Genomic DNA, 115,343 nt, shown 5'->3' on the forward strand with positions numbered 1-115,343 from the left:
CCAGCAATAAATAATGCTGCAATAGAAACCCCTCCACTTGCTAAAGAATATACAATAAGTACGTTACTAGGCGGAATAATTAAACCTGTTGTTGCACTGGTAATATTTACAGCTGCGCTAAACGATTTGTCATACCCATCTTTTTCCATCATCGGATTCATAAACCCACCAATGGCTGATGCTGCAGCTACTGCAGAACCAGAAATTGCGCCAAATAACATACAAGAAATAATGTTTACAAAAGCCAATCCACCAGGAAGTGGTCCAACTATGGCTTTGGCAAAATTGATAAGCCGAACTGCAATTCCTCCTCTGTTCATAATTTGACCTGCTAAGATAAAAAACGGGATTGCAGAGAGTGTAAAACTATCTAAAGAGGTTGCCATTCTTTGCGCCAATGTAGTTACCGATGGTAAAAACGGCATAGCACTTAATAAGGTAAATAAAGCAGCTAAACCAATTGCAAACGCTATAGGTACTCTTAATGATAAGAAAACCAAAAAGCTAATAACTAAAATAAGGACTTCTACTAAATTCATAATTATGCTTTATTTAATTTTCTTAAATTGATTAATGTATCGATACTATAGTAGCAAATTAAAACTCCAGAAATTGGAACTACCATATAAATAAATCCTAAAGGAATTTCTAGGGTTGCTGATGTTTGGCCAAATTGAAAACTTAATTGCACCAATCTAAATCCACCAATAATCATTACCGTTAATGCAAAAACTGCTATCGATATAAATACAATTCCGTTAAACAACCCTTGTCTTTTTTTAACAACATCTTCTGGAATTAAATCAATTGCCAAATGCAAATTTTTACCTGCTGCATAGGCTGCTCCTAACAAACCCACCCAAATTAATGAGAAACTAGAAATTTCATCAGTAATGGTACTTGGTGCTCTTAACACAAATCTCGAAAAGACTTGCCAAACGACACTAGCAAGCATTAATACTAAAATAAAAAGTACTAATTTTTCTAAAACGCTATCTATTTTTGCTCTCATTATTGTTGATTTTTAATCGAAGTTATTAAAGACTTCATCTCCTCATTTCCATCAAACATTTTTAAAATTCCTTTGGTTTGTTCTTCAAAAGGTTTTTTATCAGGATAAACAACTTGTACACCTGCTTTTTTTACTGCTTCTAAAGATGCTTTTTCTGAATCTGCCCATAATTTTCTTTGTGCAATAGTACTTACTTTAACCGCTTTTCTTACCCAATCTTTCTGTTGATTATTTAAACGGCTCCAAGTATATGTACCTATTAATAAAACATCAGGTACAGCTGTATGTTCATCTAAAGAATAATACTTACAAACCTCATAATGTTTTGAGGTATAAAAGCTTGGCGGATTGTTTTCTGCGCCATCAACAACTCCTTGTTGTAATGCTGTATATAATTCTCCCCAAGAAATGGGTGTTGGAGAACCTCCTAAATCATTCACCATAGCCACAGCCATATTACTTTTTTGTACTCTAATTTTTTTTCCTTTTAAATCTGCAGGAGACTTTATAGGTGCTTCTTTCATATAAAAACTTCTACTTCCAGCATCATAAAATGTTAATCCACGAAGTCTAAATTTTTCTCCCTTTAACAATAAACTTTCACCAATTTCACTATCAAAAACGCTAAATGTATGTGTTTTATCTCTAAACATATAAGGCACACTAAATACTTTATATTCTGGTATAAAGTTTTCTAAAACTGCTGCAGAAACTTTAGTAATATCTAAACTACCAATTTGCAATAATTCCAAACATTCTCTTTCGCCACCTAATTGACCACTTGGATAAATGGTTACTTTGAGTTTTCCTTGTGACTGTTTTTCTAACTCTTCACCAAAAATAACCATTGCCTTATGCACTGGATGTTGCGTGTCCAAAGAATGTCCTAAGCGTAAAGTTGATACTGAAGTGTTTGATTGACAACCCAAAAAGAATAACAAAATAGTTAAAACAAATATGGATTGAAAAAAGTGTTGCTTCTTCATTGTTTAAGGGTGATTAGTTTTTGGTTACTATTAATGGAGTATTTATTTTTTTTGAGAAATCTGACAAATAATTTTCCCATTCTTGTTGAGTTACAAACTGTTTACTTTTTTTCCATCCAAAACCACTATAAAAAACAACTTTGTTATCAATTACGTTTAAATGTAAAAAATGATTGCTTTCGTCTTTTCTAGAAGTTACATATTTCTCAGAATCAAAAAAATAGGGTTTTGTAGTTACAATTCCTGTTCCTACTTCAGAATCATCTAAGGTTTCCCAATGACTTACCCAAAAGTTAGCATCATTATGATTGGTAACCCCTTTTTTATCGTGTAATGTAATTCCTGATGAAATGATTTCTGTTCCTTTTACATCAATCTCAAAACGTGTTAAGTTTTGACCATAATCTAAAGAGATGTGTTTGGTTTCATCTATTTGTTTACCATTAGCATCCCAAGTAGCATAGGTTAACACAAAACTGGTTCTTAACGGACCTGTTGCTATCGTTTTATAAGAAGTAAAGTTTCTCGAGAAATAAAAAGAAGTATCTACTTTTACAGCAGTACCTCCAATACCTCTACTTACACCAACATGAAAATTATCTAAACCTTCTCCATGATCTTTATGATAGGCTCCTTTTTTAACATCGTTTCTTTTGTACCAAGTGTTGATAATTGGATATTCAACACGTTTTAACCAAGCATCTATTCCGCTAGACAAGGTTCCTCCTTTTACACCATCTTCTACCATTTTTTGGGCTACTGGACCAAAAGTTCTAAAAGCAACTCTATTGTTTTCCCAAGTATAATCATCTGTTCTTTCTGGTACAAAACGTGAATAGCAGTAATTAATTACTGAGTCTTGTTTTTTATCAGAAATTGATAACGTATATGTTTTTGTAGCGTTTGCTTTAATTGATGGTTGAAATAAAATCACATCATTTTTACCATCTAAATCTGCATCTACAATTTGAGAAGTAACAACTTTGTTATCAGCATCTAAAACTACTACATCAGCTTGTTTTTCTGCTGCTACTTCAGATATATCTACTTCAACAGTTTCAAAATCTCTATCAATATTTAAAGTATTTTTTACTGTTACTGTTGAAACGATTTCAGCTTTTTTATCACAATTGACAAAAAGAGAAACCGTAAGAAAAAAGAGAACTATTTTTTTCATTTAGATTGATTGTTTAAACCTTTCAGGTTTTAGAAACCTGAAAGGTCTGAATTTTTAATATTTATTCTTCGTTAGAAGGTTTCCCAATAGTTGCTAAGATTCCTCCATCTACATATAAAATATGTCCATTTACAAAATCACTTGCTTTAGAGGATAAAAACACTGCTGCTCCTGCCAAATCATTAGGATCTCCCCATTTTTTAGCTGGAGTTCTGTTCACGATAAAATCATTAAAAGGATGTCCATCAACTCGAATTGGAGCCGTTTGTGAAGTTGCAAAATACCCAGGTCCAATTCCGTTTACTTGTACACCAAAACGTGCCCACTCTGTAGCCATATTTTTAGTTAGCATTACCAAACCGCCTTTAGCGGCTGCGTAAGCCCCAACTGTATTTCTACCTAATTCGCTCATCATAGAACAAATGTTGATGATTTTTCCTGCTTTGCGTTCCATCATTCCTTTGATAACGTGTTTAGAAACAATAAAAGGACTTACCAAATCGATATCAATAACTTGTTTAAAATCTTCAACTTCCATTTCTGACAATGGTGTTCTTTTGATGATTCCTGCGTTGTTGACTAAAATATCGATATTACCTACTTCAGTTTCAATTTTTTTGATGTTTTCAATTACCTGAGCTTCATCTGCCACATTAAACTTGTAACCCACAGCATTAATTCCTGCTGCTTTATACAATTCAACTGCTTTGTCTATTTTTTCTTGTGATGAATTTCCATTCACTACAATAGTAGCTCCTGCTTTTCCTAATCCCATAGCCATAGACATTCCTAAACCATGTGTAGAACCAGTTACCAAGGCTACTTTACCTGTAATATCAAATAATGTTTGAGACATATTGTTATCTTAAATCTGTAATTTTTGTAACATCCATATCATTATAATCTAGGTTTTCACCAGCCATACCCCAAATAAATGTGTAGTTTGACGTACCAGAACCAGAGTGAATAGACCAAGGTGGAGAAATTACTGCTTCGTGATTTTGCATCCAAATATGACGTGTTTCTTGTGGTTCTCCCATAAAATGACAAACAGCTTGTTCATCCATAATATCCATATAGTAATAGATTTCCATTCTTCTATCGTGCACGTGAGCTGGCATGGTGTTCCAAACAGAACCTGTTTTTAATTCTGTCATTCCCATTTGTAATTGGCAAGTTGTTACAATTCCGCCAATAATCATTTGGTTTACAGTTCTATGATTTGCAGTTTCCAAACTACCTAATTCTATTTTGTTTGCTTCTGCTTTTGTAACTTGTTTTGTTGGATAAGCTGTATGCGCAGGTGCAGAATTCATATAGAATTTTGCAGGGTTGTTAGCATCATCACTTTTAAAAACAACCTCTTTAACCCCTTTACCAAGATACAATGCATCTTTATGTAACATTTTAAATTCTTCACCATCAGCAATAATAGTTCCTTTTCCTCCTGCATTGATAACACCAACTTCTCTTCTTTCTAAAAAGTATTCAGCTTTTAAAGGATCTATGGTTTCTAAAATTAATGCTTCTAATGTTGGTACTGCTCCACCAGCCATATATCTATCATAATGCGTATATACCCATTTAATACTTCCTGGTTGCATTAAATCTGGAACTAAAAATTCATCTCTTAATTCTTGTGTGTCGTATTTTTTTACTGCCTGCGGACTTGAAGCATATCTTGTTTCGAAAGTTGTTGCCATCGTTTTTTTTTATTTTTTTATTGTAACTTGATTGATTAGATACTGAATCAAGTTCAGCATTAAAATCTAATCGATTTTATAATGAACGTCTAATCCCTAGTTCTAAGCCTCTTAATTCAGCCAAACCACGTAAACGTCCAATCCCTGAATATCCAGGATTTGTTTTCTTTTTTAAATCGTCTAACATTTTATGACCATGATCGGGTCTAAAAGGCATTCTTACATCTTGTCTTCCTGCTGCAATTCTTTTTTGTTGCTCTAAAATTAACGCTTTTAGTACAGCATACATATCTACATCGCCTTCTAGATGATCTGCTTCATGAAAATTTCCTTCTGCATCACGTTTTGTAGCACGTAAATGAATAAAATGAATTCTATCTCCTAAACGTTCTACCATTCCTGCTAAATCATTATCTGCTCTTACACCAAAAGAACCTGTACAAAAGGTTAAACCATTGTTTGGAGATTGTACTGCGTTGTAAATATCTTCGATATCCTGTTCTGTAGAAACTACTCTTGGTAAGCCTAAAATTGGAAATGGAGGGTCATCAGGATGAATGCACATTAATACACCTGCTTGTTCTGCAGCTGGAATAATTTCTGACAAGAAAGAAAATAAATTTGCTTTTAATTCTTTAGAACCAATATTTTTGTAAGTAGCTAAAATCTGATTGAATTCCTCCAAAGAATATCCTTCTTCAGCACCTGGTAAACCAGCAATAATATTCCTAATTAATCTGGTTTGTTCTTCTTTTGATGAACTTTTGATAAACTCAGCCGCTTTTTGTTTTTGCGCCACAGAATATTCGTTTTCTGCACCAGGTCTTTTTAACAAATACAATTCGAAAGCAGCAAAAGCAGCCGCTTCAAAACGCAATGCTGTAGATTGATCAGATACTTCGTAATCTAAATTGGTACGTGTCCAATCTAAAACTGGCATAAAGTTATAACAAACGATATCAATACCACAAAAACCTAAATTTAAAAGTGTTTGTTTGTAGTTTTCTATATATTTTTGATAATCGCCAGATTTGGTTTTAATATTTTCGTGAATGGGTACAGATTCTACCACAGACCAATTTAAACCAACATTTTCTATGGTTTTTTTTCTTTTGGTAATTTCTTCAACTGTCCAAACTTCTCCATTTGGAATGTGGTGCAATGCAGAAACAATTCCTGTTGCTCCTGATTGTTTTATATCTGATAAAGAAACTGGATCATTGGGTCCATACCAACGCCATGTTTGTTCTAAATTTTGAATCATTTTTTATTTTATCTTTAAAAATTAGCAATTCTTAAACTCCACTATATGCTGCGAAACCACCATCTATGGGTACTACAACTCCTGTTACAAATTTAGAACCCTCTCCACATAACCATAAAGTTGTACCTATTAAATCTTCTGGTTCTCCATATCTACTCATAGGAGTTTGATCTATAATTTGTTGACCTCTTTGTGTTAAACTTCCATCTTCATTGGTTAATAAAGTTCTGTTTTGATCGGTTAAGAAAAAACCTGGAGCCAAAGCGTTTACGCGAATACCTACTTTAGAAAAATGTACTGCCAACCATTGCGTAAAATTAGAAACAGCTGCTTTTGCACCACTGTAAGCAGGTATTTTTGTTAACGGTGTAAAGGCATTCATAGAAGAAATATTTAGTACAGAACATCCTTCTCTACCTACCATATCTTTACCAAAAATCTGTGTTGGTATTAACGTTCCTAGAAAGTTTAAGTTAAATGTAAATTCGATTCCTTTTGGGTCTAAATCAAAAAAAGTTTTAAATCCTTCTGTTTTATTTAATAAATCTTCTGTTTCTAAAAACGGATTAGAAGTAGTGCCTAAAGGATGATTGCCTCCTGCTCCATTTACTAAAATATCCACTTTACCAAAAGCATTATTTATTGTTTGTTTTGCTTTTTCTAGTGATTCTTTTTCTAAGACATTGGCTGCAACACCAATTGCTTCTCCACCTTCATCAATAATTTCTTGGGCAACTTTACTTGCTGCCTCTTTACGTAAATCTAATACTGCAATTTTATTCCCCTCTTTAGCTAATGCTTTGGCTAGTGTGCTACAAAGCACACCTCCTGCTCCTGTTAAAACAATTGTTTTGCTCATTATTTTATTGATTTCTTATTTTTTTAAAATGTGAAAATAAAAAACAAATTAAGTTTAAATATCCTGTACTATCCTTGTTTCCAACCTTTTTTTATCATAATTACTTTAAGATTAATTAAACCAACACATTGTGCATCTAGAAAAAGTTGTGCAAACTGTTATATAACAGTAAATTGTAATTCCTACAAAACAATTTAAGATGTACAACGAGTATAAGATAATCACAAAATATGACTTAATTTAAAAATTAACATCATACACATATGTTTTCAATTTGCAAATAAATATGATAAAAAGAACAAATATTGGACAATATTGACAAAAATCTAAAAATGCATAACCGTTGACTTGTCTTAAGTATGAAGTGGAAATTTATGAATAATAGAAGCTAAAAAGGAAATTAATAATTAATTAACTGCTTAATATCAGTTATTTAAAATTAACCTAATTCACAAAAAAACCATCCTTAAATAGGATGGTTTTTGTGGTCCCACTTGGGCTCGAACCAAGGACCACCTGATTATGAGTACTGGATTGAATTTTTTAAGTATCTTCTGAAACCCTTATAAACACTACCTTTTTTAAAATAAAATTCTTCAAGGAATCAATTCTTGCAAACATTCTTGCAAACATTTCAAGATTAAAACTCTTTTAAACAACCATTCGTTTCGAATAATATCTTTTTATCCAAACTACCGATGTAATGATATGTTGTAAACCGCTGTTTATCTTTGTGACCCATCATTTCTGCAATCCTTTCTAATGGAACTCCATTTTTAGCAAGGTAATTCCCGTAACTATGTCTTGAGGTGGATATGGTCAAAGGAATGGGTAATCCAATTTTAACTCCTATCACTTTTAGGTGTTTGTTATATCCTTTACACATTTTAGAAACCTTATTTTGTATTGTTGTCTTCTTGGGTGGGGTTCTAAATCCTCCAAAGATGTATTCACTTTCTCTATTTCCTATTTTGTCTATCAATTCTCTTAAAGGTTTTATAATTGGGATAGAGAGTTTCCTGACGGTCTTTGTTCTATTCTCAGTTTTCTGTCTCACAAATGAAATAATATCATCATCTATATCGGTCCATTTGAATTGTAAAACATCTGACATATTACTGCCATTGCACAAAAAACAGACTTTCCAATGGTCGTGTGCGTTCTCTTGGTATTTTGTATCAAAAGAGTTAAAAGTCATTAAACTATTAACCTGATTCACAGAAAAGATTTCTTTCTCTGTATTGTACGTTTTAATAGTGTATCGGTTTTTGCCAAACGGAAATTCATAGGTATGGTCTACCATTTTGTTATCTCTACCTAAATTAATTACCGCTTTGAGATTTCTCAAATAAATACTTAAACTGTTGTAATAATTCTCTAATCGACTTTCTCCATCTTTTTCGATTCTTCCGTCTATGTAAAATTGTTCAAAATCGTGTAAAAAATCTTGATCTACATCCTTTATTAGTAAAGATGAATCAAAGGTTTTAATCATGTTTAAAAGTGTCTTATAATGACCCTTAGATTTGTATTGTTGATTTTCATCAAGTTTCTTTATTTTCAGTTGAATTATGTCGACTAATAAATGATCTTTATTGTTTTTTGAAGTATTGGAATTTGAAAGTTGACGTTTCAATTCACTTATTGAAAATGGCTCTAATTTTGCAGCTACTTTTCGAGCGTTATAAGTAAGGTCATCCAATTCCTTTATGAAATGAGATAATTCTTCATCGACCTTACCTTTTTCTATCTTTTTTATTTGAACTTCAGTTAAAGAGGCATTTAATGAAATATGAGTTGTTTTTCGGTTGTGTGTCACCCTCAATCTTACTGGGATTTCTCCATTATTTTTTGGAGTCCTATAATCAAATACCTGTTTGATTGTAATCATAGTTTTACAAAGGGTCTTAAATTGTTGTTTGACTTAGTCTGTTTGACAACTTTACACTTTGTTATAAAATCATCTAAATCGTCCATTAAAAACTTGTTTGACCTCCCAATCTTATAAAAATCGATACTCCTCATAGAACACATTTTATATAAATGTGAAACGGAAATACCTAAGTGGGTTGCAGCTTCTCCAATTGTCATTAATCGTTTATCCATCCTTTTCGTTTTTAAAAATATACATAAAATTATTTTTAAAATCAATCCCCAAATTTAAAATAAACCCAGTTTTTATGCGGCATTTAGATTAATTTAAGTTGATTGGTGTTAGAGAAGTTTGTAAAATATTAGTGCACGAATTATGTTGATAAATAAACTTCTGTTCGATTCCTGGAGGTACCACAAAATTATCCCGTAACTCATTTATAAACAATGATTTACGGGTTTTTTGGTTTTTAGAGTTGCTCCAAAGGTTGCTCGGGAGGTATAAAAAGATAACTGTAAACTGGTTATATTGTGTTCTAAAAGTTAGGTTAAGTTACTAATGACTTAAGTGAAGAATGAAACAACGAATAAAACATTGTGAAGTTTGTAAGGTAGATTTTTCTACGATGTATCGCATACAATATAAAAATCCCAAAGCATGGGTATTTACTTGTAAAGAGTGTCTTGAAGCCGTTAAAGTAGATAATCCCAATTACATGTATGGAGGTACTTGGAAACAGTAATGTAACTTCCTTCAACCTTAACAGGAAGTTAATTGATAAAAAAATAGGCTATTTTACAACAGCCTATTAGATTTGAATACATTCGTAATCCGTTACATTGAATTTATAATTCTCTTTGTTTTACTTTTATTTGATATTGAACTAATTACTACCTTTACCATGATACTATGACAATAGTTTAACGAATAAATGTGTTGCAAAATAATTTAAATAACCTCCTTTGAATAATAGCATCATCTACTTTTACTCCTCCAATTTACAGTAATACTTCCACTAAGACTAAATCTTAATTTAAGTAAACACAAAATTAATTTTACTTAAATTAAAAGTGACAAAAGCCTTTAATTACAACCAACAAGTTATTATTAATATGGTACTGATTGATAGATCGTGTTACAATTCATATATTTTGCTATGACAGATTCATATCCATTAGTTATGTCTGATACATGTGTGGCATACCCATTAATTGCTTTTGAAATAAATTGTGGTGCTGGATAATTAGGATCAAAATCATTCGTGTAGGGATAACCACATGTATCATACAGTGTATGGATCATATCTCCAGAAAACCATAGAACTCTGGACGGTGATCCATTCGCTAAAATTTCATCAATGTATGCTAGGGCTGGAGTCATTATATTTGTACTAACCTGAATAGTGCTACTCCCATTTGTATTATTCCCATAATTACCGCCGCCATTATTATAAAAAACTAATCCAGCATCATTAGGGTCTGCAAAGGTTATATTTACTTGGTTACCTCGAGCATTGCTATAATATTGCTCCAAATCTAAATATAAAGGCAGTGTCCTATCGGCAATGGTCATATTTACAGTATAATTAGTTCCAGAATTTGTATACGATATATATTTCTGATTGCTAGAAATAGTAACATTTTCAGTCTTAGCTGCTGATGACCCATTAGAAAAACTAACCTCATCAAAATTGCTATTAGCATTATAATTATATTCTGCCAGAAATACTTTTGTGCTGCTATTCCAATTATTATTTTCTGAAAACATTAAGTATGTTTTAGTTTCTCTTATGCCATAGTCGTCTGTCGAATATCCTTCTGCATAAAGCGATCCTCCATTATCGGTGAATCCAATTAGCTCGCTCCAGTCAGTTAAACCGATTGCTTTTAACGAATTTGTAGCATTAATTATATTTTTTTGATCTCCACTTAATAGTGCTCCAGGCGAATTGGTAGGGTAAAGTGTTACTGAATTTGAAGCTCCACTGGCCACACTTGTTCCAATGGCATTGGTAGCGGTAACCGAAAAGGTATAAGCGGTACCAATGGTTAAACCTGATACTATTATATCACCACTTCCTGACTGATTTACGGTTGCTGTAATACCTCCTGGAGTTGAGGTAGCTGTGTAGGAAGTAATCGCTGAACCTCCATTGCTTGATGGCGCTGTATATGAAACTGTAACTTCTGCGTTACCTGATGTCACCCCCGTAATTGTGGGAGCGTCTGGACGTGTCTCTGCAAAAGAAAGTGTACCCCATTCTGTTCCGTCATAAAACATAAATCTACCTCCATCAAAATCTGTAACAAAGACCATTAACCCTGCTACTGGGCTTGAAATAGCTTGACGTTGTGCATTAGTCATTCTTGGTATTAATAATCCTTTTGTGGTAGAAGTAATATCTAATGCTGCAGAAGTTGCAGGTGTTGTCGTTCCTATACCCACTTGGGCATACGTTGTTGCAGTTAATACTACTGCAGCTAAAAGTGTGAATAATTGTTTCATTGGTTTATTTAGTTTGTTTTTTATAATTTTTTTGATCTTTTAGGAGTTGTTTTATCCCCAAACACCAGGACTTGGAGGTGCAGATGCAGCTTGTGCCTTTTTAGGACTTAGAATCATAAATGTGCCCATCGCTGTGAGTGCAGCATACTTTCCCATTTTCTTGATGGCCTCTTTTCTACTGATATCATTTGTAACATCAGGTGTGTTTTCTGTTTTTTTCATGTGAAGTGCTGAATTATTCTATGACTAATTTTTTTGTGAAAACAATGTTTTCTGCCTGTACTTTTAGGATGTAGACTCCTGTCTTCAAACCAAGCGTAGATAGTGTCTCTTTCTGTGAAGGGTTGTCGATCTTTCTTGAGAGTACTTTCATCCCTAATACATTATAAAGGGTAAAATTTGCTGGCTGTAAAAACTTCTGTAATCCCTCTACAGTGATATAGTTGTTATTTGTTCCTTTATAAATAGTTAAAAAAGAGGTACTACTCACGCTTTCTGTGGAAAGGGTTTTTGTAGTATAGTGAAGGTAAAACCTACCTACACCACTTAAGGTTGTTTGTGCTAAGAGTTTAAAATCTTTGTTGTTAAGAAGTGTAAAGGTTTTTTTTGTGGTGTCTTCTAAATATACCTTAATATTTTCAGGTATTGTGCTGTTTGCTATTTGTATTTTAAGATCAGCACCTGCTTCTTGATGTATAACAAGTGGAATTATAGCATTATTCATAGCTTCTGTAGACATTGCATTGATATCCATACTTACCCCATTGTCTTGCTCTAAAAGCCTAGAACTAAAACCTGAAAATTGATTGAAGGCACCAGCATCATACCCAGGGTCTAACCCTAAAGTCAATCCTTCTTTAAAATAAAATTTAGTATCGTCTACTTTAATAGCATCACTATACATGTCTAAAACCAATTCGTAACTCGTAGCGGATTTTGCGGCAACAAAATCATCGGCTCCAGTAACTGTTTGCATCGCTTTGGTAAAACTGATGGTTTGATTCTCTCCACTTCCTGCAGCGGCAACAAAAAAACCTTGACCTGGTGCTATGTGCGTGGCTTTACTTGTGTTGTTATAAATGGCATATCCTGTTCCATCTGCTTTCCAACCATAGATAGCCTCAAAATTATCGTCTATTGAGGCTGTATTAACCGTCAAAAAATTGTTTGTTCCATCAGCATTACTATTTCCATTAAGATACGACGCAAATGGATTGGCTATTAAATTCCAGCGTCTTCCTGCTCCTGAATTCTCTGCATCGCTGTTGGTTATGGTTACAATTTGGTCTCCATTGGCAATAGCACCTGTAAAAGAGAGGGTGCCTCCACTGGTGGTTGCCATTTGGTATCCTTGCCCTAACATTAAATTACCTACGGTGGCATTGGTTGCGTTAGCCCAAGTATCTGTGGTATTGTCATAAGCACCAACTGCATAAACACCACTTCCGTTATTTGCAATATTGGCATCTTGTATCAATGTACTAAATGCCATCCCTGATACTGGCGCACCTATTAAATCCCATTCACCAGAGCCTACTACATTAACATAGCGATTGTAGGTAATATCCCCAGATGCAGCACCACTTACCAATAACGATGAAAACTCATCGGAATCAGAGTGTAACGTTACTGTGCCTGCGGTGTTGGTAAAATCACCGCCAACAAAAACATAACTGTCTTTGGGTATTGTGATACTTCCACCACTTATTACCGTTAAATTTTGACCTACTGAGATGTAAGACATTAATAAGAAAATAACTAAATGTATCTTTTTCATAAATAGGAGTATTTTGAAAAATTGATTAAATTAAATCATAATAAATAATTCTGTAAGGTATGGTAAATTAACTTAGTTTGGCCTTTAAATTATTTTAAATAAATTTAAAGGTAAATAACTCAAGCAACCAGTCGTGAGTTATTATACACATCTTCTTTTCTATACAACACCCTACCACCTATTTTTAGAGGAACTAAGACACCTTCTCGTCTCCAATTGTTCAATGTTTGAACCGTTACATTTAACACCTTAGAAACTTCATTTCGGGTTAAATATTCGGTGTCCTCACCAGTAATAGACAACCTGTTTAATGGGTTTCCAATAGATCGTTGTCGGTTCAGTTCCAATTTTACACCATCTTTTATTATATCGACAAGTTCTTCTTTTGTTAAATTCAATATTTGTATTATTTCTTCTTTCATGATTTTTATTTTTTAGTTGTTTTTTAGAAATTCATTTGTTGTTTCGATATGTTTGTCCAGTATGGACCAACTCATTTTTTTAAATCTACTCTTGGTTGATTTCTTATAGATATCATCTCTTATTTCCTTTATAAGATTTTCATCATGTGGATCTGAGGGATCTAACTTTTCAACCGATAGACCAGGTTTAATACCTGTTTTTTCATGTAATACTTCAAACATCACATTCGTTAGTTCTAACTTATGTTGTTCCGTTGTAATGATACAATCATGGATTGTGAAAATTGGAGCTGCAGGACAGCGTCTATGAAATTCTGGAACCACACAATCCAATATCAGATAACTCTCCACACGCTGCAGAAGTAAGGAAAAGTTTCTCTTTCCAATTGTATCCATAATCTTGAGAATAAATTGATTTACAAAAGGATAAAACTTCTCTAATAACCGAACTCCTTCCACCAATTCTCGATGTTTTCTATTGTTTTGAAACAACACAAACATGATATCCTTTTTGATTGATTTACGTTGAGCATCCGTGGGAGGAACTCCATGTTCCAATTCAAATAAATGTGAATAGAAATCTTCTTGAAATGGTGCATCTCTAAATTTTTGGAATTCGTGATGATCTCTAATTATTATCTCATCTTTCCCCAAATACTCTCTTTGCTCAAAGTGCGCAAACATTAATGGAGAAAATAGATATGATATAACATCTTTTATAATTTTATCAGATAATAAAGAATTCATTATTTGATGAAATGATAACTCATTATTAGATTTAAAGAAATTATAGTTTAATATACTTGATAATAGATATACCTGACTACATTTAAGATCTATTTGAACTAATGATTGTTTTTCATAAATTAAATACTTTTTAAGTGTTTTGGTAAGATTCGTTAATGTGGAACTATATCTCCAATTGGCTGTAGATTTATTATGCCAATACTGATTGGTTTCAATATCAGTTATTGTCAATAACCAGATTCCAATTTTATTTTTTAGAACCAGTAACTGGTTGTCGTTTATTAATTCTTGACACAGGGTATCGTATATGTGTTTTACATGATTCTTGTACCCTTTTTTTATTTCTAAGTTATGGTTGAAGTAACTATCTAATAACTGGGTTTTAGAGGGTGCTGTTTTATGTTCTCTACTTATGGTTTTTAATACCTTATCTGTCTTTTGATATTGATCGTTTAACTTGATTTTATTACACCTCACACCTTTTAAATAATTGACATCTAACTCAATTACATTTTTATCTTTTAACAGGTCTAAAATCAATTTATAGTCTCTATTTAAGATCATATTGAGTTCTTTAGAACACAATCCGGTGTATCCATTTTTATCAAACTTTTTAATATTTTTATGTGTTGCCACAACTCTTGATATTAAATGATATATTTTCTCTTTAACATATTTCTGTCTTCGATTAGAGAGATTCAATTCTTCAATCAATTCAGGTACGTTTAAATTATTTGGCACTAAAACTTTCATTATTTTATGCTGCTACAGTTAATTCTTCTACTTCCTTGTACTCACTATTGATAATCTCTAAATCATTCTGATTGATCTCTTCAATTGTATTTTCAAGAACCTTACAACCTACTCTATGGTAGTGAGTTGAAAGTTCAGTACCCAAGTATTGTCTGTTGAGTAGTAATGAAATCCTACCAGTGGTATTAGCACCGCCAAAAGGATCGTAAACCAAATCAGTCTCGTCTGTTGTCATTAAAATCGGTATTACTGGAAGAAGTTCAGACATCAATGCAGGGTGACCTGTTGGGAAGGCATCGTATGCTGGTTTATTTTTACCTGTGGCACACTTAATCATATGATCCACATCTTGAGCTGCAATGTGGTTGTAGATCTTCTTATAGGGTTTTGAGAGTGATTTTGTTTTCTTAGATACATTCCCGTTTTTATCCACGTCTTTAGCACCAGTCGTAATCCTTACCTCTTTTTCCTGATCCGTATATTTTAGTAAGTTGTATTTCGATTTTGAAGGATCAACCACGAACCATAAAATATATTCAATCTGATTTATCGGTCTTTTTACTTTTTCTCCCTGTGGATGGGGATTTGGTTTGGACCATATGATACATTCCTTGTATTTTAATTTTGTATGTTTTAAGATCGCTGCTTTCACCAAACCCGGTATATCCATGGCACAACCATTATCATAGGTGTCTCCAATATTTACAAACACATTTGAAGTTTCATTAAGAACTCCTTCAACCTTCCCAAAAACCTCCCCAATGTTATCCGCAAACTCCTCAGGGGTGTTTTCATGACCCAATTCTGAGCTTAAATTATTTTTATCGTAACCACGCAACATGTAGTATGGAATAGATGTGAATAGTGTAGCAATCTTTCTTAAGAATGCAGAAACATCTGTAATATCAACACAATTCATTTTAAAAGTGGTTGCCTTGTCAGGAATTACAAAGGTGTCTGTGTAATTATTTTGAAGGTTTTCTTTTTCTTCAATAAATCTATTGACTTGTTTAATGGTAAGGTTTCCTTTTGTTAACTCTGCTGTGAATCCATGATTTTTGTTTAAATCAATCTCTTTTAATTTACTCAGATATTTTTCACAGTCAGATAAATTCCACCCTTTGGTAACAACTCCATTTAATAATAAATTGTTCTCAAAGTCATTCTCAATAATTTTATCAAACTGACGGATTGCTTTGGGAGATTTCCAACGATAATCAAGTTTTTCTCTAAGAATCGCGTAACGATCGTAAGACTTTCCATTGTTTCCTTGACCCTGACGTTTCTCAACCGATTTAAAAACCTGTAGAACCTCTTTAGTGAGATCTTTAGCGGTCTTTACTCTATACATATTAAAGGATAAACGAAGGTCGATAGATGGATCTTCATCTACAAATTGGACTTTTACTTCTTCCCGACCTAAAGCACTTAGTAACTTAAGTCTTCGGTAACCATCAATTAATTGAAAATCTCTTGAAATGATTAAAGGTAATAACTGTTCCTCTTCTAAAGAGGATTTTAATTGATTCTCGAATTCCTCTGATTGGATTTGGTAGAAGTTTTTAAATTCTTCAACTTTTACTATTTGATCGATTTTTACGACTTCGAATTGTCCCATTGAATTTTTCATGATATAAAATTTAAAATTATACCACAAAGAAATTGTGAATGGAATAGTTAATAGCAAAGTGCAGGACTGCACTTCATTAAAGTGAGTTAACCTGAGACTCTAAATTCAAGAAGGTCTTTAGGGATAATTAGATGATTATCTGCAACGTCTATATAATAAGATGTAACAACTGATGATTTATTACCCTCCCCTTCGATTTCTGTTGATGAAATAATTCGATACTTTTTAGAGATTTCTTCAGAGGGAATGTAGTTAATCATTCTTTTATTAATTTTTGTGTGTCTTTGTGGCATATCTGCCAGATAACTATCAATTTCTTCATCATATATCACACCAGATAATTTCTCATGCAATGATTTGAATTTTTGACGAGCATCATGATAGTTACGATATCCATTAAAATCTGTTAAACCTATTTTTTTACCATGATTAATTAGATAATATAGATAGGTTATTTTGGTCTTCTTTGCTCTGACATCAAAATGGAATTTATTACCTCCAATGTAGATGTCATATGTCTGTGGCTTAACCTCAATTGTAAGTTGCTCATCAGTATAATCAAAAATGTAGTTGTCATTATATTCTTCACTAATCTGATTAAGTATTGACTTTATTTGAACAATTACATGATTTTGGACAATGTATGTGGCATTGTTTAGACAATAGAAACAAATATGACCCGAACTTATTTTGAATTTTGTTTCCTTCAAATTTTCACAGAATGAATTTATACAAGGCTCCACTTCCATGTGGATAAAATCATTCAGTTTAATAGATTCCAAATCAACTTCACTTAGGTTTTGGAATAAATTTTCAATTATTTGATGAGCAAGACCTAAGTGCGGTCGATTCTCAGTCACCTTATCCCAACCACTTGACTTGATAATTATATTTTTGTCTTGATAGAAACTTATCCATTCCTTAATTGTCTTTAGTTTTTTATTTGGAGTATCAAGGGGTTTAGATGAGACAATGACAACAAATTCATCTGAATCTAATCTTTCTTCATTTCTTACTAAATCTGATAATGACTTTAAATTATCTAGAGTGATTTTATTTAGAGTATTATGAAAGTCGAAGTACTCGGTCTTATTAGAAAACTCAATTAAGTTGAACTTCAAAGGACCTATCTGACTTGTGAGAATTTCCATGGCTTTATCCATGCTCTCCCTATTTCTATGACTTAGATGTACAATATTAACTTTCAAATTAAATAAGAGATTTATTAACGGGTAAATTTAGCAAAACAATTTCTTTTTAGCAATTCTGTCTTTTCTCTCTGTATTACATATTTATATTAAAAGAGAATATGAAAAACAACAAGGATGTAATGCTCACCTTAAGGATAGATAAAAACCAATACCTCAGACTTCTTGAAACGTTGGTCAGAGATCGAAAATCAAAGTCAACGTTTATTCGAGAATCAATTCAGAAATCGATAGATGATGGGTTTCCAAAAAACTGTCGTAAAAATGATCTCGAAGAGTGGATTAACTCACTTTGAGGATAATAAGTTGAATTCTTAGATTAGGATATTGCCAATTAGATTTTTACTATTAGATCCAAAAGAATTGTAATCGGCATAAACTCGTTGGGGATTGATCCTTTTATCAAGTAACCCTCATTTTAATTTTGTTTCAAATAGACCTTTGTGAGAGTTTCTCCCATGGTGTTACAAAGGATTTCTTGTGGATGATGTGCCAATGAGAATTGTTCCAACTGGTCCTGGTAGAGTTTAGTCTTCGATTCTGAGGTAATCAGGTAATAATGGAAATACTCATGGATAACGGTATTGATTAGTTCTCTCCGTATTACATTATTATCTCTATAAATTGTTATTGTGTTGTTGTAGTAACAATACTCACCGGCCAAATGAGATTTACCCTCAACTAAAGTCAGTAGTGGTTTTTGTTTTCTAATTGGATATAGTTCTAAACACCAATTCAAAACATCATTTGCCAACTCATGTTGCCAGTCTTCACCCTCACCAATCAAAAATTTAATAATCTCACTTATCAAGGTTAATATAAACAACCCTCCAACAACTGTAAAATAAATAGTGAAAAAGGTATTCATTATATTAAGTAAATGTTGAGTTCCATAACCGGAATCTACAGCGAGAATTTTAATTTGCCTAAAATTGATTTGAAAAGTTATTTGCTTATACTTTTGTATTAAGTATAAGTTTATCAAAATTCTCTTATCCCTTTACCAGCAATAAGTTACAGTGATTATGACCTATTGAAAGACTCACCCACCTTATACTTTCATAAAAAAATGCCGCATTATCTAAGTTTTGCGCTTATGTTAGCCTTGTTAATTAATAAAAACTTAAAAATGTCACTACAAGGTCAACGAACAACAACCGGTGCGATTACATGGGATGATTTTAAATCACTAATTGCTAAATTGGAACGAGATGGGAACTACAAATACTGTCTATTGATTTCCATTGGTGTATTTACGGGTTTACGAATAGGAGACATACTTAAATTAAGGTACACCGACTTTTCAGGGGGAGATATTTTAATAATAGTGGAACAAAAGACAAAGAAGACACGAAGAATTAAATTAAATCAAGATTTACTCGAAATAATATCTCGTGTCAAACGAAAACAACTGATAGATGACGACAATCAGTTTATATTTTTAAACAAGTATGGAACCAAACCCATTGATAAATCATGGGTAAACGTTTCCCTAAAAAAAATATTTAGACAGTATAAAGTACATGTTGATGGGAATGTATCCACCCACATGTTTCGCAAAACACTTGGAAACAGAGTTCTTAAATTAAATAACTACTCCAACCAGTCTATTGTTCTGTTAATGGAACTCTTTGGTCATTCTTCAATGGGAATTACAAAAAGATATCTTGGTATCAGAGAAAAAGAGGTGATGGGTGTTTATGAGAGTTTGAGTCTGTGAAAAAAACTCACAAATTAAAGTGTAGTCTAAAAAAGTGATAGATTAAAATGGAAACCTGAAGTGAGTCTAACTTCAGATCAGGAGAATTCTTTACGGCAGTAGTAGGTGGACTTTAAGTCAAGATTAAAAATACCTTCCAACTCAATAAAGTGGCCCATGATCCGAACCATTAGGATTAGATAGTTTTCGGCATTGCCGATTAAAAATTCGAAAAGTCACTGGTTCGAGTACTCAGTTTTTTATCATGTTCCGGGTGGCCTCCTTTCCTTCCTTCCGGCCTGCCGTATCCCCTATTAAAAAAGGCTTCAAGGGGGTCAAAAAGTAGGGGTCAATGATTTATGACAATTCTGCCGAAAAAAATTTTGCCAAATTTTGCCAGAATTTTGACTTCTTTATACCTGCCGAAGTTTGTCAAGAATCCGAACCATCGCAAAGGTGTCCAACTTACAATACTCAAGGAGTTGTCTCCTTTTTTCTTCAACATCTCCTTCAAATGATCCGGTTACCATGGAAAGAAATGTATTAGATGCTGCACCTCCCTCTTTGATCTCAAGGTCGTTATAGGATAGTTCAGGAACTAACGCAGGGAGTTCAGACTTTATGGAATAACTCCCTCTCATTTCGGGGGTATAGTACCACTTCTGTTGAAACGGAATCATTAGGTCTTTTAGACGATTTACGATCCCTTTCAACTCATTAGAATACTCAGGGAATACATCGATTAGATCATTGAGTTTCCTTCTCTCAAAACTAATATTGTATACCAATATGTCTCCCAAAGTCCCACAATCATGAATCAGTTGTTCTATAAATCCAATTCTCGGGTCTTCAGTTGGATCTGCAATGTATTCTCTGTGTTCTAATTCAGATGTGGGAGTTTCTTGGGTATTTTCATAAGATTTCAAATTTAATGATTTTGAAAACACTCTCTTAATTTTTGTCTAAATTAGTACACTTTTTGCTGACGATTTACAATTAAATCCTTGTTAGAAAGCTCCTCACTTTAGATGAAAACTTCTTTATTCTCTGAAAAGATTCGTCTCATATCAATAGTTTGATAGAAAATAATATATATCATATCTTTTTGATCAGTGTTTTTAAAATCCCACAGACTTCTAAGTTCAGTCGTATTTGGCTCATAAAATAACATTTGATGAAACTTATGAATCAGACGATTCACACGTTTAGTTCTTGATAAACTTTTGAACAGTTTGTTGAATACCATCCGATATCCTAATCATATACACACCACTTGGCAATGCTTGTACATTGATATTATTTGTATTCTTTATAGAAATTATTTCATTGCCTAACATATTGAAAATAGCAATAGATATTGGAGTTTTATTCCCGGATATAAACAGTTTACCTTTTACTGGGTTTGGATAAACTTTTAACTTATAATTAGTATTCTCTGCAATTGATAGATTTGATTCGATAATTACAGTTCTGGTTACTTGAACAGCAGCATTGTTGTTAGCATCACTAACGTTATAAGTAACTGAATATGTTCCAATAGTCGAGGTATCAACATTATTTACAGTTACAATATCATCTGTAATATCTCCATCATAATTATCCGAAGCGGTAGCTCCTGCATCTGTGTAAGTACTTCCAACTTCTATCTCANAACATTATTTACAGTTACAATATCATCTGTAATATCTCCATCATAATTATCCGAAGCGGTAGCTCCTGCATCTGTGTAAGTACTTCCAACTTCTATCTCAACTGTAGCTTCTCCTACTAAAGTAATTACTGGGGAGGTGGTGTCTACCACATTCACAGTTCTGGTTACTTGAACAGCAGCATTGTTGTTAGCATCACTAACGTTATAAGTAACTGAATATGTTCCAATAGTCGAGGTATCAACATTATTTACAGTTACAATATCATCTGTAATATCTCCATCATAATTATCCGAAGCGGTAGCTCCTGCATCTGTGTAAGTACTTCCAACTTCTATCTCAACTGTAGCTTCTCCTACTAAAGTAATTGTTGGAACTTCATCAGAGACTAATCTATCACAATAAATTAATACAGAATTTAAGTCAAAAGTTACTTTTGGATCTATAGCATTCATTACCAAATAATATTTAATCCAACCATCTGATTCAATTACCTTTTTCACCCCAAAACCCAACAAACCTTCTTCAAACTCATTACCTGAGTTATCATTTAGGATGGATAAATTAAAGTTTCTATGTCCCCAATTAGATGAAACATCGTCATAATTCCAAGAATAAATAGCCTGTTCTATCGGAATATTACTTTCTGTGGGATTATTTGCCAGGTAGGCAAGGTTTTCCGAAAAACCATAGAATTCAATATTATTCTTTAGCGATAGGTCTGAATCAATTCTTTCCCAAGGAGTATTTGTATTTATTCCATTAAGCGTCAGTGGAAGATTATGGGACAACCCATTATTATTTTGTGCAAGCGCATCTGCGTATTGCTGAGCAATAGCTACTAACTCGGTACTTACCCCTTGAAATGTGGGAAGCCCTCTAGCCACACGTTCGGAGTTTAGCAGAAACAGAGCTTTTTCTTGGTAGCTAAGTAGAAACCACTTCTCTATTTTTTCGCTTTCTGAACACACCTCACCTTCGTTGGGACAAACCTTTAATTTTAAATTTGAAGGGAACTCAAACGATTTGTAAGCGGCATATACCGTTGGATCCAAATTCCTAGCCGCAGTAAAATTCTCTTCGATCTGAGCAAGTGTTACGCCAATCTTAGATCCTACCCAGGCTCGATTACTTAATCCAGAAGGAATAGGAAGAAAATTTTTACTGTTGTCATTCTTATAATTATCCAATGCCTCCTGATTGATCTGCTCCAATGGAGGGCCACAGCTGGAATCTGAGAAATCATTGACAATAGAGATTGAAATAATAGACACATTACTATCGACAGTTCCATCGTTTGTTTTGTAGGTTAGCAAATCTGAAGTAAAGTCTCCAGAGTCACTAGTATACGTTAACACACTTCCTGAAAGGACAGCTGTTCCATTGGTAGGACCACTAACTATAGAATAGGTTAAGTTGTCACCATCACCATCTGATCCTAGCAAGTCAATTGAGGAGGGCACCTGCTTTTTGACTGTTTTTGAAATAGCTGCTGTTAAAGGGGGGTCATTTACTGAAGAAATAGTAACGGATATGGTTGAAATATTACTATCCACTGACCCATTATAGGCCTTGAATGTAAAGGCATCTGGTCCGAAGTAATTTGCATTGGGGCTATACAAAGCCATGTTATCCGAAATGGAAACTGTTCCATGTTGAGGCTGGGTGACTGTAGAATATGTCAACGAATTTTGACTTTCACCTGTGACCGCTAGTTCCACACTGATTGGAGTATCTTCCTCTGTTGAAATAGAAAAAGAGTTGGTAGAAAAGGTGCTTTGAACTACGATTGTATAGTCTTCCGTTTCTCCACCATTATATCCTGTAGAGGAAACCGCACTTGGGGTATATGGATTAGGATGATAGTCACGTCGAATTCGCAACGTTTTTGATCCTAAACTAACATTACTTGGAATTTGAATAGTCCCGGTAACACTTTCTTTGCCGGTAAAACTTGAAATAAGTTCGGTGTTTTGAAATTCTCCATCGGCATTCCAATCCACCCAAATATCTGTTCTAGAAAAATCAAACTTGTAAATATGATTTATATAAAATGGGATTGAAGCCCCTCTGTTATGAGTAGTGGAAAGTTGTCGGTAGTCACTGTATCCGCTTTCACATAAAATAGAATAACTGTAGTTATTAATACTGCCTACTAGAACTTGATAAATTTCTTCGCCACTTAACGGCAAGGCATGGATAGGGAGCTGTACAGGGGAAAGTGATGCATCGTAACATTGATCAGGATCATCAACCACAATAGTGATAACTCCTAGATTAGATGAAGTATATCCATCACTAGCAGTGTAGGAAAGTGAAGTAATTCCACTGAAAGTAGAATTAGGAGTAAATGTTAACTCATCATTGGTTTGACTAACTGTCCCCTGACTAAAAGATGTGATGGTAAAAATTAAATTATCTGAATCTGCATCCGAACCAATCAAAGTAATAGTTATTGGCGTGTTTTTCTTGGTTGTAACAGAAAAACTCTGTACCACAGGTGGCGTATTTGAACTAATGGAAATACTTACCGTAGCAGGTTGAGATGTGGCTTTACCATCGCTTACTTGATAAGTAAATGAATCATTCCCCACAAAATTAGAATTTGGTGTATAGGTAGCTTGAGAATCGCTCAATGAAATTTGTCCATTTGATACATTCCCCACCGTATAGGTTAACGCATCCCCATCAGGGTCTGATCCGGAGAGGGTTATTTCAGTTGAGGTATTTACTTTTGTACCTATCGAAAGGTCCGATGCTACAGGTGGATCTTCAACAGGAGACACTTCAACAGTTACCGTAGCATAGGTGGAGTTCGTTTTTCCGTCATTAGCTCGGTATGTAAAATTATCTACTCCATTAAAATTGGCTTTGGGAGTATAGGTAACACTATTCCCTGTTACCACAGCCGCTCCATTAACAGGTTGAGTAATGGAATATGTCAATTGGTCACCATCAGCATCGGTTCCTACCAGCGTAATTTGAACAGGTGAGTCTTCGGAGGTAGTAGACGACAAATCGTTCACAGATGGGGCACTATTATTGATATTGGGGTCTGTGACAATAAAGGTGTAATCTTCGGTTTCACCCCCTTCATAATTTCCACCTGGTGAAACTGGTGTGGGGACATAGGGAGAATCAGCTGAGACCCTCCTAATTCGCATTACTTTAGGCCCTGTGCTAATGTTATCTGGAACAGTGAATCTGCCAGAAAGGATCTGTAAACCAGTAGACTGAGCCATTAATTCAGCATTTTGAAAAATACCATCTCCACTCCAATCGATCCAAATATGAGTTCTAGAGTTGGGAAAATTATAGTTACCAGTAACTACATAATCAACAGAAGCTCCCAAATCATGCGTGGTGGAGATATTTCTAAATTGACTGTATCCCAATACATCATCATTACAGGTTGGATCGGAAGAACTATTGTCGATTTGACCAATCTGAACCTTATTAATTCTATTTCCAAGGTAAGATCCAAAATGTTGTGGATAATCTACTGCAACAACTCCTTCACCAAAACATGGATCGTTGGAACCATAAGGAATTCTATGAGTCGCAATACTGGCGATAACAGAAGCTCTTTCACGAATTAATCTTGCATTGTCATTAAATCCTACAGTTCCTATTGCCCCGCCACTGAGTACAACCTGTGGATTTGAATAATACAAAATTTCATTGCCGCACATAATTGTTTTTTGTACTCCATTGTCGTAACCATTTGCATAGGGAAATCCTGAACTACCTCCACTGCAATGTGAAGACCCAAAGTTGTGTCCTACTTCATGTCTCAATACATTTTCGGATTCAATAGCGTTTAAGGACTTTCTTCCCTGTGTATCCCCCCAGCCTTCTGCAGTATTGTAACTTTTAGGGTTTAGCCTCTCTTGATACATGGCAATGTAATCAGCACCCGTTTCGATCATTTCTTTTTCAAACAGGGTGGATACATAGGCAAGCCCATCCGAATTTAAATTAATCCCAGTATTGTGGTCTTTAACTGCGGTTCCTACCAATCTCAAATAAACATTATCCACTAGGGAGTTAGATAAACTTTGATTTATCGTTTGGACCATCCTAGCAGCATGAGCTTGGTAGGTATCTCCATATCGCACCAAATAATTAACAGCATCGTTTGAATACCCAATAAAAATATCTATGACATATTTACCATTTGCATCCTTTTCCGAACACCCCACATCATTGGCCGTGTTCGCACATGTTTCGCTAGTTCTTAGTACAGGACTTTTTACTGATTTCTTTGCTAGTTGGGAATAATCTAGAGATGGTAGTTGGGCTAGATCAACGCCCTCTAAACCACATTTAAATTCATTAAAATCAGATTTATTGGGTTCCTCAATCCATAGCGATTTTGAAAATGGCTTCAATGGTCTAATCGTAAAAGTACCATCATGATCAGAAAACTTGATGGTTGTGTCTCCTGTTTTACCATCAATGGTCATCACAGCATTTCTGTAATTAGCTTGATTAGTTACCCTTTTATCGAAAACAACTCCATTGATAGTTATTATTCCATTAATATCAATAATTTTATCTTTATCCCAAGTAATAATTTTATCACCATAAGATGTTGGAATAATAGTTTTTGAGGAGTTTATTTCTTTGTTTAAATCAATTAATTCAATAGTTGTTTTATTAATTAACTGATTGTGATTTGATGAAAAGTCTTCTTTTTTCTGAGAAAGAATATTACTAAAAAAAAGTAACATAAATATTATAAAAATATTTTTCATGAATATTTTTTTAAAAATAAGTTATAATTATTCTAGAGTATTGTATGTCTTCAAACTAAAGTGGTCTTTTGTTAAGAGAGTGTTTAGTTAACAATGCTAAGATAAATTTTTTTTTTGATTTGTTGTTAATTTTAATTTTTGACTAAATCAGATCACTTTTTGCTGAAGATTTATGTTTATGGTTTGATTTTTTAACTCTAAAATGAATTGTAGATTTTACAATTGGATTTTTCAAAGGTGTTAGAGAAGTTAACTAAAGTCACTGGGAACTTAAGAGATCTACACAATATGACTTACTTTAAAAATTAACATCTTAACCATGCACATTTGTTTGCAAATTGCAAACAAATGTGATAAAAAGAACAAATATTGGACAATATTGACAAAAATCTAATGATGCATAAACATGGAGTTGTCTTAAGTATGAGGTGGATATTTATCTTTTATCATAGAGAAAAAGAAAATAAAAAACACATAACGTATTGTTTGTTAGTTATTTACACTTAATATGATTCACAAAAAAACCACCCTTAAATAGAGTGGTTTATAAAGTGGTCCCACGAGGGCTCGAACCTCGGACCACCTGATTATGAGTCAGGTGCTCTAACCAACTGAGCTATGGGACCAAAATTATTGGGTGCAAATGTACTATTTATTTTAAAATCTTACAATAAAAAATAAAAAACTTAAACGGTTCTTTTCATTAACCACAAACCAAAACTTTTTAAGCGCTCTTTATCAGCATCTTTTATATCCATTTTAGTTAAAGTTTCAAAAGCTTTTTCTGTATACCTCTCTATTTCTTGCTTAATAAGGCTAGGAATATCATTCCGTTCAAAAATTCTTCTAACATCTGCAATCTTAATAGTATTTTCTTTTAATTTTTTCCTGTACAAGTATTTTAGTTTCCCGCCATCGTTTTCATTTGCTACTTCTAAAGCCTTTAAATATAGGTATGTTTTTTTGTTCTCTATAATATCTCCTCCCACTTGTTTTCCAAAGGTTTTTGGATCTCCAAAGGTGTCTAAAAAATCGTCTTGTAATTGAAATGCCAACCCTAGATTTAAACCAAAATCGTAAATTAAATCAGCATTTTCTTCGGATGTTTTTGCAACTATTGCACCCATTTTTAGGGCTGCTGCTACTAAAACAGAAGTTTTTAAGCAAATCATATTAACATACTGGGCTATGGTTACGTCTGTTCTTGTTTCAAAATCTACATCTAGCTGTTGTCCATCACAAACCTCTAAAGCAGTTTTGCTAAATAATTTTGCTAATTTTTGAAAAACATCTGCATCGTAATTTTCAAAATATTGATAGGCCAAAATCAACATCGCATCCCCAGAAAGAATTCCTGTATTAATATTCCATTTTTCGTGTACTGTTTTTTGCCCTCTTCTTAAAGGTGCAGCATCCATAATATCATCATGAACCAAGGTAAAATTATGAAAAACTTCAACAGCCAAAGCTGCTGGCAAAGCTTTTTTAAAATCACCAGAAAAAATATCTGCAGCCATTAAAGTAAGTACAGGTCTTATTCTTTTACCTCCTAATTGTAAAATATAATCTATTGGCTCGTAAAGATTTTTAGGTTCTCTCACCCATTTTTTAGATTCTAAGTAGCTTAGAAATTCTTTTTGATAATGTAAAATGTCCAAATTGTATTTTTTTGTAAAAATAATGTAAAGAATTTTCAATAAATAATTCAAATGTTAAAAAATATTTAAAACTTTGGAAACTTTTTTTGTTTCTAAAGTTTCCTTTTGTAAATTTGCATCTTTACTTATGAGAGAAAAAATATTAGACATATCTAAAGACTTGTTTTTAAACCTAGGGTTTAAGAGTGTTACTATGGATGAAATTGCAAGTAATTTGGGAGTTTCTAAAAAAACCATCTATAAGTACTTTAAAAACAAAACTGATTTAGTTGCAGGTGTTACAGACTATATGTTTACTGCTATTTGTTGTGGTATTGATGATGTTTGTGGGCAAAAACTAAATCCAATTGAAGAAATTTTTTCTATTAAAAGGATGGTAATGAAACATCTTAAAGACGAAAAATCATCTCCACAATATCAGCTGCAAAAATATTACCCTAAAATTTATGCCTCTTTAAAGCAAAAACAATTTCATGTTATGCAAAAGACAATTAAAGAGAATCTTTTAAGAGGTATAGGATTAGAACTTTTTAGAGAAAGTATTAATGTAGAGTTTATTTCTAGAATTTATTTTTATGGAATGATTGCCATTAAAGATCAAGAGATTTTTCCGTTAACCAACTTTTCTATGAATGAGCTTATGAACAACTATTTAGAATATCATATTAGTGGCATTGCTACAGAAAAAGGATTACAAGAACTACAAAATCAATTAACACAGAAACAATAACCAAATGAAAAAAACAATATTGGCTATATGTACTTTCTTTTTGTTTATCGCTTTTAATGCACAAGAAAAAGAAATGAGTCTCTCTCTAGATGACGCTATTGCATACGCTCTAGAGCATAGCTACAACACAAAAGCCGCTAGAAACGATATCAATTCTGCCAAAGAAAAAGTTTGGGAAACTACTACCATTGGATTGCCGCAACTTAATGCTAATGTAGATTATCAAAATTTTTTAAAACAACCTATTTCTGTTGCAGACATTAATGGAGATGGTGTAGATGAAGAGTTTGTTTTTGGAACAAAACAAAATATAAATGCTTCTGTTACGCTAACACAATTACTATTTGATGGCTCCTATTTAGTAGGTTTGCAAGCCTCTAAAACATATTTAAAAATTTCTAATCAGGCACAAGAAAAAACAGAGCTCTTAACCAGAGAAGCAGTTGTAAATGCTTACGGAAATGTTTTAGTAACAGAAAATAGTATTGCTATTTTACAAGGAAACATAAAAATTCTTCAGAAGAATTATAATGATGCTAAAAAGATTTATGAAAACGGATTGAATGAAGAAGAAGATGTAGAGCAATTAGAAATTACTTTGGGTAATTTAAAAAATCAGTTAAACAATGTTATTAGAATGAAAGAAATTGCTTATCAAATGTTAAATCTTTCTATAGGAAATCCCATAAACACAAAACTTATATTAACAGATACGCTAGACTCTTTAACAGAAACTAATATAAATTTAGATCTAATAGCTCAAGAGTTTAACTTTAATAATCATATAGACTTTAAAATTGCAGAGAACGATAGAGAAACTAAGAGATTAATGGTAAAGTTAGAACAAAGCAAAGCGTTGCCAAGTTTAAATGCTTTCATGAATTATGGTACCCAAGGTTTTTCTAACTCGTTTACTTTTTTTACTAGTGAACAACGATGGTTTCAATCATCATTATTTGGTGTTAGTTTAAACATACCTATTTTTAGTAGTTTGGGTAGAACCGCAAAAACGGCTCAAGCTAAAATAGCTTTAGAAACTGCAGATTTACGTTTAGAGGAAACCAAACAAAGATTGAGTTTACAAGCTAAAAAAGCGAAAAACGATTACCAACTAAGTATTGAAAACTACAATACTGCAAAGAAAAATGTGGGTTTAGCAGAACGCATAGAAAAGAAACAACGTATTAAGTTTTTTGAAGGTATTTCTACTAGTTTCGAATTACTTCAAGCACAAAACCAACTATATACACAACAGCAAAATTACATTCAATCTATGTTAGATGTTATTGCTAAAAAAGCAACCTTAGAAAACGCCTTAAACTTACCAATCACAAAATAAAAAAAATCATGAAAAAAATATATTTAGCACTTTTAACTACACTTATTTTAGCTTCTTGTGGAGAGAAAAAAGAACAATCTTTAGATTATGTTATCGCTACAAAAAATTTAAAAGAAATTAGAAATAAAAAATCTGAGTTAGACAAACAAGTAGCAGATATTTCTCAAAAAATTAAGAAACTTAACAAAGAAATTGAAAAATTAGATACTATAAAAAAAGCTCCATTAGTAACTGCTTTCTCAATTAAAAATGAAGTTTTTACACATTTTTTAGAATTACAAGGAAATGTAAAAACAAAACAAAATGTGTTAATCTACCCAGAAATGCCAGGTACCTTAGAAAAGGTTTTGGTTAAAGAAGGACAAAAAGTAACAAAGGGACAAATTTTAGCTAAAATTGATGATGGTGGTATGGCACAACAAGTAGCTCAGTTAGAGGCCACAACTGCACTCGCTAAAACAACCTACGAACGTCAGAAAAGATTATGGGGACAGAAAATTGGTTCAGAAATTCAGTTTTTACAAACTAAAACCAACTACGAAGCGCAAAAAAACACGTTAGCTCAGTTAAAAAAACAATTGGATAAATCTACCATTAGAGCTCCATTTTCTGGTATTATTGATGAAGTTATCAAAAACCAAGGTAACGTAGTTTCTCCTGGTCCAGGTTCAGCAATATTTAGAATTGTAAATCTTAGCAACATGTATATAGAGGCAGATGTGCCAGAAACCTATATCACTAATATTACCAAAGGGAAAGATGTAGAAATTCAATTTCCTGTTTTAGGCAAAACTATAGAAACTAAAGTACGTCAAACTGGTAATTTTATCAATCCATCAAATCGTACTTTCAAAGTAGAAATTGGAGTACCTAACCAAGATAGAAGTATTAAACCAAACTTAACAGCAAAGTTAAAAATTAACGATTACACGAGTCCAAAAGCCATTTTAATTCCACAAAGTATTATATCAGAAAATGCTGAAGGCAAACAGTATGTATACGTAGTAAAAAATATTAAAAACAATATTGGTACTGCTATGCAAACCGTTGTTAAAACAGGAAAAACACAAGGAGATATTATCGAAATTTTAGAGGGTATTTCAGTTGGAGACCAATTAATTGAAGCTGGAGCTAGAACCGTTAAAGACGGGCAAGAAGTAAAAATTAGTCAGTAGTTTTTAGACTGTAGATTGTAGAATTATGAAAACAATAAAATTCAAATTTGAAGATTTAAAAGTTTATCAAAAATCTCTTGATTTTGTTGATACAGTTTACAATACTACAAAACAATTTCCATCAGAAGAAAACTATAGATTAACTTCTCAATTTATAAGAGCAGCAACATCAATATCTTTAAATATAGCTGAAGGATCTGGAGATACAAACCCACAATTTAGCAGGTTTTTAAAAATCTCTTTAGGCTCAATTAAAGAATGTGTTATATGTGTAACTATTGCTAATAATCAAAATTTCATTACAGAAAATGAAAGCTTGATATTAAGAGAAAAATTAGCTGAATTATCAAAAATGATTACAGCTTTATTAAAATATTTAAACCAAACCAAAGACTAACGTCTAAAGACCACAGACTAATGACTAAAATCAAAAAAACTGACAAGGAATTTAAACTATCCTCGTGGGCCATATCAAATAAAACCACGATGTATGTTGCTATTTTCTTGATTCTAATTTTAGGTATTTCTGCATATTTTAGTATGCCTCGAGAAGATTTCCCTGAGATTAAAGAAACCAAAATATACATTAGCACTCTCTATCCTGGAAACACTGCAGAAGATATAGAAAAACTAATTACAGATCCGCTAGAAGACCAATTAAAAGGGTTGAGTGGTGTTGTAGAAATTACCTCAACTTCTCAAGAAGATTATTCTATGATTATTGTAGAATTTGATGATGACATGGATGTAGAAGTTGCCAAACAACGGGTAAAAGACAAATTAGATACCGAAAAAGCATCTGAAGATTGGCCTACGTTTAATGGTGCAAAAGTAGACCCAAATGCTTTTGATTTAAGTATGTCTGAAGAGATTCCTTTTTTAAATATTAATATTTCTGGTGATTATCCACTGCAAAAACTAAAAGAGTTTGCAGAATATTTACAAGATGAAATTGAAGATTTAAATGAAGTAAAACAAGCAGACATAAGAGGTGTGCAAGACAGAGAGGTTGAAGTGGCTGTAGACATTTATAAAATGATGGCTATGCAAGTAAGCTTTAACGATATTGTAGGTGCTATCCAGAATGGAAACATTACCTCTTCTGCTGGTAATTTAATTGCAAGTGGGCAAAGAAGAACCATAAGAATTTTAGGAGAAATCGAAAAACCATTAGACTTAAAAAACTTTGTAATTAAGTCTGAAAAAGGGAATTCTATCTACTTAAAAGATGTTGCAACCATAAGTTTTAAAGAAAAAGACAAAACCACATTTGCTAGAAAAGATGGCAAACTAGTGGTTATGTTAGATGTAAAAAAACGTGCTGGAAAAAACATGGTTGCTGCTGCAGATGAAATAAAAATCATTGTCGATAAAGCCAAAGACGAGTATTTTCCAAAGAATTTAGAAGTAAGCATTACCAACGATTTATCTGACAAAACCATTGGTCAAGTAGATGATTTGGTGAACAATATTATTTTCGGAATTATCTTAGTAGTTACTGTTTTAATGTTCTTTTTAGGATTTAAAAACGCCCTATTTGTTGGTTTTGCTATTCCAATGTCTATGTTTATGTCTTTAATGATTTTAGGCGCCATTGGTTATACCCTAAATACCATGATTCTGTTTGGACTAATTATGGGACTTGGAATGTTGGTTGATAACGGAATTGTAGTGGTAGAAAACGTATATCGCTTAATGGATGAAGAAGGTTTATCTAGAATCGAAGCAGCCAAAAAAGGGATTGGAGAAATTGCGTTTCCTATTATAATTTCTACTGTAACTACAGTTGCAGCCTTTGTACCTTTAGGTTTATGGCCTGGGCTTTTTGGGCAGTTTATGATTTATTTCCCAATTACATTATCTGTAGTTTTAGGTTCTTCTTTAGTAGTGGCTATTTTCTTTAATTCTGTTTTGGTTTCTCAGTTTATGACCACCGAAGATAAAGATATGCCCATCAAAAGAATCATTACCATTTCTGCAATTGTAGGGTTGTTTGGTATTGTAATTTTACTAGTAGGAGGCGAGTATAGAGGTTTAGGCTCTGTTATGGTATTTACTGCAATTATGTTGTGGGTGTACAGATTATTCTTAAGAAAAGCCGCTAATTATTTTCAAAAAAACACATTGGTTTGGTTAGAAAACACTTATGAAAAAACATTAAAAGCGGCTTTAAGTGGATGGAAACCAATTGCAATTACAGTAGGTACTTTTATCTTATTATTTGCAGCTTTTGGAGGCTTTGGTGCATCTGTTGCATCACAAAGAACAAAAATAGAGTTTTTCCCAGACAACAAACCCAATCAAGTTGTGGTATATATCGAATATCCACAAGGAACAGATATTGACGAAACCAATAAAATTACCAAAGAAATTGAGCAACTTGTGTATGGCATCTTAAACCAAGAGATGTATATGGATAATGGTAAAAACTTCATGGTAGAAAGTGCTGTTTCTCAAGTGGGTGAAGGTGCTGGAAATCCGCAAACAGATGGTGGTTCTGCTGCAGAAATGCCACATAAAGGTAAAATTACAGCCTCTATGCGTCAGTATAAATACAGACGTGGTTTAGATAGTGAAAAATTGCGTCAAAAAGTACAAGAAGCCTTAACAGGAATTTACCCAGGGGTTTTAATTTCTGTTGAAAAAGATGCGAATGGACCACCTGCTGGAGCGCCTATAAATATCGAATTAGAAGGAAAAGATTATGAAGAATTAATAGCCACTGCAGAAAAAATGCGTGCTTTTGTAAACTCTAAAAACGTTCCTGGTGTTGATGAGCTAAAGATAGATGTAAACAAAGACAAACCTTCTATGAAAGTAGAAGTTGATCGAAAAAAAGCAGGTGAATTAGGGGTAGCCACAGGACAAGTTGGCCAACAATTAAGAAACTCTATTTTTGGAGCAAAAGCGGGAATTTATAAAGAAGATGGAGATGATTACGACATCAACGTTCGTTTTAATGAAGATATTAGATATAACAAAAGTGCATTATTTAACCAAACAATTACGTTTAGAGACAATACTGGGCAAGTAAAAGCAGTTCCTATTTCTGCAATTGCAAAACAATCTAATAGTTCTGGTTTTAGTGCGATAAAACACAAAGACACCAAACGTGTTGTTACAGTATATTCTCAATTAGCTCCTGGTTATGTAGATGCTGCAGCTGTGGTAAATCAGATTAAAGAAGAAATGAAAAACTTTACTGAAAAACCAGCCAGCATTCGTATTGATTATACAGGTCAAATAGAAGAACAAAACAAACAACAAGCCTTCTTAATGGGTGCTTTCTTTAAAGGTTTGGCGTTAATTTTCTTTATTTTGATTTTTCAGTTTAACTCAGTTTCTAAACCTGCCATTATTATGATTGCTATTTTCTTAAGCTTTATTGGTGTTTTTGGAGGTATTGTAATTACAGGGAGTTCTTTTGTTATTATGATGACCATGATGGGGATAATTTCGCTTGCAGGAATTGTAGTAAATAACGGAGTTGTTCTACTTGATTACACCCAATTATTAATCGACAGAAAAAAGGAAGAACTAGATTTAGAAGATACAGCGTATTTACCTAAAGAATATCTTTTTGAAGCTGTGGTAAAAGCAGGAAAGGCTCGTTTACGTCCGGTATTATTAACAGCAATTACTACTATTTTAGGGTTAATTCCGTTAGCAATTGGCTTAAACATCAACTTCTTTACATTGTTTAATGAGTTTGATGCTAACATTTATATGGGTGGAGATAATGTAATTTTCTGGGGTCCTTTAGCCTGGACAGTTATTTATGGTTTATTTGTAGCAACTTTTTTAACATTGGTTGTAGTACCAATTTTATTCTACTTAATTACACAATTAAAGATGTGGATAAAAGGTTCTAAAAGTTTAGAAAATTTAGAAATTAGATAAAACCATTTAATAAAACTAAATTAAAAAGGATTGAAGTCTTAAGATTTCAATCCTTTTTGTATTTTCGAAATCATGTTACAAAAACCCTCTTTTACAGTAAACCAAATAAAACGAAAACTGGAGCAATACTGTATCTATCAAGATCGATGTCATAAAGAAGTAGAGCAAAAAATGAAGGAATACAAATTAATTCCTGAAGCGAGAGAATTGATTCTTTTAGACTTAATGAAAGATAATTTTTTAAACGAAGAACGCTTTGCAAAAAGTTTTGCTAGAGGAAAGTTTAGAATAAAAAATTGGGGCAAACAACGAATTGTAAGAGAATTAAAGTTTAAAGATATTTCTACCTACAATATAAAATCGGCTCTAAAAGAAATTGATGATGAAGAATACCATACAACTATTTACAGAATTACAGAAAATAGAAATGCTGTTATTTCTGAATCAAACATCCATAAAAGAAAACAAAAACTAACTGGTTTTTTAATGCGAAAAGGATTTGAAAGCGAATTAATTTATAAAGTGGTTAACGAAATAATTAGCGCATAAATGACTACTTATATCTATTTAAAAAAATAGAATCGTTTTTCTTTTTTGCAGTAATTACAGCTTGTATATCATCATTTGGTATGGCAACAGACAATACATATTGTTTAATTTTCCAAGTATTGTTTTTCTTTTCTAATACTCCAGAACCTCTGCAAGTTCCCATCCAAGTATTTAATAGTTCATCAAACCAAGCAAAATCTCCAATTTCATTAAGGTATACATTTCTTTCAAGAGTTTTAAAATCCCATGCTTTGCCTCTATCAAAATAAGGTTTGCTAAAATTAGAAAACTGTTTTTTAGACCAAATTTCTTCTGCAGCTGTTCCAATATATACTGCACTACTATCTAAAGCACCAAAATAATTGGTGTAATTTGCATTTGAAGCTGCTTTGTGCCAATTTATCAAAACACTATCTATGGTTGCTTTTTCTGAAGTAATACTTACTTTTTTTGGAAGTTCTTGACAAGCAAAAAACAATAATGAAACACTTAATATAATTCCTAATTTTCTCATCAATACTATTGCCTTTTTAAGGCTCCTTTATCTAAATTATTTTTATTGATGAACTTTTCTTTTAACTTTAAATCTATTGTTTTTTTTGAAAAATTATCAATTTTTGTGGTATCTAAACCGATAAAACTAACATCTACATCAATTAAATCTTCAAAACGTTGTTTCTGTAAAATGGTATTAACTTTAATATTTACAGCAGAAAAAGCTTCAATCGTTTTATCTACTTGTACATTTACTTCTGTTGCTTTTATTGCAGGAATATCTTTTAAATCTGCCAACCTTAAGGTTTCATTATATAAAACATTTACTCTAGCTTTAAAAGACGCAATGTTAAATTTTTTTGGAATGCTATCACTTAAACTTTTTACCAAATCTTTTAATTCTACAGCATTATTTAAGGCTTCGTTAGGCGATATATTTCTGTAATTCACAAAAAAAGAATCTACCAATTTTAATTTTTGCCAACCTGCAACATCGTTTAAGAACTTTGGAGCTACCGATTTTGTAGCATTGTGTTTGGTAACCAAACTCATTAAAGGCTTTGCAGTTTTAACCGCTACTTCTTTTTCTTGTTTATCTCCACAAGAAATTACAAGAAGTAATAACAATAAAATGTATAAATATTTCACAACTTTGTTTAAAAAAAGTAAAAATACATAAATATCTTGCACCGTTTTCGTTTTTAAGAAAACCCTAACAAAACAAAAAAATAAAGTATTAAAATTATTGAATAATTATTTATTTAAAATATAATTGCGAATAATTAAATTAAGTACCTTTGTTTTTAATTTTAATTGAATTCAATATATGAACGAAACCATATTAGTTTTAGGTGCTAGTGGTCAAATAGGAACCGAGTTAACAGAAAAGCTACGTTCAGTGTATGGCAAAAAGCAAGTTATTGCCTCAGATATTAGAGGTGGAGATGCTGCTATAATGGCATCTGGCCCATTTGAAATTATAGATGCAACTGATAAAGAAACCATTTTAAAAACAGTTAAAAAATACAAAGTAACACAAGTATATTTATTAGCCGCAATGTTATCTGCAACTGCAGAAAAATATCCACAGAAAGCTTGGAACTTAAACATGAACTCTTTATTAGCTGTGTTAGATTTAGCAAAAGAAAACCACATAAAACAAGTATATTGGCCAAGTTCTATTGCGGTTTTTGGCCCAACAACTCCAAAAGAAAACACACCACAAAAAACAATTATGGAACCTTCTACAGTTTACGGTATTAGTAAACTTTCTGGAGAATTTTGGTGTAATTATTATCATAAAAAATATGGTGTAGATGTTAGAAGTTTACGCTTTCCTGGTATTATTTCTTGGAAATCAAAACCAGGAGGAGGTACTACAGATTATGCTGTAGATATTTATTTTAAAGCATTAGAAGATGGTAATTTTAATTGTTTTTTATCAGAAAACACACGTTTACCAATGATGTATATGGATGATGCTGTAAATGCAACCATCCAATTAATGCAAGCTAAATCAGAAGCTATTAAAGTTAGAACTTCTTACAATTTAGCTGCTATAGATTTTACACCAAAAGAAATTTTTGAAGAAATTAAAAAACATGTTCCAGATTTTACAATTACCTACAATCCAGATTTTAGACAGCAAATAGCAGATAGTTGGCCTTCTAACATTAACGATTCTGAAGCAAGAAAAGATTGGAATTGGAAACATCAATTTGATTTGGCAGCGATAACAAAAGATATTCTTATAAATCTTAAAAAATAAATTGTAAGAAATTAGTGTATATTTCGTCTTAATAAAAAACCCAATTGTAACAAAGGTTACCAAGAAAAATAAGTATAAAAATTACCTTTATTTAAAATAAAAAAGATGAAAAATAGTTTAGAAAAAAGTTTACAAAATGCTATTTCTTACGAAACTTACAGAACTTTAGTAAGTAATTTATTAGCAAATGGTAAAGCAACAGGTCCCCTACAATCAGAAGCCTTAACAAACTACAGCTTGTTAAACGATAGAAGAATGAAACGCCTTGATAAAACGCTTCAAATTTCTGAAGATACAATTGCTACTATAAATAGCATAAAAGAATCACAAACTTGGTTAACAATAACAGAGGGTTGGTGTGGAGATGCCGCACAAAATTTACCTGTAATTAACAAAATTGCTGCTATAAACCCAAACATCAATTTAAAAGTAGTTTTAAGAGACGAAAATTTAGAACTCATGGATTTATTTTTAACCAATGGTGGTAGAGCAATTCCAAAATTAATTGCATTAGATGCAGAACATAATGTGATATTTACTTGGGGACCAAGGCCTTCTGTAGCCACAAAAATGGTGGCAGACTACAAAGCAAAAAACGGTAGTTTAGACGCTCAATTTAAGCAAGACCTACAAGTTTGGTACAATAAAGATAAAGGCAAAAGCGTACAAGAAGATATTGTTAGGTTGCTAATACATCGCTTTTCAGAAAAAAAAATAATCTTTTAAAACTCGACATTTATAAAACCGTAAGCTTATATAAGCTTACGGTTTTTCTTTTGGTTATATTTGTATTTTAAAAGAAACAAATGTTTGTAGAATTCCATTCCATTCCAGAAGATGCTAAAATTTGGATTTATCCATCTAGTAGAAAGTTTTATCCTAATGAAATAGAAGAAGTAACACAAAGTGTAAAAGGTTTTGTAACACAATGGAAATCTGAAGATGAAGATTTTAAAGCATCTTTTAAAATACTTTACAACAGGTTTATAGTTTTAGCTGCAGATGATGTTTCTACAAAATTATTAAGTGTAGATATAGATGCTAGTGTTTCTTTTATATTAGAGTTACAACAAATTTATAAAGTAGCGCTTTTAGATAAAATGAATGTTTGCTTTAAACAAGGCGAATATGTACAATACAAAGATTTAAAAGACTTTAAAAAGTTATTAAAAAATAAAGCTGTTACTGCAAAAACCATTGTTTTTGACAACCTTATAACTACCAAACAAGATTTTGATAATTTTTGGGAAATTCCTATTGAAGACAGTTGGTATAGTAGATTTTTAAAATAAAATGAAAACATTCGATTATATTATTGCAGGTTCTGGTTGTGCTGGTTTAAGCTTACTTTATGCTATTTTAAAAGAACCAACATTGCAAGATGCTACTATTTTAGTAATTGATAAAGACCATAAAAATAATAATGACAGAACTTGGTGTTACTGGGAAAAAGAAGCAGGTATTTTTGAAGAAATTGTATACGCAAAATGGAACACTTTAGAATTTTTATCTACCAATTTTGAAAAAAAATTAGACTTAGGTACTTATACCTACAAAATGATTCAAGGAATTGATTTTTATAATTTTGTAATCAGTTTTGCCAAAAAGTTTAGCAATGTTACGTTTTTAAAAGAAACCATTTTAGAGATAACTTCTACTAAGAATGAGGCCTCTGTAAAAACAGAAAAAAATAGTTATAGAGCTAAAACAGTATTTAACTCTACACCTATTTTTAACCCTAAAATTACTGAAGAGAACTCGCTTTTACAACATTTTAAAGGTTGGGTTATTAAAACAGAACAACCTTTTTTTAATACAAAAGTTGGTAGGTTGATGGATTTTAGGCTATCGCAAGAAAATGGAGCTACTTTTATGTATGTTTTACCCACATCTAGTACAGAAGCTTTAGTTGAATATACCTTATTTAGCCCAAAAATACTTCCAAAAGAAAAATATACTGCAGCACTTAAAAAATATATTTCAAACGAGTTACAACTAGAAAATTATACGATTGCACATAAAGAATTTGGTATTATACCAATGTCTTTAGCTGCATTTAAAAATTATCCATTAGAAAATGTAATCAACCTAGGCACTTCTGGAGGTTTTACCAAAGCTAGTAGTGGTTATACATTTCAGTTTATACAAAAAAATGTTTCAGAAATTGTAAATCAAATAAAATTGGGCAAAAAGCCCCATTTAAAAACAAGTTTTAGAGACAAGATTTATCATTGGTATGACAGAACCTTAATCGCAGTTATTTTATCAGAAAAACTTAGTGGAAAAGAAATTTTTACCAGAATGTTTCAAAAAATATCTGCCCAAAAAATCTTAGCATTTTTAGGCAACCAAAGTACTTTTCTAGAGGATATTTATATTATGAAAAGCTTGCCTATAAAAACTTTTTTTATTGCTGCTATTAGACAACTTTTTTATAAAAATAATGGATAAATTACCTTATAACAATCATTTACAAGTATATTTAATTTTTATTCAACATTGAGTTATTTGCAAGATTTTTCTACTGATATTTCTAAAATTAAACTTCCTAAAAAGTTTACATTTCCTTTTTATTACAAACCCCATAAATTGGCTAAAATTGCAACTTCTGAGCTTCAAGAATATTTAAAAACTCAAACCGATTTTACTCATAATTTTGGATTAGAAAACCAGAAGGAAAATGCAATCGGAAAAATGTTTGGTGTTTTAGTGGTTAAAAATAAAGAAGGGAAAATTGGTTATTTAGCTGCTTTTTCTGGAAAATTAAACGACCATAGTTTGCCAAAAAAATTTGTTCCTCCTGTATTTAATATGCGTGCAGAAAACAGTTTTTATGTAAAAGGTGAAGCTGAGTTAGATGCCATAAATTTAGCATTGGATCAATTGGTAAACAATAAAAATTACATTGCTTTAAAAAAATATTTTACAATTTTAACTACAAAGATTCAAAACGACTTAAAAGCACAAAAATTAAAATTAAAACAAGCTAAGCTTGCTAGAAAGCAGAAAAAACAAGAAGCAATAAAGGTTTTAAATAATGATGATTTTAAAAAACTAACTACTCAATTAAAACAAGAAAGTTACAATCAGCAATTTTTTTTAAAAGAATTACAGTTGTATTATGATGCGAAAATTGATAAAATTAAGCAACAAATTACTGTTTTTGAAGACGAAATTACATCACTAAAAAAAGAAAGAAAAGCAACATCTAACTATTTGCAACAAACCTTATTTAGTAAATACGCTTTTTTAAATGTTGCTAAAGAAGAAAAAAGTTTGTTAGATATTTTTAATAATCCTGCTGTAAAACCTCCTGCAGGTTCAGGTGAATGTGCTGCACCCAAATTATTGCAATATGCTTTTCTAAATAACTTAACACCAGTAACAATGGCAGAATTTTGGTGGGGAATTTCGCCTAACTCGGCTATTAGAAAACATAAAAATTACTATCCTGCTTGCCAAAGCAGATGTAAACCCATTTTAACACATATGTTACAGGGTTTAGATGTAGAAGAAAATTTGTTGATTAAAAACTTATCTAAAAATAAAGAATTAAAAATTATTTTTGAGGATGACGTGTTGCTTGTCGTAAATAAACCAGCAGAGTTTTTATCGGTACCAGGTAAAAGTATTTCAGACTCTGTATACACGAGAATACAACAACAATACCCAAATGCAACTGGGCCTTTAATTGTGCATAGATTAGACATGTCTACTTCTGGTATTTTAGTATTAACAAAAACGAAAGAAGCTAATAAAGCTTTACAAAGTCAGTTTATAAATAGGACTGTAAAAAAACGCTATATAGCCTTATTAGATGGTGTTTTAACTGACAAAAAAGGCTCTATACAATTGCCTTTACGTGTAGATTTAGATGACAGACCCAAACAATTAGTAGATTTTACATATGGTAAAAATGCAGAAACTAATTGGGAAGTTATTGATATTGAAAAAGACAAAACACGTGTCTATTTTTATCCTGTAACTGGTAGAACGCATCAATTAAGAGTGCATGCTACTCATAAAAACGGACTAAACACACCTATTATTGGTGATGATTTGTATGGAAAAAAAGAAAACAGATTACATTTACATGCAGAGTTTATCGAATTTTTACATCCGAAGACTAACGAGAAAATTAGTTTTTGTGTTCCTGCAGATTTTTAATAATGATAAGTTACCGATATAAATACGCAGATAAGGATAACCACACAAACTAACAGCGTTAAATAATTCACCTGAAACAAAAAGCTTAATTAATTATCTTTTAATTGTTGAATAAATTCCTCCACAGAAAGTGCATTATCCACAGAAAAATCACCAATTTTTGTTCTTCTAAGCGCAGATAAATGAGCTCCAGATTTTAGGGCATTTCCAAAATCGAAAGCTAAAGAACGGATATAAGTTCCCTTACTACAAACTACTCTAAAATCTACTTTTGGCAAATGTATTTTTGTAATTTCAAATTCAGAAATAGTAACTGCTCTTGTTTTAATTTCTGTAGTTTCTCCTTTTCTTGCTAATTCGTATAAGCGTTTACCGTCTTTTTTAATTGCAGAAAAAATGGGTGGTTTTTGTTGAATTTCTCCAATAAATTGTTGGGTAGTTTCTTTTAAAAGCGATTCAGAAATATGCGCTGTTGGATATGTTTTATCTACTTCTGTTTCTAAATCGTAACTTGGTGTAGTTGCCCCAATTGTAAAAGTACCAGTATATTCTTTAATTTGCCCCTGATAGGTATTTATTTGTTTGGTTTGTTTGCCTGTACAAATAATTAATAAACCCGTTGCTAAAGGATCTAAAGTACCTGCATGACCCACTTTTATCTTTTTAAGATTAAATTGTTGTTTAATTTCCCAACGCAGTTTATTTACAACTTGAAAAGAGGTCCAAGTAAGTGGTTTATCAATTAATAAAACTTGTCCGTTTTTGTAGTCTTCTTCTGTCATTTATAAAATTCTTTCAGTAGGTTTAATTAAAGAGGTTGCTTAGTAGCAGAGCTAGTTCAAACATCAATTTTAATACTATTAAAAATTGAATTTTATTAATTTAAAAGCGCATAACCTATAGCCATAGCACCAACAATACCACAGTAAATGGAAAAGTAAGAAAGTTTACTATTTTTTACTAATGAAATCATCCATTTACACGCTAATAAACCCGCTACAAAAGCAGCTAAAAAGCCTGCCATAATTGGGGTAGTTTCTGACGCTTGAAAATTTAAATCGCCACTTAAAACATCTTTACCAATTTTACCAAAAATTAACGGAACCACCATTAAAAATGAAAAACGGGCTGCTTTAGTTCTATCAATACCTAATAAAACCGATGTAGAAATGGTAGCACCAGATCTAGAAATACCTGGTAGCATAGCAATGGCTTGAGAAATACCAATAATTACAGAATTACTAAATGAAACTTTTTTATCGGTATTTTTTGCTTTATCTGCTAGCAACAATAATAGTGCTGTAACCCACAACATGACACCTACTAATAATATTTTTCCGCCAAAAAAAGATTCTAATTCGTCTTCAAAAAGTAAGCCTATAATCACTGCAGGTATCATAGAAATGATAATTTTTAATGAAAACTTAAATTCATCATTCCATTTAAATTGAAACAAACCTTTTACAATGTCAAAAATTTCTTTTCTAAAAATTACGATGGTACTTAATGCTGTTGCAAAATGTAAAACCACTGTAAATGTTAAACTTTCTTCTGGTAGAGAAGTATTGCCTAAAATGGCTTTTGCTAACTCTAAATGACCACTAGAGGATACTGGTAAAAATTCTGTTACACCCTGAATAATACCAAGAATAATGGCTTCTAAAATATCCATATTTATTTTTTAGGATTTAGTAAAATAGCATAAATTTCTATACCTAAACCAATAATTACTAGGGTGGGTGCTAAACGAATTCTTTGCCAATTGTAAATTTCTTTATTAAAAAAATTGGGATCGTTACTACCACCACCTGCCATAAAAATAAATCCTAAAGCAATACACAGGATACCAATAATCATGAAAATATAATTCTTTTTTCCAAAAATAAATGCTGGTTTTTGTAGTTGTTCTTCTTTCATGTTTTTAATAATAAAGTTCGTCTGTTCGTAAATTTAAAAAACGTTGTGTGGCAAAAAAGGTACTTAACCAAGTTATAATAAATGCTGTTAAAAGTACACCACCTGTTAAATATGCTAAAGAAATATAGTCTTTTAAAAAGCCTAAACTAGGTGCAAATTTATCTGCATAATAAATTACAACTGCTAAACCTAAAAGTGCAATAATTGCAGCAACCAACCCTAATTTTATACTTTGCCAAATAAAAGGTTTTCTAATAAAACCTTTTGTAGCACCAACCATTTGCATGGTTTTTATGTTAAATCTTTTAGAGTAAATAGATAACCTAATAGAGCTATTTATTAAAATAATGGCTATAAAACCCACAAAACCACTTAATATTAACAACCAAAAACTAATTTTTTTAATATTTTTTGTTAGTAAGTTTATCAATAATTTATCGTAAGATACATCTGCAACAAATGCATTTTTTAGAAATTTTGTTTCTAATTCTTCTATTTTTCCTGGAGTAACAAAATCTGCTTTTAAGTAAATATCTATTCCGTTTTTAAGCGGATTTTCTCCCAAAAAATTTAAAAAATCTTCGCCAATTTCTTTACTGTATTGTTTTGCTGCTTGTTTTTTAGAGGTGTAAATAATTCGTTTTGTAAAATTTTCTTTTTGTAAAGCAGCTTTGAAACCATTTATTTGTTTGCTAGTTACCTTATCTTTTAAAAATAAAGTAATGGCTACTTTTTCTTTTACTCTATTTGCTACCAAGGCAGATTTTAAAAGCATGAGTCCTAAAATACCTACCATAAAGAGCACCAAAGCAATACTAATTACAACAGAAATATAAGAAGATGCTAAACGTCTTTTTTGGTATGTTTCAAACTTTGAAGGCATTTTTATGGTAACTTTTAAACTGTTGGCAAGATAATAATAAGAAATTAGTTGACAGTGCGTCTTTGCAGTATTTTAACTAATTGATTTCTTGGCACAACTCAATTAAAACACCATTGGTAGTTTTTGGATGTAAAAAAGCCACTAATTTATTATCGGCTCCTTTTTTGGGTTCTTCATTTAACACAACAAAACCTTCGTTTTTTAATCTTTTAATTTCACTTTTAATATCAGAAACTGCAAAAGCAATATGGTGTACGCCTTCTCCTTTTTTTTCTATAAATTTTGCAATGGGACTATCTACATTTGTAGCTTGTAATAATTCTATTTTATTAGGGCCTGTGTTAAAGAAAGAGGTTTTAACACCTTCTGAAGCCACTTCTTCTACTTTGTAATGTGTTTTACCAAATAATGATGCAAATAGCTTGTTAGATTCCTCTAAGTTTTTAACTGCAATACCAATGTGTTCTATTTTATCCATAGTGTAAAAATAGAAAAAACCAGTAAAGAAAAATCTTTACTGGTTTTAATAAGTTATTATTTTGCGTTAATTACTACATTATCTATCTCATAAGTTCCATCAAAATCTTCATCTCCACTCCCTATATATTTAAATGCGATGTAAACTGTACCTGTATAATTTGATAAATTAATGTAAGTTGAGTTAATAAAAGTTCTAAAGTCATCACTATTTGATGCTATTCTTGCAGGTAGTTTTTCCCAATTAGCACTCGTAATTGTTGTTTCTAAACCATTCCAGTTAGATGATATTAAAACTTCTAAAGTACTACTATCTGCAAAAGATGTAGAAGTATCAAAAGAAAAATATTCTTCTGATGTTGTATCTAAATCTATACCTTTTGTAATTAACCACGATATTGTTGAAGCATTTCCAGATCTAAAAGAACCAATATTTGCAGCTCTACTTTGTACATCATTATCAAAATAAGAACGCCAAAGTTTAGTGCCTTTTTCACTGTAATTTGTCCAACCAGCAATATTTATATCTCCAGAAGTTGTCTCAAAATTTTCATTTAATAAAATTGTTGAAAAATCTGATAGTGATTCAGTAGTACACTTTGTTCCGTTCATATTTACACCATCTGCTGAATTTAAAACTAGTACTGTAAAATCTCCAGGAAAATCTTTAGAAACAACCGCATTTAAAAAACCTCCTCCTTTTGGTAATGCTAAATTAGCAAAGTCTGCAAAAGAACTTGTTTCTACAAAAGCCTCTACAATGCCAGGACCTTGGCAAGTTTCTATAGTTCTTTTGGTATCAAAATCTTCTGTAGGATCTATATATGTCTTACCTTCTATATTTCCAGCAAAATAAGCATTTTCTACACTAACATAGGTACAAAGATTTTCTGGATTGTTTATATCTCCTAGGGTTACAATTTTAGGAATAATTTCAGCTATAGTTTTTGATCTAAAAAATTGATTTAAAGATTTATTTACAGTAATATTATCTATCTCTCTATTATCTACTAATTTTACTTTACCCCCAATTGTAGTTACACCATCACCAGAATTTGTTTCTCCAATATATAAACCTTTTAATCTTACATAAACTTCCCTTCCAAAATTAAATTTGGTATTAATATTAGTTAAATTTATAGCTACTTTAATTCCAGAAGTTGGGTTTTCTGGTTGGTCTTGTATATAAAATTCTCTAAAGAAATTACCATTTTCATCTGAAGAAATAACATATCCTTTTACAGCGATATTAGACACTATTTCTATAGGGTTACTACCAGAAATATAGATTTTTTTTAAATCTTTTATAGACTTTAATTCTACGAAACCTTGATTTATGCTATCTAAAAGTGCATTTAAATTTTCATTTTCTTCTACTCCTAAATTTTGGGGTACTGTAAAGTCTCCATCTTCTACACAAGAGGTAAAAGAAATGCTAGATACAAAGGCTAGTAATATGATGATTATTTTATTTGTTTTCATTTTAATTATTTTTTTTTAGAATGATATATTTAAATTTAAAAAGTAGGTTGTACCTCTTCCGTACCAATATTTATTACCAAAAACGGGTGTATCTAGTGCTTTGTCGTCTCTTAATTGTCTAAAGTTGGCATTTCTACCTTGTTCAAAACCACCAGACTTGTACTCTTCTCCTAATAAGTTATTTACTGTTGCAAATAGACTAATATATTTATCGCCTATTTTCCATGATTTACCACCAATTAAATTTACAACCGTATAATCGTCAAATTTTTCTTGTTGCAATAATTCTCTTGCTAAATCTGGATCGTAATCTGCAAATGGTAAACCATCTGCGTCTTCAAAAAAGTTTGAAGACCTATTTAATGGAGCAACATCAACATAAATATTTGAAAAGAAATTTGTGGTAGCACCAACCCACCAATAATCTGGATCTCTGTACTCGAAACCAACAGAATAAGCATTTTGTGGACCAGAAGCCAATTTGTAGTTTTTTAAATTTGACACATAATCTTTAGATCTAAAGTCTGCATCAAAACCACCATTATTAGCTACATCTGATGTTAAATATAAATCTGGATTATTGCTGTAAGTATGTTGCCCAATAGCTGCTGCACCTTTTAACTTTATAGTTGGTGTAACTTGCGCCTCTATACCTAGTTCTAAACCTATGTGTTGTTTGTTGATACCAGAAAGTATTTCTTGTACAAAAGCTGTATTATCGCCACCAATACCATCTGCAAAATAAAAAGATATTTCTGTTGCATCTTGTACATTGGTATAGTAACCAGTTAATCTAGAGGTAATTATTGGGCTTCTAACAATATAACTTACATCTGATGAAAATACTTTTTCGCTAACCAAATCATCTACCACAAAATTATTTTCTCTAGAGTTTGCAAAAGAGTTTCTAATTGTAGGTGCATTGGTTACATAAGCTACATTTGCATCTATTAAATGGCGTCCTGTAATTTTATAAGTTGCACCTGCTTTTGCACCAAAGTTTATAAAGTCTAATTTTTTAGATTTTCCTAAAGAATTATTTTCAAATCTACCATTTTGGTATAAACCTTCTCTTTGATGAGTTGTGTTAGATACACTAAATGCTGTAAAAAAGTCTACTTTTTTATACTTAAATTGTGCTTGTAAAAAAGCACTTGCCATATTTGAATTTAAATTGTAGTTGTATCTAAAAGTATCTCCTTCTACAACAACTCTATTAGGATTTAAGATATCGTTTTGTTGTTGGTTTTCTGTATCTGCAAACGGGTTGATATCTAAATAACCTTTACCACCTAATAAATCTATAACTTCTGCAAAACTATTAGAACGTAATCTTCTGTATTCTAATTTACCACTTAAAGTAATGTTGTTTGTAATGTCTGAGTTGAAAATAGTGTTTACTGTTAATTGCTTATCATAACTTCTATCTTCATAAAGTACATAAGCATTTTCTATACCTGCATTTGCATTTGTAATGTTTGCATCAAAAATTCTATTCCAATCTAATTGACCATCTTCTTGAAAATTTTCTCTAGATGTGTAAGCTCCTGCTAAATCCTCATTTCTAAGTTGAAAACTTGGTAAATATTGATAATAAGTTGGGCTTGGGTTTACACCACCATTAAAATCTAAACGACTGTTACCTATTTTACCAAATTGATAAGATATATTGGTTTGCAATGTGCTATTATCAGATAAATCCCAATAATGGTTTAACATTAAAATTGGTTCTTCAACTTCTTTTATTCTAGAATTTATCTTTCTTCCATTTAAATAGCCCCAATAATCATTATAAGCTATTCCTTTTAAATCAAATACTTCTTGGGTATTTGGAGAAGATTTACCTCTTCTGTTTGGTGTAAAAATAGATGTAAAGTTTATACTATGGTTTTCGTTAATCTTTTTTTCTACGGATGAAAATAATGAGTATGCATTGTAGGAAGTACCTTCGTTAAAACCTTCTAAGCCTGCTCTTCTACTTCCAGAAACTGTTATTGCCCAATCTCCTTCTAAAACACCTGTAGAGTGGGTTGCCATTAACCTATGCACATAACTTCTTTTAGATGATGAATATGAAATTCTGGTTCCTGGTCTTTGTTGAGAAGCTCTAGTATTAATGTTAGTAGAACCTAAAACACCGCCAAAAGTGTAGTTAGAAGGTGCTAATCCATTACTAAATTCTTGGTTTCGTAAAACATCATTTAAACCACCCCAATTACTCCATTGTGCTCTTCCATCATAAATTTTGTTCATTTCAATTCCGTTAATAAGTACTTTACCATTTCCAGAATCTAGCCCTTTAATTCTAAAAAAAGAAGAACTAAACTCGAACGCAGCAGACCTTAAAAAGACATCTTTTGTTGCTTGTAATAAACCCGATATGTTATCTGCAGCACTTGCATCGTCATTTAACTCATCATCTGTAATGGTTATAATACTTAAGTCTTGGTCTTCTGTAATATCTTTAAAAAGATAAATTGTACCTAAATTAATTGGTTTTCCATTAAGTTGAATTGGAAAAACTTGAGTTTCGTAACCATTAATAGAAATCTCTAAAAGATACTTTCCATTGGGAAGTTTATCAATAATAAAAACACCATTTAGTTGCGTTTTTTTGTTGATAATTGTATTTTTAATGTGTATGAGAACGTTAACTAAGGGGTTTTCTGTATTGTTATCTATAACAATACCTTTTACAATATTTTGTGCATTTGTTTCTATAAAAAATAGCATCACAAAAATTGTAGATAAAATAAATTTTACCATAACTTTCTCTTTTTTTCATTCAATTTAGCATTTAAATTTAGGTTTTTTTTAACAATAAACCTATTTTATTAGTAAATTATAAATTATGTTTGATATTTTTACAGAAAGAAAAAGCACAAATGAAAAGAAAAGTAACCCTACTTATTGTATTTCTAATTTCTATAAATACAGTATTTTTTTCTCAAAAAAAAGAAAAAAAATACACAATTAGAACTATTGCTTTTTACAATTTAGAAAATCTTTTTGACACTATAAATGATACCTCTATCAATGATGAAGCAAGCCCAATAATGAATCTAAAAGCCAACATATCAAAAGTTTATTGGGATAAGATAGATAAACTAGGAAGTACCATTGCTCAAATTGGACTGGATAAAGCAAAAACGAGTCCTGCAATAATTGGGGTTTCTGAAGTGGAAAACTTAAGTGTTTTAGAAGATTTAGTGAAATCTAAACATTTGACAAAACAGCATTATGGCATTATACATTATAATTCGTCTGATAAAAGAGGTATTGATGTAGCTTTATTATATCAAAAAAGATATTTTAAACCTGTGTATCACGAAGCTTTTAACCCAAATATTTATAGAGATGGTTACAAAGTTTATACTAGAGATCAACTATTAGTCTCTGGGTATTTAGATGACGAGTTAATTCACTTAATAGTCAACCACTGGCCCTCTAGAAGTGGTGGTGAAGCAAAAAGTAGACCTTTGCGTGAAAAAGCGGCTTACCAAAACACAAAAATTATAGAAAAAATTAGACAAAAAGACCCCAATGCTAAGATTTTAACTATGGGCGATTTTAATGATGATCCTATAAACTCTAGTTTTAAAAAAATTTTAAAAACCAAAAGTAGAAAAAGAGATGTAGATGAAAACGATATTTACAACCCTTATGAAGACTTACATAGAAGAGGCTTTAACACATTAGCTTATAGAGATAATTTAAACCTCTTTGATATGATTTTAATTTCTGCCCCTTTACTAAACAAAAGAACAAAAGATTATACTACTTATAAAATGTATCAAGCAAACATTTTTAATAAGCGTTTTTTAACTCAGAAAAAAGGTAGATACAAAGGCTATCCTTTTAGAAGCTTTTCTAATGGAGGTTATACAGGGGGTTACTCAGATCATTTTCCTGTATATGTGTATCTCATTAAAGAGAAAAAATAAAAAAAACCCAAAACTTATAAGTTTTGGGTTTTTATTGATAATAAATTATTGCCTTCTACATGTATAAAAATTAATCTTTTACAGATTTAAATTTATAGTGTAAGTATGTGTAAGCATCTCTAGGTATAATAGTAATCCACTTTTTGTGTTTTAAATACCATTTAAAACGTATAGAATTTACGCCTTTTAGTAAATAAGCAGCAATAAAAGGATGCAAGTGTAATTGTATCTTTTTATTTTTTGGATTAGAAATAAATTTTTCTAAATCTGCTTCTATTTTGTCTAATAAGACAATGGGCGCTTCTACTTCTCCATTTTTATTTGGGTTGGTCTCGGTAGTTTTTATACTTAACTCTGGTCTAACCCTTTGTCTTGTAATTTGCACCAAACCAAATTTACTTGGAGGTAATATTTTGTGCTTTGTTCTATCCAAAGCCATTTGTTCTTTTAAATGCTGATAGAGTTTGTTTCTATTTTCAGCTTTATGCATGTCTATAAAATCTACAACGATTATACCACCCATATCACGTAATTGTAATTGACGTGCAATTTCTGTGGCAGAAATTAAATTAACTTCTAATGCTGTATCTTCTTGAGAACCTGCTTTGTTAGAACGGTTTCCGCTATTTACATCAATAACGTGTAATGCTTCTGTGTGCTCTATTACCAAATAGGCACCTTTACTCATAGAAACTGTTTTACCAAACGATGTTTTTATTTGTCTTTCAATTCCATATTTTTCAAAAATTGGAATATCAGACCTATGCAACTTTACAATTTTTTCCTTTTCAGGGTAAATTTCTTGTAGATATTCTTTAATTTCTACTTTTAAAGTTTCATCATTGGTTATGATACTTGTAAAACTATCATTCATAACATCTCTTAGTATAGAAGATGCTCTGTTAAGTTCGCTTAAAATTTTAGTTGGTGTATTTGTGTTAGCAATACGCTTACACATGGTTTTCCAACGTTCTAAGGAGTTTTGCAAATCTTTATCTAATTCTGCTACTTTTTTACCTTCTGCAACAGTTCTTAAAATAACGCCAAAACCTTTTGGCTTTATGCTTTTTGCTAATCTTTTTAATCGTTCTTTTTCTTTTGGATCTGCAATCTTTTGAGATACAGATACTCTGTTAGAAAAAGGAACTAAAACCAAAAATCTACCTGCTATAGACAACTCAGAACTTAATCTTGGGCCTTTTGTAGAAATTGGTTCTTTAACAATTTGTACTAACAGGTTTTGCCCCGATTTTAGTACGTTGTTAATACTACCGTCTTTGTTAATGTCTTCCTCAAAACGGAAGTTTTTTAAAGTGAATTCTTTATACTTACCTGTGCTTACTTTCTTAATGAATGTATTTAATGAATTTACTTGCGCACCTAAATCGTGATAATGTAAAAACCCATCTTTTGGGTATCCTACATTTACAAAGGCTGCATTTAAACCTGTTAACACTTTTCCTATTTTGGCTAAAAATATATCGCCAACAGAAAATTTGTTACCAGTTGTTTCATTATTTAATTCAATAAGTTTTCCATCTCTTAATAAGGCAAAATCAATATCAGATGAATTCGAACGAATTATTAATTCTGTTTTCATGCTGAATTTGGTTTTAACACTGCACTTCGTTGTGCAGATGGATTAATATTGTCAGGTATTTTGTAATACCGTTAGAAAATTTACTGCCTTACACAGCGTGTAAATTTTCAAATGTCAATGAACTTTTTTGGGGTTGGTTTTTCTTTTTCGTTAAACAATAAACGAAAAAGTAAGCAAATGCTTACTTTTTCTTGTGTCTATTTGCTCTAGCTCTTTTCTTTCTTTTGTGTGTAGAGATCTTAGCTCTCTTTCTTTTTTTACCACTTGGCATAATGTCTGTTGTTTTTTAAACCAGTTAAGGTTTAGATTAGTATTTTGTTATTTAACAGCTACTTTACTTTTTACACCTTCTGTAAAAGTTTTTGCTGGTTTAAATGCTGGAATATTATGAGCCGGAATCTTAATAGTTGTATTTTTAGAAATATTTCTACCTATTTTTTCTGCTCTAGTTTTGATAATAAAACTACCAAAACCTCTTAAATAAACGTTGTCGCCATTTTCTAATGCATCCTTTACTTCAGTCATAAATGCCTCTACAGTTGCTAAAACATCTGTTTTTTCGATTCCTGATTTATCTGAAATTTTTGATACGATATCTGCTTTCGTCATGTCTCTATTTTTACTATATTTTTATTAATTTAATTTCAAAAATGCGGATGCAAATATATGATAATTAATCAATTCCAAAAAAATTAAACCTTAAAATTATCTGAATTTTTAAATGTAATATTGCAAATCTATTTATAACAAATGAAATTTTATAATACACTAATTTACTGGTATTTACAAAATAAAAGAGCATTACCTTGGCGTAAAAGTAAGCATCCTTATTTTATTTGGTTAAGCGAAATCATGCTTCAGCAAACAAGAGTTGCTCAAGGTTTGGCCTATTATTTAAAATTTACGGAAGAATTTCCGACTGTTTTTGACCTTGCAAAAGCAGATGAAAGTACTGTTTTAAAAATGTGGCAAGGTCTAGGTTATTATTCTAGAGCAAGAAATTTACATTTTAGCGCCAAATACATTGCAAATGAGCTAAATGGCGAATTTCCATCAACCTATAAAGAAATTATTAAACTAAAAGGTGTTGGCGATTATACAGCCTCTGCAATTGCCTCTATTTGTTTTAACGAACCCACGGCTGTAGTAGATGGAAACGTTTACAGAGTACTTTCTCGCTATTTTGGCATTGCAACACCTATAAACTCATCTGCAGGGATTAAAGAGTTTAAAGCATTAGCGCAATCGCTTTTAGACACGAAGCAACCGGGGACTTATAATCAAGCTTTAATGGATTTTGGCGCAATGCATTGTAAACCCCAAAATCCGCTTTGTGATACTTGCCCTTTTGCAAATAGTTGTGTTGCTTTAGAAAAAAAATTAACTAAAGAATTACCTGTAAAAGAAAAAAAAATAAAAATCACAAAACGATATTTTAATTTTTTGGTGATAAAAACGGATGACCATAACACAATCTTAAAAGAAAGAAAAGGCAAAGGTATTTGGCAAGGTTTGTATCAATTTCCTTTAATAGAAACAAAAAACATCAGCAATCAAAAAGAAATTGTTGCTTCAGAGGAATTTCAAAATTTATTCCCAGCAGAAACTACCCTTTCATTATTTAACAAAAAAGAAATTATTCATAAATTATCTCATCAACATTTATACACTCAATTTTGGATTGTAGAAACCAGCTCATTAAAAGAGGCTTCTATTTCTTGGGAAAATATAGAAGATTATCCTGTACCTATTTTAATTGCGAATTTTCTAAAGGAATATCGACTAAAAAGTAATTGATATTTTTAGTACTTTTGATATCTAATTTAACAAGCTATGGCAGGAACAATAAACAAAGTAATTTTAATAGGTAATTTAGGCGATGATGTAAAAATGCATTATTTTGATGATCAAAATTGTGTAGGTCGTTTTCCTATTGCAACCTCAGAGAGTTATACCAACAAACAAAGTGGCGAAAAAGTAACCAATACAGATTGGCACAATATTGTTGTTAGAAATGGGTTGGCTAAAGTATGTGAAAAATACTTGGCAAAAGGAGATAAAGTATACGTAGAAGGCAAATTAAAAAACAGACAGTGGGAACAAGATGGTATTAAACGCTACTCTACAGAGGTTGTTGTAACAGAAATGACCATGTTAACAACAAAAAAGAATGCAGATACAAATACTGCTGCACCACTAGAAAGCAAGCCAACTAAAGCAGAGCAAACACCGTCTATTACATCTGAAGAAAATGACGATTTACCTTTTTAACCATTTAAACTCATAAATTTTGGATCCAGATCCCGAATCTTTATATTTTCTATTAGCCTCTTTCGATTTTATAACCACCATAAATGGAATTTTATTAATTGCGTTATTCATAAGTTCTGCCTTGGTTTCTGGAACAGAAGTTGCTTTTTTTTCTTTATCTCAAACAGATTTAAACGAACTTTCTAATAACGGAAAACAAGAAAACATTGTGGTTACTCTTTTAGAAAGCCCCAGAAAATTATTAGCAACCATATTAATTACAAACAATTTTATAAATATTTTAATTGTATTGTTATTCGCATCTATGGCAGAAACCCTTTTTGGCGATTTTAATTTAGATGTAGACCTCTATTATTTTACAGTACCCGTTCGTTTTTTAATAGAAATTATATTAGTAACTTTTTTAATTTTATTATTTGGCGAAGTTTTACCAAAAGTATATGCCTCTAGAAATGCGCTTACTTTTTCTAAAACCATGTCTAAATTTATCAATTTTGTAAGTGTATTATTAACTCCTTTTAGTTTGCCATTAATTAGCTTAACAAAATGGATAGAAAAAAAACTAGGTAGCAAAGGCACAAACTTTTCTGTAGAAACTTTATCACAAGCCTTAGAGCTTACATCACAAGGTGCTACAAGTAAAGACGAGCAAAAAATTTTACAAGGAATTGTAAATTTTGGTAACACAGAAACTGTGCAAATAATGAAACCTAGAATAGATATTTTTGCCATTTCTGATGACGAGCCTTATGAAGTAGTTTTAAAAAAAATATTAGAAAACGGGTATTCTAGAAACCCTGTTTATAAAGAAAATATCGACAATATTATTGGTATTTTATATGCTAAAGATTTATTAGAACACCTCAATAAAAAATCTTTTAAATGGCAAAACCTTTTAAGAGAGCCTTTTTTTGTTCCAGAAAACAAAAAATTAGACGATTTATTAAGCGATTTTAGAGCCATAAAAAATCACCTAGCCATTGTTGTTGATGAATATGGTGGTACAAGTGGTTTGGTTACTTTAGAAGATGTAATAGAAGAAATTGTTGGTGATATTAACGATGAATTTGATGACGATGATTTAACCTACTCTAAAATAGACGCCAACAACTTTATTTTTGAAGGAAAAACAAGCATAAAAGATTTTTGCCGAGTTTTAGATGATGAAAATGAAGAAATTTTTGAAGAAGAAAAAGGAGAAAGCGAAACCCTAGCAGGTTTTATTTTAGAAATTTCTAGGAAATTTCCAAAAAAGGGAGAGAAAATAAACTTTAAGAATTATACGTTTACCATAGAGGCGTTAGATAAAAAACGCATAAAACAAGTAAAAGCAACCAGAAATGCGTAACCTTTTTTTCTTTTTTTTTGTATTAATTTTTTTAGGATGTAAAGAAGATACTTTACCAAAACCAACAGCCTATTTAAGTCTAAAATATCCAAAAAAAAACTACCAAAAACTAAAGTTAAAAAGACCTTACAGTTTTGATGTTTTAAAAAATACCAAAGTAATTAATGAACCCAACAATTGGCTTACCATTAAGTACCCAAACTTAAAAGCATCAATAGATATTACTTATAGACCTGTAAATAATAACATAAAAGAGCTTTTAACAGAGGCAGAGAAACTGGTATTTAAACACGCTATAAAAGCAGAACAAATAATTCCTAAAGATTATACAAATTCCCAAAAAAGAGTATTTGCTAGTATTTACGAAATTACGGGTAATGCAGCTTCTCATATACAATTTCACGCTACAGATAGCACTAAAAACTTCTTAAAAGGCTCTTTGTACTTTTATGCAAAACCCAATTATGATTCTATTCTACCTGCAATAGCATATCTTAAAAAAGATATTTTAAAGTTAATAGAAACGATCAAATGGATACCCTAAAAAGTCTTAATTGCTTTCTCTAAACAATCTTCATTTTCTTCAATAAAAAAGAAGCATTCATATTTTTACAAACACCGCTTTTTAAAGTGTAATCAAAATGTAATTCATTATTAGTAATTTCTGCATCAAAATAATAGTTTTCTATGCTAGAAAACTCATTTTCTAATTCGCATAAACTTACATCGTGTGTTGCAATAATTCCTGTAGATTTTGATTTTGTTAATTTTTCTACAAATTTTTTAGAGCCAATTGCCTTGTCTTTGCTATTGGTTCCTTTTAAAATTTCGTCTAAAATGATAAAGTAATCTTCTTGTGCAATTTCATCAACAATAAACTTTAAACGTTTTAACTCCGAGTAAAAATAACTCTCATCTTCTGGTAAAGAATCTGTAGTTCTCATACTTGTAATTAGTTTTATAGGATGATATTTAAAACTTGCAGCACAAACTGGCAAGCCACAATTTGCCATTACTATTGATAGGGAAACTGTTCTTAAAAACGTGCTTTTACCAGCCATATTTGCTCCTGTAACAATAAAAAATTGTGCTTTATCAATTGTAAAATTATTGTCTATTCTTTTTTCTGCATTCAATAATGGATGTCCTAAATTGGTAGCTTTTATAATTTGTTTTTGTGTAGTTATCTCTGGAAAAATAAATTTTGGATGATTAAAATGAAAATTAGCTAATGCGTTTTGTGTATCAAAAAAAGCAACTACTTCAAACCATTTTTTTACAGTATGTTTATAAGTTGCAATCCACTTTTCTACTTTGTATGCGTTCGCAATTTCAGATAAGAATAAGCCATTGCCAAAAACAGCAATTATAATGTTATTTCTCTGGTCAAAAGCATCTAAAATTCTAGCAAATTTTTTAAAAATTGTAGAGGCATTTTTATGTTCTGATGTAATAATTTTTTGCTTTTGTAATAGAATTTCTGAGGTAAATTCTTCGTTTTCGATCTCATTTAACAATTCATAATATTGTTTAAATGTTTCTCTAACTTTATCTGTTTCTGCATATAATTTACTGGTCTTTTTTAAAAATATTCCGATTATAAACAACCCAAAGAAAAACCAGGCAAGCATATAATTGAAAGATAGAAAACCAACAGAAACCAAACCAATCAACAATACAGAAATAACAGAAAACACTTTTGTGAAAATGTTTAAAACATTGGGTAATGTTTGTTTGTAATTTACAATCCAATTTGTAATAAAATTAGAAGTATTTTTTACAGTTACCAAACTAGCTATGGCATTAAAGTGTTGCCTCCATTTTGTTTTTTTTGATAGCTCTTTTACAACTTCTTGTTTGGCTAAAATTTCATCGGTTTTATTTGCTGTTAAAAGAGTTGCCAACTCTTTTTTACCATCTTTTGTTACGGTTCTATTTAGATATTGAAAAAAAGAACCTACACCAAACAAATCTATATCATTGCTGTAAAAATGTGTACGATTTATAAATTCTTTACCTGTTTTTAAGTGATAAAACTCTCGATGTAAAACTTTAATTTCTGTAGTATTTATATCTATTTTTTTAGAGACTATATTTCGTTTCCTTTTTAAGTCTAGATGTTTAACAACCAGAAAAGCAAACAAGACAACTCCTAAAAAAGCAATGATAAAAACATCTGGATAAGTCCCAAAAGTTAGGTAAACTAAAAAGCAAGTTCCTAAAAACACAGCAAACCTAAAAATACTTAAGTTTACAGATTTCTTTTTTAAATCGGCTGCTTTTTCTTCTAGGTTTTTTAGTCTTTTTGAGTAAAATTTTAAAGGGTTTTTCATGAGCTTACTTGTGTTTTGTATGTAGAAATTCCACCCGTTAAATTTAGTACTTTTAAATCTGGATATTTCTTTTTTAGCCTTTCTGTAGCTTTGTAACTGTTAAGTCCTCTTTGACAAACCATTACATAAGTTTTATTAAAATCTACCGCTATCTTTTCTGCATCAAAATCATTAATATGTATGGTTTTATCAACCTGAAAAGGCAATTCTAAATTATTTAAAACTGCAATAATTTCTAGGTTTTTAGATGCTGATTGAATAGATAGTTGTTCTTTTAATTCTTGTGATGATATTTGCCAATCAGGATTTTGACCTACGCATAAAGCATCAACATAGGTTTGCATGCTAAAAATCTTGGCAATGTTAGCTTCTAAAACACTTGGTTTTAACTTTATTCTTAACTGTGTATTTTGTAGCGAATTATAAATTAACAACTCATTCGTTAAAGGTTTTCCTGTTTTTGTAACCAGTTTTAAAACCTCATTTACTTGTTGTGTAGCAATCAAACCTACAATAGAGTTTAGTGTTCCTGCTTCTTCACAATTAGGAATTTCTGTTGCCATTTCTGGAAAAGCATCTCTTAAATTTGCTGAATAACTTCCATCTTTTTGCAACACATTAAAAGTTGCTACATAACCATCAAACTTATACAAAGAGCCATATACCAAAGGTTTGTTTTTGATAACACTAGCATCGTTTAATAAATATTTTGTGGGCAAAGAATCTGTTCCATCTACTACAATATCTACATTTTCAATCAACTCGAAAACATTTTCTTTTGTAACTAATTTATTGTTAAAACTAACTTCAGTAAAAGGTGCTCTTTGTTCTATAAACGTTCGTAAAATTGCTGCTTTTGGTTTGCCAACATCTTCTAAAGTATAAAAAACCTGCCTATGCAAATTGGTAATATCTACTGTATCAAAATCTACCAAATGTAATTTTCCAATTCCGCTTGAAGCCAAATACACTGCAATAAGACTGCCCAAACCACCACAACCAATTACCAAAACTGATGCATTTTGTAATTTTTCTTGTCCAATTTCGCCTATCTCTGATAAAGTAATTTGACGTTTGAAAAGTTGGTTTTTATTCATTACTTTACAATCTCTTTTATAGCCATTTCAAACTCTTCAGGTGTATTTACATTTCTAATCAAATCATCATCAATTTCTACGATTTCTACATCAGAATTGATAAGCATTTTACGCGGACATGAATAGCCTTGTGCTAAATATTGCAATAAAATAGGATACGCTTTTGGTTCGTAAATTGTAATTAATGGCTCTACAAATTGCTTAGTTTTTCCTTTAATTGCCGTGGCAACTTTACTTGGATTTCTATGGTTTAATAAGAACTCTATTACTTTATTATTTACAAAAGGTAAATCTGTTGCCAAAACAAACCAAGCCGAATTTGGATCTTTCTGAAACGCAGAACAAATGCCACCAAATGGACCTAAATTGTAGAATTTATCTGAAATTTCGTCTACATTATTTGTGGCTTTTTCAACAGAATAAAACGTTTTTAAATTGTTGTTTTCCAATAATTCTTTAGCAACTTCTTTTTGAGGTTTTCCAAAATAAACAAGTTCAGATTTATCTTGTCCCATTCTGGTACTTTTTCCACCTACCAAAACCAAACCTTTTATGGGGGCAATTTTTTCTTGAATCAAATTATGAATGTGATTTGCTATTTGATCAACTTGATCAATGGTATAACAAATCTTGTTTTTTATGTTTGGATATTTTTCAACTAAAAAATCGAAAAACTCAGTTTCTTTTTTCAGTTTTACAATAAACTGTATACAATCTAATTGCTCTAATCTTTTTAACACAGAAGCTTCTTTTGCTTCATCTAAAACTAGAATTTGTTTTGCTGCTTGGTAATGGTTTCCATTGATAAACACAGAATCAAATTGTGCAAAATCTAAACGTTGTTGGTATTTATTTAGCTTTCCAGAAGTGGTTATTTGTACATTTCCTTTGTGATGAAAAGTATATTCAGATAATATATTTTTTTCAACATCTTTTACATGAGAAGCATCAAAATAAGCTAATTTAAAATTGGATAATTTTTGTGAAACTTTATTAACTAAATTAGCAATTGTAGTACAATTTGTTCCTAAAATTGCAATTTCGTTAGGTGCAAAGTTATCATTATCTCTTCTTTTTAAATTTGTATGTTTTTTGTGGTTTTTCATTTTGTGTTGCAGTTTTTTCCTTTAACCTAGCGACTGGGCTCGAGGAGATATTTTAATTCTTTATATCCGATTTTCCTCCTGTTTTCTCTATCAATTTTACTTCTTTAATCACCATTTGTTGACTGATACTTTTACACATATCATAAATGGTTAAACAGGTAATATTTACGCCTGTTAAAGCTTCCATTTCTACTCCTGTTTTCCCTTCAATAGTCACTTTACAAAACACCTCTATACATTCATTATCTGCAATATTTATGTTAATATCTACACCATTAATCAACAAAGGATGACACATAGGAATTAGCTCAGAAGTTTTTTTAACACCTTGAATTCCTGCTATAATTGCTGTTTGAAAAACGGGCCCCTTTTTGGTATTTAATTCATTATTTGTAAAATTAGAAATAACCTCTTTTCCTAAAAACATAGTTGCTTTTGCCATAGCAGTTCTTTTGGTAATTTTCTTGTCAGAAACATTTACCATTTTAGGGTTTCCTTTTTTGTTGATGTGGGTAAAATTGCTCATTATCTATATCTTATAATTGGAAAATTCTCACCTTGTTTAAAAAGTGACTTCTCTGTTTTTGGCAACTGAATAAAAGCATCTGCATTTACCAAACTTGCTAAATCTCCAGAACCATTTCCCTGAATGGGTGTTGCTAATAAATGCCCGAATTTATCACTTAATTGTACTTGTAAAAAGTAGGTTAAATTCGGTTTAAAAGTAACATCTTCCTTTAAAATGGCAGTTTCTTCTTGCACTTCTACCCCAACAGATTTGTAATACCATGGATAAAAATACGCTAAACAATTTACAAACGTTGAATTTGGATTCCCTGGAAATGCAAAAATTTTACAATTCTCAGTTTGCCCGAACCAAAATGGTTTTCCTGGTCTTTGTGTTACTTTATGAAATAATTTTTCTACCCCTAATTCTGTAAAAACTTCTGGTAAAAAATCAAATTTTCCTTTGCTAACTGCCCCACTAAAAAGCAACACATCAAATTGTTTTAAATAGTTTACGATTTTTTGTTTTAAAATGGGTTTATCATCTGTAATATGATCTGTTTCTGAAGAAATATTCAATCGCTCTAATAAAGAAACTAAAGTAAACACATTAGATCTTCTAATTTGATGTGGCAAAGGATTTGCTGTAACTTTTACCAATTCATCTCCAGTAGAAATAATTATAACTTTGGGTAGTTTTGCAACTTTTATGTTTGATTTGCCAACGGTTGCTAACACCCCAATTTCTGCTGCAGAAATAACTTTATTTTTGTTGATTAAAACATCTCCAGACTTTCTATCTTTTCCTTTTTGATGAATATTTTGTAATTCTTTAACCTCGTTAACTTGAATTGATGCAACTCCATTTTTGATAACTACATCTTCATATCTAATAACCACATTTGTATTATTGGGCAATACTGCACCTGTCATTACTTCTAAACAGTTTTCTTTGTTTTGTAGTGTAATTTGTGGACTTCCTGCAGGTTGAATTGCTTGAATTTTAAAGGCTCTTTGTCCGTTTTGGAAAACATTAAAATCAATCGCAATACCATCCATAGAAACTCTATTGAATGGTGGAAAATCTCTGTCTGCAACAATATCTTCTTTTAAAATTCTACCTACAGATTTTATAAATGGAATTTCTTCAACTCCAAAATTTTGAGTTGCGTTTAAAATGATATTTTTTGCTTCTTCTACTGAAATCATTGGCTACTGGTTTATAAAATTAAACATTTACACGATTACACTTTTCTAACCTCCAATTGTACTCATACTCTCAGAAACATCGCCTTTTTTACGATTTACTTCTGCTATAAAACCATTTTCTGGTTTTTCTTTTACTAAAGATAAAAAAAGCTCTTTTAAATCGTTGTTACTTGCGCCATTTCTTATAAAATCTCTCAAATTAAAAACGCCATCATCAAACAAACAGTTTTTAAAAGTGCCTGTGCTTGTTATCCGAATTCGGTTGCAATCATTACAAATAGTTCTTGTAAATGCAGGTATTATCCCTACAGTGCCTAGATGATTTTCTATTTTATAATTTCTAGAAGTTGATGATTTTTCTGATTGAATTTCATCAACTATAAACTCGGTTTTTATTTCTTCTAAGATTTTTTTAAACGTCCAATTTTCTTGCATTTCACGTTGGCCTTTTCCGTTAAAAGGCATTTCTTCAATAAAACGAACCGCTACATTTTTATCTTTTGTGAGTCTTACAAAATCTACAATTTCATCGGTATTAAAGCCTGACTGTACTACTACATTCAACTTTAAATTTAAGTTGCTTTTTTCTAGCAATTCAAAAGTTTTATATACTTCTGGAAACACATCTCTTCTGGTTATTTTCAAAAATTTATCTCGTTGTAAACTATCAATACTTAAATTGATGTTTTTTACATTTTTTAGTTGCTCAATTTTATCTAGGTGATGTGAGATTAAAGCGCCATTTGTAGTAATATTAATGGCATCTAACAAATCGTTGTAAGACAACATTTCTAAAAAACCCACAAAATCTTTACGAACAAAAGGTTCGCCACCAGTTAAACGTACTTTTTTAACGCCTAATTCTGTTAAAACACGAATTAAACGATACATTTCTTTAAAGGTGAGTAACTCTTGCCTAGGTACAATTTCTATTCCGTGAGCAGGCATACAATATTGGCAACGCAAATTACAACGATCTGTAACAGCAAGACGAACATATTCTATCTGTCTACCAAAATTGTCTGTTAATTTACTCATTAATTAAGTAGCTTTTTACTAACTAGTCCAAATACAAATGCACCTAAAATTGCACCAATTAAAACTATGAATGCTGGTAAAAAACTATAGCCTAAAAGTGCAAATAATGGGGCTGCACAAGCACCTGATAATGCCCACCCTAAACCAAAAATTGTTCCTCCAAAAAAAGTTCTTTTAAAGTCTTTTTCTTTTTCTTCTATTTTAATTTTATTTCCAGCTTCATCTTTTATAATTCCTTTTTTAAATAATTGCATTAAAAAAAATGAAATTACAACAGCACTTCCAATAATGCCATACATATGAAAAGATTGAAATTTAAACATTTCGTAAATTCTATACCAAGATATAATTTCTGCTTTGCTTAAGACGATTCCGAATAAAATTCCTAAAATTAGTAGTTTGATATTTTTCATTTAAATATTTTTTTAGTTATGATATTTTATAAAATCTTAATTATGGTCTAAAAAATTAAAGGAATTAAAAACCAGGTCATAATTAATCCGCCTACAAAAAAACCAATTGTAGCAATTAAAGAAGGCATTTGTAAACTACTTAAGCCAGTTATAGAGTGCCCAGAAGTACAACCACCTGCATAACGTGACCCAAAACCGATTAAAAAACCAGCACCAATTAAAATTAAAAAACCTTTCACGGATAAGAGTGCTTCTACACTAAATATTTCTTTTGGTAAAAAAGTTTTTCCTCCATCTGCAAAACCTAAACTTGCCATTTCTAGCACTGTATCTGGGTTTAAATTTACAGACTGGTTTGGAGTTAAAAAATTTGCAGCAATAACACCACCTAAAAAGATGCCTGCTGCAAAAAACAAGCGCCATTTTTGTGTTTTTAAATCATTTTTAAAATAGTTTGATAATTTGTTTGCCCCACTTAAAGTACAAAAGGTTTCTAGGGTTGTAGAAACCCCAAATTTTTTACCAAAATAAAACATTAAAAATAGTACAAGTGCTATTAACGGGCCTGCAACATACCAAGGCCAAGGTTGTAATATAAAATCCATAGTTATTTGTTTTTTTGAGTGCTAGAATGCGTTTTACCTAACATTGTTAAATGATTATTTATATAATTCATAATTAATTTTGTGGCACCTAAATTATCTGCAATATATTTTTTGTTAATGGTGCCTGTTAACTTTCTAAAATTTGCATCATTTTTAAGATGCTCTAAATTTTCTGTAAACTCTTGTTGATTTTTAATAGAAATGCAACCTCCGATATTAACCAAATCTACAGCCTCTTTAAATTTTTCGTATTTATAGCCAATCATAACAGGAATACCAAAAGTTGCAGGTTCTAAAATATTATGCAACCCTGTTTTTAAACCTCCACCAACATAAGCCAAATCTGCAGCAGCGTATATTTTGGTTAAAATTCCTATGGTATCAATGATAAATACTTGGGTTTCTTTTAATTCTAAAAATTTATCAACTGAGCTCGAAATAACATCAGAATAAAGAATACTTTTTTTATTAATAGCTTTTTGTAAAGCTTCAATAGAGTCACTTTTAATAGTATGAGGTGCAATGATAAATTTCTCTTTTTCTGAGGCTTTATTATTGATATAATGTACTAATAATTCTTCATCTTCTTGCCAGGTACTACCTGCTACAATCGTGTATTTATTATCTTTAAATGCTGAAATAAAATCTAAATGATTGTCTTGTTTTAAAATTTTAGAAACCCTATCAAAACGAGAATCACCTGCAACTGTAACATTTTTAAAATTGATGGAATTTAGTAATTTTTCTGAATTTACATCTTGCACAAAAAAGTGATGAAAAGCGTTTAAAGATTTTCGCATAAAACCACCATAACTTTTAAAGAACAGTTGTTTTTCTCTTAAAATACCAGATACTAAAATGGTAGGAATCTCCTTATTTTTAAGTTCGTTTAAGAAATTTGGCCAAAATTCATATTTTATAAAAACAGCTAGTTTTGGATTTACTTCTTTGATGAATCTTTTAGCGTTTTTTTTAGTGTCTAATGGTAAATAACAAACTACATCTGCTAATGGATAATCTTTACGAATCTCATACCCTGAAGGCGAGAAAAAAGTAACTACTATTTTATAACTTTTTCCCTTATTTTTAAGTTGTTCTATGATAGGTCTTGCTTGCTCAAATTCGCCTAAAGAAGCTGCATGAAACCAAATAACTTTTTTATTTTTTAAGGTCTCTATTTTAGAAAAAGTTTGCTTTCTACCTTCTACAAAAAGTTTTAATTTTTTACTAAAAATTGCTACAATGGGTAGTAAAATAGAGGTTAAAAAAATTGCAAGGTTGTACAAGAATTTCATGCCTGTAAAAGTACAAAACATATTATTTATAAAAGCAAAAGCCCAAACATTAAAAATGTTTGGGCTTTACTATTTTTTTTAAAACTTAATTTCTTAAGCCTCAAATGGAGTAACAGATACATAAGATCTGTTATTTCTTTTCTTTTCGAATTCTACAATTCCATCAACCTTTGCATGTAAAGTATGATCTTTACCCATGTAAACGTTTTCTCCTGGATTGTGTGTTGTACCTCTTTGACGAACTATAATGTTACCTGCAATTGCAGCTTGTCCTCCAAATATTTTTACTCCAAGTCGTTTCGATTCTGATTCTCTACCGTTTTTCGAACTACCTACTCCTTTTTTATGTGCCATGATAATATGGTTTTAAAATTGAAATTTTTATTTAGTTAAAGCTTCAATTAATTCTGCTTTCTTTAAAGAAGTATATCCTTTGATACCTGCTTCTTTTGCAGCAACTTTTAATTGAGCAACAGTCATAGAACTATAATCTGTTGTTGCAGCTTCTTTTACCTCAGCTTTAGGAGCAACTTCCTTTTTTGGAGCAGCTACCTTTTTAGAAGCAACTTCTTTTTTAGGAGCAGCTTCTTTTTTTGCTGATTTTTTTGCACCGCTTGTAGCAATAGATTCTATCTGAATCTCACTTAAAGCTTGTCTGTGTCCATTTTTCTTTCTGTAACCTTTTCTTCTTTTCTTTTTGAAAACGATTACTTTATCACCTTTTAAGTGACCTAAAATTTTGGCCGTTACTGCGGCTCCTTCTATAGCTGGGGCGCCAATAGATATTGTTCCATTATCATCAGTTAAAAGAACGTTATCAAAAGTTACTTTTGATCCTTCTTCTCCTGGTAAACGATGAACGTATACTTTTTGGTCTTTTGCTACTTTAAACTGCTGCCCTGCTATCTCTACGATTGCGTACATACTATTTGTTTTGCGTATTTATACTTATTAGTTGCATTTATTTAATTAAAATGCGGGTGCAAATATACATTTTTTTTGCAATCCTACAACACTGATTAAAAAAATAATAGCATTAAAATCAGCCAAATAAATACTATTAATTTTCTAGCTTACTAATATTCTTACTATTTTTGAGCAAATCAAAAAATATGTTTCCAAATTGTAACAAATACATTTTGGTGGCGTCAAATAAATAAACAAGTATTAATTAAATAAAAAATAAATGAAAAAAAGTATTTTAACTCTTGCTTTTGCTGTGTTAATTGCATTGTCTGCAAATGCACAGAAAGTAGAATTTGAGGAGTATGATTTAGATAATGGTATGCATGTAATTTTGCACAAAGACACTTCTGCACCAGTAGTTGTAACCTCTGTAATGTATCATGTTGGTGCAAAAGACGAGCAATCGGATAGAACTGGAATGGCTCACTTTTTTGAACACCTTCTTTTTGAAGGAACTAAAAATATTAAAAAAGGAGAATGGTTTAAAATAGTTTCCTCCAATGGTGGTAGAAATAATGCAAATACTACAGACGATAGAACGTATTATTATGAGATTTTCCCATCTAACAAATTAGAATTAGGTTTGTGGATGGAGTCTGAGCGTTTGTTACACCCAATTATCAAACAAGAGGGTGTAGATACACAGAATGAAGTTGTAAAAGAAGAAAAAAGGTTACGTGTAGACAATCAACCTTATTCTCGTTTTTTAGAATATGTTAAAGAAAACATCTTTAAAAAACATCCTTATAAAGGGACTACTATTGGTAAAATGGAGCATTTAGATGCTGCCACTCTAGATGAATTTTTAGCTTTTAATAAAAAGTTTTATGTACCAAACAACGCAACTTTAGTTGTTGCTGGAGATATAGATTTTACTACCACAAAAAAAATGGTAGAAGATTATTTTGGTCCAATACCAAGAGGTGCAGAGGTTACAAAGAACTTCCCTAAAGAAGATCCTATTGCAGAGCCAATGACGGCTAAAGGATATGACCCAAATATTCAAATACCAGCAATTATGGCTGCTTATAGAACACCTTCTATGAAAACTAGAGACTCTAGAGTTTTAGATATGATTTCTTCTTATTTAAGTTCTGGTAGAAGTTCTGTTTTGTACAAAAAATTAGTAGATGATAAAAAAATGGCATTGCAAGCAGGTGCAATTAACGCGAGTCAAGAGGATTATGGAACTTATATTTTATATGGTTTACCACAAGGTGAAACTAAATTAGCAGATATTATAAAAGAAATCGACGAAGAAATTGTAAAGATGCAAACAGATTTAATTTCAGAAAGAGATTATCAAAAATTACAAAATCAGTTCGAAAATAATTTTGTAAACTCTAATTCTAGTGTAGAAGGTATTGCAAACTCTTTGGCACGTTACAATGTTTTGTATGGTGATACAAATCTAATAAACACAGAGATTGATATTTTTAGATCTATTACTAGAGAAGAAATAAGAGATGTTGCAAAAAAATATTTAAATCCTAATCAGAGATTAACGTTAGAATATTTACCAAAAGAAAAATAAAATCGATTACTGATTTATAACACAAAGACATAAATTATGAAAACAAAAATAATATATTTTATAACACTATGTATGCTGTCTTTAACTGTACAGGCACAAATAGATAGAAGTAAAATGCCAGAAGCTGGTCCAGATCCTGTAATAAAATTAGGAAAACCAAAAACTTTTACCTTAAAAAATGGTTTAAAAGTAATTATGGTAGAAAACAACAAACTACCAAGAGCTTCTGCAAGTTTAACTATAGACAATAAACCTTATTTAGAAGGTGAAATTGCTGGAGTTTCTAGCATGATGGGTAGTTTATTGGGAAGAGGAACTTCTAATATTACTAAAGATGAGTTTAATGAAAAAGTAGACTTTTTAGGAGCTAACGTTTCTTTTTTTAGTTCTGGTGCTTTTGCATCTTCTCTAAAAAAATATTTCCCAGAAATCTTAGAGTTAATGGCAGATGGTGTAAAAAATTCTCAATTTACAAAAGAAGAGTTTGATAAAGAGGTGCAAGTTACTTTAGATGGCTTAAAATCTAGCGAAAAAAGTGTAACTGCTGCAGCTAGGCGCGTAGAAAATGTATTAACATATGGTAGAAATCATCCTTTGGGAGAATTTACATCTAAAGAAAGTGTAAAAAAAATTACCTTAAAAGACATTAAAAACAACTACAATACTTATTACAGACCCAACAATGCGTATTTAGTAATTGAAGGGGATATTGATACCAAAAAAATAAAAAAATTAGTAAAATCTCTATTTGCAGATTGGGAAAAAGGAACAATTCCTGCGTACACTATGCCAGTAACCAAAAATGTTGCTACTACAGAAATTAATTTTGTAAATATGGACAATGCTGTTCAATCTGAAATTGCAATTATTAACAATGTCGATTTAACTTTAGGAGATAAAGATTACTATGCTGCTTTAATAGCTAACAACATACTTGGTGGTGGTGGTACTGCACGTTTATTTATGAATTTACGAGAAGATAAAGGATACACTTATGGCTCTTATTCTAGTTTAAGACAAAGCAGATATGCTGGTACTTTTAGAGCAACTGCTAGTGTTAGAAATATGGTTACAGATAGTTCTGTGGTAGAATTACAAAAAGAAATTAACAGAATACGTTACCAAAAAGTTACTGCAGAAGAATTAGAAAATTCTAAAGAAGAATATATTGGTGGTTTTGTAATGGATGTTCAAAAACCAAGAACGGTAGCTAATTTTGCATTAAATATTGCACGTTACAACTTACCAAAAGATTTTTATGCAAACTACATAAAAAATATAAAAGCCGTAACTTTAGACGATGTACAAAATGCTGCAATTAAATACTTTAGAGGAGATAAAGCAAGAATTGTAGTTACAGGAAAGGGAATTGAAGTTCTTAAAAATCTTGAAAAAACAGATTATATAATTAATTATTTTGACAAAGAAGGAAACCCAACAGAAAAACCTGCAATGACAATGCCAATTCCTGAAGGAATGACCGCTGAAACTGTAGTAAATAAGTATTTTGAAGCCATTGGTGGTAAAGACAAAGTTATGGCTGTAAAAACTAAGATGACTTTAGCAAACGCAACCATTCAAGGTACTCCAATTGTTATGACTACAAAGGCTGCAGAACCAAACAAAACATCTTTAGTTATTTCTGTAATGGGAAACACAATGCAGAAAATGGTTTTTAATGGCGAAAACGGTTATCAAGAAGCTAGAGGACAAAAAATAGACATGCAACCAGCACAAATTGCAGAAGCTAAAGCGTCTAATACATTGTTTAGCGACTTACATTACAATGCAGGAGAATTGCTGAGAATAGAGCCAATTGAAGGTGAAAATGCTATCGTTTTAAAATATAACGATACAGAAATTTTTTATGATATGGCTTCTGGTTTAAAAATAAAGGAAGTTAAAATAACAAAAACTCCTGATGGAAAAGAGGGGAAAACACCAACCAACTTTTCTGATTATAAAGAAGTAAGTGGAATTCTGTTTCCACATACTATTTCAACCAAAATGGGACCAATAGACCTAAATCTTACTGTGAAAGAAATAAAAGTAAATGAAGGGGTTTCTGATGTTGATTTTGAATAATCAAAATTAGAAATCAAAATAAATACAGAGAGTCAAAAATTAATTTTTGGCTCTTTTTTTGTTTTTAATTTTTAAAAAATAAACTTTGATCTTTGAACGTTGAACTTAAAATTACTTCTTCTTATTTACCAAATAAACACCCACCAAAATAATTACACCCGAAAATATCTGAATTAAACTTAGCTTTTCGCCATCTAAAAGACCCCAAAAAATAGCCACTAAAGGAATTAAATAAGTTACAGAAGATGAAAAAACAGGATCTGAAATATGTACTAACTTATTATAAATAGTTTTTGCTATTCCTGTACCAACCACAGAGAGAATTACTAAATATCCTAAAGACTGCATTAAAACTTTATTTTGAAAATGAAAAGTGGTAAAAAAATCTGTAAAAAATAGTACCATAAATGCTGGTACAAGCAACAATAAAAAATTACCTGTTACGATAGATAATGCATTTAAATCGTACAAATACTTTTTAACCATGTTGGCATTTAAAGCATAACCAAAAGAGGCAATAATAATTAATACAGCATACCAATAATTCTGATTTGGATTTAATTCAGCTCCTTTTAAAATCAAAATTAAAGTCCCTACCAAACCAATTAAAATACCTAATAACTGATTTCTTTTAAATGCAAAACCAAATAATATGGCTCCAAAAATAAGTGTAAAAAATGGTGTTAAAGAATTTAAAATAGAAACAATAGAACTATCTATAGTTGTAATGGCAAAAGCAAACAAAAAACCAGGTATAAACGTTCCTGTAAGCGAAGTATAGAAGATATATTTATAATGCTTTTTTTGAATTTTCTTTAACGATCTTGGTGCAACAGAAAGCAAAAAAATGGCTGTAAACAACATTCTTAAAGCACCTAATTGTATGGGAGTTACGCCTAACAATGCTTTTTTCATCAAGATAAAAGAACTACCCCAAACCAATGAAAGTAAGATAAGGTATAGCCATTTTTGCTGTTGCTTGTTCATAAATTTTATTCTAACTGCAAAAATGTTACAATTATTGAAATATAAAGGCGATTATTAATAAATTTGCAATATAATTTAATCACTAAATATTATGATGTCAAAAAAAATATTTTACGCTTTTGCAATTGCCTTGTTTGTAATAACAGCTTGCAAAGAAAACAAAACAGTTAAAAAAGAAAGTGTAGCTCTTGCTATTTCTGGTATGACTTGTGAAATTGGTTGTGCAAAAACCATTCAATCTAAATTATCTAAAAAAGAAGGTGTTTTAGACGCTAAAGTTATTTTTACAGATAGTATTGCCAATATTGAATTTGATGCTAATACAACCTCTAAAAAGGATTTAATTGCATTTGTAGAGGGTATTGCAGGTGGAGATATGTATAAAGCTTTAGAAAGTTCTAAAGTAACTTCTACTTCAACTAAAACAGCTCATGCTTGTACTGAAGATTGTAAAAAAGATTGCGAAAACAAAATGGCTTCTAAAAAAGAATGTAAAGAAGACTGTAAAATGGCTTGTTGCGCTACAGAAGGCACAAAATAAGTTTTTATTAAAAGCAAAAAAAGCAGGCTTAAAGCCTGCTTATTTAATTAAATTTAATTCTTAAAACTGGTAACCTGTCCAAGCGAATACAGTAGCATCTGCACCACCAGTTGTTCCTGCAGAAAGATTTATTGTAGCTCCACCAGATGTTGTATTTTTAACATCTGTAATATCTAAACCGTTAGCAGTATTAGCAACAGCTGTTACTGAAGTAGCATCAGTTGAATCTGTTTTACTATCTTGTAAATCGATCACATCACCAAAAATAGCTCCAGCACCTAATGCTAAATATGCATTTGTAATTGTTGCAGTAGCATCTCTTCTTACTTTGATACCATCAGACATTTCTACACCATCTGCATTATTAATAATAGTTACACCATTAACTGTAAAGTTAGATTCGTTAATATCAGAAGGTGAATTACCATCTAAATTACCATCTGCTTCAATACCTCTTGGGTCAGAAGTTACAGCAGTATAGCCATTCTCTCTTATACCATATAAGTTTGTACAAGTACCTGCATAACCTTGAGAAAAATCGAACATATCATCTTTAGCATTTACTACTAATATGTTTTCAGTATTTACAGTTCCACCAAAAAACTCAATTGCATCATCATCACCATAAAAAATAGCGATGTTAGAAATTGTTGTTCCTGTGCCTACTCCATTTAAAGTTAAACCATTGTGTTCTGCTTCATCATCAATTCTTGCTCCAGAATATTCTATAATTACATAGTCTAAAATCCCTGAATCATCAGCAGCATCTGAGCCACCAAAGAAAATACCATTGTTTACTTCTGTTGCAGCATTACTATCTGTTCCAGTTTGACGACTTATAGGTGCATTGCCGTTAATGATAATACCACCCCAATCTCCAGGTTTAGGAACAGTTGCATTAGATGTAAATTTTATTGGATTATCAGCAGAACCGTCAGCAATAATTTTACCTCCTCTTTCTACTAGAATATAAACATCTGTACCACCTGCTAAAGCATTTATAGTTGTACCAGCTTCTATAGTTAATGTTGATCCAGATTTTACTAATAATGTACCAATTAAGTTATGTGCAACTCCAGATCTTAACGTTAAATCTGTTGTTAAGTTACCAGCTAAATTTTGAGAAGTAACTTGTCCACCATTATTTCCAGTTCCAATGTTATCATCATCACTTAAAGAACATCCTGTAAATATTAAAGCAGAAATGGTTACGATTGTTAAAATTGTTTTTTTCATTTTTTTTTAATTTGATTAGATTTTATTGTTATTATCTGCAACAAAGCTAATTTTGTACTGTTTTATTTATTTTATCTAAATCTTAAAGAATTGTTATGGTTTCTGTTACTTTATTAGAAATTATACGTAAACCCTAAACTAAGGTTAACACCTTTTTTATAATTTCTTAACACAACATTATCTCCTCCATTAAAACCTGCTCTTGTTAATTGGAAATCAGGATTTAATAAATTTGTTGCTTTTAGTTTTACACTATAATTTTTATTAAATTGATAAGAGGAAACTAAATCTAAAGTTGGAATTCCTTTTTCTAATACATTTTCAAACCCTCTTGTTCCTACAGAGTAAACTCTTTCACTGAAATAATTAAATACTAACGAAGAGATTAAAGTGTTATCGTTAATTTTTTTATTTAAAGAAATATCTGCATTTAATAAGAAAGGTGTAGCACCTTCTAAATCACTTGTTGCGTTTGTAAATTGAGCTACAGAACCACTATCTAAATTTACATTTGATACTAAGAAAGATGTATTTAAACCTGCAAAAACTTCTAAATCTTGTTCTTCTTTTTCAACAACTTTTCTTCTTGCCTCTAGTTCAATACCATACACACTAGCATCATTACCAACATTCAAATAAGTAAGTGTATTACCTCCAGATGGTATTTCACTTCTAGAAATTGGGTCTTTTATAAATTTATAAAATCCTGTAAATGTAATTAATTCTGATGATGAGAAATAATACTCGTATTTAGCATCTAAATTATAAGTATCAGAGGGTTTTAAATTAGCATTACCCTGACTTGAAAAAGTAACATCTTGATATTTAAAAGGTGCTGTTTCTTTAAACTGAGGGAATGTATAGGTCTGACTACCTGCTAATCTAAAAATACTATTTTCATTAAAGTTATACTTTATATTAAAACTTGGTAGAACATAAATTCTATCTAAAAAAGAGGGTCCTTCTACAGAAGATTGTGCAATGTTTGTATTAAAAGTAACTCTTTGTTGAATTTTCTCAAATCTTAATCCAGCTGAAGCTATTAAATTATCACTTATCTGATAAACGGCATTACCAAAAGCACCAAATATTTGTCTTTTACCTCTATATGTAAAAGGTACAAAAGCATTTGGATTACTTCCATTACCTCTACCAGTTTCTAATTCGAAAATATTATTATCAATAGAAGATTGGTTAAAAACAGCATCTGGATTTTCGATATCTATTGCTACCCTTGTAGAAAAATCATGATTAAAAATTGTTGCAGAAAATAAACGTTCTGTATATCTATAATCTCCACCAAATTCTAAAACACTAATATCTTCTTCATCGTCTTTTAATTTATAACTAAATTTTCCTTTAGCAGCATAATCATTTTCTTCTAATTTAGAATAGAAACGTTCATTTTCTCCTGCAGAACTAGTTTGTGGACTATAAAAATCGTCTCTTAATAAATATTTATTTGTTCTTCTATCTGGCTCATTTCCTCTAATAAAGTTTAAAGAAACCTTTGCTTCAAAATTGAATCTATCAGAAAATTTGTAGTTTGCTAAAAACTGGTTTACATAGACCTCATTATTATTTGTTTGTTGTCTTCTTTGAAACTCCAAATCGCCATCTTGTTCTGGATTTACTTCTCCAAAATAATCTCCAATAGACTGTTTATTGTTATGAATAAATAAGTGGTTGTAGGCAATGCTATGACCGGCATCAAACTTATATTTTAAGTTTGCCATTACTACTTGAGAAACATTGTATTCGTATTTAGAAAAATCTTGATCCTGAAAAATAGCTCCTGCACTTGTAGTTTGTTTAATATTACCTTCTAAGAAGTTATAACCGGCATCAAAAGCACCAACAACAAAAAAGCTAAAACTATCATCTTTAATGTCATACTTTTTTCCTCCAGCAAAAGAGAAGCTATTATTCATTTGAAAGTTTTGACTGTTTGGCTTGAAAGAATTTCCAAAAGAATAGTTTCCTAAATCATTTACTGGTATAGATAAATTTTGAGTTCCAAACCTGTTGGTACCATCAATTGTTAAAAATTCTTTTGATACTGATTGTGTATTTATACCTGCAGAAACACCAACATTTAATAAACTTTTTTTAATTAATTCTTTTGATACAATATCTACATTTGCACCACCAACATCACCAGCAATTTCAGAAGTAAACACCTTGTTAATACCTATGTTTTTAATGATACTTGTATCAAAAAAATCTAAAGAAATATTTTTGTATTCAGGGTCATCAGAAGGTAATGGTAAACCATTTAAGGTTGTAGAGTTGTATCTGTCTCCTAAACCTCTAACAACAATATTTTTAGAACCTTTAGAAACACCTGCTGTCTTTGTAACAGCACCCTCAGCATCAGAAACACCTTTTACAGATAATTCTTGAGCTCCTATACTTGTTTTAATAGAAACTGCTTTCTTTTGCTCTAAAATTAAAGCACTTGTTTTTTCTTTACTTGTAGAAGATTTTACAACAATCTCATCTAAAGAAACACCTTCTGATGCAGACATTAATTGGTTAATTACAATTGTTTCATCAGCTTTTATGGTAAACGTTTTTTCTATGGTTTTATACCCTAAAAAACTAAATTGTACTACATGTGTACCTGCTGGTACTTTAATAGAATAGTTACCATCAAAATCTGTAGTAGCACCAATTGTGGTACCTTTTATAACTACGTTTGCAAAAGGTAATGGCTCATTATTGGTTTCTTTATCTGTTAATAAACCTTTTAAAGTACCCTTGTTTTGCGCTGTTAAAACTTGACTTAATGCTACTAAAGCAATAAATAGAATTTTCTTCATTTTTATGTTTTATTTACTGGGCCAAAAGTCTATTAATTTTGTAAAGTCTATGTTAGTTGTAAATTATCTTTGTATTAGGCAATTATTATTATAATGTTAAGTAATACCTTTTTATTAACTTTTTATTAATTTTAAGAAAACAGTAGCACAAAGTCATATATCTATATTTGTTATAATCTTTTAAAGATTTTTAGTCATTTTAATTTATTAGTTTTTGACGACTATTTAAATGACAGGCTGCCTTAAATAAGGCAGCTTTTTTTGTTTTAATAATATTGCATTAACATTACCTTAACATGTTTGTTAGTTATTTGCAACGTCAAAAATTAATAAATTATGAATTTAAAATCGATACTTATATCTATAAGTATAATTGTAATGGTATGTTTAAATACCTATGCTCAAAAATCAAATGCACCTAAGTTTGGAAAAGGCTTGTTTAACCTAGTTGGAAAAGATAGTACTTGGACTATGAAAATAGGTGCAAGATTTCAAACATTAGCAATTGCTGGTTGGGATGCAGAAAACGGATTATCAAATCCTTATTCTTCTATGTTAATTAGAAGATCTCGTTTAAAGTTTGATGGTTGGGCTTTTTCACCCAAATTAAAATATAAACTAGAGTTGGGTTTATCTAATAGAGATAAATCTGGCGCTTCTTACTATACACATGATGCACCAAGACAAATTTTAGATGCCGTTTTAAAATGGAATTTTTCTGGAAACTGGGTTGTTTGGTTAGGTCAAACAAAATTACCAGGTAACAGAGAACGTGTAATTTCTTCTGGAGATTTACAAATGGTAGATCGTTCTTTACTAAATAGTAGATTTACTATTGATAGAGATATAGGTGTACAGTTAAGGCACAAATTTAAATTGTCTGATAAATTTTTAATAAAACATATTTATGCAATTTCACAAGGTGAAGGTAGAAATATTACAAGAGGAAACCAAGGTGGATATCAATACACAGCAAGAGTAGAATTATTTCCTTTTGGAGATTTTACTGGAAAGGGAGATTATAAAGGAAGTGATTTAAAATTTGAACCAACACCAAAACTATCTTTGGCTTTTAACTACGATTTAAATAATGATGCTTCTAAAACACGAAGTAATCAAGGTTCTTATATGTATATAGATGGCACATCAGAAGGTTCTGGTGCAGCATTTTATCAAACAGACATTACCACATTTTACATAGATGCTATGTACAAGCACAAAGGTTTTTCTTTTATGGGAGAATATGCTTATAGAGATGCAGCAGACCCATTTTCAAAAAACTCTGATGGTTCTCTAACAGGAGATGTTGTACAAGTAGGGAATGGTTTAAATTTACAAACAGGTTATTTACTTTCTAAAACAGTTGAGCTTTCAGCGCGTTATACAAATATTACTTTCGATCAAAATATTACTGGTAAAGGTGCAGAAAACATGTATACTCTAGGATTATCTAAATATATTGTTGGTCATAAATTAAAAGTACAAACAGATGTAAGCTATACAGATATTGGTTTTAAAACCAATCAACTAATGTATAGATTTCAGGTAGATATTCATTTTTAAAATATTAAATTATATAACATAAAGGTAACATTTGAAACAAAAAGTGTTACTAATTTTGCAAAACTAAATTTTAAGAAAAAATGGGAGATCCATATATTTTAATGCTTGTTGCTTTAGCTGTTTTAGCTATTGTAGATCTTGTAGTTGGTGTTAGTAATGATGCCGTTAACTTTTTAAATTCAGCCATTGGCTCTAAAGCAATTTCTGTAAAGAAAATTATGATTATTGCTAGTTTAGGAGTCTTCTTTGGTGCAATTACCTCTAGTGGTATGATGGAAGTTGCAAGAAAAGGAATTTTTAACCCTAGTATGTTCATGTTTCAAGACATCATGTTCATTTTTATGGCAGTTATGATTACAGATATCTTATTATTAGATATTTTTAACTCTTTAGGAATGCCAACCTCTACCACAGTTTCTATTGTTTTTGAATTGTTAGGTGCTGCAGTTTGTATTTCATTATTAAAGATCTCTGCAAACGATGCACATTCATTAGGTGATATTTGGAATTATATCAACCATAAAAAAGCCATACAAATTATTAACGGAATTTTACTCTCTGTAGTAGTTGCTTTTTCTGTTGGTGCTATTGTTCAATTTATTTCTAGATTAATTTATTCTTTTAATTTTGAAAAAAGAGCAACCTATATTAATGCACTTTTTGGTGGTTTTGCAATTACTGCAATTACCTACTTTATCATTATCAAAGGTTTAAAAGGAACTCCTTTTTATAGTAATATAAAATTTTTAATTGAAGGAAATACGGTTACAATTATAGCTGCAAGTTTTGTAGCATGGTCTTTGATTTCTCAACTTTTAATTCAGGCTTTTAAAATTAATATTTTAAAGTTAATTATTGGAGTTGGTACGTTTTCTTTAGCAATGGCTTTTTCAGGTAACGACTTGGTAAACTTTGTGGGTGTACCAATTGCTGCATGGAATTCTTACCAAGCCTGGGAAATTTCTGGTGTTGCTGCAGACTCATTTTCTATGGGTATTTTAGCAAAGAAAGTGCCTTCTAATGTTTGGTTATTATTAATTGCTGGTGCTATTATGGTAGTTACTTTATGGACATCTAGTAAAGCGCAAAACGTAATAAAAACAGGAATTGATTTATCTAGACAAGGAGAAGGGCATGAAAAATTTAAACCAAACCCATTATCTAGAATCGTTGTTAGAGCATCTATGTCTATAAATAAGGGCATTAGTTATATTGTACCAAAAAAGACATTAGTATTTATAGATTCTAAATTTCAAAAACCAGTTATAGATTTACCAAAATCTAAAACTTACGAGTTACCTGCTTTCGATTTAGTTAGAGCTGCTGTAAACTTAATTGTTGCTGGTATTTTAATATCTATTGCAACTTCTATGAAACTACCACTTTCTACAACTTATGTAACTTTTATGGTGGCTATGGGTACTTCTTTAGCAGATAGAGCTTGGGGTCGTGAAAGTGCTGTATATAGAGTTGCAGGTGTAATTAATGTAATTGGTGGCTGGTTTTTGACTGCTATAACTGCCTTTTTAGCTGCTGCTATTGTGGCATACTTAATTAGTTGGGATATGGTAATGATTCCGATTTTATTAGCTGTTGTTGCGATATTAATTGGTAGAAATACTTTAATACACAGAAATAAAAGCAAAGAAGTTAAAAAACAAGAATACATAGAAAGAGCTGAATTAATTACTATAAACGGAGTTATAGAAGAGAGTGCTGACCATATTGCAGAAGTTGCAACACGTATTAATAAATTATACACAAATGTGGTTAATGACCTGTCAAATCATGATTTAAATAAACTGCGCAAAACAGATAAGCACGTTGGAAAGTTAAATGATGAAATTGATGGTTTAAAAGATGGTGTGTTCTATTTTATAAAATCTTTAGATGAAACTTCTGTACAAGCTAGTAGATTTTATATTATGGTATTGGGTTATTTACAAGATGTAGCACAATCTATTAGTTATATTTCTAGAGCAAGTTACAAGCATGTAAATAACAATCATAAAAACTTAAAGAAAGGACAATTAAAAGATTTAAAACATATAGACGAGGATTTATCTGATCTTTTAAACAGAGTGTCAGAAATTTTTGAAAACAGAACTTTCGATAATTTAAACGATATTTTAATAGAGAAACAAGAATTGTTTGTAAAAGTTTCTAGCTCTGTAGAAAATCAAGTTGCAAGAATTAGAACCGATGAAACAAGTCCTAAAAACACAACCTTGTATTTTAGTGTATTATTAGAAACTAAAGATTTAGTGAGTGCTTTAATGAACTTATTACAGACTTACGAAGAGTTTCATTTAACCACAAAACAATAAAACTTTAGTATATATCTTTATAAAAGCCAGTAAATTATTTTACTGGTTTTTTTATTAGAACCAAAATCCTAAATTAAATAAAAGTACGCTTTTATTAATGTCTGGTGTCCATGCATATTTAAGTTCTATAGGCCCAATAAAAGAATTGTAACTGTAACCAATTGCATAGCCAGATTTAACGTTTTTAAACAAGTCTATATCTTTAAAAACATTGTCTTCTAACCTTGCATAATTGGCTATCACAGAAAAATAATGTTTTGGGTAAAACTGGTATCTTAAATTAAATTCTGATTTTAGAAAAGAAGCACCAGACAATTCTGCAAACTCATAACCATAAAGAGACACAAAATTATTAATGTAATTTTGATTGTTTCCTCCTAGAAAAAAATCGAAAGTAGAAGAAGCTACTTGTTTGAAAGAAAAACCAGCTTCATTTGTAGTATGTAAGGTTAAATTGTCTGTAAAAGAAGTTGCAAAACCAAGGGTACCTTTTGCCTGCGGATACATTTCGAAATCGTTATTAAAATCTGAAGACCATAAATAATATTTAAACGCTAAGTCTGCATAAAATCCTTTGGTTACAAAATAGCTTTTATCATAGGTATCTAGTTTTAAATAACCTGAAACGTTAAAATAATTACTATTGTCTGATATATTTTTATCGTCTAAATCTGTAATATTATCTGTTGCTGCTTTTATTCTTTTTAATTCGGTTTTTAATCCTACAGCAAATTTTCTGTTAAAGGTAGTTTGTACAAAAAATTGATTTGTTAAATCAGAATATCGTAAACTAATACTGTTAATATCTGGTGATGAAGCCTCTTCAAATGGTACTTGAGATCTAAAGTGATTATACCTAGACCTAAAGCCATAACTAAAGTAAAATCCATTATCTACAAAATAGTTTAAATCGTAACGTAAATTATCACCTAAAATTAAATTTAGAGAAAACAAATCGTTTTTACCCAGCAACCCTTTATGATTATAATTTGCCAATAAACTAGACTTGTACAAATAATCGTAATGCAGGCCTAATTTTATGTTGGCAGTTTCGTCAGACTCATTCAATTTAAAGTTTAGCAAATAGCTACCATCTGTTTTTTTTATAAGGTTGTACTCTATTTTGTTATAATTTCGGGTTGCAGAAAGTAAATATATTTTTTTTGTTAAGTCTTGTCTAGAAAGGCTGTCTCCTTCTATAATATTTAATTTACCAAGCACATAAGCTCTTGTATAATTTTCTATCCCTTCTATGCCAATAGAAGAAATAAGCATTTTTTGGGTGTTAAACTCTATAGGTTCTCTTTCTATTTTTACGGTTTGTTTTGCAGCAATTTCTTCAAAAACTTTTGAGTATTTTTTAGCTTCTAGAATTCCTTTTTCTAAAATTTCATTTTTTTTATCAAAATCTACTACAGAATATTTGTAAATATCTGGGTGAATATAAACATCTAGTTTTTTTATTTCTTGGTCTGTATTTTGATACATTTGATAACTCATAATTTGGTTCAAGAGTGCCACAACAGAGTTAATTTTATCTTTTTCAAACAACCTCCCTTCTACATCTACACCAATAACGATGTCTATGCCTTTGTCTTTCATAATACTTACAGGAAAGTTATTGGCAACGCCACCATCTACCAACAATTTACCTTTATATTCCACAGGGTTTAAGAGTGATGGAAAAGAAGCACTTGCTCTTAAAGCCATAGGTAAAGCACCCTTTTCTAAAATAACGGAAGAACCATCTTCTACATCTGTAGCAATACAAAAAAATGGCGTAGGTAACTTTGTAAAATCTTGATTTCCATCTAAAGGATCGAATAATTCTAATAATAAATTTAACACATTTTGTCCTTTAGAAACACCTCTAGGCAAACCAATTTTACCTTTATTTACAGGTAAGGTAACAAAAGTATTTTCGCCAAATTCTTTTTCAAAAAAAGTTGCGGCTTTTCTAGGAAGTACATCTCTTAGAACTTTTAAAAAATCTGTTTTTAAAATAATTTCTTCTATTTGCTTTGCAGAATAACCCGCAGCATATAAACCACCAATAACAGCACCCATACTTGTGCCTCCTATATAATCTAAATGTATACCCGCTTTGTCTATTTCTTTTAAAACACCAATATGCGCAAAACCTTTTGCACCACCACCACTTAACACCAAACCTACTTTTGGTTGTTTTTGTTGAGAAAAAAGAACTATGGGTATGGTTAGCAGTAATAATATTAATTTTTTCATAGCAGTTTATTTTTTGTCGGGATGATAAAACTGATACACTTTTACAGCTCTAGAATGCCCAATTGCTTCTTTTAAGTCTTTTAGACTGGCTTCTTTTACTCTTTTTGCCGATTTAAATTTACGCAATAAAGTTGTAATCGTCTGTTTGCCAATATCTGGTATTTGTTCTAACTCACTTTGAATGGCAGATTTACTGCGTTTATTTCTATGAAAAGTAATACCAAATCTATGGGCTTCGTTTCGTAAATATTGGGTTATTTTTAAAGTTTCAGATTTTTTATCTAAATACAAAGGAACAGGGTCTCCAGGGTAATAAATTTCTTCTAATCTTTTCGCAATACCAATAATGGCGATTTTACCACGTAAACCCAATCTCTCTAGGGCTTTTAAACCAGATGATAATTGGCCTTTACCACCATCTACAATAATTAATTGTGGCAAAGGTTGATCTTCTGCCAATAAACGTTTGTAACGCCTGTACACTACCTCTTCCATAGAACCAAAATCATCTGGTCCCACTACAGTTTTTATGTTAAAATGTCTGTAATCTTTTTTACTGGGTTTGGCATCTTTAAAAACCACACAAGCAGCTACTGGGTTGGTACCTTGTATGTTCGAGTTATCAAAACACTCTATATGCCTTGGCTCTTCAGACAAACGCAAATCTTTTTTCATCTGTGCCATAATGCGTTTTACATGTCTGTCTGGATCTACAATTTTTATTTGTTTAAATTGTTCTTGTCTGTAATATTTTGCATTTCTTTCAGATAGTTCTACAATTCGTTTTTTATCGCCCAATTTTGGGATGGTTACTTTTACATCATCACCCAAATTTACTTTAAAAGGTACATAAATTTCTGGCGATTGTGAGTTGAATCGTTGTCTAATTTCAACAATAAATAAGGCTAATAATTCTTGATCGGTTTCGTCTAATTTTTTCTTAATTTCTGTAGTATGAGACTGAATGATGCTTCCATTAGAAATTTTTAAAAAGTTGGCATAACCATGGGTTTCATCAGAAATAATAGAAAACACATCTACATTATTTATAGACGGATTTACAATGGTACTTTTTGCTTGATAATTGTTTAGTCTGTCTAATTTTTCTTTAATTTTCTGTGCTTTTTCAAACTCCATATTTTCAGAAAACGCAAACATCATTTTTTTAAAACGGTCTAAACTTTCTTTAAAATTACCTTTAATAATGTTTTTTATTTCTTTGATAGAGTTATTGTAATGTGCCTCTGTTTCTAATCCTTCACAAGGACCATTACAATTGCCTAAATGATGCTCTAAACAAATTTTATATTTGCCTTCGTTAATTTTTTGCGCACTTAAATCGTACTTACAAGTTCTTAACGGATAGAGTTCTTTAATTAAGTCTAATAAAGTTCTTACAGTTCTTACAGAAGTATAAGGCCCAAAATATTCAGAGCCATCTTTAATAACCCTACGAGTTAAAAAAACTCTTGGAAAACGTTCGTTTTTTATACACAACCAAGGGTATGTTTTATCATCTTTTAACAACACATTGTAACGTGGCTTGTACTTTTTTATCAAATTATTTTCTAATAAAAGCGCATCTGTTTCTGTGTTAACTACAATGTGTTTTATATTGGCTATGTTTTTTACTAAAACTCTGGTTTTGCCACTATCGTGTTTTTTAGTAAAATAAGACGAAACACGTTTTTTTAAATTTTTAGCTTTTCCAACATAAATAATTACATCATTTTTATCAAAATATTGGTAAACACCAGGTGTATTGGGTAAGGTTTGTATTTGGATTTCTAAAGATGGTGTCATACCCAAAAGTACTTATTTTTGATTGATAAATTAATCTAATTGCAATTCAAAATCTGTTAAAAAATTGGAATTAGAATTATTTACAACCTCAAAAGCGAAAATAGTAGCGAATTAAAAAAAATTAGAAAGCTTATTAAACTGATTTAGTGCACATCAAAATATTTTACATCTGGATAAATTTTTATCTCAGTTTCTGATATCTTATAGATATTTATTTTTTTAGAAAGTGAATCTTTAAAAACTTCTTTAATGGTCCTAAAAAGTTTATGCAATTTCTTTTTTTTCTTCCTTTGGAAAAGCTTGTTTGCTAAAAATAAAAAGCAAGGCTACACCGATAGTTATATAGGCGTCTGCTGGGTTAAAAATATATTGAAAAAAAGTATATTGTTCTCCACCCTTAAAAGGAATCCATTCTGGTAAGATACCTTGCCAAATAGGAAAATAAAACATGTCTACTACCTTACCATGAAACAGCGTTCCATAAGGTTGGTCTGCAAAAAGGGTTGCTACTTTGTGGTAAGAATCGTCAAAAATAACACCGTAAAAAACAGAATCTATAATATTACCTACGGCACCTGCTAAAATTAAAGCAATTCCTACTACAACTGCACTAGGTACCTTTCTTTTAATAGTACCTACTAGCCAATAAACAATACCTGCAACTGCAACAATTCTAAATAACGTTAAAAAAAGTTTTCCTGCTTTACCACCAAACTCAATACCCATTGCCATTCCGTTATTTTCTGTAAAATGAATTTGAAACCAACTAAAAACCGTTACACTTTCGTTTAAAGAAAAATTAGTTTTTACGTAAATTTTAATTACTTGATCTAAAATTATAGCAATTAATACCGTAAATATGGCAAGTGTCTTTTTTGACATTTTGTAATTTTTTATGGACACAAAAATAACAATATTATTGTGTAGTTAGATAAATATTTGCTTTTTGAGAAATAATTGTGAGTTTAGCCTCTGCACCTAACGCTCTATTTTTATGCTTACTGTTATAAGAAGTATTATCAATTTTAATTTTTCCGTTTTTAGAAACAAGGTCTAAGCTATTTTTTTGTGTTTTTGCATATACATTACCAGAGTATAATTTTAAGAGCGTTTTCTCCCTTACGGTTCCTAATTTTACAATACCATTTTCTATATAAATGGCTAAGTTATTTTTATAGCTTTTAGACTCTATATCTACATTTTCTCCAAAAATAATTGTTTTTTTATTGCTAGGTATTTTTATAATAGCTGTAGCCCTTTGCAATCTTTTGGTGATAAACTTTCTAAAAATTACTTCTCTTGTTTCTGCACCTTCAAAATCGAACTTTATATTTACAAGTTGTTCTTTGTTGTCTATTTTAATTACTTGTTCATCGTAATTTTGGGCATACAGATATACCTCTACAAAATTGGTGTTAGAGTTTTTTAAAACTATATTGTCTAAACCAGTGGTATAAATAGTTATTTCTGAGGCTTCTGTTTCAAATTTTTTTAGGACTTTTTTTTGAGAAAAACCCACAGAAAAAAAACAGAGTAATATGATTGTAAATAAATTTTTCATAAAAAAAGCTTCTTAAAAAAAGAAGCTTTGTATAGTATTTGATTATTTATTGCTTACGTTTAGCCTCTATACTTAAAGTTGCGTGTGGTACAAGTTTTAAACGTTCTTTTTGAATTAATTTACCAGTAACTCTGCAAATACCATAGGTTTTATTTTCTATACGTAAAAGTGCGTTTTTTAAGTCTCTGATAAACTTTTCTTGTCTTATTGCTAATTGTACATTCGCTTCTTTGTTCATAACATCAGAACCTTCATCAAAAGATTTAAAAGTTGGTGATGTATCATCTGTACCATTATTAGCATCATTTTTGTAAGAAGCTTCTAGCAAAGCCAAATCTTCTTGCGCTCTTGCAATTTTTTTATCTATAATTGCTTTAAATTCTTGTAAATCTTCGTCTGAATATTTTAATTTAGCTTCTCCTGACATAGTCTTAGATTTTTTCTATTAATATTTTACTTTTTATATTGTCAAACTCAATATCTGTTCCATTTTCTAGCGTGTCTACAAATGCCAAATTATTGGTAAGTGTTTCGCTCATGATATAGTTTTTGTTTGCAGTTATCGCGTTTTCTAAATTGGAGTCTTTTACAACCAATAATTTAATTTTATCTGTAACTTCTAAACCTGTATCTTTTCTTGCATTCTGAATTCTATTAATCAATTCTCTAGCAATACCTTCTTTACGCAATTCTTCTGTAATGGTAACGTCTAAAGCCACTGTTAATGCGCCTTCATTTGCAACTAACCAACCTTCTATATCTTTAGATGATATTTCTACATCTGACAACTCTAAAGTAATATTTTTTCTGTTAACTATTATAGAAATGTTTTTATCTTTCTCTATTTTGTTAATATCTTCTTGTGTAAACTTTTGTACCTCTGCTGCAATAAAACGCATATCTTTTCCAAATTTAGGACCTAAGGCTTTAAAATTTGGTTTTATTTGCTTTATTAAGATGTCTGAAGCATCTTCCATTAACTGGATTTGTTTAATATTAACCTCGTGCTTAATTAAGTTGGCAACTGCTAGTATTTCTTCTTTTTGTTGAATGTTATCAACAGGAATCATTATTTTTTGCAGTGGCTGACGAACTTTTATTTTTTCTTTGGCTCTTAATGATAATACCAATGAAGAAATTATTTGTGCATTTTCCATTTTACGCTCTAAACTTTTATCTACAAAGTTTTTATCAAAAACAGGAAAATCTGCTAAATGAATACTTTCTGAGGTTTCTTTTTGTGTTACCCCATTTAAATCTTGATACAATCTATCTGTAAAAAATGGCGCAATTGGCGATGCTAATTTTGCAATGGTTAGCATACAAGTATACAAGGTTTGATAGGCAGATATTTTGTCTGTTTCATACGTTCCTTTCCAAAAACGTCTTCTACTTAAACGTACATACCAGTTACTTAAATACTCTTGTGTAAAGTCTGATATAGCTCTTGCAGCTCTTGTTGGTTCGTAATCTGCGTAAAATGTATCTACTTTTTCTATTAAAGTATGTAGTTCAGATAAAATCCATCTGTCTAATTCTGGTCTTTCATGTAAAGCAATGTCTGCTTCTTTGTAAGCAAAACCATCAATATTTGTATATAGAGAGAAAAACGAGTATGTGTTGTATAAAGTTCCAAAAAACTTACGTTTTACTTCTTCTATCCCTTCTAAATCGAATTTTAAATTGTCCCAAGGGTTTGCATTAGAAATCATATACCATCTTGTGGCATCTGCCCCATAGGTAGATAAGGTTGTAAACGGATCTACAGCATTGCCCAAACGTTTAGACATTTTATGTCCGTTTTTATCTAAAACCAATCCGTTAGAAACTACATTTTTATAGGCAACAGAATCAAAAACCATTGTTGCAATTGCGTGTAAAGTATAAAACCAACCACGTGTTTGGTCTACTCCTTCTGCAATAAAATCTGCAGGAAACGATTCGTTACCATCAATTTTATTTTTATTTTCAAAAGGATAATGCCATTGTGCATAAGGCATAGAACCAGAATCGAACCAAACATCTATTAAATCGCTCTCGCGTTTCATTGGTTTTCCTGATGCTGAAACTAGGACAATTTCATCAACAATATTTTTATGTAAATCTATTTTTGCATAGTTTTCATCTGAGTTGTTATCAACCTCAAAGCTTGCAAAAATGTCTTCTCTCATTATTCCTGCGTTTACGGCACGTAGCATTTCTTCTTTTAGTTCTTTTATAGAACCAATACAGATTTCCTCTTTACCATCTTCTGTTCGCCAAATCGGTAATGGAATACCCCAATAACGAGAACGTGATAAATTCCAGTCGTTTGCATTTGCTAACCAGTTACCAAAACGACCAGTTCCTGTAGATTCTGGTTTCCAGTTTATGGTTTTGTTTAAGCTGTGCATTCTATCTTTTACATCTGTTACTTTAATAAACCACGAATCTAATGGATAGTATAAAATAGGTTTGTCTGTTCTCCAACAATTTGGATAACTATGCTTGTATTTTTCTACTTTAAAAGCTTTGTTTTCGGTTTTTAGTTTGATGGCTAATTCTACATCTACCGATTTTTCTGGTGCTTCACCTTCTGCATAGTATTCATTCTTTACGTATTTACCAGCAAACTCGCCCATTTCTGGTCTAAATTTACCTTGTAAATCTACTAAAGGCACCAAATTATCATTTTCATCTTTTACCAATAAAGGTGGTATTTCTGGTGTTGCTTGTTTACAAACCAACGCATCGTCTGCACCAAAAGTTGGTGCTGTGTGTACAATACCTGTACCATCTTCTGTAGTTACAAAATCGCCAGCAATTACTCTAAAGGCATTTTCTGGATTGTCGTTTGGTAAAACATAGTCTAATATTTGTTCGTATTGTATCCCTACTAAATCTTTACCCACAAATTCTTTTACTAGGTAAAAAGGTATTTTTTTATCACCTGCAGTGTATTCTTTTAATGCTTCAGCATTATCAACTTGAACATTATTTTTACCTCCAAATTGTTTACTTACTAAATTTTTAGCCAATACTACTTTTGTAGGTTCAAATGTATATTGATTAAACGTATCTACTAAAACATATTCTATTTTTGGACCAACAGTTAAGGCTGTGTTACTTGGCAAAGTCCAAGGTGTGGTTGTCCAAGCAAGGAAATATATAGTTTCTTCATTTTTTAAAAAATCTGGCAAACTCTTATGAATTGCTTTAAACTGTGCAACTACTGTTGTATCTGTTACATCTTGGTAGGTACCAGGTTGATTTAATTCATGAGAGCTTAACCCTGTACCTGCTTTTGGTGAATATGGCTGAATTGTATAGCCTTTATATATTAAGTTTTTTGTATAGATCTGTTTTAATAACCACCAAACAGATTCCATATATTTGGGTTCATAAGTAATGTATGGATCATCCATATCTACCCAATACCCCATTTTTTGGGTTAAATCGTTCCAAATATCTGTGTAACGCATTACTGCTTTTCTACAAGCTGCATTGTAATCTTCTACAGAGATTTTTTTACCAATATCTTCTTTGGTAATGCCTAGTTCTTTTTCTACACCTAGTTCTATTGGTAAACCATGGGTATCCCAACCAGCTTTTCGCTTTACTTGGTATCCTTTCATGGTTTTGTATCTAGGAAAAATATCTTTTATTGCACGTGCTAAAACATGGTGTACACCTGGTAAACCATTTGCAGAAGGTGGTCCTTCAAAAAAAACATAAGGTTCTTTGCCTTCTCTTGTGCTAACACTTTTTTCGAAAATGTTATTTTCTTCCCAGTAGTTTCGTATTTCTTCTGCTACTTTTGGTAAGTCAAGTCCTTTATATTCAGTAAATTTCGCGCTCATCTTTTCTCTTTTCTAATCAGATTGCGAAATTAATCAATTTATTGAAAATAGCTACTTATGAACCTAAAAAAAAGAGGCTTTACAATGGCTCTTAAATAAATTCTTATTAAAGAAGTAAAATATTGTAAGAAAAATTAAATCTTTACAAACTCTTTAACCTAAAGATCTCTTTCTTGCTTTATTTGTTCATAAGCATCTTGTATGCTTTGAAATTTTTCTTTAGCGCCTTTTAAATGTTCTTCTCCTAAATCTTGTAGTTTATCTGGATGGTATTTTTTTACCATTTTTCTGTAGGCTGATTTTACCTCGTTGTTAGAGACAGATTTTGTAATTTCTAGAATTTTGTAAGCATTGCCAGAAGCATCATAAAACATGGCTTTTATAGATTCAAAATCGCGCTGATTGATGTATAAATAACCTGCAATTTTTCTTATTTCTTCTACTTCTACTTCGCTTACAAATTGGTCTGCTTTTGCAATACCAAACAAGAAATGCAAAAGTTGCAAACGAGATGCATGAGACGTGTGTTCTCTGATTTGAATACATACTTGTCTTGCAGAAATTTGTTTTTTTACAATCCCTTTAAATAATTTAAATGCATTGTTGGCTCTTTCTTTACCATACATGCTTAAAAACTGTGTTCGTACAAAATCTAATTCGCGTTTATCTATATTTCCATCAGATTTTATAACTATTGATGCCAAGACCAATAAACTCATTTCAAAATCGCCAGATTGTGTGTTTACTTGTTTTCTGGTGCTTGTTTGTTGTTGATAATTGTCTTGCTCTAAAAGTAGGTCTTTTTCTGAAAACCCATCTACAAAACTACCTATTGCAAAACCAATGGCTGCACCTATTGGACCTCCTAAAGTAAACCCTAAACCGGCGCCTAACCACCTTGTAAAATTTCCCATTTTTATTTTTTAACAAGTGACAAATTTACAAAGTTTCAAAGAAACCGGGTTTATAGTCATAAACTTTGTAAGTACGATTTACTTATAAGTGATAAAAAAGTATCAGTTTTATTGATATTTCTATTAGAACTACCTCTTTAAAATGGGTTGAGTTTTGCAAAACAAATGTGTATCTTTGCATTTTAAAATAAATAATTATGTATCCAGAAGAATTAGTAAAACCAATGCGTGATGAGTTAATTAACGCAGGTTTTGAAGCATTATATACAAGCGAAGATGTTGAAAAAGCATTGGCAAAAGAAGGAACAACTTTAGTAATGGTAAACTCGGTTTGTGGTTGTGCAGCTGGTACTGCTAGACCTGGAGCTATTGCATCTTTAGGAGCAGAAAAAACACCTACAAACTTAACAACTGTTTTTGCAGGTGTAGAAAAAGAATCTACACAAAAAGCACGTGAATTTATGATTCCTTTTCCACCAAGTTCTCCAGCAATTGCCTTGTTTAAAGATGGTAATTTAGTGCATATGTTAGAAAGACATCATATAGAAGGACGTTCTGCACAAATGATTGCACAAAATTTAGCGCAAGCTTACGATGAATATTGTTAAAAAACAATGTAAATAAATTATAAAATCCATTCTTTTAAGAGTGGATTTTTTATTTTTATAAAATTTAAAAAAAGTCTTTATCTGCTCATAGTAAAAAAGAGCTTTAAAAAAATATTCTAAAAAGTGAATAAAGAAAAAGTGATTACAAACTGTATTTCTTTTGTAAAAAAAGAGCTTCAAAATGCAGAAGGTGGGCATGATTGGTTTCATATAGAACGCGTATTTAAAAATACTATTCTAATTGCTAAAGCTGAAAAGTAGATGTTTTTGTGGTTTCTTTGGCAGCACTTTTACATGATATTGCAGACCCAAAATTTAATAATGGAGATGAAAAAATTGGTCCTAAAAAAGCTACACAATTTTTAATTGACGAAAATGTACCTAAAAAAATTAGCATACATGTAATAAACATTATTAAACACATGTCTTTTAAAAATTCTTTTGATAAAAACTTACAAAATTTTAAAACAAAAGAGTTTGAAGTTGTACAAGATGCAGACAGGTTAGATGCCATTGGTGCAATTGGTATTGCACGTTGTTTTAATTATGGAGGCTTTAAAAATAGGCCATTGTATAACCCAGAAATTATACCTAATCTTACGATGACAAAAGAGGAATATAAAAATTCTACAGCACCAACTATCAATCATTTTTATGAAAAACTTTTGTTGTTAAAAGATAAAATGAATACTGAAACTGGCAAACAAATTGCTACAGATAGACATTTATTTATGGAAAAATATTTAGAACAATTTTATAATGAGTGGAATGGTATTAAATAATAAAACCTATAACTGTCTTTAAATAATAATTATAGGGAATAAAAAAGGCTTAAAAAATTAATGTAAAGCCCTTTTTATGTTTAACTAATTTTCTTTTGCAACCTCTAAAGCTGTAATTTTATATTCCAAAATAGATAATTCATTACTTTTTTCTAAAATATCATCTATAGTTAAATTGTTGTTGTTATTTATATAATTTAAAATCTCTTTACTTTTAAAATTATAGTATTCTAATGCTTTGTCTATTTTTGTATTCATTTTAAATTTATTATTGTATAAAATTAGACATTTCTCTTCTGTACTTAGAAGCAGGCTTACCAGTAAATTCTTTAAACAGTTTGTTAAAGTGAGAAAAATTATTAAAACCACACTCGTAACAAATATCTGTAATACTAGTTTGGCTTTCAGATAATAGTTTAGTAGCGTGTACAACTCTATACTCGTTAACTAATTTTGTAAATGTTTTGTTGGTTGTTTTTTTAAAAAACCTACAAAAAGCAGGTACAGTCATGCTTACTAAGTCAGCTACTTCTTCTAATGATATATGCCTCTTAAAGTTCTCATTAATGTGTTTAAAAACAAGATCTATTTTTTCGTTATCTTGTGGTATGGTTTCAAAAGCAAAACCGTCTGCATTTAAAATGGTGTAATCGTCTGTGTTTGCTAACTCTTTTAAAATTTCTAAAAAAGATATTATTCTATTGGCACCTTCTAAATCTATCAACTTTTCAATTTTTGCACCAATTCTTTTTTTAATTTCTATATTAAAACGAATTCCTTTTTTTGCACGTTCAAAAAGCTGATCTATAGCAGTCATCTCTGGTATTTTAAAAAATTCTTTCCCTAAAAAATCTGGTTTAAACTGTATTAACGTTTCAGAACCATTGGTTGTTAAACGATCTACAAACCCTAAATGCGGTAAATTAGAACCTATTAATACTAGCTGACTATTATTAAAGTAACTTATGTGATTTCCAATATGTCTTTTTCCTTTTCCTTTATTAACATAAACAATTTCTATTTCTGGATGAAAGTGCCAAAAGGCATTTGTTCTTTTTAAAAATTGTTCATGTTTTTTTACCAACATAGAACTACCAAAACTAGGGGTAATTTTTTCTAGTGTAGGTTTAGTCTTCATATTATACTTATTATATAGATGCAAAATTACGAATCTAAAACCACATAAAATATATAATTTTATCAAAAATATATGCTATTTTAACTTAACATAGAATTAACATTGTTTAATGTGATAATTTAGCATATATATTCGCCAATTATGATGTTTTCATTATCTAACATCTGCCATACTTTTGTAGTGTTAATAATCATTAAATGAAAAAAATGAAAAATTTAAAAAAATGCTTAGTAGTAGTTATGATGTTGGGAACATTAATAAACTACGCAAATGACAAAAAGAATACTACTTACGTAGTAAAGGGGAAAAAAGTTAAAGTTGAATTTAACGCAGTTAAAAAAGGAAACAAATTAACAATAAGAGATAGTTATGATGTAATTATATTTAGTCAGGAAATAGAAAATTCTGATAATTACTCTAAAATATTTAATTTGTCTAATTTATTAAAAGGAGATTATACTGCAGAGCTAGAGAAAGACTTTGAAATTGTAATTAAAAACTTTTCTGTTTTAGAAGGCAAAGTATCTTTTAATGGAGAAAAAAGGGTTTTTAAACCTGTTATTAGAACAGAAAAAAATAAGGTTTTAATATCTAAAATAGATTTTAATAAAGAACCTTTAAAAGTAGCTCTTTATTTTAATGGTGAAGTAATTTACTCTGAAACTGTTAAGGATAATAGCAAAGTTTTAAATAGGGTTTACAAATTATCTAAAGAAGAAAGAGGTAATTATACTGTTGTAATTAATACCAACGACAGAAATTACGTACAAAATTTTAATTTTTAATCATATAGTTAATTGTTGCATCAAAATACTGCTATGTTTTGATGTTAAAAGCGAGCCCTCTGGCTCGCTTTTTATTTGTTTCATTAATAGCTATTCTCCAGAAAAATTAGGTTTTCTTTTTTCTAAAAAGGCAGTTGTACCTTCTTTAAAGTCTTCGGTTTCAAAACAATTACCAAAGTTTTCTATTTCTACATGGTAACCATTAACACCCTCTTTATAATTTGCATTTACAGCTTCAATAGCTTCAGAAATTGCTACTGAGGAATTTCTTGCAATTTTACCTGCTAATTTTTCTGCCAAAGGCAATAAACCTTCTAAAGTGGTTACATAATTTACCAAACCAGCATCTTTAGCTTCATCTGCAGAAATCATGCCAGCGGTAAGAATCATTTCCATAGCTTTACCTTTGCCTACTAATTGAGGTAAACGTTGTGTACCACCATAACCTGGTATGACTCCTAAAGACACTTCTGGCAATCCCATTTTTGCATTGTCTGAGGCAATTCTAAAATGACAAGCCATTGCCAACTCTAAACCACCACCTAACGCAAAACCATTTACAGCTGCAATTACAGGTGTAGATAAATTCTCTATAAAATCGAATAATTTTTCTTGACCTTCTCTAGCTAAATTTGCCCCCTCTTTTCCAGAAAAATGTGCAAATTCAGAAATGTCTGCTCCCGCTACAAATGCTTTTTCTCCACTACCTATTAAAATAACCGTTTTTATATCTGTATAAGATTGTATTTCTTTAAAAGCAATGTGTAACTCTTGAATTGTATCTTTATTAAGAGCGTTTAACTTTTTAGGTCTGTTAATTGTTATTTTGGCAATTGTATCTTGTATATCTACTAAAATGTTTTTAAACTTCATTTTTATGTATTTAAAATGTTATTAGAAAATTCTATGTTATTTTTTGGGTAAAATTACTGTAAAAGCAGTTCCTTCTCCTTCTTTAGATGTAAACGAAATGCTCCCTTTATAAGCTTCAATTATATTTCTAATCATACCTAAACCTAATCCCATTCCACTTGTTTTGGTGGTAAATTTAGGTTCAAAAATTAAATCTTTAACCTCTTTTGGTATGCCTTTGCCATTATCTGAAACTACAATTTTTAAATTATTATTTTCGGATATAACTATTACATCTATTTTTGGATTTTCTTCTTTTTCTGTAGCTTGTAATGCATTTTTTACCAAATTAGTTACAATTCTTATTAATTGTGTTTTATCTAAATAAGCAAAAAGTTCTTTTTCTTTAGGTTGATAAATAATCGACTTTTGGTTAAAAATATCTAAAGCAAATTTTAAAACGCTAATTACTTCTATTTCTTCTTTGTTTTGTGTAGGCATTTTTGCAAAATCAGAAAAAGCAGAGGCAATAGAGCTCATTACATCTATTTGCTGTATTAAGGTTTGGCTATATTCTGCTAATTTTTCTCTAATATTTTCATCTAAAGGATCAAATTTTCTCTCGAAACTTTGCACAGATAAACGCATAGGTGTTAGCGGATTTTTAATTTCGTGCGCTACTTGTTTTGCCATTTCTCTCCAAGCTTGCTCACGCTCACTTCTGGCCAATTTTACAGCACTTTCCTCTAACTGATCTATCATATTATTGTAGGCAGCTACCAAAACTTCTATTTCTGAACTTGCTTTATTTAAAATAATTTTTTCATTACGCTCATTTAAGCGAGTTTGCTGCATTTTGTCTGAAATAGTTTTTATAGAACGTGTAATGTAACTAGATAAAAAATAAGCAAATGAAATAGCAATGATAAACATTAACAAATACACCAAACTTAACCTATAAATAAACTCTTCTAACTCGTGTTCTATCTCTGAATTGTCTTGAGTAAATTGTAATTCTAAAATACCAATTCTTTTAAATTTTGGGTCGTGAATGTATGTGTAAGATGTTTGATAACTGGTGTCATCTATTTCTCTATTTTTTAATATTCTGTGGCTAGAGTTTTGCGCTAATTCTTCAACAGTGTTGGGTGTTAAAGGTGTTTTGTCTATTTTCTCAAAAGCATTACTTGCAGAGGTTTTTAAAAGTCTCCCTTCTAAGTTATAAATGGTAATATTTAGCTTGTTAATAGATGAAATTTCGTAAATTCTATCTTGAAAAATCTTCGCTAAATTTTCTGTATTTACAGGATATGAGGTTTTGTTAGTAAGCTCTAATTCTATAATTTTTTTAGCAATAGCTTCTTTACGCTCAAAACGTTGTATGTTATAATCTTTTGTTTGCTCATCATATTGATATACAGTGACTACCAATATTAAAACAGATGCTAACAGCACTAAAAGAATCATTGATAAAAAGATTCTAATTCTAAGAGAAATATTTTTAAACCTTATCAAATTAATGTGATTTTAAAACCACAAGATACCAAATAAAAAAGCCATTACAAATTGTATAATGGCTTTTGATTTTTATTTAAGATTTATTCTTTATTTATATTTGAGTTTGAGCCCAATTAAGATTAAAGTTGATATTGTGGTTACAATATTTGCTAAAATCATTGGTAAACTATTTAAGTAAAAACCATATACGAACCATAATGAAACTCCAATAAAAAAAGAAACATACATTGTTAAAGACAGTCCTTTGGTATTTTTTGTTTTCCAAGTTTTATACACTTGAAGTAAAAAAGCACCAGTTGAAATAATTGCTACTAACATGCCTAAAATTTCAAAAACATTGATTGTATTTTTTCTTTATCAATATATAAGAGAAATAATAAACACTACCAAATGGGTTATAAAAATACTTGAATACTTTCTTAAAAACAGCAAGTATTTAACCTACTATGTTTACAATTTTACCAGGTACAATAATTACTTTTTTAGGTATTCTACCTTGTAATTGTGCTTGTGTTTTTTCATGCTCCATAACTGTTTTTTCTATATCATCTTTAGATAATTCTAAGGATAATTCTAGAGTAAAACGCATTTTTCCATTAAATGAAATAGGATATACTTTGGTGCTTTCTACCAAGTATTTTTCTTCAAACTTTGGAAAAGTAACAGTTGCAATGCTTTCTTTGTGCCCTAATTGGCTCCATAATTCTTCTGCAATATGAGGCGCATAAGGAGAAACCAAAACCGCAAGAGGTTCTAAAATGGTACGTTTGTTACATTTTAAAGCAGACAACTCGTTTACAGCAATCATAAAGGTAGAAACAGAGGTATTAAAAGAGAAATTTTCTATATCTTCTTCTACTTTTTTGATGGTTTTATGTAAGGTTTTAAGTTCTTCTTTGGTTGGTTCATCATTAGAAACTGCAAACTCTTCTTCTTTAAAATAAAGTTTCCACAGTTTTTTTAAGAAAGAATGCACACCAGAAATACCAGAAGTTTTCCAAGGTTTTGCTTGTTCTAAAGGCCCTAAAAACATTTCGAACAAACGCAAACTATCTGCTCCATATTCTTCGCAAATAGCATCTGGATTTACCACATTGTATTTAGATTTAGACATTTTTTCTACCTCTCTACCCACTTTATAAACACCATCTTCTAAAATAAATGTAGCATTTTTATAATCTGCATTTAAAGGGTGATTTTTAAAAGCCTCTACATCTAATTCATCTGAGGCATTTACTAGAGAAACATCTGCATGAATGGGTGTTTTGGTTATCATCACCAAATCTGCAAAATTAGGGTCTAAAAGCTTTTTATCTAATAAATAATTTTTAACTACTGTTTCAAATTCATCATCAGAATTAAATAAATTTTTAGAAACAAAAAGTGTTGGTATGTGTTCAATAACATCCTCATTAGACTTATCTATGGCGCAACCATTTTTTACAAATACTGAAGTTTTGTAGACAAGAGCACTTGTTCCCAAAATCATTCCTTGGTTAATTAGTTTTTTTGCAAACTCATCTACAGGAACCATATTTTTATCAAACAAAAACTTTTGCCAAAAGCGTGCGTATAATAAATGTCCTGTTGCGTGTTCTGAACCACCAATGTATAAATCTACATTTTGCCAATAATCTAAAGCTTCTTTGCTTGCAAATTGGTTGGTATTATCTGCATCCATATATCTGTTAAAATACCAAGAGCTTCCTGCCCAACCAGGCATTGTGTTTAATTCTAATGGAAACACCGTTTGATTATCTATTAAATCATTAGAAACAACTGTATCTGTAGCTGTATTCCAAGCCCAAACTTCTGCATTTCCTAAAGGTGGTTTTCCATCTTCGGTTGGTAAATATTTTTCTACTTCTGGCAATACAATTGGTAAGTGTTTTGCATCAATCATTTGAGGCATTCCATCTTTGTAATACACAGGAAATGGCTCTCCCCAATAACGTTGTCTGCTAAAAACAGCATCACGCAATCTGTAATTTATTTTACCGTAACCTAAACCACGTTTTTCTAGTTCGTAGATGGCTAATTTTAGGGCTTTCTTGTACTTTAATCCTGATAAGAAATCAGAATTTGCAATTACAGTGCCTTCTTTATCTGCATGTGCAGCCTCAGAAATATCAACTCCTTCAAAAATATTAGGAATTGGAATGTTAAAATGTTTGGCAAAATCATAATCACGCTGGTCTCCACAAGGAACTGCCATCACTGCTCCTGTACCATAACCTGCTAACACATAATCTCCAATCCAAATTTGTACTTTTTCGCCAGAAAAAGGGTGTATTGCATACGCACCGGTAAATGCACCAGAAATGGTTTTCACATCTGCCATTCTATCGCGTTCAGAACGTTTTGCTGTTGCTTCTACATATGCTTCAACTTCTGCTTTTTGTGCTTCAGTTGTAATTTTTGATACCAATTCGTGTTCTGGCGCTAAAGTCATAAAACTTACTCCGTAAATGGTGTCTGGACGTGTTGTGAATACTTCTATAATTTTTGGTTCTTGGTTGTTGGTTGTTGGTTCATCCACCTGGAAAGAAACCATGGCCCCTTGAGAACGACCAATCCAATTGGTTTGAGAATCTTTTAACGGTTGTGGCCAATCTATAGTTTGTAAACCATCTAACAAACGTTGTGCGTAGGCAGAAATTCGCATAGACCACTGTGTCATTTTTTTTCTAATAACAGGATGTCCTCCACGTTCTGAAACTCCGTTTACAATTTCGTCATTTGCCAAAACAGTTCCTAATGCAGGACACCAGTTTACTTCTGTATCTGACAAAAATGTTAAACGATATTGTAATAAAATTTCTTGTTTTTTTGTTGATGAAAAATCAGCCCAATCTTTAGAAGAAAAAGAAATAATATCTTCATCGCAAACTGCATTTATATTTATGTTTCCTTCTTTTTCAAAAATTGAAACTAAGGTTGAAATGTCTTCTGCTTTGTCTGTATCTTTATTGTACCAAGAATTAAATAGTTGAATAAAAATCGACTGAGTCCATTTATAATAAGCAGGATTTGAAGTACGAACTTCTCTGCTCCAATCAAAAGAAAAACCTATTTTATCTAATTGTTTTCTGTAGGTTTTTATATTTTCTTCGGTTGTTTTTGCAGGATGTTGGCCTGTTTGTATGGCATATTGTTCTGCTGGTAAACCAAAAGAATCATAGCCTTGTGGATGCAACACATTAAAACCTTTATGACGTTTGTAACGCGCATAAATATCGCTAGCAATGTAACCTAAAGGATGCCCAACATGTAAACCTGCTCCACTTGGATAAGGAAACATATCTAACACATAATATTTAGGTTTATTACTTTTATTTAAAGCTTTAAACGTTTGGTTTTTTGCCCAAAAATTTTGCCACTTTTTTTCTATTTCTTGATGATTGTATTGCATCTGTTACCTCTTAATTTAAAGGGCAAATTTACGTTTATTCTTTGTAAGCAAAAAACAGATTTCTTTTAAATTACAACAGGCTTTCAAAATGAATTGAAAGCCTGTTGTAATTTAATATTTATGTGCTTTTACAAACACTCTTTGTAATTAGAATCTTTTTTGTATAATGTTCTATTTAACTCGCCATCTTTATAAAAATCTATAATATTATTATTACAAGATAGCTTTAATTCATAGTTGGCTATATTGCCAAAATTATAATCTACTACTAGCAAATCTCCAGAAATTGTATACTCTTGGGTACCTGGTATTGGAGTATCAGAAAACACATTGTCTGTACCATAAAAGGTAAATTGCTCACCATTTTTAAAAGTATGCATAACTGAAACTTCAAAACCTTTTAAAAGCCATTTACCATTTTCTAAAATAGTTACTTTTTCTTGTATAGAGAGTTCTAAAGATACATCTTCGTTTGCGCTACTACAGCTTGTTAAAGTTACAGCGCTAAATACTGCCAAATAAATAAAAAATTTGTTCACCTTTTTTTATGTTTGTTTACTTTGATAGTTAAAGACAGAAAAGTGATATTAGTATTTTTCTGTTTCTGATGTTTTTTTAATAGGCACAGAAACAATAATTTTACCCCAACCCATATGTAAGGTCATGTTCTTATCAAACATCATAGAAAAAGCTTCTATATTTTTTTCAGATTCAGAAACTTTACCAGCAACCCTTACAACATCTTGTTCTTCTTTATAAGTGTAAGATCCCCATACATTTCTTGCTTTGTTTATAATTACAGTCCAATTTCCTTCTGCAGAAGGAATTGTAAATAAAGAATATGAACCTGCTCTTAGATTTTTACCTCCAAAAATTACATCTTCAAAAAAAGTAATTTCTGTTGCTTCGTTTGCTCCAGTTCTCCAAACTTTATCTACTGGCGCTAACATAGCTAAATCTCTACCTTTTAATTGTGGGCGACTATAAACCACCTTTACAATTTTGTTTGACTCTCTCCAACTATTTGGAAAAAAAGCAGCATCCATAGGGCTAACATCTAATGACTTAAAAGATTGTGCTACAAGATCTACATTACACAATGTGGTTGCAATTACTGCAACAAATAATATTATTTTTTTCATTTTTAAATATGTTTTAAGTACGTATTTTCTTAGTGTATCAAAAATATGAATCATTACAAAAAGATGCTACTAATTTTGTGTTAACTTTTAGTGACAAGCACAATCAGAATTACAACTACTTTTTTTCTTTGATGAAGGTGCGAATTTTTTCACTAGAAAAAAGATGGCTAAAAAAACCAATATGTAAACAAATACCTGTTGCATTAGCTTAATATTTGATAAGTTATTAAAGAGGAAATGTATGCCAATAAAGCCATACCAAACAGCTGTATTAGTGGCCATTTCCAAGTTTTAGTTTCACGTTTTACAATAGCTAATGTTGCCATACATTGCATTGCAAAGGCATAAAAAACCAATAAAGACATCCCCACAGGAAAATTAAAACGTTTTTTACCTGTTTCTGGGTTAATTTCAGAACGCATTTTTTGTTTTATGGTAGATGTATCTTCATCATCTGATGCTACACTATAAATGGTGGCTAGTGTACCAACAAAAACCTCTCTGGCTGCAAAAGAGGTAATTAATGCAATTCCTATTTTCCAATCGTAACCTAAAGGTTTTATGGCTGGTTCTATGGTTTTACCCATAATACCAATATAAGAATTCTCTAATTTTGCAGAGGCTATTTTTTGTTGTAAATCAGCCTTATTCAATTGTTTATTTTCTATATTTTCAATCGTATTTTTTTCTGCATTTTTAAAAGATTCTGGTCCGTTAGAAGCTAAAAACCATAGTATGATAGACAAGGCTAAAATTATTTTACCTGCTTCAAAAACAAAAGCTTTTGTTTTTTCTATCACTTCTAAAAATACATTTTTAAAAGATGGAATTTTATAATTGGGCATTTCTACCACAAAGAAAGAACTACTTTTTATTTTTAATGTTTTCTGCAATATGTAAGCTGCTAAAATTGCAGATAAAAAGCCTAAAGCATATAACATTAATAGTGTAAATGCTTGTAAGTTATAAAAACCTAATATCTTTTTATTGGGTATAATTAACGCTATTAAAATGGCATACACTGGCAATCTTGCAGAACATGTGGTAAAAGGAACTACTAAAATGGTAATTAACCTTTCTTTCCAACTAGAAATAGTTCTTGTTGCCATAATTGCTGGTATTGCACAAGCTGTACCTGATATTAAGGGAATGATACTTTTACCATTCATACCAAAACGTCGCATAATTTTATCCATTAAAAATACAACACGACTCATATAACCAGTTTCTTCTAAAATGGCAATAAACATAAATAAAATTGCAATTTGTGGAATAAAAATAAGCACACCACCAATACCCGGTATAATACCCTCTACAATTAAATCTGTAAAAACACCTGCTGGCAAATTGCTTTTTGCAAAGTCAGATAAGTTCGCAAAAGCACCATCTATAAAATCCATTGGAACTGAAGACCAATCAAAAATTGATTGAAAGATTAATAATAAAACGAGTAGAAAAATAAAGTAGCCAAATATTTTATGCGTAAAAATTTTATCTAACCTACTTCTTACATCTGTAGCTGCGTTTTTATTTACAAGGTAGGTTTTCTTTAAAATTTTATTAATTTCTTGATACCTATAAATAGTTTCTTTGTGCTGGTATTTCTTAAGTTTAGATACATCTTTATTAAAAGAAAGTAACTGTTCTTTTTGAACTTTTGTAATGCCCTCTGGAAAATTTTTCTGAGTAACCATTAACCATAATTCATACAAAGAAAAATTTGGGTTGATGGCTTTTAATTTTTCAAAATATTCTGGATCTATTTTGTTATTATCGCACATTGGTGTTGCTTTTGCAGCAACATGACATTTAATAATCGCTTCTTTTACTTTATCTATGCCTTGGTTTTTTCTGGCACTTATTAAAACAACTTCTGTATTTAGCTCTTCTTTTAAGGCTGTTAGATCTATAGAAATACCTTTTTTATGCATTTGATCTACCATGTTAATAGCCAAAACAGTAGGGATTTCTAAATCTTTTATTTGTGAAAAAAGTAGTAAATTTCTTTTTAAATTTTCTACATCTGCAACCACTAAAATTACATCTGGAGATTCTTTAATGTCTTTTTTAAGTAAGGTTTTTAAAACAATACTTTCGTCTAAAGACGTTGGATTAATGCTATAAGTACCCGGTAAATCTGTTATAATTGCGTTTTGGGTTGCAGACAGCTTGCTTTTTCCTTCTTTTTTATCTACAGTAACACCAGGATAATTACCTACTTTTTGGTTTAAACCAGTAAGTTGGTTAAACAAAGATGTTTTACCCGTATTTGGGTTTCCAATTAAAGCAACTTTTATATTGTTTTTAGACATTTATAGGTTTGCTTTTAAGATTTGTATTTGTACTGCAGTTTCTTTTCTAATGGCTAAATGACTGCCATTTACACAAATATATAAGAGATCTTTTAAAGGCGCTATTTGTACCAATTGTACTTCTGCACCCGGTAAACAGCCCATTTCTAATAGTTTTAAAGGAATTAAATCTAAAGATTCTTCAGAGATGTATCCCATTTCTCCAATACGTAAAGATGCAATTGTGCTCAATATTTTTTATTTGGGATGACAAAGATAACCATTTAGAATGATTCTAAACAAGTTATTTGGAAGCATATTCTTCTTTTAACAAAACGATGTCTTGTTTTAACTTTTCCATATCGGTTTTTTCTGTGCCATCATAATATCCGCGAATGCGTCTGTCTTTGTCTACCAGCACAAATTGTTCTGTATGTATAAAATCGTTTTCTCCTCCATCACCTTCGTCTAAAACGGCAAAATAGCTTTTTCTGGCTAGCTCGTAAATATGAGCTTTAGAGCCTGTTGTAACATTCCATTTACCATCAATAACGCCTTTTCTATTGGCATATTCTTTTAATACAGAAACACTGTCTATAACGGGTGTAACTGAGTGAGAAAGAAACATAATATCATGATCGTCTTTATAATAATCTTGCAACTGACTCATGTTGTAAGCCATGTCAATGCAAATGGTTTGGCAACGTGTAAAAAAGAAATCGGCTACATAAATTTTATCTTTATAATTATTGTTGGTAATAATGTCTCCATTTTGATTGGTTAACTTAAAATCTGCAATGGTGTGGTCTTTTGTAATGTGTTTCATAGAAAAATCTACCAAACGCGGATTTACATCTGCAGGACTGTATACTTTTAGCTTTTTATCAACCTTTAATAAATGATAAAAAACAGGAATGGCAATTGCCGAAAAGACTACCAAAAAAATAAGCGTAGGAATTGATTTTTTAAAGAATTTAATCTCCATAATAAGCGTTTATCCTGCAAAAATACAACATAAAAAAACGCTAAAGAAGTAGCCAAATCAATATTGTGTGTAAAATCTTTGTTAAAATAAAAAAGCAAACTTTAATAGTTCTTTTACAACTCTCTTTAAAACCGTACATTTGTACGTTTTTTAATTATGATTTAACGCTGAATGGAAATATTAATAAAAGCATCGCAATTTATATTAAGTTTATCTTTATTAATTGTTTTGCACGAAATGGGGCACTTTATCCCTGCAAAATTGTTTAAAACCAAGGTAGAAAAATTCTACTTATTCTTCGATTATAAGTTTTCTCTTTTTAAGAAAAAAATTGGAGAAACCGTTTATGGTATTGGCTGGATTCCTTTGGGTGGATATGTAAAAATATCTGGAATGATAGATGAAAGTATGGATACTGAGCAAATGAAACAACCTGCACAACCTTGGGAGTTTCGCTCTAAACCTGCGTGGCAACGTTTAATTATAATGTTGGGTGGTGTTTTTGTGAATTTTGTACTAGGTATTTTTATCTACATTATGCTAATGTGGGCTTATGGAGAAAAATATTTACCTAACGAAAATGTAGTTGATGGTGTTTGGGTAGAAAATGAATTGGCAGAAAACTTGGGCTTACAAACAGGTGATAAAGTTTTAACTGTTGATGGCGAAAAGATTAAGAAATTTAGGGGTTTATCTTTAGAGTTTATTAACGGAGAGAACTATCAGATAGAAAGAAACGGACAAGTTATTGATAAAGAAATTCCAGAAGATTTTATTTCTCAATTAATGGATAGAGGTAAAGATGCTGGGCCTTTTTTATATCCAAGGTATCCTTTTGTTGTTGCTGGTATTTCAGATGATTCGCCAAACACAAAGGCAGATTTAAAAACAAAAGATATAATTATTGCTATAAATGGTACATCTATTAAATATTTTGATGAGGCACAAACTGAGTTAGAAAAATATAAAAATAAAGACATTACAGTAACTGTTAAAAGAGGAACTACTACAAAAGAAATTCCTTTAAAGGTTACAGAAGATGCTAAACTTGGTGTTGGCTTAGGTCAACTTTCGTTTAAAGATTTAGAAAAATTAGGCTACTACCAATTAGCAGATGTAGAGTATTCTTTTTCTGAAGCTATACCTGCTGGTTTAAAAAAATCTTGGAAAACTTTAACAGATTACGTAAAACAATTAAAAAAGATTTTTAATCCAAGTACAGGAGCGTACAAAGGTTTGGGTGGTTTTATTTCTATTGGGAGTATTTTTCCTGCAGAATGGAGCGCACAATCTTTCTGGGAAATTACAGCATTTTTATCTATTATGTTAGGCTTTATGAATTTATTGCCAATACCTGCTTTAGATGGTGGTCATGTAGTTTTTACCCTTTGGGAAATGATTACAGGTAAAAAACCTGGAGATAAATTTTTAGAGTATGCACAAGTTGTTGGTTTTGTTTTGTTGATAATACTACTACTATTTGCAAATGGTAATGATATTTTTAGACTGTTTAAGTAAGGTATTTAAACACTAAATTAAAAAAGCCTCACAATATTAATTTTGTGAGGCTTTTTTCAATTTTCATTAGTTGATTCATAAAGGAAATAGAAGCATATACTTGGTTACATATATGATAAACATAACTTTTTAGATAATGTTATCAATCTAGCATATCTCTTTCTTTTGATCCTGTAATCAGAACAGATTTAGATCTTTTTTTAAGGGCTTCCATAAAATACTATTTTTTAACGCTTAAAAAACTTCGAATTAAAATCAACAATAGAAACACAAAATTATGTGTTTTTAATATTATTAAATTTATTTGTTTTTACAATGGCTTGATTGTTTTTCCAATCTATCCAATTTTGTCCTTTTATTTTGCGCATTACACTGTCTATGGTTCGCATTACAAAAACATTATAAATGGCTTTTCCTAAGTTTTTACGTTTGCGTGCTATGGCCCTTAAGCTCATAGAAAAACCTGGAGTGATGTATTTCATGTAATGCCAATATCCTTCTGGCATGTATAAAACTTGTCCATGCTCAAGATTTGTAATGTACCCTTTCGCTTTTTTTAAAGCAGGCCATTTTTTAAAATCAGGATTGGAAAAATCAATATCTTCTCTGGTTATTAAAGAATGAGGTATCTTATATAAATACTTGTTTTGTTTTTGATCAAAAAGAATTACTTTTTTTTTACCTTCAAAATGAAAATGAAAAATATTTGCCAAATCTATATCATAATGCATAAATGTGTACGAATCTGTACCACCAAAAAATAGCATTGGCAAACCTTTCATTAAACGCAAGCCAAAATCTGGATAGCTAAAATCTTTTTGTAAAATGGGTACTTCTTTTAAAATATTCCAAAGAAAAATTCTAAATTTTGTAGGTTGTGTTTTTAGCAAATCTACATATTCACTCATTTTCATCGTGGCATGTGGCTCATTAAAACCATCTTTATAGTCTACAGGTCTATCATCGTATAAAGGCACAGTTTTGTCTCCTGCAACTTCTTTCATGTACTCTAAATTCCATTTTTTATAAGCTGGCCAATCTTCTATAAAATTTTCTATCACTAAAGGTTTTTGTGGCTTAAAATAATTTTTTATAAAATCTTGTTTGGTAATAGTTTTTACGCTATCAATTTGAGATAAGTTTAAAGACATCGCATTTTTTTGATTGCAAAGTTAAGAAATTGTAAAGAAATTGGACTTTATAAACAAAAAAACCACCGCTCTAAATAAGAATGATGGTTGGGAATAATTGTTATAAAACGTATTCTATTATTAATAATTTCTGCTTTAAAAAAAGGGACTATTGTCCCTAATAAAAATAAATATGTTGGGAAATTATTTTTAAAAATTGTAGCGCAAACCAAATAAAACATTACTTGGTGGCATAGGCACAAAACCAGACTCAATATAATCTGCATCAAAAATATTGTTAGCAGTTATTGTAAAATTGAATTTATGAAAATCTATAATTACAGAAGCATCCCAAACATTATAGCTAGTACCAACCGTTCTTTCTGCATGTTTATAAATAATATTCTGACGCATATTTTTAAACAATCTTGAAGAAAAACGAGTTATAAATTGATGTTTTAATGTATTTAAAGAATAACGAGACAAATCTTTATTTTGGTCTAAAATATTGTCATTTAAATAGGTATATCCAAAATTTAAAGTTTGGTTGTAGCCTACTAATTTAAAATTGTAATTTCCTTCAATTTCAAAACCTTGTGTGTTTACTTCTGCAATATTTGCGGCTGTAAAAACGCTAACTCCTGTATTGGGCCTAATATAATCTATTAAATTGTCTGAATCTCTATTAAAAAAAGCAACAGAACCTGTAAAACGGTTTGTATTATATTTCAAACCGATTTCTTGTGCAAAAGCACTTTCTGGTTCTAAATTTGGGTTTCCAGAAGTTGCTGGATCGCTGTAATATAAATCTGTATACGTAGGTACTCTAAAGGTATACCCTACATTACCATAAGCTTTTACGTTATCAGATAATTTTACACCTAAATCGAAACCAGGAAAGGCATTTACATCAAAATCTGAAAAATAACTTACAGCTATACCAGGTGTAACATCTACATAATCACCCAATTTAAAACGATGTTCTAAAAATAAATTCGCCATGGTTCTATTTCTATCCCCTAAATTATTACTACTAATAGAAAACTTAGAAATATCGATTCCAAAACCAGTTACACCTAATTTAGAAGTATAAGAAACATTGGTTTCTACACCAATTTTATGGGTAATGTGTAAATTCCTAAAAAAGCTTGGGTCATTTCTTTTTAACAAGAAAATATCTTGACCTCTTCTCCAATAAACTCTAGGTATAATTTTAAATTTATCAGTTCTAAAAGTAGTAGAAACACCTAACAAACTATTTTGTGTTTCTTCATACTCGTTCCAAGCAGGATTTGTAGTGTAAAAATTTTCTGCACCAAATTTTTTATCGAAAAACGTTCCAATAATTTCTATGGGTTGTTTTTTCTTGTTGACAATTGCTTTTATAAAGTAATTATTATTTTTATAATCAGAATTATTACGATAACCATCTGAAGTTAAAGCACCAACATGTGCAATAACCGATGTGTTTTCAAACTCTTTTCCAACAGTTAAAGAACCGTTTAATTGCCCAAAAGAACCTGCTTCTATATTTGCAGAAGCTATACTTTTTAATTTCTTTTTAGTAACAATATTTATAGCACCTGTAAATGCATTTTGTCCAAAAACTCTTGCTGCTGGTCCTTTTATAACTTCAATTCTTTCTATAACTTCAATAGGTAAAGCTGCGTTTAATGTATGATGACCAGTTTGTGCATCGTCCATTTTAATACCATCTATTAATAATAAAGTTTGGTCAAAACCACCACCTCTAATATACAAATCTGCTTGACTACCAGCTGTACCTCTTCTTCTAATATCTACACCTGCAACTTGTTGTAATAAATCTGCAACATTGGTTGCTGCACTATTTTTTATAGCTGCTTTTGTAAAAATATTTATAGTTCTAGAGTTTTCTTTAAAAGGTAAATCTATTCTGGTAGATGTAATTATAACTTCTTTTAAAGTATCTGATTTAATCATATTTTCTTGCGCATTTAATTGAAATGCAAAAAATAAAAAAACAACTATAAGGCTAAACTTAATTTTCATAAATGATGTTTTTATTAGACTGCAAAAGTCGTAACTTTCCGGACGATAAAAATAGTCCAGTTTTAAAATGAATGATAGTCCGGTTTTTGAGTTATTTGAAAAATATTTAAAATTTGATATTACTGAGACACAACCTATTTACGTTCAAGTTGCACAACAGATTATAAATATTATTCAACGTGGTTTTTTAAAAAAAGGAACCAAGTTACCAGGAACACGTGCTTTAAGTAAAGTTTTAAAAGTTCACAGAAATACAGCTGTGGCAATTTATGATGAATTGGCTTCACAAGCTTGGGTAGAAATTATCCCTAATAAAGGGACTTTTGTGATAGAAACTGCGCTAAAAAAAACAAACTTAAAATCGATTTCATCCAAAAAAAATAATCCTTATTCGTATGCAAAAAAAACAGGATTTCCTTTTCAAAAATCATTTCATTTAGCCTCTACCATACAAACTACCAATGCAACCTACAGTATTAATGATGGCAAACCAGATTTACGTTTGCACCCTGTAAACGAATTTACAAGATGGTACAGTGCTGCTATGAAACGTAAAACATTAATCAAAAAATGGAACAGACCCAATGAAAGCACTTATTCGATATTTCAAACCCAACTGTGTAATTATTTAAATGCCACAAGAGGTTTTTACATCAACCCAAAAAATATTTTAAGCACCAGAAGTACAGAAATGAGTTTGTACATTGTTTCTCAACTTTTAATAAAACCAAAAGATGTAGTTTTAGTAGGAAGTTTAAGCAATTACGCATCAAACATGATTTTTCAGCAAGTGGGTGCTTCTATCAAAACAGTACCAGTTGATGAAGATGGTTTGAATGTGGATTTCATCAAAAAAAACTTTGTAAAAGGACAAATTAGATGCGTATATGTTTGTGCGCAAAGGGATTATCCAAAAACAGTAACACTAAGTGCAAAACGTAAATTGGCTTTGGTAAAATTGGCAAAACAATACGAATTTGCCATTATAGAAGATGATTTTGATTACGATTTTCAGTTTGATGGAGCGCCTATGCTACCCATGGCTAGTGCAGATGCAGATGGAATGATTATTTATTTGGGAAAATTAGGACAATCTTTATTTCCAAGTTTTCAAACAGGGTTTGTAATTGCTCCAGAAAACATTATTTCTGAGGCAGAAAATTACTTGTATTTATTAGATGAACAAGGAGATTTGATACAAGAACAAATGCTATCAGAACTGATAAATGAAGGAGAAATTTACAGGTTGATGAAAAAAAATATTGTTATTTACAAACAAAGACGAAATGCTTTGTGTCAACTTTTAAAACTTTATTTTTCTGAAATTGCAACTTGGACAGTTCCTGCTGGAGGTTTAGCACTTTGGTTAGAATTTAAAGTAAAAATACCTTTGATTAAACTAGCTGTTGAAGCCGAAAAAAACAATTTATTTTTACCGAAAACCATTTTATATCAAACCCAAGAAATTTGTGCGATTCGTTTTGGGTTTGCCCATTTAAATTTAGAGGAATTACCCATTGTTATTGCAAAATTAAAAAATGCTTATGATAAAGTTACTTAAAAATAAAGATGAAAATTTATAAAAATTAAAAGAAAAGTTTTAATTTGCAGTTCTATGCAAACATCGGAAAATCTTATTTTTTTTACCCCAAAACCCTCTTCTATAGAAGGTGCTATATTTATTGATACTGGTATTTCTGCTGGTTTTCCTATACCTGCAGAAGATTTTGAACAAGACAGAGTCTCTTTAGACGAAGAATTGGTAAAAAACAAAAACACCACATTTTTTGCAAAAGTAAAAGGACAATCTATGATTAATGCAGGTTTAGAAGACAACGATTTGTTAGTTATAGACAGAAGTTTACAACCTGAAAACAACAAAATTGCTGTTTGTTATTTAGATGGCGAATTTACCGTAAAAAGATTGCGTGTAGAAAAAAATGAAGTTTGGTTACAGCCAGAAAATCCTGATTATCCAATTATTAATATTACAGAGGAAAACGATTTTTTAATATGGGGCATTGTAACCAATGTAATTAAGAAAGTTTGAATTAAGAACTTAAGTTCACTAAAAGCAATCACATAACAAACTTTTAAATAAGACTTTAACAAATCATTAATTCAAATTACGTTTCTCAATAAAAAAACGCTTTAAGAGTTTAGAGCACTCATTTTCTAAAATACCACCAATAACTTTGGTTTTTGGATGTAATTTGGTATTTAAGTTTTTAAAACCTCTTTCTAATTCAGAAGCACCATAAACTATTTTACCAATTTGCGCCCAATAACTTGCACCTGCACACATTTGACAAGGCTCTAAAGTAACATACAACGTACAATCTTTTAAATATTTACCTCCTAAAAAATCTGCTGCTGCGGTAAATGCTTGCATTTCTGCATGTGCAGTAACATCATTTAAGGTTTCTGTTAAATTATAAGCTCTTGCAATTATTTGGTTATTTAAAACGATAATTGCACCCACAGGTATTTCGCCTTTATCAAAAGCATTTTCTGCTTCTTGATAGGCTTTTTTCATAAAATAAATATCGTCAAATGGCTGTATCATTCTTTTTTGAATACTAAAATTCAATAATACAAAAATTGATGTTGTATTTTTGTCATTGAATGAAGAATTTATTAGGAAAAATATCAAATGTAACAGATCTAAGAAAATTAGAGGTTAGCCAATTACCACAATTGGCTAAAGAATTACGCGAATATATTATTGATATTGTTGCTACAAAAGAAGGTCATTTAGGTGCAAGTTTAGGTGTAGTAGAACTTACTGTTGTGTTGCATTATTTATTTGACACACCTAATGATTTATTAGTTTGGGACGTTGGTCATCAAGCCTATGGACATAAAATTCTTACAGGAAGAAAAGATGTTTTTGATACCAATAGACAGTTTGGCGGTATCGCAGGTTTTCCATCTATAAAAGAAAGTAAATTTGATGCTTTTGGAGTTGGACACTCATCTACTTCTATCTCTGCAGTTTTAGGGATGGCAATTGCATCTAATTTAAAAGGTGCCAAAGAAAAACAACATATTGCTGTTATTGGTGATGCATCTATTGCAAGTGGTATGGCATTTGAAGCTCTAAATCATGCTGGTGTTTCAAAAGCAAATATTTTAATTATCTTAAATGATAATGCTATAGGAATTGACCCATCTGTTGGAGCTTTAAAAGAATATTTAACGAAAGTAAAATCCGATAAAAGATTAGCAGTACAAAACAACATTATTAAGGCTTTAAATTTTAATTATTCTGGTCCTATTGACGGACATGACATAGAAAAATTAGTATTGGAATTAAAACGATTAAAATCTGTAAAAGGCCCTAAATTTTTACATGTAATTACCAAAAAAGGCAAAGGTTTAGAAAAAGCAGAAGAAGATCAAGTAACTTACCATGCACCAGGAAAATTTGATAAAATTTCTGGTGAAAGGCTAAAAAAAGAAATAAACCCATACACGAAATACCAAGATGTTTTTGGTAAAACTATAGTTGAATTAGCAGAAAAAAACGAGAAAATTGTTGGAATTACACCTGCTATGTTAACCGGAAGTTCATTAAAGTTAATGTTTGATAAGTTTCCAAAAAGAACTTTTGATGTTGGTATTGCAGAACAACATGCGGTTACTTTAGCTGCAGGTATGACCACTCAAGGATTGGTTCCGTTTTGTAATATTTACTCAACATTTTTGCAACGTGCATATGACCAAGTAATACATGATGTAGCTTTACAAAATTTACCAGTTGTTTTTTGTTTAGACAGAGCTGGTTTGGTTGGAGAAGATGGTGCTACACATCATGGAGTTTTTGACATTGCTTACTTACGTTGCATACCTAATTTAATTGTATTTGCCCCAAGTAACGAAATTGAATTGCGAAATATTTTATACACTGCACAATTGGGCTTAAAAAATCCTATTGCTATAAGATATCCTAGAGGATATGGAAATATCATCAATTGGCAAAAACCTTTTGAGAAAATAGAAATTGGCTTAGGGAAATTAATAAAAAAAGGGTCTGAAATTGCTGTTTTATCTATTGGAACCATCTTAAAAAACATTACTGATGCTTTTGATTTAATGGATAGTTCTTCTGAGTTTTCTTTATATGATATGCGATTTGTAAAGCCTTTAGATCAAAATCTTTTAAAAGAAATATTTACAAGTTATAAAACAATTGTAACTATAGAAGATGGTGTTGTAAAAGGAGGTTTTGGGTCTGCAATACTAGAATTTGCTGCAGAAAATAATTACCATAATAATATTAAAACATTAGGCTTACCAGATAATTTTATAGAACATGGTAGTGTTTGTAATTTACAACAAACTGTTGGTTTAGATGCTTGTAGTTTAAAAAACACTTTAACTTCTTACTTATAAAAAAAGACGCTTAAAAGCGTCTTTTTTTGTAAATTAATATTCTTATTACTGAATAACTATCTTTTTAGAAGATTTTTTTCCTTGTTCATCTGTAAGATTTACAATATAAATTCCGTTAGTTACATTTAAAGAAATTAATTGTTTTTCGTTCTCAGAAAAGTTAATTTTAGCAGTGTAAACCTGTCTGCCTGAAATATCAAAAACATCTAATTTAGCATTTCCTAAAGTGCTTTTAGCAAATACTGTAAAGTTACCATTAGAAATGGATGGGTATACAGTAAAAGTTTTGGTATTTGACACAACTTCGTCAATTGAAGCTGTACCATCTGTAAAGTTTGTTGTAAACATTCCTCTACCATGAGTGGCTGCTAACACTAAATTATCTGAAGCTCTATATTGTAACATATCTACTCTTACATTACCCATACCTTCAGATGCAGGTTCCCATACAACAGAATCTGCAGTTATATCTTCTGTTTTCCAAATACCAGCTTCTGTTGCTAATAGAACTTGTTTTCTATTTAAAGGATTAAACAAAGACCATCTTACTGGTATGTCTGGTAAATTCCCTTCTACATCTACCCAATTTTCGCCTCTATCTGTTGTGTACCAAACACTTTTTACTCCGTAATTTGAGTAAGTTAGTAATAATTCGTCTTCTGATGAACCTAATTCTACACAAGAAACTGAACCTGTTATTGAAGGAGTATTTATTGTATCAGAACTATCATCAACAGTTTTTATTTCAATTAATCTACCATCTTGAGTACCTAGAAAAACTTTTCTATCGGATTGATTATAGTTAGAAACTTTAATATGAGTAACATCAACATCAAAAAGAAATGGAACGCTAATCGTATCTCTTAAAATATTTGATTGATTTTCAAAGTCTGGGCTTAATTTAGCTCTGGTTATTGAGCTATCTTCATTATAGGAATAAAAAACATTATTTTCAGAATCGTAATCTGCTGGATTTATAAAACTAGCATTTCTATTATCTACAAGTGTCGTTATTCTAGGAGATGTGTTTGAAAAAGTATAATCTAAAAGATAAAAATTATTTCTTTGAGTGGAAACAATATAATAAATACTTCTATTTGAGTTAACTGCTGTTTGGTCTATAAAACTAAAACCACCATCTCCTCCTAATACTTCTAAAGAGTTACTTAAACCTTCTTCAAATAAATAGTTAGTTCCATTATCTTGAGTACCTCCAATAAATCCATTTAAATTAATTGGATCAATAGCACCAGAATAAAATTGAGTTACATTAAAATTTAAATTTCTATTACTTAGTTCTCCAAAAGGTAATTCTTCAGATTTCGGAGCATATGATATTCCACCATCACTTGAAAAAATAATTCCATCAGAATTTGGTCTAAAAAGGATATTATGTTGATCAGCATGAACATATTTAACAGAATTATCAACATCTAAATTCCAAGAAGAAACTTTAAACCAAAAATTTCCTCCATCTAGTGATTTATATAAATTAATTCCTCCTATATAAACCTCATTCTCATCTAGTGGATTTACTTGTATTATTAAATCATACCAAGCTTGTCCTCTTGTTATGTCATCATTTGGAATGGTAGAATCTCCAGAGTCTGAAGGCTCTGATAAATTAGTCCATGTATTTCCAGAGTTAGTTGTTTTAACAACTTCTCCTAATTTGTTTTCACTTGAAATTAAACCATAAACAAAGCTAGGGTTAGATTGAGAAACTGCAATATCTACTCTACCTAATGAAAGAAGTGTAGAGTTATAATTTGAAGCCCAAGTTATACCGTTTGAAGAAGATAAAATAGAGCCATTGGCTGTCCCTGCCCAAATTTTATTATCAGAACCTAATTCTAAATCTCTAATTCTTTCTCCAGAAGCTACTGTCCATGTTAAACCACCATCTACAGAACGAAATAAATCTGTTCTATTTGAATCTGTTCCATCTAAATCTAACATTGCAGCATATATAACACCTATTTCACCACCTTCATCTCTAACAATTAAATCATAAACATATTCAAAATTAGTTGTGGAAGCTAAATTACTCCATGTAGCACCAGCGTCTGTTGTTTTCCAAATTCCTGCACCATTTACAGCATCTACATTTCGCCAACCTTCTCCTGTACCTGCATAAAAAGTGTTTGTTTGAACTGGATCAAAATCCATAGCAGAAATAGCAAAATTTGACATTTCAGGATACACCATACTCCATGGTGAATTTTCATCAGTTATATCTTCATTTTTCCAAATCCCACCACTGACACCACCAGCAAAAACTCTTTTATCTGCTGTATCATTTGGGTCAAACATCATAGCTCTAACTCTACCAGCAACTTGTTTTGGACCTCTAGATTCCCAGTTAAAGTCTGTGACAGCACTTTTTCTCGTAGACCTTTGCTTTTTTATTTTTTCACTATACTTTAAAGCATTTACTAATCTATCTTGATGTAATTTTTTTGTATTAGGGTCTATTGTTCTTAAAAAATCTTGCTCAAATGCTAAATCTGGACGGTCTTTTTTAGGAATTGCTTTTAACTCATCAGGAGTTAAATTTTTCCTTTTTGAGTAAGGATGATTTGTTAGATAAGCCGCATATTCTTTTTGTTTCTTATCAAAATCTGTTTCTGAGTTACTTGTTAAAAGTACTGCTACCAAGGCAACTATTGCCAAAATAAATAAAAATATTTTTTTATTCATAAATATATATTTAAAATGCAATCAAATTTAGTAATTATTGTCAGATCTAAATAATATTACCTGTTAATTTTTTATGGGTTCTAATAGCATAACTATCTGACATTCTTGACACATAACTACAAACTTGCATAATTCTATGGTATAAATTATTAGTTTCTGATTTGTATTCTTCTGGCAATAAATTTAGCACCAAACTATCAAAATTAGAGGCATTACCATTGTATTTATTGTTTAATGCAGTTACAAAAACATCTAATAAATCTGCAATAATTCTATAACCTGCTACTTCTTTTTCAATGACTTCTTT

General features: G+C 30.8%; 99 protein-coding genes, 1 tRNA gene and 1 pseudogene (2 of these 101 running past the window's edge). 30 read left to right on the forward strand and 71 right to left on the reverse strand.

The features are described 5' to 3' along the window. From AC2D6T_RS06960 to AC2D6T_RS07005, 10 genes are all read right to left on the reverse strand, one after another. A protein-coding gene (locus AC2D6T_RS06960; RefSeq protein WP_484680975.1) for a TRAP transporter large permease crosses the window boundary here: on the reverse strand, positions 1–539 show its start. It extends 760 nt beyond the left edge of the window; 539 of the gene's 1,299 nt are visible here — the first part of the coding sequence; its start codon is at positions 537–539; its stop codon lies off the left edge, out of view. 2 nt (positions 540–541) lie between these two features. Continuing rightward, positions 542–1,012: a TRAP transporter small permease gene (locus AC2D6T_RS06965; RefSeq protein ID WP_484680976.1), complete on the reverse strand. Its 471-nt coding sequence runs from the start codon at positions 1,010–1,012 to the stop codon at positions 542–544. Further along, positions 1,012–1,998, reverse strand: coding sequence for a TRAP transporter substrate-binding protein (locus tag AC2D6T_RS06970; RefSeq protein ID WP_484680977.1), 987 nt, complete (start codon positions 1,996–1,998; stop codon positions 1,012–1,014). Before AC2D6T_RS06970 ends, AC2D6T_RS06965 begins: the two co-directional genes overlap by 1 nt. 13 nt (positions 1,999–2,011) lie before the next feature. After that, the gene (locus tag AC2D6T_RS06975; RefSeq protein ID WP_484680978.1) at positions 2,012–3,175 is read right to left on the reverse strand and encodes a DUF4861 family protein; all 1,164 of its coding nucleotides are present in this window, start codon (positions 3,173–3,175) and stop codon (positions 2,012–2,014) included. A gap of 61 nt (positions 3,176–3,236) precedes the next feature. Beyond that, complete coding sequence (locus AC2D6T_RS06980; RefSeq protein ID WP_484680979.1) at positions 3,237–4,031, reverse strand: gluconate 5-dehydrogenase; 795 nt, start codon at positions 4,029–4,031, stop codon at positions 3,237–3,239. A 4-nt stretch (positions 4,032–4,035) separates the two neighbouring features. Next, entirely contained in the window at positions 4,036–4,878 is an 843-nt protein-coding gene (gene kduI, locus AC2D6T_RS06985; RefSeq protein WP_484680980.1) for a 5-dehydro-4-deoxy-D-glucuronate isomerase, read from the reverse strand. A gap of 76 nt (positions 4,879–4,954) precedes the next feature. Continuing rightward, positions 4,955–6,142 carry a mannonate dehydratase gene (gene uxuA / locus AC2D6T_RS06990; RefSeq protein WP_484680981.1) on the reverse strand — a complete coding sequence of 396 codons (1,188 nt, stop codon included), beginning with the start codon at positions 6,140–6,142 and terminating at the stop codon, positions 4,955–4,957. A 31-nt stretch (positions 6,143–6,173) separates the two neighbouring features. Beyond that, positions 6,174–7,001, reverse strand: coding sequence for an SDR family oxidoreductase (locus AC2D6T_RS06995; RefSeq protein ID WP_298949571.1), 828 nt, complete (start codon positions 6,999–7,001; stop codon positions 6,174–6,176). A gap of 640 nt (positions 7,002–7,641) precedes the next feature. Further along, complete coding sequence (locus tag AC2D6T_RS07000; RefSeq protein ID WP_484680982.1) at positions 7,642–8,892, reverse strand: tyrosine-type recombinase/integrase; 1,251 nt, start codon at positions 8,890–8,892, stop codon at positions 7,642–7,644. Beyond that, complete coding sequence (locus AC2D6T_RS07005; RefSeq protein ID WP_484680983.1) at positions 8,889–9,107, reverse strand: helix-turn-helix domain-containing protein; 219 nt, start codon at positions 9,105–9,107, stop codon at positions 8,889–8,891. Before AC2D6T_RS07005 ends, AC2D6T_RS07000 begins: the two co-directional genes overlap by 4 nt. A gap of 341 nt (positions 9,108–9,448) precedes the next feature. Between AC2D6T_RS07005 and AC2D6T_RS07010 the strand changes: the two genes are divergently transcribed. Then, on the forward strand, positions 9,449–9,616 hold the full coding sequence (locus tag AC2D6T_RS07010; RefSeq protein ID WP_484680984.1) for a hypothetical protein: 168 nt from the start codon (positions 9,449–9,451) through the stop codon (positions 9,614–9,616). Positions 9,617–9,981: 365 nt separating this feature from the next. Here AC2D6T_RS07010 and AC2D6T_RS07015 read toward each other — a convergent pair whose 3' ends face one another. The 8 genes from AC2D6T_RS07015 to AC2D6T_RS07050 form a co-directional block, all read right to left on the reverse strand. Further along, complete coding sequence (locus AC2D6T_RS07015) at positions 9,982–11,379, reverse strand: fibronectin type III domain-containing protein (protein ID WP_484680985.1); 1,398 nt, start codon at positions 11,377–11,379, stop codon at positions 9,982–9,984. Between the two features lie 51 nt (positions 11,380–11,430). Then, positions 11,431–11,601 carry a hypothetical protein gene (locus tag AC2D6T_RS07020; protein WP_484680986.1) on the reverse strand — a complete coding sequence of 57 codons (171 nt, stop codon included), beginning with the start codon at positions 11,599–11,601 and terminating at the stop codon, positions 11,431–11,433. 13 nt (positions 11,602–11,614) lie between these two features. After that, a complete protein-coding gene (locus AC2D6T_RS07025; RefSeq protein WP_484680987.1) occupies positions 11,615–13,156 on the reverse strand; it encodes a T9SS type A sorting domain-containing protein in 1,542 nt (513 codons plus the stop codon). A 119-nt stretch (positions 13,157–13,275) separates the two neighbouring features. Next, positions 13,276–13,578, reverse strand: a complete 303-nt coding sequence (locus AC2D6T_RS07030) for a helix-turn-helix domain-containing protein (RefSeq protein WP_484680988.1) — start codon at positions 13,576–13,578, stop codon at positions 13,276–13,278. Between the two features lie 12 nt (positions 13,579–13,590). Then, entirely contained in the window at positions 13,591–15,078 is a 1,488-nt protein-coding gene (locus AC2D6T_RS07035) for a hypothetical protein (protein ID WP_484680989.1), read from the reverse strand. Positions 15,079–15,082: 4 nt separating this feature from the next. Continuing rightward, entirely contained in the window at positions 15,083–16,708 is a 1,626-nt protein-coding gene (locus AC2D6T_RS07040; RefSeq protein ID WP_484680990.1) for a DNA modification methylase, read from the reverse strand. Positions 16,709–16,794: 86 nt separating this feature from the next. After that, entirely contained in the window at positions 16,795–17,871 is a 1,077-nt protein-coding gene (locus AC2D6T_RS07045) for a hypothetical protein (RefSeq protein WP_484680991.1), read from the reverse strand. Positions 17,872–18,334: 463 nt separating this feature from the next. Beyond that, entirely contained in the window at positions 18,335–18,784 is a 450-nt protein-coding gene (locus AC2D6T_RS07050) for a hypothetical protein (RefSeq protein ID WP_484680992.1), read from the reverse strand. Between the two features lie 201 nt (positions 18,785–18,985). Here AC2D6T_RS07050 and AC2D6T_RS07055 point away from each other — a divergent pair, with 201 nt between their 5' ends. After that, the gene (locus AC2D6T_RS07055) at positions 18,986–19,636 is read left to right on the forward strand and encodes a tyrosine-type recombinase/integrase (RefSeq protein ID WP_484680993.1); all 651 of its coding nucleotides are present in this window, start codon (positions 18,986–18,988) and stop codon (positions 19,634–19,636) included. Between the two features lie 392 nt (positions 19,637–20,028). Here AC2D6T_RS07055 and AC2D6T_RS07060 read toward each other — a convergent pair whose 3' ends face one another. The 5 genes from AC2D6T_RS07060 to AC2D6T_RS07080 all read right to left on the reverse strand — a co-directional run bounded on the left by AC2D6T_RS07060 (position 20,029) and on the right by AC2D6T_RS07080 (position 27,679). Continuing rightward, positions 20,029–20,541: a DUF2779 domain-containing protein gene (locus AC2D6T_RS07060; RefSeq protein ID WP_484680994.1), complete on the reverse strand. Its 513-nt coding sequence runs from the start codon at positions 20,539–20,541 to the stop codon at positions 20,029–20,031. 279 nt (positions 20,542–20,820) lie between these two features. After that, entirely contained in the window at positions 20,821–21,261 is a 441-nt protein-coding gene (locus tag AC2D6T_RS07065; RefSeq protein ID WP_484681062.1) for an immunoglobulin-like domain-containing protein, read from the reverse strand. Next, on the reverse strand, positions 21,258–26,021 hold the full coding sequence (locus AC2D6T_RS07070) for an Ig-like domain-containing protein (protein ID WP_484680995.1): 4,764 nt from the start codon (positions 26,019–26,021) through the stop codon (positions 21,258–21,260). The genes AC2D6T_RS07065 and AC2D6T_RS07070 overlap by 4 nt, the downstream gene beginning before the upstream one ends. Positions 26,022–26,573: 552 nt before the next feature. Further along, positions 26,574–26,647, reverse strand: a tRNA-Ile gene (locus AC2D6T_RS07075). A gap of 60 nt (positions 26,648–26,707) precedes the next feature. Next, entirely contained in the window at positions 26,708–27,679 is a 972-nt protein-coding gene (locus AC2D6T_RS07080) for a polyprenyl synthetase family protein (RefSeq protein WP_484680996.1), read from the reverse strand. 127 nt (positions 27,680–27,806) lie between these two features. Here AC2D6T_RS07080 and AC2D6T_RS07085 point away from each other — a divergent pair, with 127 nt between their 5' ends. From AC2D6T_RS07085 to AC2D6T_RS07110, 6 genes are all read left to right on the forward strand, one after another. Next, positions 27,807–28,409: a TetR/AcrR family transcriptional regulator gene (locus AC2D6T_RS07085; RefSeq protein WP_298949567.1), complete on the forward strand. Its 603-nt coding sequence runs from the start codon at positions 27,807–27,809 to the stop codon at positions 28,407–28,409. 4 nt (positions 28,410–28,413) lie between these two features. Continuing rightward, complete coding sequence (locus tag AC2D6T_RS07090; protein ID WP_484680997.1) at positions 28,414–29,748, forward strand: TolC family protein; 1,335 nt, start codon at positions 28,414–28,416, stop codon at positions 29,746–29,748. Between the two features lie 8 nt (positions 29,749–29,756). Next, positions 29,757–30,923, forward strand: coding sequence for an efflux RND transporter periplasmic adaptor subunit (locus AC2D6T_RS07095; protein ID WP_484680998.1), 1,167 nt, complete (start codon positions 29,757–29,759; stop codon positions 30,921–30,923). 25 nt (positions 30,924–30,948) lie between these two features. Then, complete coding sequence (locus AC2D6T_RS07100; protein WP_484680999.1) at positions 30,949–31,320, forward strand: four helix bundle protein; 372 nt, start codon at positions 30,949–30,951, stop codon at positions 31,318–31,320. 20 nt (positions 31,321–31,340) lie between these two features. Continuing rightward, positions 31,341–34,823, forward strand: coding sequence for an efflux RND transporter permease subunit (locus tag AC2D6T_RS07105; RefSeq protein WP_484681000.1), 3,483 nt, complete (start codon positions 31,341–31,343; stop codon positions 34,821–34,823). 72 nt (positions 34,824–34,895) lie between these two features. Continuing rightward, positions 34,896–35,372 (forward strand): regulatory protein RecX, encoded by a 477-nt coding sequence (locus AC2D6T_RS07110; protein WP_484681001.1) that lies wholly within the window; start codon positions 34,896–34,898, stop codon positions 35,370–35,372. 4 nt (positions 35,373–35,376) lie between these two features. Here the strand turns inward: AC2D6T_RS07110 and AC2D6T_RS07115 are convergent, their stop codons facing one another. Next, on the reverse strand, positions 35,377–35,886 hold the full coding sequence (locus AC2D6T_RS07115; RefSeq protein WP_484681002.1) for a nuclear transport factor 2 family protein: 510 nt from the start codon (positions 35,884–35,886) through the stop codon (positions 35,377–35,379). 5 nt (positions 35,887–35,891) lie between these two features. Continuing rightward, positions 35,892–36,515, reverse strand: a complete 624-nt coding sequence (locus AC2D6T_RS07120) for a hypothetical protein (protein WP_484681003.1) — start codon at positions 36,513–36,515, stop codon at positions 35,892–35,894. A gap of 178 nt (positions 36,516–36,693) precedes the next feature. Here AC2D6T_RS07120 and AC2D6T_RS07125 point away from each other — a divergent pair, with 178 nt between their 5' ends. The 5 genes from AC2D6T_RS07125 to AC2D6T_RS07145 all read left to right on the forward strand — a co-directional run bounded on the left by AC2D6T_RS07125 (position 36,694) and on the right by AC2D6T_RS07145 (position 41,802). Then, positions 36,694–37,635, forward strand: coding sequence for an NAD-dependent epimerase/dehydratase family protein (locus AC2D6T_RS07125; RefSeq protein ID WP_484681004.1), 942 nt, complete (start codon positions 36,694–36,696; stop codon positions 37,633–37,635). Positions 37,636–37,740: 105 nt separating this feature from the next. Beyond that, positions 37,741–38,361 (forward strand): thioredoxin family protein, encoded by a 621-nt coding sequence (locus AC2D6T_RS07130; protein ID WP_484681005.1) that lies wholly within the window; start codon positions 37,741–37,743, stop codon positions 38,359–38,361. Positions 38,362–38,441: 80 nt separating this feature from the next. Then, complete coding sequence (locus AC2D6T_RS07135) at positions 38,442–38,927, forward strand: ABC transporter ATPase (protein WP_438988782.1); 486 nt, start codon at positions 38,442–38,444, stop codon at positions 38,925–38,927. Position 38,928: 1 nt separating this feature from the next. Continuing rightward, positions 38,929–40,086 carry a lycopene cyclase family protein gene (locus AC2D6T_RS07140; protein ID WP_484681006.1) on the forward strand — a complete coding sequence of 386 codons (1,158 nt, stop codon included), beginning with the start codon at positions 38,929–38,931 and terminating at the stop codon, positions 40,084–40,086. 48 nt (positions 40,087–40,134) lie between these two features. Next, positions 40,135–41,802 carry an RluA family pseudouridine synthase gene (locus tag AC2D6T_RS07145; protein ID WP_484681007.1) on the forward strand — a complete coding sequence of 556 codons (1,668 nt, stop codon included), beginning with the start codon at positions 40,135–40,137 and terminating at the stop codon, positions 41,800–41,802. Between the two features lie 89 nt (positions 41,803–41,891). Here the strand turns inward: AC2D6T_RS07145 and truB are convergent, their stop codons facing one another. The 7 genes from truB to AC2D6T_RS07180 form a co-directional block, all read right to left on the reverse strand. After that, positions 41,892–42,584, reverse strand: a complete 693-nt coding sequence (truB, locus tag AC2D6T_RS07150; RefSeq protein WP_484681008.1) for a tRNA pseudouridine(55) synthase TruB — start codon at positions 42,582–42,584, stop codon at positions 41,892–41,894. A gap of 95 nt (positions 42,585–42,679) precedes the next feature. Continuing rightward, complete coding sequence (locus AC2D6T_RS07155; protein ID WP_484681009.1) at positions 42,680–43,474, reverse strand: undecaprenyl-diphosphate phosphatase; 795 nt, start codon at positions 43,472–43,474, stop codon at positions 42,680–42,682. Positions 43,475–43,476: 2 nt separating this feature from the next. Next, positions 43,477–43,719 (reverse strand): DUF3098 domain-containing protein, encoded by a 243-nt coding sequence (locus AC2D6T_RS07160; protein ID WP_438988777.1) that lies wholly within the window; start codon positions 43,717–43,719, stop codon positions 43,477–43,479. A gap of 4 nt (positions 43,720–43,723) precedes the next feature. After that, positions 43,724–44,602: a cell division protein FtsX gene (locus AC2D6T_RS07165; protein WP_484681010.1), complete on the reverse strand. Its 879-nt coding sequence runs from the start codon at positions 44,600–44,602 to the stop codon at positions 43,724–43,726. 76 nt (positions 44,603–44,678) lie between these two features. Continuing rightward, positions 44,679–45,080 (reverse strand): methylmalonyl-CoA epimerase, encoded by a 402-nt coding sequence (gene mce, locus AC2D6T_RS07170; RefSeq protein ID WP_484681011.1) that lies wholly within the window; start codon positions 45,078–45,080, stop codon positions 44,679–44,681. 56 nt (positions 45,081–45,136) lie between these two features. Then, a complete protein-coding gene (locus AC2D6T_RS07175) occupies positions 45,137–46,561 on the reverse strand; it encodes a DUF5689 domain-containing protein (RefSeq protein WP_484681012.1) in 1,425 nt (474 codons plus the stop codon). A gap of 15 nt (positions 46,562–46,576) precedes the next feature. Then, a complete protein-coding gene (locus AC2D6T_RS07180; protein ID WP_484681013.1) occupies positions 46,577–49,327 on the reverse strand; it encodes a carboxypeptidase-like regulatory domain-containing protein in 2,751 nt (916 codons plus the stop codon). 119 nt (positions 49,328–49,446) lie between these two features. Between AC2D6T_RS07180 and AC2D6T_RS07185 the strand changes: the two genes are divergently transcribed. After that, a complete protein-coding gene (locus tag AC2D6T_RS07185; RefSeq protein WP_438988773.1) occupies positions 49,447–50,505 on the forward strand; it encodes an endonuclease/exonuclease/phosphatase family protein in 1,059 nt (352 codons plus the stop codon). Between the two features lie 70 nt (positions 50,506–50,575). Here the strand turns inward: AC2D6T_RS07185 and AC2D6T_RS07190 are convergent, their stop codons facing one another. Then, on the reverse strand, positions 50,576–52,105 hold the full coding sequence (locus AC2D6T_RS07190; protein WP_298949524.1) for an Rne/Rng family ribonuclease: 1,530 nt from the start codon (positions 52,103–52,105) through the stop codon (positions 50,576–50,578). A gap of 318 nt (positions 52,106–52,423) precedes the next feature. After that, positions 52,424–52,714 carry an HU family DNA-binding protein gene (locus AC2D6T_RS07195; protein WP_484681014.1) on the reverse strand — a complete coding sequence of 97 codons (291 nt, stop codon included), beginning with the start codon at positions 52,712–52,714 and terminating at the stop codon, positions 52,424–52,426. 141 nt (positions 52,715–52,855) lie between these two features. Between AC2D6T_RS07195 and mutY the strand changes: the two genes are divergently transcribed. From mutY to gldD, 4 genes are read left to right on the forward strand one after another with little or no spacing between them, the layout of a single operon-like run. Continuing rightward, the gene (mutY, locus tag AC2D6T_RS07200) at positions 52,856–53,902 is read left to right on the forward strand and encodes an A/G-specific adenine glycosylase (RefSeq protein ID WP_484681015.1); all 1,047 of its coding nucleotides are present in this window, start codon (positions 52,856–52,858) and stop codon (positions 53,900–53,902) included. Between the two features lie 36 nt (positions 53,903–53,938). After that, on the forward strand, positions 53,939–54,376 hold the full coding sequence (locus tag AC2D6T_RS07205) for a single-stranded DNA-binding protein (RefSeq protein ID WP_484681016.1): 438 nt from the start codon (positions 53,939–53,941) through the stop codon (positions 54,374–54,376). A gap of 19 nt (positions 54,377–54,395) precedes the next feature. After that, complete coding sequence (gene gldE, locus AC2D6T_RS07210; protein WP_484681017.1) at positions 54,396–55,724, forward strand: gliding motility-associated protein GldE; 1,329 nt, start codon at positions 54,396–54,398, stop codon at positions 55,722–55,724. Then, the gene (gene gldD / locus AC2D6T_RS07215; RefSeq protein ID WP_484681018.1) at positions 55,717–56,268 is read left to right on the forward strand and encodes a gliding motility lipoprotein GldD; all 552 of its coding nucleotides are present in this window, start codon (positions 55,717–55,719) and stop codon (positions 56,266–56,268) included. The genes gldE and gldD overlap by 8 nt, the downstream gene beginning before the upstream one ends. A 19-nt stretch (positions 56,269–56,287) precedes the next feature. Here gldD and AC2D6T_RS07220 read toward each other — a convergent pair whose 3' ends face one another. From AC2D6T_RS07220 to rplU, 11 genes are all read right to left on the reverse strand, one after another. Beyond that, the gene (locus AC2D6T_RS07220) at positions 56,288–58,057 is read right to left on the reverse strand and encodes a MutS-related protein (protein ID WP_484681019.1); all 1,770 of its coding nucleotides are present in this window, start codon (positions 58,055–58,057) and stop codon (positions 56,288–56,290) included. Then, positions 58,054–59,154 carry a HesA/MoeB/ThiF family protein gene (locus AC2D6T_RS07225; RefSeq protein ID WP_484681020.1) on the reverse strand — a complete coding sequence of 367 codons (1,101 nt, stop codon included), beginning with the start codon at positions 59,152–59,154 and terminating at the stop codon, positions 58,054–58,056. The genes AC2D6T_RS07220 and AC2D6T_RS07225 overlap by 4 nt, the downstream gene beginning before the upstream one ends. Continuing rightward, positions 59,154–60,260, reverse strand: a complete 1,107-nt coding sequence (locus AC2D6T_RS07230) for a molybdenum cofactor guanylyltransferase (RefSeq protein ID WP_484681021.1) — start codon at positions 60,258–60,260, stop codon at positions 59,154–59,156. Before AC2D6T_RS07230 ends, AC2D6T_RS07225 begins: the two co-directional genes overlap by 1 nt. Before the next feature lie 52 nt (positions 60,261–60,312). Beyond that, entirely contained in the window at positions 60,313–60,786 is a 474-nt protein-coding gene (gene moaC, locus AC2D6T_RS07235; RefSeq protein WP_484681022.1) for a cyclic pyranopterin monophosphate synthase MoaC, read from the reverse strand. Continuing rightward, the gene (locus AC2D6T_RS07240) at positions 60,786–61,976 is read right to left on the reverse strand and encodes a molybdopterin molybdotransferase MoeA (protein WP_484681023.1); all 1,191 of its coding nucleotides are present in this window, start codon (positions 61,974–61,976) and stop codon (positions 60,786–60,788) included. Before AC2D6T_RS07240 ends, moaC begins: the two co-directional genes overlap by 1 nt. 45 nt (positions 61,977–62,021) lie before the next feature. After that, positions 62,022–63,014 carry a GTP 3',8-cyclase MoaA gene (gene moaA / locus AC2D6T_RS07245; RefSeq protein WP_484681024.1) on the reverse strand — a complete coding sequence of 331 codons (993 nt, stop codon included), beginning with the start codon at positions 63,012–63,014 and terminating at the stop codon, positions 62,022–62,024. Further along, the gene (locus AC2D6T_RS07250) at positions 63,014–63,427 is read right to left on the reverse strand and encodes a YeeE/YedE thiosulfate transporter family protein (RefSeq protein WP_347186903.1); all 414 of its coding nucleotides are present in this window, start codon (positions 63,425–63,427) and stop codon (positions 63,014–63,016) included. The genes moaA and AC2D6T_RS07250 overlap by 1 nt, the downstream gene beginning before the upstream one ends. Before the next feature lie 47 nt (positions 63,428–63,474). After that, positions 63,475–64,032, reverse strand: coding sequence for a YeeE/YedE family protein (locus tag AC2D6T_RS07255; RefSeq protein ID WP_347186904.1), 558 nt, complete (start codon positions 64,030–64,032; stop codon positions 63,475–63,477). 2 nt (positions 64,033–64,034) lie between these two features. Then, complete coding sequence (locus tag AC2D6T_RS07260) at positions 64,035–65,327, reverse strand: 3-deoxy-D-manno-octulosonic acid transferase (protein WP_484681063.1); 1,293 nt, start codon at positions 65,325–65,327, stop codon at positions 64,035–64,037. 93 nt (positions 65,328–65,420) lie between these two features. Continuing rightward, positions 65,421–65,681, reverse strand: coding sequence for a 50S ribosomal protein L27 (gene rpmA, locus AC2D6T_RS07265; protein WP_298949498.1), 261 nt, complete (start codon positions 65,679–65,681; stop codon positions 65,421–65,423). 27 nt (positions 65,682–65,708) lie between these two features. Continuing rightward, on the reverse strand, positions 65,709–66,251 hold the full coding sequence (gene rplU, locus AC2D6T_RS07270; protein ID WP_298949497.1) for a 50S ribosomal protein L21: 543 nt from the start codon (positions 66,249–66,251) through the stop codon (positions 65,709–65,711). A 262-nt stretch (positions 66,252–66,513) separates the two neighbouring features. Here rplU and AC2D6T_RS07275 point away from each other — a divergent pair, with 262 nt between their 5' ends. Together AC2D6T_RS07275 and AC2D6T_RS07280 are read left to right on the forward strand one after the other, a co-directional pair. Further along, a complete protein-coding gene (locus AC2D6T_RS07275; protein WP_438988761.1) occupies positions 66,514–67,827 on the forward strand; it encodes a M16 family metallopeptidase in 1,314 nt (437 codons plus the stop codon). A 36-nt stretch (positions 67,828–67,863) separates the two neighbouring features. Next, a complete protein-coding gene (locus tag AC2D6T_RS07280; RefSeq protein ID WP_484681025.1) occupies positions 67,864–69,912 on the forward strand; it encodes a M16 family metallopeptidase in 2,049 nt (682 codons plus the stop codon). Positions 69,913–70,023: 111 nt separating this feature from the next. On the opposite strand, the gene AC2D6T_RS07285 is transcribed toward AC2D6T_RS07280, so the two are convergent. After that, a complete protein-coding gene (locus AC2D6T_RS07285) occupies positions 70,024–70,899 on the reverse strand; it encodes a DMT family transporter (protein WP_484681026.1) in 876 nt (291 codons plus the stop codon). Positions 70,900–70,990: 91 nt separating this feature from the next. On the opposite strand from AC2D6T_RS07285, the gene AC2D6T_RS07290 reads away from it, so the two are divergent. Continuing rightward, on the forward strand, positions 70,991–71,440 hold the full coding sequence (locus AC2D6T_RS07290) for a cation transporter (protein ID WP_484681027.1): 450 nt from the start codon (positions 70,991–70,993) through the stop codon (positions 71,438–71,440). 60 nt (positions 71,441–71,500) lie between these two features. On the opposite strand, the gene AC2D6T_RS07295 is transcribed toward AC2D6T_RS07290, so the two are convergent. Continuing rightward, positions 71,501–72,676, reverse strand: coding sequence for a hypothetical protein (locus AC2D6T_RS07295; RefSeq protein ID WP_484681028.1), 1,176 nt, complete (start codon positions 72,674–72,676; stop codon positions 71,501–71,503). 113 nt (positions 72,677–72,789) lie between these two features. Beyond that, the gene (locus tag AC2D6T_RS07300; RefSeq protein WP_484681029.1) at positions 72,790–75,498 is read right to left on the reverse strand and encodes a TonB-dependent receptor; all 2,709 of its coding nucleotides are present in this window, start codon (positions 75,496–75,498) and stop codon (positions 72,790–72,792) included. 336 nt (positions 75,499–75,834) lie between these two features. On the opposite strand from AC2D6T_RS07300, the gene AC2D6T_RS07305 reads away from it, so the two are divergent. Together AC2D6T_RS07305 and AC2D6T_RS07310 are read left to right on the forward strand one after the other, a co-directional pair. Then, positions 75,835–77,061: a porin gene (locus AC2D6T_RS07305; RefSeq protein WP_484681030.1), complete on the forward strand. Its 1,227-nt coding sequence runs from the start codon at positions 75,835–75,837 to the stop codon at positions 77,059–77,061. Positions 77,062–77,141: 80 nt separating this feature from the next. Then, a complete protein-coding gene (locus tag AC2D6T_RS07310) occupies positions 77,142–79,388 on the forward strand; it encodes an inorganic phosphate transporter (RefSeq protein ID WP_484681031.1) in 2,247 nt (748 codons plus the stop codon). A 54-nt stretch (positions 79,389–79,442) separates the two neighbouring features. On the opposite strand, the gene AC2D6T_RS07315 is transcribed toward AC2D6T_RS07310, so the two are convergent. The 7 genes from AC2D6T_RS07315 to AC2D6T_RS07345 all read right to left on the reverse strand — a co-directional run bounded on the left by AC2D6T_RS07315 (position 79,443) and on the right by AC2D6T_RS07345 (position 89,749). After that, positions 79,443–81,632, reverse strand: a complete 2,190-nt coding sequence (locus AC2D6T_RS07315) for a patatin-like phospholipase family protein (RefSeq protein WP_484681032.1) — start codon at positions 81,630–81,632, stop codon at positions 79,443–79,445. A gap of 6 nt (positions 81,633–81,638) precedes the next feature. Next, positions 81,639–83,435, reverse strand: a complete 1,797-nt coding sequence (gene uvrC, locus AC2D6T_RS07320) for an excinuclease ABC subunit UvrC (RefSeq protein ID WP_484681033.1) — start codon at positions 83,433–83,435, stop codon at positions 81,639–81,641. Positions 83,436–83,699: 264 nt separating this feature from the next. Further along, positions 83,700–84,317, reverse strand: a complete 618-nt coding sequence (locus tag AC2D6T_RS07325) for a lipoprotein signal peptidase (protein ID WP_347187156.1) — start codon at positions 84,315–84,317, stop codon at positions 83,700–83,702. Positions 84,318–84,351: 34 nt separating this feature from the next. Beyond that, positions 84,352–84,996 carry a hypothetical protein gene (locus AC2D6T_RS07330; RefSeq protein WP_438988753.1) on the reverse strand — a complete coding sequence of 215 codons (645 nt, stop codon included), beginning with the start codon at positions 84,994–84,996 and terminating at the stop codon, positions 84,352–84,354. Positions 84,997–85,042: 46 nt separating this feature from the next. After that, positions 85,043–85,423, reverse strand: a complete 381-nt coding sequence (locus tag AC2D6T_RS07335; protein ID WP_347186275.1) for a TraR/DksA family transcriptional regulator — start codon at positions 85,421–85,423, stop codon at positions 85,043–85,045. 4 nt (positions 85,424–85,427) lie between these two features. Then, a complete protein-coding gene (gene ileS, locus AC2D6T_RS07340) occupies positions 85,428–88,835 on the reverse strand; it encodes an isoleucine--tRNA ligase (protein WP_484681034.1) in 3,408 nt (1,135 codons plus the stop codon). Positions 88,836–88,993: 158 nt separating this feature from the next. Next, positions 88,994–89,749 carry a TerB family tellurite resistance protein gene (locus AC2D6T_RS07345; protein ID WP_298949474.1) on the reverse strand — a complete coding sequence of 252 codons (756 nt, stop codon included), beginning with the start codon at positions 89,747–89,749 and terminating at the stop codon, positions 88,994–88,996. A gap of 197 nt (positions 89,750–89,946) precedes the next feature. Between AC2D6T_RS07345 and AC2D6T_RS07350 the strand changes: the two genes are divergently transcribed. Both AC2D6T_RS07350 and AC2D6T_RS07355 read left to right on the forward strand, forming a co-directional pair. Then, positions 89,947–90,357, forward strand: coding sequence for a BrxA/BrxB family bacilliredoxin (locus AC2D6T_RS07350; protein WP_298949472.1), 411 nt, complete (start codon positions 89,947–89,949; stop codon positions 90,355–90,357). A gap of 123 nt (positions 90,358–90,480) precedes the next feature. Further along, positions 90,481–91,139 (forward strand): annotated as a pseudogene (locus AC2D6T_RS07355) (HD domain-containing protein). Positions 91,140–91,223: 84 nt separating this feature from the next. On the opposite strand, the gene AC2D6T_RS07360 reads toward AC2D6T_RS07355, so the two are convergent. Further along, positions 91,224–91,397: a hypothetical protein gene (locus AC2D6T_RS07360; RefSeq protein WP_484681035.1), complete on the reverse strand. Its 174-nt coding sequence runs from the start codon at positions 91,395–91,397 to the stop codon at positions 91,224–91,226. A gap of 10 nt (positions 91,398–91,407) precedes the next feature. After that, the gene (locus AC2D6T_RS07365; protein ID WP_484681036.1) at positions 91,408–92,277 is read right to left on the reverse strand and encodes an AraC family transcriptional regulator; all 870 of its coding nucleotides are present in this window, start codon (positions 92,275–92,277) and stop codon (positions 91,408–91,410) included. 206 nt (positions 92,278–92,483) lie between these two features. Here AC2D6T_RS07365 and AC2D6T_RS07370 point away from each other — a divergent pair, with 206 nt between their 5' ends. Then, complete coding sequence (locus AC2D6T_RS07370) at positions 92,484–93,062, forward strand: hypothetical protein (RefSeq protein WP_484681037.1); 579 nt, start codon at positions 92,484–92,486, stop codon at positions 93,060–93,062. 90 nt (positions 93,063–93,152) lie between these two features. Here AC2D6T_RS07370 and AC2D6T_RS07375 read toward each other — a convergent pair whose 3' ends face one another. The 9 genes from AC2D6T_RS07375 to AC2D6T_RS07415 form a co-directional block, all read right to left on the reverse strand. Then, a complete protein-coding gene (locus AC2D6T_RS07375) occupies positions 93,153–93,935 on the reverse strand; it encodes an enoyl-CoA hydratase/isomerase family protein (RefSeq protein WP_298949462.1) in 783 nt (260 codons plus the stop codon). Between the two features lie 36 nt (positions 93,936–93,971). After that, positions 93,972–95,381, reverse strand: coding sequence for a sensor histidine kinase (locus AC2D6T_RS07380; protein WP_438988935.1), 1,410 nt, complete (start codon positions 95,379–95,381; stop codon positions 93,972–93,974). Between the two features lie 138 nt (positions 95,382–95,519). Further along, entirely contained in the window at positions 95,520–95,774 is a 255-nt protein-coding gene (locus tag AC2D6T_RS07385; RefSeq protein ID WP_438988934.1) for a SemiSWEET family sugar transporter, read from the reverse strand. A 94-nt stretch (positions 95,775–95,868) separates the two neighbouring features. Next, positions 95,869–98,844 (reverse strand): leucine--tRNA ligase, encoded by a 2,976-nt coding sequence (locus AC2D6T_RS07390; protein WP_484681038.1) that lies wholly within the window; start codon positions 98,842–98,844, stop codon positions 95,869–95,871. Positions 98,845–98,972: 128 nt separating this feature from the next. Continuing rightward, entirely contained in the window at positions 98,973–99,383 is a 411-nt protein-coding gene (locus AC2D6T_RS07395) for a hypothetical protein (RefSeq protein ID WP_484681039.1), read from the reverse strand. Positions 99,384–99,431: 48 nt separating this feature from the next. Then, positions 99,432–99,986, reverse strand: coding sequence for a DUF2911 domain-containing protein (locus AC2D6T_RS07400; RefSeq protein WP_484681040.1), 555 nt, complete (start codon positions 99,984–99,986; stop codon positions 99,432–99,434). Positions 99,987–100,189: 203 nt separating this feature from the next. Continuing rightward, a complete protein-coding gene (feoB, locus tag AC2D6T_RS07405; protein WP_347186267.1) occupies positions 100,190–102,298 on the reverse strand; it encodes a ferrous iron transport protein B in 2,109 nt (702 codons plus the stop codon). After that, entirely contained in the window at positions 102,299–102,529 is a 231-nt protein-coding gene (locus AC2D6T_RS07410) for a FeoA family protein (protein WP_298949452.1), read from the reverse strand. Positions 102,530–102,581: 52 nt separating this feature from the next. Further along, positions 102,582–103,262 carry an SCO family protein gene (locus AC2D6T_RS07415; RefSeq protein WP_484681041.1) on the reverse strand — a complete coding sequence of 227 codons (681 nt, stop codon included), beginning with the start codon at positions 103,260–103,262 and terminating at the stop codon, positions 102,582–102,584. A 171-nt stretch (positions 103,263–103,433) separates the two neighbouring features. Between AC2D6T_RS07415 and rseP the strand changes: the two genes are divergently transcribed. Further along, on the forward strand, positions 103,434–104,780 hold the full coding sequence (rseP, locus tag AC2D6T_RS07420) for an RIP metalloprotease RseP (protein ID WP_484681042.1): 1,347 nt from the start codon (positions 103,434–103,436) through the stop codon (positions 104,778–104,780). Positions 104,781–105,055: 275 nt separating this feature from the next. Here rseP and AC2D6T_RS07425 read toward each other — a convergent pair whose 3' ends face one another. Both AC2D6T_RS07425 and AC2D6T_RS07430 read right to left on the reverse strand, forming a co-directional pair. After that, entirely contained in the window at positions 105,056–105,931 is an 876-nt protein-coding gene (locus tag AC2D6T_RS07425; protein ID WP_484681043.1) for a cupin-like domain-containing protein, read from the reverse strand. Between the two features lie 189 nt (positions 105,932–106,120). Further along, the gene (locus AC2D6T_RS07430; RefSeq protein WP_484681044.1) at positions 106,121–107,941 is read right to left on the reverse strand and encodes a TonB-dependent receptor plug domain-containing protein; all 1,821 of its coding nucleotides are present in this window, start codon (positions 107,939–107,941) and stop codon (positions 106,121–106,123) included. Positions 107,942–108,008: 67 nt separating this feature from the next. Here AC2D6T_RS07430 and AC2D6T_RS07435 point away from each other — a divergent pair, with 67 nt between their 5' ends. Together AC2D6T_RS07435 and AC2D6T_RS07440 are read left to right on the forward strand one after the other, a co-directional pair. Beyond that, positions 108,009–109,502, forward strand: coding sequence for an aminotransferase-like domain-containing protein (locus AC2D6T_RS07435; protein ID WP_484681045.1), 1,494 nt, complete (start codon positions 108,009–108,011; stop codon positions 109,500–109,502). A 54-nt stretch (positions 109,503–109,556) separates the two neighbouring features. Beyond that, on the forward strand, positions 109,557–109,991 hold the full coding sequence (locus AC2D6T_RS07440) for a LexA family protein (RefSeq protein WP_298949440.1): 435 nt from the start codon (positions 109,557–109,559) through the stop codon (positions 109,989–109,991). A gap of 66 nt (positions 109,992–110,057) precedes the next feature. Here the strand turns inward: AC2D6T_RS07440 and AC2D6T_RS07445 are convergent, their stop codons facing one another. Beyond that, positions 110,058–110,507, reverse strand: coding sequence for a nucleoside deaminase (locus tag AC2D6T_RS07445; protein ID WP_484681046.1), 450 nt, complete (start codon positions 110,505–110,507; stop codon positions 110,058–110,060). Positions 110,508–110,566: 59 nt separating this feature from the next. Between AC2D6T_RS07445 and dxs the strand changes: the two genes are divergently transcribed. Next, positions 110,567–112,336: a 1-deoxy-D-xylulose-5-phosphate synthase gene (gene dxs / locus AC2D6T_RS07450; RefSeq protein ID WP_484681047.1), complete on the forward strand. Its 1,770-nt coding sequence runs from the start codon at positions 110,567–110,569 to the stop codon at positions 112,334–112,336. Positions 112,337–112,381: 45 nt separating this feature from the next. Here dxs and AC2D6T_RS07455 read toward each other — a convergent pair whose 3' ends face one another. Continuing rightward, on the reverse strand, positions 112,382–115,036 hold the full coding sequence (locus AC2D6T_RS07455; RefSeq protein ID WP_484681048.1) for a T9SS type A sorting domain-containing protein: 2,655 nt from the start codon (positions 115,034–115,036) through the stop codon (positions 112,382–112,384). Positions 115,037–115,082: 46 nt separating this feature from the next. Further along, positions 115,083–115,343, reverse strand: partial view of a deoxyguanosinetriphosphate triphosphohydrolase gene (locus AC2D6T_RS07460; protein ID WP_347186755.1) — the 3' end only. 1,077 nt of this gene lie beyond the right edge of the window; only the last 261 of its 1,338 coding nucleotides appear in the window; the start codon falls outside the window, past its right edge — the gene reads right to left on this strand; its stop codon occupies positions 115,083–115,085.

This window comes from Polaribacter sp. YIW18 (assembly GCF_057219325.1).

Coding starts and splice junctions, on each gene's coding strand:
- AC2D6T_RS06965 (WP_484680976.1), bottom strand. CDS start 1,012: ATGAGAGCAAAAATAGATAGCGTTTTAGAAAAATTAGTACTTTTTATT.
- AC2D6T_RS06970 (WP_484680977.1), bottom strand. CDS start 1,998: ATGAAGAAGCAACACTTTTTTCAATCCATATTTGTTTTAACTATTTTG.
- AC2D6T_RS06975 (WP_484680978.1), bottom strand. CDS start 3,175: ATGAAAAAAATAGTTCTCTTTTTTCTTACGGTTTCTCTTTTTGTCAAT.
- AC2D6T_RS06980 (WP_484680979.1), bottom strand. CDS start 4,031: ATGTCTCAAACATTATTTGATATTACAGGTAAAGTAGCCTTGGTAACT.
- kduI (WP_484680980.1), bottom strand. CDS start 4,878: ATGGCAACAACTTTCGAAACAAGATATGCTTCAAGTCCGCAGGCAGTA.
- uxuA (WP_484680981.1), bottom strand. CDS start 6,142: ATGATTCAAAATTTAGAACAAACATGGCGTTGGTATGGACCCAATGAT.
- AC2D6T_RS06995 (WP_298949571.1), bottom strand. CDS start 7,001: ATGAGCAAAACAATTGTTTTAACAGGAGCAGGAGGTGTGCTTTGTAGC.
- AC2D6T_RS07000 (WP_484680982.1), bottom strand. CDS start 8,892: ATGATTACAATCAAACAGGTATTTGATTATAGGACTCCAAAAAATAAT.
- AC2D6T_RS07005 (WP_484680983.1), bottom strand. CDS start 9,107: ATGGATAAACGATTAATGACAATTGGAGAAGCTGCAACCCACTTAGGT.
- AC2D6T_RS07010 (WP_484680984.1), top strand. CDS start 9,449: ATGAAACAACGAATAAAACATTGTGAAGTTTGTAAGGTAGATTTTTCT.
- AC2D6T_RS07015 (WP_484680985.1), bottom strand. CDS start 11,379: ATGAAACAATTATTCACACTTTTAGCTGCAGTAGTATTAACTGCAACA.
- AC2D6T_RS07020 (WP_484680986.1), bottom strand. CDS start 11,601: ATGAAAAAAACAGAAAACACACCTGATGTTACAAATGATATCAGTAGA.
- AC2D6T_RS07025 (WP_484680987.1), bottom strand. CDS start 13,156: ATGAAAAAGATACATTTAGTTATTTTCTTATTAATGTCTTACATCTCA.
- AC2D6T_RS07030 (WP_484680988.1), bottom strand. CDS start 13,578: ATGAAAGAAGAAATAATACAAATATTGAATTTAACAAAAGAAGAACTT.
- AC2D6T_RS07035 (WP_484680989.1), bottom strand. CDS start 15,078: ATGAAAGTTTTAGTGCCAAATAATTTAAACGTACCTGAATTGATTGAA.
- AC2D6T_RS07040 (WP_484680990.1), bottom strand. CDS start 16,708: ATGAAAAATTCAATGGGACAATTCGAAGTCGTAAAAATCGATCAAATA.
- AC2D6T_RS07045 (WP_484680991.1), bottom strand. CDS start 17,871: ATGGATAAAGCCATGGAAATTCTCACAAGTCAGATAGGTCCTTTGAAG.
- AC2D6T_RS07050 (WP_484680992.1), bottom strand. CDS start 18,784: ATGAATACCTTTTTCACTATTTATTTTACAGTTGTTGGAGGGTTGTTT.
- AC2D6T_RS07055 (WP_484680993.1), top strand. CDS start 18,986: ATGCCGCATTATCTAAGTTTTGCGCTTATGTTAGCCTTGTTAATTAAT.
- AC2D6T_RS07085 (WP_298949567.1), top strand. CDS start 27,807: ATGAGAGAAAAAATATTAGACATATCTAAAGACTTGTTTTTAAACCTA.
- AC2D6T_RS07090 (WP_484680997.1), top strand. CDS start 28,414: ATGAAAAAAACAATATTGGCTATATGTACTTTCTTTTTGTTTATCGCT.
- AC2D6T_RS07095 (WP_484680998.1), top strand. CDS start 29,757: ATGAAAAAAATATATTTAGCACTTTTAACTACACTTATTTTAGCTTCT.
- AC2D6T_RS07100 (WP_484680999.1), top strand. CDS start 30,949: ATGAAAACAATAAAATTCAAATTTGAAGATTTAAAAGTTTATCAAAAA.
- AC2D6T_RS07105 (WP_484681000.1), top strand. CDS start 31,341: ATGACTAAAATCAAAAAAACTGACAAGGAATTTAAACTATCCTCGTGG.
- AC2D6T_RS07110 (WP_484681001.1), top strand. CDS start 34,896: ATGTTACAAAAACCCTCTTTTACAGTAAACCAAATAAAACGAAAACTG.
- AC2D6T_RS07115 (WP_484681002.1), bottom strand. CDS start 35,886: ATGAGAAAATTAGGAATTATATTAAGTGTTTCATTATTGTTTTTTGCT.
- AC2D6T_RS07125 (WP_484681004.1), top strand. CDS start 36,694: ATGAACGAAACCATATTAGTTTTAGGTGCTAGTGGTCAAATAGGAACC.
- AC2D6T_RS07130 (WP_484681005.1), top strand. CDS start 37,741: ATGAAAAATAGTTTAGAAAAAAGTTTACAAAATGCTATTTCTTACGAA.
- AC2D6T_RS07135 (WP_438988782.1), top strand. CDS start 38,442: ATGTTTGTAGAATTCCATTCCATTCCAGAAGATGCTAAAATTTGGATT.
- AC2D6T_RS07140 (WP_484681006.1), top strand. CDS start 38,929: ATGAAAACATTCGATTATATTATTGCAGGTTCTGGTTGTGCTGGTTTA.
- truB (WP_484681008.1), bottom strand. CDS start 42,584: ATGACAGAAGAAGACTACAAAAACGGACAAGTTTTATTAATTGATAAA.
- AC2D6T_RS07155 (WP_484681009.1), bottom strand. CDS start 43,474: ATGGATATTTTAGAAGCCATTATTCTTGGTATTATTCAGGGTGTAACA.
- AC2D6T_RS07160 (WP_438988777.1), bottom strand. CDS start 43,719: ATGAAAGAAGAACAACTACAAAAACCAGCATTTATTTTTGGAAAAAAG.
- AC2D6T_RS07165 (WP_484681010.1), bottom strand. CDS start 44,602: ATGCCTTCAAAGTTTGAAACATACCAAAAAAGACGTTTAGCATCTTCT.
- mce (WP_484681011.1), bottom strand. CDS start 45,080: ATGGATAAAATAGAACACATTGGTATTGCAGTTAAAAACTTAGAGGAA.
- AC2D6T_RS07175 (WP_484681012.1), bottom strand. CDS start 46,561: ATGAAAACAAATAAAATAATCATCATATTACTAGCCTTTGTATCTAGC.
- AC2D6T_RS07180 (WP_484681013.1), bottom strand. CDS start 49,327: ATGGTAAAATTTATTTTATCTACAATTTTTGTGATGCTATTTTTTATA.
- AC2D6T_RS07185 (WP_438988773.1), top strand. CDS start 49,447: ATGAAAAGAAAAGTAACCCTACTTATTGTATTTCTAATTTCTATAAAT.
- AC2D6T_RS07190 (WP_298949524.1), bottom strand. CDS start 52,105: ATGAAAACAGAATTAATAATTCGTTCGAATTCATCTGATATTGATTTT.
- AC2D6T_RS07195 (WP_484681014.1), bottom strand. CDS start 52,714: ATGACGAAAGCAGATATCGTATCAAAAATTTCAGATAAATCAGGAATC.
- mutY (WP_484681015.1), top strand. CDS start 52,856: ATGAAATTTTATAATACACTAATTTACTGGTATTTACAAAATAAAAGA.
- AC2D6T_RS07205 (WP_484681016.1), top strand. CDS start 53,939: ATGGCAGGAACAATAAACAAAGTAATTTTAATAGGTAATTTAGGCGAT.
- gldD (WP_484681018.1), top strand. CDS start 55,717: ATGCGTAACCTTTTTTTCTTTTTTTTTGTATTAATTTTTTTAGGATGT.
- AC2D6T_RS07220 (WP_484681019.1), bottom strand. CDS start 58,057: ATGAAAAACCCTTTAAAATTTTACTCAAAAAGACTAAAAAACCTAGAA.
- AC2D6T_RS07225 (WP_484681020.1), bottom strand. CDS start 59,154: ATGAATAAAAACCAACTTTTCAAACGTCAAATTACTTTATCAGAGATA.
- AC2D6T_RS07230 (WP_484681021.1), bottom strand. CDS start 60,260: ATGAAAAACCACAAAAAACATACAAATTTAAAAAGAAGAGATAATGAT.
- moaC (WP_484681022.1), bottom strand. CDS start 60,786: ATGAGCAATTTTACCCACATCAACAAAAAAGGAAACCCTAAAATGGTA.
- AC2D6T_RS07240 (WP_484681023.1), bottom strand. CDS start 61,976: ATGATTTCAGTAGAAGAAGCAAAAAATATCATTTTAAACGCAACTCAA.
- moaA (WP_484681024.1), bottom strand. CDS start 63,014: ATGAGTAAATTAACAGACAATTTTGGTAGACAGATAGAATATGTTCGT.
- AC2D6T_RS07250 (WP_347186903.1), bottom strand. CDS start 63,427: ATGAAAAATATCAAACTACTAATTTTAGGAATTTTATTCGGAATCGTC.
- AC2D6T_RS07255 (WP_347186904.1), bottom strand. CDS start 64,032: ATGGATTTTATATTACAACCTTGGCCTTGGTATGTTGCAGGCCCGTTA.
- AC2D6T_RS07260 (WP_484681063.1), bottom strand. CDS start 65,327: ATGAAATTCTTGTACAACCTTGCAATTTTTTTAACCTCTATTTTACTA.
- rpmA (WP_298949498.1), bottom strand. CDS start 65,681: ATGGCACATAAAAAAGGAGTAGGTAGTTCGAAAAACGGTAGAGAATCA.
- rplU (WP_298949497.1), bottom strand. CDS start 66,251: ATGTACGCAATCGTAGAGATAGCAGGGCAGCAGTTTAAAGTAGCAAAA.
- AC2D6T_RS07275 (WP_438988761.1), top strand. CDS start 66,514: ATGAAAAAAAGTATTTTAACTCTTGCTTTTGCTGTGTTAATTGCATTG.
- AC2D6T_RS07280 (WP_484681025.1), top strand. CDS start 67,864: ATGAAAACAAAAATAATATATTTTATAACACTATGTATGCTGTCTTTA.
- AC2D6T_RS07285 (WP_484681026.1), bottom strand. CDS start 70,899: ATGAACAAGCAACAGCAAAAATGGCTATACCTTATCTTACTTTCATTG.
- AC2D6T_RS07290 (WP_484681027.1), top strand. CDS start 70,991: ATGATGTCAAAAAAAATATTTTACGCTTTTGCAATTGCCTTGTTTGTA.
- AC2D6T_RS07295 (WP_484681028.1), bottom strand. CDS start 72,676: ATGAAAAAAACAATTTTAACAATCGTAACCATTTCTGCTTTAATATTT.
- AC2D6T_RS07300 (WP_484681029.1), bottom strand. CDS start 75,498: ATGAAGAAAATTCTATTTATTGCTTTAGTAGCATTAAGTCAAGTTTTA.
- AC2D6T_RS07305 (WP_484681030.1), top strand. CDS start 75,835: ATGAATTTAAAATCGATACTTATATCTATAAGTATAATTGTAATGGTA.
- AC2D6T_RS07310 (WP_484681031.1), top strand. CDS start 77,142: ATGGGAGATCCATATATTTTAATGCTTGTTGCTTTAGCTGTTTTAGCT.
- AC2D6T_RS07315 (WP_484681032.1), bottom strand. CDS start 81,632: ATGAAAAAATTAATATTATTACTGCTAACCATACCCATAGTTCTTTTT.
- uvrC (WP_484681033.1), bottom strand. CDS start 83,435: ATGACACCATCTTTAGAAATCCAAATACAAACCTTACCCAATACACCT.
- AC2D6T_RS07325 (WP_347187156.1), bottom strand. CDS start 84,317: ATGTCAAAAAAGACACTTGCCATATTTACGGTATTAATTGCTATAATT.
- AC2D6T_RS07330 (WP_438988753.1), bottom strand. CDS start 84,996: ATGAAAAATTTATTTACAATCATATTACTCTGTTTTTTTTCTGTGGGT.
- AC2D6T_RS07335 (WP_347186275.1), bottom strand. CDS start 85,423: ATGTCAGGAGAAGCTAAATTAAAATATTCAGACGAAGATTTACAAGAA.
- ileS (WP_484681034.1), bottom strand. CDS start 88,835: ATGAGCGCGAAATTTACTGAATATAAAGGACTTGACTTACCAAAAGTA.
- AC2D6T_RS07345 (WP_298949474.1), bottom strand. CDS start 89,749: ATGGGAAATTTTACAAGGTGGTTAGGCGCCGGTTTAGGGTTTACTTTA.
- AC2D6T_RS07350 (WP_298949472.1), top strand. CDS start 89,947: ATGTATCCAGAAGAATTAGTAAAACCAATGCGTGATGAGTTAATTAAC.
- AC2D6T_RS07360 (WP_484681035.1), bottom strand. CDS start 91,397: ATGAATACAAAAATAGACAAAGCATTAGAATACTATAATTTTAAAAGT.
- AC2D6T_RS07365 (WP_484681036.1), bottom strand. CDS start 92,277: ATGAAGACTAAACCTACACTAGAAAAAATTACCCCTAGTTTTGGTAGT.
- AC2D6T_RS07370 (WP_484681037.1), top strand. CDS start 92,484: ATGAAAAATTTAAAAAAATGCTTAGTAGTAGTTATGATGTTGGGAACA.
- AC2D6T_RS07375 (WP_298949462.1), bottom strand. CDS start 93,935: ATGAAGTTTAAAAACATTTTAGTAGATATACAAGATACAATTGCCAAA.
- AC2D6T_RS07380 (WP_438988935.1), bottom strand. CDS start 95,381: ATGATTCTTTTAGTGCTGTTAGCATCTGTTTTAATATTGGTAGTCACT.
- AC2D6T_RS07390 (WP_484681038.1), bottom strand. CDS start 98,844: ATGCAATACAATCATCAAGAAATAGAAAAAAAGTGGCAAAATTTTTGG.
- AC2D6T_RS07400 (WP_484681040.1), bottom strand. CDS start 99,986: ATGAAAAAAATAATATTATTTGTTGCAGTAATTGCAACCACATTGTGT.
- feoB (WP_347186267.1), bottom strand. CDS start 102,298: ATGTCTAAAAACAATATAAAAGTTGCTTTAATTGGAAACCCAAATACG.
- AC2D6T_RS07415 (WP_484681041.1), bottom strand. CDS start 103,262: ATGGAGATTAAATTCTTTAAAAAATCAATTCCTACGCTTATTTTTTTG.
- rseP (WP_484681042.1), top strand. CDS start 103,434: ATGGAAATATTAATAAAAGCATCGCAATTTATATTAAGTTTATCTTTA.
- AC2D6T_RS07425 (WP_484681043.1), bottom strand. CDS start 105,931: ATGTCTTTAAACTTATCTCAAATTGATAGCGTAAAAACTATTACCAAA.
- AC2D6T_RS07430 (WP_484681044.1), bottom strand. CDS start 107,941: ATGAAAATTAAGTTTAGCCTTATAGTTGTTTTTTTATTTTTTGCATTT.
- AC2D6T_RS07435 (WP_484681045.1), top strand. CDS start 108,009: ATGAATGATAGTCCGGTTTTTGAGTTATTTGAAAAATATTTAAAATTT.
- AC2D6T_RS07440 (WP_298949440.1), top strand. CDS start 109,557: ATGCAAACATCGGAAAATCTTATTTTTTTTACCCCAAAACCCTCTTCT.
- AC2D6T_RS07445 (WP_484681046.1), bottom strand. CDS start 110,507: ATGATACAGCCATTTGACGATATTTATTTTATGAAAAAAGCCTATCAA.
- dxs (WP_484681047.1), top strand. CDS start 110,567: ATGAAGAATTTATTAGGAAAAATATCAAATGTAACAGATCTAAGAAAA.
- AC2D6T_RS07455 (WP_484681048.1), bottom strand. CDS start 115,036: ATGAATAAAAAAATATTTTTATTTATTTTGGCAATAGTTGCCTTGGTA.